The 113,752-nt window shown below is 67.2% G+C and carries 110 protein-coding genes, 1 tRNA gene and 1 pseudogene (1 of these 112 cut by a window edge); 61 read left to right on the forward strand and 51 right to left on the reverse strand.

Annotated elements, in window-relative coordinates; all coding sequences use genetic code 11:
• Positions 1-908, reverse strand: partial view of a LacI family DNA-binding transcriptional regulator gene (locus BKA23_RS14770; RefSeq protein ID WP_170226591.1) — the 5' portion only. Its footprint begins 205 nt before the window's first position; the window shows 908 of its 1,113 coding nt (coding positions 1-908); its start codon is at positions 906-908; the stop codon falls past the left edge of the window.
• Between the two features lie 142 nt (positions 909-1,050).
• On the opposite strand from BKA23_RS14770, the gene BKA23_RS14775 reads away from it, so the two are divergent.
• Together BKA23_RS14775 and BKA23_RS14780 are read left to right on the forward strand one after the other, a co-directional pair.
• Positions 1,051-2,304 (forward strand): alpha/beta fold hydrolase, encoded by a 1,254-nt coding sequence (locus BKA23_RS14775; protein WP_145229855.1) that lies wholly within the window; start codon positions 1,051-1,053, stop codon positions 2,302-2,304.
• 94 nt (positions 2,305-2,398) lie between these two features.
• On the forward strand, positions 2,399-3,445 hold the full coding sequence (locus BKA23_RS14780) for a 4-hydroxy-3-methylbut-2-enyl diphosphate reductase (protein ID WP_145229856.1): 1,047 nt from the start codon (positions 2,399-2,401) through the stop codon (positions 3,443-3,445).
• A 97-nt stretch (positions 3,446-3,542) separates the two neighbouring features.
• Here the strand turns inward: BKA23_RS14780 and BKA23_RS14785 are convergent, their stop codons facing one another.
• Together BKA23_RS14785 and BKA23_RS14790 are read right to left on the reverse strand one after the other, a co-directional pair.
• On the reverse strand, positions 3,543-4,745 hold the full coding sequence (locus tag BKA23_RS14785; protein ID WP_145229858.1) for a DNA recombination protein RmuC: 1,203 nt from the start codon (positions 4,743-4,745) through the stop codon (positions 3,543-3,545).
• A 99-nt stretch (positions 4,746-4,844) separates the two neighbouring features.
• The gene (locus tag BKA23_RS14790; RefSeq protein ID WP_145229860.1) at positions 4,845-5,792 is read right to left on the reverse strand and encodes a DUF389 domain-containing protein; all 948 of its coding nucleotides are present in this window, start codon (positions 5,790-5,792) and stop codon (positions 4,845-4,847) included.
• 169 nt (positions 5,793-5,961) lie between these two features.
• On the opposite strand from BKA23_RS14790, the gene BKA23_RS14795 reads away from it, so the two are divergent.
• Complete coding sequence (locus BKA23_RS14795; RefSeq protein ID WP_145229862.1) at positions 5,962-6,825, forward strand: oxidoreductase; 864 nt, start codon at positions 5,962-5,964, stop codon at positions 6,823-6,825.
• Positions 6,826-6,861: 36 nt separating this feature from the next.
• The gene (gene ychF, locus BKA23_RS14800; protein ID WP_145229864.1) at positions 6,862-7,935 is read left to right on the forward strand and encodes a redox-regulated ATPase YchF; all 1,074 of its coding nucleotides are present in this window, start codon (positions 6,862-6,864) and stop codon (positions 7,933-7,935) included.
• 85 nt (positions 7,936-8,020) lie between these two features.
• Here ychF and BKA23_RS14805 read toward each other — a convergent pair whose 3' ends face one another.
• Positions 8,021-9,574 carry a carboxylesterase family protein gene (locus BKA23_RS14805; protein WP_211841744.1) on the reverse strand — a complete coding sequence of 518 codons (1,554 nt, stop codon included), beginning with the start codon at positions 9,572-9,574 and terminating at the stop codon, positions 8,021-8,023.
• Positions 9,575-9,588: 14 nt separating this feature from the next.
• Here BKA23_RS14805 and BKA23_RS14810 point away from each other — a divergent pair, with 14 nt between their 5' ends.
• From BKA23_RS14810 to BKA23_RS14830, 5 genes are all read left to right on the forward strand, one after another.
• Positions 9,589-10,278: a hypothetical protein gene (locus BKA23_RS14810; protein WP_211841745.1), complete on the forward strand. Its 690-nt coding sequence runs from the start codon at positions 9,589-9,591 to the stop codon at positions 10,276-10,278.
• 108 nt (positions 10,279-10,386) lie between these two features.
• A complete protein-coding gene (locus BKA23_RS14815) occupies positions 10,387-11,601 on the forward strand; it encodes an NAD(P)/FAD-dependent oxidoreductase (RefSeq protein ID WP_145229866.1) in 1,215 nt (404 codons plus the stop codon).
• Positions 11,602-11,682: 81 nt separating this feature from the next.
• Positions 11,683-12,582: a heavy metal-binding domain-containing protein gene (locus BKA23_RS14820; RefSeq protein ID WP_211841746.1), complete on the forward strand. Its 900-nt coding sequence runs from the start codon at positions 11,683-11,685 to the stop codon at positions 12,580-12,582.
• A complete protein-coding gene (locus tag BKA23_RS14825) occupies positions 12,582-13,106 on the forward strand; it encodes a hypothetical protein (protein ID WP_145229868.1) in 525 nt (174 codons plus the stop codon). The genes BKA23_RS14820 and BKA23_RS14825 overlap by 1 nt, the downstream gene beginning before the upstream one ends.
• Before the next feature lie 30 nt (positions 13,107-13,136).
• Entirely contained in the window at positions 13,137-13,964 is an 828-nt protein-coding gene (locus BKA23_RS14830) for a class II glutamine amidotransferase (RefSeq protein ID WP_145229870.1), read from the forward strand.
• 52 nt (positions 13,965-14,016) lie between these two features.
• Here BKA23_RS14830 and BKA23_RS14835 read toward each other — a convergent pair whose 3' ends face one another.
• The 10 genes from BKA23_RS14835 to BKA23_RS14880 all read right to left on the reverse strand — a co-directional run bounded on the left by BKA23_RS14835 (position 14,017) and on the right by BKA23_RS14880 (position 24,064).
• Complete coding sequence (locus BKA23_RS14835) at positions 14,017-14,808, reverse strand: DUF1295 domain-containing protein (RefSeq protein ID WP_145229872.1); 792 nt, start codon at positions 14,806-14,808, stop codon at positions 14,017-14,019.
• Positions 14,801-16,150 (reverse strand): SAM-dependent methyltransferase, encoded by a 1,350-nt coding sequence (locus BKA23_RS14840; protein WP_145229874.1) that lies wholly within the window; start codon positions 16,148-16,150, stop codon positions 14,801-14,803. Before BKA23_RS14840 ends, BKA23_RS14835 begins: the two co-directional genes overlap by 8 nt.
• Positions 16,147-17,409, reverse strand: coding sequence for a class I SAM-dependent methyltransferase (locus BKA23_RS14845; protein WP_145229876.1), 1,263 nt, complete (start codon positions 17,407-17,409; stop codon positions 16,147-16,149). Before BKA23_RS14845 ends, BKA23_RS14840 begins: the two co-directional genes overlap by 4 nt.
• Entirely contained in the window at positions 17,409-18,107 is a 699-nt protein-coding gene (locus tag BKA23_RS14850; RefSeq protein ID WP_246104680.1) for a DUF1365 domain-containing protein, read from the reverse strand. The genes BKA23_RS14845 and BKA23_RS14850 overlap by 1 nt, the downstream gene beginning before the upstream one ends.
• 23 nt (positions 18,108-18,130) lie before the next feature.
• Positions 18,131-19,396 carry an NAD(P)/FAD-dependent oxidoreductase gene (locus BKA23_RS14855; protein ID WP_246104681.1) on the reverse strand — a complete coding sequence of 422 codons (1,266 nt, stop codon included), beginning with the start codon at positions 19,394-19,396 and terminating at the stop codon, positions 18,131-18,133.
• Between the two features lie 77 nt (positions 19,397-19,473).
• On the reverse strand, positions 19,474-20,220 hold the full coding sequence (locus tag BKA23_RS14860; protein ID WP_145229880.1) for an anti-sigma factor: 747 nt from the start codon (positions 20,218-20,220) through the stop codon (positions 19,474-19,476).
• Complete coding sequence (gene sigK / locus BKA23_RS14865) at positions 20,217-20,786, reverse strand: ECF RNA polymerase sigma factor SigK (protein WP_246104700.1); 570 nt, start codon at positions 20,784-20,786, stop codon at positions 20,217-20,219. Before sigK ends, BKA23_RS14860 begins: the two co-directional genes overlap by 4 nt.
• Positions 20,787-20,858: 72 nt before the next feature.
• Complete coding sequence (locus tag BKA23_RS14870; RefSeq protein WP_145229884.1) at positions 20,859-21,524, reverse strand: fasciclin domain-containing protein; 666 nt, start codon at positions 21,522-21,524, stop codon at positions 20,859-20,861.
• 96 nt (positions 21,525-21,620) lie between these two features.
• Positions 21,621-23,219 (reverse strand): molybdopterin-dependent oxidoreductase, encoded by a 1,599-nt coding sequence (locus BKA23_RS14875; RefSeq protein WP_145229886.1) that lies wholly within the window; start codon positions 23,217-23,219, stop codon positions 21,621-21,623.
• Between the two features lie 116 nt (positions 23,220-23,335).
• Positions 23,336-24,064, reverse strand: a complete 729-nt coding sequence (locus BKA23_RS14880) for a Type 1 glutamine amidotransferase-like domain-containing protein (RefSeq protein WP_145229888.1) — start codon at positions 24,062-24,064, stop codon at positions 23,336-23,338.
• 224 nt (positions 24,065-24,288) lie between these two features.
• Here BKA23_RS14880 and BKA23_RS14885 point away from each other — a divergent pair, with 224 nt between their 5' ends.
• The 3 genes from BKA23_RS14885 (at position 24,289) to BKA23_RS14895 (ending at position 26,160) form a co-directional block, all read left to right on the forward strand.
• Entirely contained in the window at positions 24,289-24,864 is a 576-nt protein-coding gene (locus BKA23_RS14885; protein ID WP_145229890.1) for a hypothetical protein, read from the forward strand.
• A 75-nt stretch (positions 24,865-24,939) separates the two neighbouring features.
• Positions 24,940-25,662, forward strand: coding sequence for a class I SAM-dependent methyltransferase (locus tag BKA23_RS14890; RefSeq protein WP_145229892.1), 723 nt, complete (start codon positions 24,940-24,942; stop codon positions 25,660-25,662).
• 9 nt (positions 25,663-25,671) lie between these two features.
• Positions 25,672-26,160: a glutathione peroxidase gene (locus BKA23_RS14895; protein ID WP_145229894.1), complete on the forward strand. Its 489-nt coding sequence runs from the start codon at positions 25,672-25,674 to the stop codon at positions 26,158-26,160.
• A gap of 563 nt (positions 26,161-26,723) precedes the next feature.
• On the opposite strand, the gene BKA23_RS14900 is transcribed toward BKA23_RS14895, so the two are convergent.
• Positions 26,724-28,343 carry an MFS transporter gene (locus BKA23_RS14900; RefSeq protein ID WP_145229896.1) on the reverse strand — a complete coding sequence of 540 codons (1,620 nt, stop codon included), beginning with the start codon at positions 28,341-28,343 and terminating at the stop codon, positions 26,724-26,726.
• Between the two features lie 140 nt (positions 28,344-28,483).
• Between BKA23_RS14900 and BKA23_RS14905 the strand changes: the two genes are divergently transcribed.
• From BKA23_RS14905 to BKA23_RS14915, 3 genes are all read left to right on the forward strand, one after another.
• A complete protein-coding gene (locus tag BKA23_RS14905; RefSeq protein ID WP_145229898.1) occupies positions 28,484-29,506 on the forward strand; it encodes an Lrp/AsnC family transcriptional regulator in 1,023 nt (340 codons plus the stop codon).
• A 272-nt stretch (positions 29,507-29,778) separates the two neighbouring features.
• Entirely contained in the window at positions 29,779-30,492 is a 714-nt protein-coding gene (locus tag BKA23_RS14910) for a peptidoglycan-binding domain-containing protein (RefSeq protein WP_170226592.1), read from the forward strand.
• A gap of 30 nt (positions 30,493-30,522) precedes the next feature.
• Positions 30,523-30,717 (forward strand): D-alanyl-D-alanine carboxypeptidase family protein, encoded by a 195-nt coding sequence (locus BKA23_RS14915; protein ID WP_145229902.1) that lies wholly within the window; start codon positions 30,523-30,525, stop codon positions 30,715-30,717.
• Between the two features lie 78 nt (positions 30,718-30,795).
• Here the strand turns inward: BKA23_RS14915 and BKA23_RS14920 are convergent, their stop codons facing one another.
• Positions 30,796-31,515, reverse strand: coding sequence for a VIT1/CCC1 transporter family protein (locus BKA23_RS14920; RefSeq protein WP_145229904.1), 720 nt, complete (start codon positions 31,513-31,515; stop codon positions 30,796-30,798).
• On the reverse strand, positions 31,512-31,820 hold the full coding sequence (locus BKA23_RS14925) for a 4a-hydroxytetrahydrobiopterin dehydratase (protein ID WP_145229906.1): 309 nt from the start codon (positions 31,818-31,820) through the stop codon (positions 31,512-31,514). Before BKA23_RS14925 ends, BKA23_RS14920 begins: the two co-directional genes overlap by 4 nt.
• An 85-nt stretch (positions 31,821-31,905) precedes the next feature.
• Here BKA23_RS14925 and BKA23_RS14930 point away from each other — a divergent pair, with 85 nt between their 5' ends.
• Both BKA23_RS14930 and BKA23_RS14935 read left to right on the forward strand, forming a co-directional pair.
• Positions 31,906-32,337 (forward strand): (deoxy)nucleoside triphosphate pyrophosphohydrolase, encoded by a 432-nt coding sequence (locus BKA23_RS14930; RefSeq protein WP_145229908.1) that lies wholly within the window; start codon positions 31,906-31,908, stop codon positions 32,335-32,337.
• Positions 32,338-32,508: 171 nt separating this feature from the next.
• Positions 32,509-33,590 (forward strand): annotated as a pseudogene (locus BKA23_RS14935) (CaiB/BaiF CoA transferase family protein).
• A gap of 24 nt (positions 33,591-33,614) precedes the next feature.
• Here the strand turns inward: BKA23_RS14935 and soxR are convergent.
• The gene (gene soxR, locus BKA23_RS14940; protein ID WP_145229910.1) at positions 33,615-34,082 is read right to left on the reverse strand and encodes a redox-sensitive transcriptional activator SoxR; all 468 of its coding nucleotides are present in this window, start codon (positions 34,080-34,082) and stop codon (positions 33,615-33,617) included.
• Positions 34,083-34,204: 122 nt separating this feature from the next.
• Between soxR and typA the strand changes: the two genes are divergently transcribed.
• From typA to BKA23_RS14960, 4 genes are read left to right on the forward strand one after another with little or no spacing between them, the layout of a single operon-like run.
• Positions 34,205-36,109 (forward strand): translational GTPase TypA, encoded by a 1,905-nt coding sequence (gene typA, locus BKA23_RS14945; protein ID WP_145229912.1) that lies wholly within the window; start codon positions 34,205-34,207, stop codon positions 36,107-36,109.
• Between the two features lie 9 nt (positions 36,110-36,118).
• The gene (locus BKA23_RS14950; RefSeq protein WP_145229913.1) at positions 36,119-37,000 is read left to right on the forward strand and encodes a PIG-L family deacetylase; all 882 of its coding nucleotides are present in this window, start codon (positions 36,119-36,121) and stop codon (positions 36,998-37,000) included.
• Positions 36,997-37,503 carry a flavin reductase family protein gene (locus tag BKA23_RS14955; RefSeq protein ID WP_246104682.1) on the forward strand — a complete coding sequence of 169 codons (507 nt, stop codon included), beginning with the start codon at positions 36,997-36,999 and terminating at the stop codon, positions 37,501-37,503. The genes BKA23_RS14950 and BKA23_RS14955 overlap by 4 nt, the downstream gene beginning before the upstream one ends.
• Positions 37,504-37,520: 17 nt before the next feature.
• A complete protein-coding gene (locus BKA23_RS14960) occupies positions 37,521-39,221 on the forward strand; it encodes a VanW family protein (protein WP_145229915.1) in 1,701 nt (566 codons plus the stop codon).
• Here the strand turns inward: BKA23_RS14960 and BKA23_RS17720 are convergent.
• Positions 39,208-39,690, reverse strand: coding sequence for a hypothetical protein (locus tag BKA23_RS17720; RefSeq protein WP_170226594.1), 483 nt, complete (start codon positions 39,688-39,690; stop codon positions 39,208-39,210). The two genes, BKA23_RS14960 and BKA23_RS17720, sit on opposite strands and share 14 nt — an antisense overlap.
• Before the next feature lie 92 nt (positions 39,691-39,782).
• Positions 39,783-40,892 carry a GNAT family N-acetyltransferase gene (locus BKA23_RS14970; protein WP_145229919.1) on the reverse strand — a complete coding sequence of 370 codons (1,110 nt, stop codon included), beginning with the start codon at positions 40,890-40,892 and terminating at the stop codon, positions 39,783-39,785.
• Positions 40,893-40,980: 88 nt separating this feature from the next.
• Here BKA23_RS14970 and fdxA point away from each other — a divergent pair, with 88 nt between their 5' ends.
• The 3 genes from fdxA to BKA23_RS14985 all read left to right on the forward strand — a co-directional run bounded on the left by fdxA (position 40,981) and on the right by BKA23_RS14985 (position 43,929).
• Entirely contained in the window at positions 40,981-41,307 is a 327-nt protein-coding gene (gene fdxA, locus BKA23_RS14975; protein ID WP_145229921.1) for a ferredoxin, read from the forward strand.
• Positions 41,308-41,316: 9 nt separating this feature from the next.
• Entirely contained in the window at positions 41,317-42,423 is a 1,107-nt protein-coding gene (dapC, locus tag BKA23_RS14980) for a succinyldiaminopimelate transaminase (RefSeq protein WP_145229923.1), read from the forward strand.
• Positions 42,424-42,633: 210 nt separating this feature from the next.
• On the forward strand, positions 42,634-43,929 hold the full coding sequence (locus BKA23_RS14985; RefSeq protein ID WP_145229926.1) for a citrate synthase: 1,296 nt from the start codon (positions 42,634-42,636) through the stop codon (positions 43,927-43,929).
• 136 nt (positions 43,930-44,065) lie between these two features.
• Here BKA23_RS14985 and BKA23_RS14990 read toward each other — a convergent pair whose 3' ends face one another.
• Positions 44,066-45,061 (reverse strand): hypothetical protein, encoded by a 996-nt coding sequence (locus BKA23_RS14990; protein WP_145229928.1) that lies wholly within the window; start codon positions 45,059-45,061, stop codon positions 44,066-44,068.
• 18 nt (positions 45,062-45,079) lie between these two features.
• Positions 45,080-46,015 carry a 2,3,4,5-tetrahydropyridine-2,6-dicarboxylate N-succinyltransferase gene (gene dapD, locus BKA23_RS14995; RefSeq protein ID WP_145229930.1) on the reverse strand — a complete coding sequence of 312 codons (936 nt, stop codon included), beginning with the start codon at positions 46,013-46,015 and terminating at the stop codon, positions 45,080-45,082.
• Positions 46,016-46,114: 99 nt separating this feature from the next.
• Between dapD and dapE the strand changes: the two genes are divergently transcribed.
• Complete coding sequence (gene dapE, locus BKA23_RS15000; RefSeq protein ID WP_145229933.1) at positions 46,115-47,179, forward strand: succinyl-diaminopimelate desuccinylase; 1,065 nt, start codon at positions 46,115-46,117, stop codon at positions 47,177-47,179.
• Between the two features lie 1,136 nt (positions 47,180-48,315).
• Here the strand turns inward: dapE and BKA23_RS15005 are convergent.
• The 3 genes from BKA23_RS15005 to BKA23_RS15015 are packed head-to-tail and all read right to left on the reverse strand — an operon-like array spanning position 48,316 to position 52,590.
• Positions 48,316-50,043 carry a phospholipase C gene (locus BKA23_RS15005; protein ID WP_211841747.1) on the reverse strand — a complete coding sequence of 576 codons (1,728 nt, stop codon included), beginning with the start codon at positions 50,041-50,043 and terminating at the stop codon, positions 48,316-48,318.
• Positions 50,044-50,077: 34 nt separating this feature from the next.
• Entirely contained in the window at positions 50,078-51,442 is a 1,365-nt protein-coding gene (locus BKA23_RS15010; RefSeq protein ID WP_246104683.1) for a Dyp-type peroxidase, read from the reverse strand.
• On the reverse strand, positions 51,439-52,590 hold the full coding sequence (locus BKA23_RS15015; protein ID WP_170226597.1) for an EfeM/EfeO family lipoprotein: 1,152 nt from the start codon (positions 52,588-52,590) through the stop codon (positions 51,439-51,441). The genes BKA23_RS15010 and BKA23_RS15015 overlap by 4 nt, the downstream gene beginning before the upstream one ends.
• A 134-nt stretch (positions 52,591-52,724) precedes the next feature.
• Here BKA23_RS15015 and BKA23_RS15020 point away from each other — a divergent pair, with 134 nt between their 5' ends.
• The 4 genes from BKA23_RS15020 to BKA23_RS15035 all read left to right on the forward strand — a co-directional run bounded on the left by BKA23_RS15020 (position 52,725) and on the right by BKA23_RS15035 (position 55,000).
• Positions 52,725-53,492: an LOG family protein gene (locus BKA23_RS15020; protein ID WP_246104684.1), complete on the forward strand. Its 768-nt coding sequence runs from the start codon at positions 52,725-52,727 to the stop codon at positions 53,490-53,492.
• 113 nt (positions 53,493-53,605) lie between these two features.
• On the forward strand, positions 53,606-53,953 hold the full coding sequence (locus BKA23_RS15025) for a DivIVA domain-containing protein (RefSeq protein ID WP_145229939.1): 348 nt from the start codon (positions 53,606-53,608) through the stop codon (positions 53,951-53,953).
• Between the two features lie 11 nt (positions 53,954-53,964).
• A complete protein-coding gene (locus BKA23_RS15030; protein WP_170226599.1) occupies positions 53,965-54,411 on the forward strand; it encodes an SRPBCC family protein in 447 nt (148 codons plus the stop codon).
• Positions 54,401-55,000: a DNA-3-methyladenine glycosylase I gene (locus BKA23_RS15035; protein WP_145229943.1), complete on the forward strand. Its 600-nt coding sequence runs from the start codon at positions 54,401-54,403 to the stop codon at positions 54,998-55,000. The genes BKA23_RS15030 and BKA23_RS15035 overlap by 11 nt, the downstream gene beginning before the upstream one ends.
• 107 nt (positions 55,001-55,107) lie before the next feature.
• On the opposite strand, the gene BKA23_RS15040 is transcribed toward BKA23_RS15035, so the two are convergent.
• The 4 genes from BKA23_RS15040 to BKA23_RS15055 form a co-directional block, all read right to left on the reverse strand.
• A complete protein-coding gene (locus BKA23_RS15040; RefSeq protein ID WP_145229945.1) occupies positions 55,108-56,526 on the reverse strand; it encodes an SPFH domain-containing protein in 1,419 nt (472 codons plus the stop codon).
• 1 nt (position 56,527) lies between these two features.
• Positions 56,528-56,956 carry an NfeD family protein gene (locus tag BKA23_RS15045; RefSeq protein ID WP_145229947.1) on the reverse strand — a complete coding sequence of 143 codons (429 nt, stop codon included), beginning with the start codon at positions 56,954-56,956 and terminating at the stop codon, positions 56,528-56,530.
• 126 nt (positions 56,957-57,082) lie between these two features.
• Entirely contained in the window at positions 57,083-57,874 is a 792-nt protein-coding gene (locus BKA23_RS15050; RefSeq protein WP_145229949.1) for an enoyl-CoA hydratase/isomerase family protein, read from the reverse strand.
• 16 nt (positions 57,875-57,890) lie between these two features.
• Positions 57,891-58,676 (reverse strand): PaaX family transcriptional regulator, encoded by a 786-nt coding sequence (locus tag BKA23_RS15055; protein ID WP_170226601.1) that lies wholly within the window; start codon positions 58,674-58,676, stop codon positions 57,891-57,893.
• 169 nt (positions 58,677-58,845) lie between these two features.
• Here BKA23_RS15055 and BKA23_RS15060 point away from each other — a divergent pair, with 169 nt between their 5' ends.
• Positions 58,846-59,013 carry a DUF3117 domain-containing protein gene (locus tag BKA23_RS15060; RefSeq protein ID WP_145229953.1) on the forward strand — a complete coding sequence of 56 codons (168 nt, stop codon included), beginning with the start codon at positions 58,846-58,848 and terminating at the stop codon, positions 59,011-59,013.
• 110 nt (positions 59,014-59,123) lie between these two features.
• On the opposite strand, the gene BKA23_RS15065 is transcribed toward BKA23_RS15060, so the two are convergent.
• A complete protein-coding gene (locus BKA23_RS15065) occupies positions 59,124-59,756 on the reverse strand; it encodes an O-methyltransferase (RefSeq protein WP_145229955.1) in 633 nt (210 codons plus the stop codon).
• Positions 59,757-59,919: 163 nt separating this feature from the next.
• On the opposite strand from BKA23_RS15065, the gene sigE reads away from it, so the two are divergent.
• The 3 genes from sigE (at position 59,920) to BKA23_RS15080 (ending at position 61,662) form a co-directional block, all read left to right on the forward strand.
• Complete coding sequence (gene sigE, locus BKA23_RS15070; protein ID WP_145229958.1) at positions 59,920-60,552, forward strand: RNA polymerase sigma factor SigE; 633 nt, start codon at positions 59,920-59,922, stop codon at positions 60,550-60,552.
• The gene (locus BKA23_RS15075) at positions 60,549-61,121 is read left to right on the forward strand and encodes an anti-sigma factor family protein (RefSeq protein WP_145229960.1); all 573 of its coding nucleotides are present in this window, start codon (positions 60,549-60,551) and stop codon (positions 61,119-61,121) included. Before sigE ends, BKA23_RS15075 begins: the two co-directional genes overlap by 4 nt.
• Positions 61,122-61,269: 148 nt before the next feature.
• Positions 61,270-61,662: a twin-arginine translocase TatA/TatE family subunit gene (locus BKA23_RS15080; RefSeq protein ID WP_145229962.1), complete on the forward strand. Its 393-nt coding sequence runs from the start codon at positions 61,270-61,272 to the stop codon at positions 61,660-61,662.
• Between the two features lie 136 nt (positions 61,663-61,798).
• On the opposite strand, the gene BKA23_RS15085 is transcribed toward BKA23_RS15080, so the two are convergent.
• The 7 genes from BKA23_RS15085 to BKA23_RS15115 all read right to left on the reverse strand — a co-directional run bounded on the left by BKA23_RS15085 (position 61,799) and on the right by BKA23_RS15115 (position 68,165).
• Positions 61,799-62,932, reverse strand: coding sequence for an Mrp/NBP35 family ATP-binding protein (locus tag BKA23_RS15085; RefSeq protein WP_145229964.1), 1,134 nt, complete (start codon positions 62,930-62,932; stop codon positions 61,799-61,801).
• 90 nt (positions 62,933-63,022) lie between these two features.
• Positions 63,023-63,610, reverse strand: coding sequence for a DUF1003 domain-containing protein (locus tag BKA23_RS15090; protein ID WP_145229966.1), 588 nt, complete (start codon positions 63,608-63,610; stop codon positions 63,023-63,025).
• Positions 63,603-64,925 carry a magnesium transporter MgtE N-terminal domain-containing protein gene (locus BKA23_RS15095; protein ID WP_145229968.1) on the reverse strand — a complete coding sequence of 441 codons (1,323 nt, stop codon included), beginning with the start codon at positions 64,923-64,925 and terminating at the stop codon, positions 63,603-63,605. Before BKA23_RS15095 ends, BKA23_RS15090 begins: the two co-directional genes overlap by 8 nt.
• A 9-nt stretch (positions 64,926-64,934) precedes the next feature.
• Positions 64,935-65,309, reverse strand: coding sequence for a hypothetical protein (locus BKA23_RS15100; RefSeq protein ID WP_145229970.1), 375 nt, complete (start codon positions 65,307-65,309; stop codon positions 64,935-64,937).
• Positions 65,310-65,470: 161 nt separating this feature from the next.
• The gene (locus tag BKA23_RS15105) at positions 65,471-66,958 is read right to left on the reverse strand and encodes an aminopeptidase P family protein (RefSeq protein WP_145229972.1); all 1,488 of its coding nucleotides are present in this window, start codon (positions 66,956-66,958) and stop codon (positions 65,471-65,473) included.
• A 19-nt stretch (positions 66,959-66,977) separates the two neighbouring features.
• Complete coding sequence (locus tag BKA23_RS15110; protein ID WP_145229973.1) at positions 66,978-67,601, reverse strand: hypothetical protein; 624 nt, start codon at positions 67,599-67,601, stop codon at positions 66,978-66,980.
• A 51-nt stretch (positions 67,602-67,652) separates the two neighbouring features.
• Complete coding sequence (locus tag BKA23_RS15115; RefSeq protein WP_145229975.1) at positions 67,653-68,165, reverse strand: hypothetical protein; 513 nt, start codon at positions 68,163-68,165, stop codon at positions 67,653-67,655.
• Between the two features lie 104 nt (positions 68,166-68,269).
• Here BKA23_RS15115 and BKA23_RS15120 point away from each other — a divergent pair, with 104 nt between their 5' ends.
• Complete coding sequence (locus BKA23_RS15120; protein WP_145229977.1) at positions 68,270-68,881, forward strand: trimeric intracellular cation channel family protein; 612 nt, start codon at positions 68,270-68,272, stop codon at positions 68,879-68,881.
• A 23-nt stretch (positions 68,882-68,904) separates the two neighbouring features.
• Here BKA23_RS15120 and BKA23_RS15125 read toward each other — a convergent pair whose 3' ends face one another.
• Positions 68,905-69,213: a WhiB family transcriptional regulator gene (locus BKA23_RS15125; RefSeq protein ID WP_145229979.1), complete on the reverse strand. Its 309-nt coding sequence runs from the start codon at positions 69,211-69,213 to the stop codon at positions 68,905-68,907.
• 546 nt (positions 69,214-69,759) lie between these two features.
• Between BKA23_RS15125 and BKA23_RS15130 the strand changes: the two genes are divergently transcribed.
• Together BKA23_RS15130 and BKA23_RS15135 are read left to right on the forward strand one after the other, a co-directional pair.
• A complete protein-coding gene (locus BKA23_RS15130) occupies positions 69,760-70,608 on the forward strand; it encodes a PHP domain-containing protein (RefSeq protein WP_145229982.1) in 849 nt (282 codons plus the stop codon).
• A gap of 29 nt (positions 70,609-70,637) precedes the next feature.
• Complete coding sequence (locus BKA23_RS15135) at positions 70,638-71,468, forward strand: RecB family exonuclease (protein WP_145229984.1); 831 nt, start codon at positions 70,638-70,640, stop codon at positions 71,466-71,468.
• Positions 71,469-71,683: 215 nt separating this feature from the next.
• Here the strand turns inward: BKA23_RS15135 and BKA23_RS18035 are convergent, their stop codons facing one another.
• Positions 71,684-72,700 carry a helix-turn-helix transcriptional regulator gene (locus tag BKA23_RS18035; protein WP_145229986.1) on the reverse strand — a complete coding sequence of 339 codons (1,017 nt, stop codon included), beginning with the start codon at positions 72,698-72,700 and terminating at the stop codon, positions 71,684-71,686.
• Between the two features lie 20 nt (positions 72,701-72,720).
• The gene (locus BKA23_RS15145; RefSeq protein WP_145229988.1) at positions 72,721-74,265 is read right to left on the reverse strand and encodes a DEAD/DEAH box helicase; all 1,545 of its coding nucleotides are present in this window, start codon (positions 74,263-74,265) and stop codon (positions 72,721-72,723) included.
• Positions 74,266-74,462: 197 nt separating this feature from the next.
• On the opposite strand from BKA23_RS15145, the gene BKA23_RS15150 reads away from it, so the two are divergent.
• Positions 74,463-75,197 carry a ferritin-like fold-containing protein gene (locus BKA23_RS15150; RefSeq protein ID WP_145229990.1) on the forward strand — a complete coding sequence of 245 codons (735 nt, stop codon included), beginning with the start codon at positions 74,463-74,465 and terminating at the stop codon, positions 75,195-75,197.
• A 92-nt stretch (positions 75,198-75,289) separates the two neighbouring features.
• Here the strand turns inward: BKA23_RS15150 and BKA23_RS15155 are convergent, their stop codons facing one another.
• Entirely contained in the window at positions 75,290-75,553 is a 264-nt protein-coding gene (locus BKA23_RS15155) for a GlsB/YeaQ/YmgE family stress response membrane protein (RefSeq protein ID WP_211841748.1), read from the reverse strand.
• 348 nt (positions 75,554-75,901) lie between these two features.
• On the opposite strand from BKA23_RS15155, the gene BKA23_RS15160 reads away from it, so the two are divergent.
• Both BKA23_RS15160 and BKA23_RS15165 read left to right on the forward strand, forming a co-directional pair.
• Complete coding sequence (locus BKA23_RS15160; protein WP_145229992.1) at positions 75,902-76,714, forward strand: ABC transporter ATP-binding protein; 813 nt, start codon at positions 75,902-75,904, stop codon at positions 76,712-76,714.
• A 3-nt stretch (positions 76,715-76,717) separates the two neighbouring features.
• Positions 76,718-79,294, forward strand: a complete 2,577-nt coding sequence (locus BKA23_RS15165; protein ID WP_145229994.1) for an ABC transporter permease — start codon at positions 76,718-76,720, stop codon at positions 79,292-79,294.
• Positions 79,295-79,444: 150 nt separating this feature from the next.
• Here BKA23_RS15165 and BKA23_RS15170 read toward each other — a convergent pair whose 3' ends face one another.
• Together BKA23_RS15170 and BKA23_RS15175 are read right to left on the reverse strand one after the other, a co-directional pair.
• On the reverse strand, positions 79,445-79,666 hold the full coding sequence (locus BKA23_RS15170; RefSeq protein ID WP_145229996.1) for a DUF3107 domain-containing protein: 222 nt from the start codon (positions 79,664-79,666) through the stop codon (positions 79,445-79,447).
• Positions 79,667-79,766: 100 nt separating this feature from the next.
• Complete coding sequence (locus BKA23_RS15175) at positions 79,767-80,423, reverse strand: TetR/AcrR family transcriptional regulator (RefSeq protein ID WP_425473779.1); 657 nt, start codon at positions 80,421-80,423, stop codon at positions 79,767-79,769.
• A gap of 71 nt (positions 80,424-80,494) precedes the next feature.
• Here BKA23_RS15175 and moeB point away from each other — a divergent pair, with 71 nt between their 5' ends.
• The 6 genes from moeB (at position 80,495) to BKA23_RS15205 (ending at position 90,599) form a co-directional block, all read left to right on the forward strand.
• Positions 80,495-81,673 carry a molybdopterin-synthase adenylyltransferase MoeB gene (gene moeB, locus BKA23_RS15180; protein ID WP_145229998.1) on the forward strand — a complete coding sequence of 393 codons (1,179 nt, stop codon included), beginning with the start codon at positions 80,495-80,497 and terminating at the stop codon, positions 81,671-81,673.
• Positions 81,674-81,679: 6 nt separating this feature from the next.
• Positions 81,680-81,988, forward strand: coding sequence for an MGMT family protein (locus BKA23_RS15185; RefSeq protein WP_145230000.1), 309 nt, complete (start codon positions 81,680-81,682; stop codon positions 81,986-81,988).
• A 188-nt stretch (positions 81,989-82,176) separates the two neighbouring features.
• Positions 82,177-82,857, forward strand: a complete 681-nt coding sequence (locus BKA23_RS15190) for a FadR/GntR family transcriptional regulator (protein WP_145230002.1) — start codon at positions 82,177-82,179, stop codon at positions 82,855-82,857.
• 29 nt (positions 82,858-82,886) lie between these two features.
• Positions 82,887-84,077, forward strand: coding sequence for an MFS transporter (locus BKA23_RS15195; RefSeq protein WP_145230004.1), 1,191 nt, complete (start codon positions 82,887-82,889; stop codon positions 84,075-84,077).
• Between the two features lie 88 nt (positions 84,078-84,165).
• Positions 84,166-87,276 (forward strand): ATP-dependent helicase, encoded by a 3,111-nt coding sequence (locus BKA23_RS15200; RefSeq protein WP_145230207.1) that lies wholly within the window; start codon positions 84,166-84,168, stop codon positions 87,274-87,276.
• Positions 87,273-90,599, forward strand: a complete 3,327-nt coding sequence (locus BKA23_RS15205; RefSeq protein ID WP_246104685.1) for an ATP-dependent helicase — start codon at positions 87,273-87,275, stop codon at positions 90,597-90,599. Before BKA23_RS15200 ends, BKA23_RS15205 begins: the two co-directional genes overlap by 4 nt.
• 30 nt (positions 90,600-90,629) lie before the next feature.
• Here the strand turns inward: BKA23_RS15205 and BKA23_RS15210 are convergent, their stop codons facing one another.
• Positions 90,630-91,832 carry a phosphotransferase gene (locus BKA23_RS15210; protein ID WP_170226604.1) on the reverse strand — a complete coding sequence of 401 codons (1,203 nt, stop codon included), beginning with the start codon at positions 91,830-91,832 and terminating at the stop codon, positions 90,630-90,632.
• A gap of 42 nt (positions 91,833-91,874) precedes the next feature.
• Here BKA23_RS15210 and nudC point away from each other — a divergent pair, with 42 nt between their 5' ends.
• The 4 genes from nudC (at position 91,875) to BKA23_RS15230 (ending at position 95,971) form a co-directional block, all read left to right on the forward strand.
• Complete coding sequence (gene nudC, locus BKA23_RS15215; protein ID WP_246104686.1) at positions 91,875-92,807, forward strand: NAD(+) diphosphatase; 933 nt, start codon at positions 91,875-91,877, stop codon at positions 92,805-92,807.
• Positions 92,807-94,942: an ATP-dependent DNA helicase UvrD2 gene (locus BKA23_RS15220; protein WP_145230012.1), complete on the forward strand. Its 2,136-nt coding sequence runs from the start codon at positions 92,807-92,809 to the stop codon at positions 94,940-94,942. The genes nudC and BKA23_RS15220 overlap by 1 nt, the downstream gene beginning before the upstream one ends.
• Positions 94,943-95,189: 247 nt before the next feature.
• The gene (locus BKA23_RS15225; protein ID WP_145230014.1) at positions 95,190-95,468 is read left to right on the forward strand and encodes a hypothetical protein; all 279 of its coding nucleotides are present in this window, start codon (positions 95,190-95,192) and stop codon (positions 95,466-95,468) included.
• Between the two features lie 215 nt (positions 95,469-95,683).
• Positions 95,684-95,971 (forward strand): WhiB family transcriptional regulator, encoded by a 288-nt coding sequence (locus BKA23_RS15230; RefSeq protein WP_145230209.1) that lies wholly within the window; start codon positions 95,684-95,686, stop codon positions 95,969-95,971.
• Between the two features lie 97 nt (positions 95,972-96,068).
• Here the strand turns inward: BKA23_RS15230 and BKA23_RS15235 are convergent, their stop codons facing one another.
• Positions 96,069-97,391 carry an ABC1 kinase family protein gene (locus tag BKA23_RS15235; protein ID WP_145230016.1) on the reverse strand — a complete coding sequence of 441 codons (1,323 nt, stop codon included), beginning with the start codon at positions 97,389-97,391 and terminating at the stop codon, positions 96,069-96,071.
• A 25-nt stretch (positions 97,392-97,416) separates the two neighbouring features.
• A complete protein-coding gene (locus tag BKA23_RS15240; RefSeq protein WP_145230018.1) occupies positions 97,417-98,262 on the reverse strand; it encodes a hypothetical protein in 846 nt (281 codons plus the stop codon).
• Positions 98,263-98,425: 163 nt separating this feature from the next.
• On the opposite strand from BKA23_RS15240, the gene BKA23_RS15245 reads away from it, so the two are divergent.
• On the forward strand, positions 98,426-99,010 hold the full coding sequence (locus BKA23_RS15245; RefSeq protein WP_145230020.1) for a M48 metallopeptidase family protein: 585 nt from the start codon (positions 98,426-98,428) through the stop codon (positions 99,008-99,010).
• A 16-nt stretch (positions 99,011-99,026) separates the two neighbouring features.
• Here BKA23_RS15245 and BKA23_RS15250 read toward each other — a convergent pair whose 3' ends face one another.
• Positions 99,027-99,626, reverse strand: coding sequence for an NUDIX hydrolase (locus tag BKA23_RS15250; RefSeq protein WP_145230022.1), 600 nt, complete (start codon positions 99,624-99,626; stop codon positions 99,027-99,029).
• Entirely contained in the window at positions 99,623-101,113 is a 1,491-nt protein-coding gene (locus BKA23_RS15255) for a zinc-dependent metalloprotease (protein ID WP_145230024.1), read from the reverse strand. The genes BKA23_RS15250 and BKA23_RS15255 overlap by 4 nt, the downstream gene beginning before the upstream one ends.
• A gap of 112 nt (positions 101,114-101,225) precedes the next feature.
• On the opposite strand from BKA23_RS15255, the gene BKA23_RS15260 reads away from it, so the two are divergent.
• Genes BKA23_RS15260 through BKA23_RS15270 form a run of 3 tightly spaced genes read left to right on the forward strand, consistent with a single transcriptional unit; the run spans position 101,226 to position 103,845 of the window.
• The gene (locus BKA23_RS15260; protein ID WP_145230025.1) at positions 101,226-102,290 is read left to right on the forward strand and encodes an NAD-dependent epimerase/dehydratase family protein; all 1,065 of its coding nucleotides are present in this window, start codon (positions 101,226-101,228) and stop codon (positions 102,288-102,290) included.
• A gap of 2 nt (positions 102,291-102,292) precedes the next feature.
• Positions 102,293-102,721, forward strand: coding sequence for a molybdenum cofactor biosynthesis protein MoaE (locus tag BKA23_RS15265; protein ID WP_342783624.1), 429 nt, complete (start codon positions 102,293-102,295; stop codon positions 102,719-102,721).
• Positions 102,718-103,845: a YlbL family protein gene (locus BKA23_RS15270; RefSeq protein WP_145230029.1), complete on the forward strand. Its 1,128-nt coding sequence runs from the start codon at positions 102,718-102,720 to the stop codon at positions 103,843-103,845. Before BKA23_RS15265 ends, BKA23_RS15270 begins: the two co-directional genes overlap by 4 nt.
• A gap of 41 nt (positions 103,846-103,886) precedes the next feature.
• Here BKA23_RS15270 and BKA23_RS15275 read toward each other — a convergent pair whose 3' ends face one another.
• A complete protein-coding gene (locus BKA23_RS15275) occupies positions 103,887-104,432 on the reverse strand; it encodes a PPA1309 family protein (protein ID WP_145230031.1) in 546 nt (181 codons plus the stop codon).
• A 113-nt stretch (positions 104,433-104,545) separates the two neighbouring features.
• Here BKA23_RS15275 and BKA23_RS15280 point away from each other — a divergent pair, with 113 nt between their 5' ends.
• From BKA23_RS15280 to BKA23_RS15295, 4 genes are all read left to right on the forward strand, one after another.
• Complete coding sequence (locus BKA23_RS15280) at positions 104,546-107,587, forward strand: UPF0182 family membrane protein (RefSeq protein WP_246104687.1); 3,042 nt, start codon at positions 104,546-104,548, stop codon at positions 107,585-107,587.
• Between the two features lie 139 nt (positions 107,588-107,726).
• Positions 107,727-107,800, forward strand: a tRNA-Met gene (locus BKA23_RS15285).
• A 157-nt stretch (positions 107,801-107,957) separates the two neighbouring features.
• Positions 107,958-108,185 carry a FitA-like ribbon-helix-helix domain-containing protein gene (locus BKA23_RS15290; RefSeq protein ID WP_145230033.1) on the forward strand — a complete coding sequence of 76 codons (228 nt, stop codon included), beginning with the start codon at positions 107,958-107,960 and terminating at the stop codon, positions 108,183-108,185.
• Between the two features lie 17 nt (positions 108,186-108,202).
• On the forward strand, positions 108,203-108,625 hold the full coding sequence (locus tag BKA23_RS15295) for a type II toxin-antitoxin system VapC family toxin (RefSeq protein WP_281287577.1): 423 nt from the start codon (positions 108,203-108,205) through the stop codon (positions 108,623-108,625).
• A 262-nt stretch (positions 108,626-108,887) separates the two neighbouring features.
• Here the strand turns inward: BKA23_RS15295 and BKA23_RS15300 are convergent, their stop codons facing one another.
• Positions 108,888-109,490 (reverse strand): hypothetical protein, encoded by a 603-nt coding sequence (locus tag BKA23_RS15300; protein WP_145230037.1) that lies wholly within the window; start codon positions 109,488-109,490, stop codon positions 108,888-108,890.
• 170 nt (positions 109,491-109,660) lie between these two features.
• Between BKA23_RS15300 and BKA23_RS15305 the strand changes: the two genes are divergently transcribed.
• The 4 genes from BKA23_RS15305 (at position 109,661) to BKA23_RS15320 (ending at position 113,472) form a co-directional block, all read left to right on the forward strand.
• A complete protein-coding gene (locus BKA23_RS15305; protein ID WP_145230039.1) occupies positions 109,661-110,236 on the forward strand; it encodes an HdeD family acid-resistance protein in 576 nt (191 codons plus the stop codon).
• A gap of 108 nt (positions 110,237-110,344) precedes the next feature.
• Positions 110,345-111,562: an amidohydrolase gene (locus BKA23_RS15310; protein ID WP_246104689.1), complete on the forward strand. Its 1,218-nt coding sequence runs from the start codon at positions 110,345-110,347 to the stop codon at positions 111,560-111,562.
• 49 nt (positions 111,563-111,611) lie between these two features.
• The gene (locus BKA23_RS15315; protein ID WP_145230042.1) at positions 111,612-112,439 is read left to right on the forward strand and encodes a hypothetical protein; all 828 of its coding nucleotides are present in this window, start codon (positions 111,612-111,614) and stop codon (positions 112,437-112,439) included.
• A gap of 19 nt (positions 112,440-112,458) precedes the next feature.
• Positions 112,459-113,472, forward strand: coding sequence for an FUSC family protein (locus BKA23_RS15320; RefSeq protein WP_145230044.1), 1,014 nt, complete (start codon positions 112,459-112,461; stop codon positions 113,470-113,472).
• A 42-nt stretch (positions 113,473-113,514) separates the two neighbouring features.
• On the opposite strand, the gene BKA23_RS15325 is transcribed toward BKA23_RS15320, so the two are convergent.
• Positions 113,515-113,742, reverse strand: a complete 228-nt coding sequence (locus tag BKA23_RS15325; RefSeq protein WP_145230046.1) for a lipopolysaccharide assembly protein LapA domain-containing protein — start codon at positions 113,740-113,742, stop codon at positions 113,515-113,517.
• Positions 113,743-113,752 lie beyond the last annotated feature (10 nt).

Raw genomic sequence — 113,752 nt, forward strand, 5'->3', positions numbered from 1 at the left:
GGCTGGGCGATGGTGGTGAGCGGTGGGTCGAACAATTCGAACCACGGGGTGTCGTCGAAGCAGATGAACGACAGGTCGTCGGGCAACCGGAGATGGGCAGCGCGGGCTGCCTTCAGGGCTCCGACGCCCATGGGTCCGTCGGCCGCGATCACCGCAGTCGGTGGATTCGACTTGCCTAAAAGGCTTGTCATTGCTGCGAACCCACTGTCTTGACGGAAGTCTCCTTCTTCGACGACGACGTCGCGCCCGGTGACACCTGCGGCGACCAAGGCGTCCTTGATCTCACGACGGCGTTCGCGGCCCAGTGGCGTTCCTTGCGGTGGGGCCACGATGCCCACCCTTCGATGACCCAGCTCGACCAGAAGCTCGGCAGCGTGCCGAAGTGCCTCTGAAGAGTCGCTGCGAACCGTGGGCAGCGAGCGCAGGTGATCAGCCGCGAGTCCTGACCCGGGGACGGCGATCGGCCTGTCCAGCACGACCATGCGTGCCCCCGCAGCGCCTGCGGCGCGGAGGCCGGCGGTCGTCGACGACGTGGGGACGAGCAGCACTCCGTCGGCCTGGCTGCCTGCCAGCAGATTGAGCAGATAGTTGTCCTGCCGGGCGGGATCCTCGTTGGAGTTGCACAAGGTCACCGAGTACCCGGCTTCTTCGGCATGACGCTCGATCTCGCTGGCGAGTTCGCCGAAGAACGGGTTGGCGATGTCGCTCACGATCAGGCCGAGCGTGTGGGTTGCGTCGGTGCGAAGCGCACGTGCGGCGCGGTTCGGGCGGTACCCCAGTTCCTCCGCTGCTGCGATCACGCGATCGCGAGTTGCCTTGGAAATGCGAGGGTTTCCGGACAGCGCAAGTGAGACTGTCGCATCGCTCACACCTAGGAGAGCGGCGACGTCACGCAGGCGGACGACCATCGAAGCACCTCGAACGTTGTTTAAATCGATTAACTGCGTCACACACCCTGCCACACTGTGGCGCGGGTCACAAGGGTCCGGTCGAGCGAGGAAAGGGGTGGGTCCCAGGAAGCGGACGGCGCTCTGCCCTAATCTGCGAGGTATGACGACGCGCATTCCTGGCCTCGCGCTGACCGAGCACACCGTGACCGCCCCCTTGAACCACCGCAACCCCGACGGCCGCACGATCGAGGTCTTCGCCCGTGAGGTCGTTGCCGTCGACAAGGTCGACGCGGATCTTCCGTGGCTGGTGTTCCTGCAAGGTGGCCCCGGCGGCGAAGGCCCGCGGCCGTATGGTGCGGACGGCTGGCTCGGCCACGTCACCCAGACGCACCGCGTGCTGTTGCTGGACCAGCGCGGCACCGGTCGGTCGACCCCGTTGACCGCGCAGTCCGTCGGCCACCTCGACGCGGCAGAGCTTGCGGCATACATCTCGTTGTTCCGGGCCGACAGCATCGTGGCCGACGCGGAGCTCTTCCGCGCGCAGGTCGCGGGCGGCAGGCCGTGGATGACATTGGGCCAGAGCTACGGCGGCTTCATCACCCTGACCTATCTGTCGCAGGCGCCCGAGGGACTCAGCGGCTGCCTGGTGACCGGTGGCCTGTCCGGCCTCGACGCGGATGCCGCCGAGGTCTACGCGCGCACCTTCCCGCGCATCGCCGCGAAGAACGCCGCGTTCTACGAGCGATACCCGCAGGACGTCGCTCTCGTGCGTGCCCTGGCGGACCACCTGGACGACAACGAAGTGCTGCTGCCCGACGGCTCACGGCTGACGACCGACCGAATGCGACTGCTGGGCCGTGCTTTTGGGATGAGTGACGGCTACGAGCGGGTGCACTGGGCGCTGGAAACGGCCTTCGAGGGCGACCGCATCTCCGACCGCTTCAAGCACACGGTGCTCGCGGAGACCGCTTTCGCCGACGGGCCGATCTACGCGCTGCAGGAGTTCTGCTACGCCCAGGGCGGGGCCAGCGGGTGGGCAGCCGACGCGCAACTGGCCAGCCGACCCGAGTTCGCGCCATCGGCCACACCGCTGTTGCTGACCGGCGAGACGATGTTCCGGTGGATGTTCGAGCAGATCCCGTTGCTGCGGCCGTTCGCTGGTGCTGCGGACCTGCTGGCGGCCGACACCTCGTGGCCCGCGCTGTATGACGCAGAGCGCCTCGCCCGCAACACGGTCCCCGTGGCCGCGGCGGTCTACTTCGACGACATGTATGTCGATGCCGATCTGTCGATGGACACATCGCGACGGGTGGGCAACTGCCGCGCTTGGGTCACCAACGAGTTCGAGCACGACGGACTGCGCAAGGGCAACGTGGTCGCGCGGCTGATGGACATGGTGGCCGGGCGGGTCTGATCGGCACCGGCCCTCTGCTGGTGCGCCGGGGGAAGTGGGGACGGCTCATGGGCGGAATCGGCCGGTGATGCGTTGCCCGCTTAGCATTGGCGGTATGACGATCGCCGCCGAGACACCCGACGCCGACACCACAGCCACCGCATCCGAAGGCAAGCGGGTGCTGCTCGCTGCGCCGCGTGGTTATTGCGCCGGGGTCGACCGTGCCGTCGTGACGGTCGAGAAGGCACTCGACCTCTATGGCCCCCCGGTTTATGTGCGCAAGGAGATCGTGCACAACAAACATGTCGTGACGACGCTGGAAAAGCGCGGCGCGATCTTCGTCGACGAGACGCAGGAGGTGCCCGAGGGTGCCACCGTGATCTTCTCCGCGCACGGGGTCGCTCCGATCGTGCACGACGAGGCAAAAGCGTTGTCGTTGAAGACGATCGACGCGACCTGCCCGCTGGTGACCAAGGTGCACCGCGAGGCCAAGCGATTTGCCGGTGACGACTTCGACATCCTGCTCATCGGGCACGAGGGTCATGAGGAGGTTGTCGGCACCTCCGGTGAGGCGCCCGAGCACATCACCCTGGTGCAGTCGCCCGACCATGTCGACGAGGTCGTGGTGCGTGATCCGGACAAGGTCGTCTGGCTGTCGCAGACCACGCTGTCGGTCGACGAGACGATGGAGACCGTGCGCCGGTTGCGCGAGAGGTTCCCCAAGTTGCAGGACCCGCCCTCCGACGACATCTGCTACGCCACGCAGAACCGGCAGCTGGCGGTCAAGCAGATGGCGGCGCAGACCGATCTGATGATCGTCGTCGGCAGCCGCAACTCCTCGAACTCGGTGCGCCTGGTCGAGGTTGCGCTCGAGCACGGCGCGCGCGACGGTCACCTGGTCGACTACGCCGACGAGATCGCCGACGAATGGCTCGACGGCGTGACGACAGTCGGGGTGACCTCGGGAGCGTCGGTGCCTGAGGTGCTGGTGCGGGATGTGTTGCAATTCCTGGCAATTCGCGGTTTCACCGATGTCGAGACGGTGACCGCCGCCGAGGAGAGCTTGCTGTTCGCGCTGCCGAACGAGTTGCGTCGTGACCTCAAGGCCCGCGGCGCCGACCAGACGGAGGAGATCCGGCACGACGCCGGGTCACTGCATTGACGCTCAGCCCTCTAGCAGCCTGCCCGTGACAAGGCGCTCCTCCCCGTGGGCTCGCGGCATCGACGATGCGTGAGCCACACCACGCAGGTGCGGCTTCTCAGCCCGCTGCTGCGCCGTGGTCGCGTTTCGGTGCGCCGTCACCTGCCGATGGTGCGGTGAAGTCGAGCATCGGCCGGGCGACCTGCTCGTCGAGCGCATCAATGAGTTCTTGCGCGGTCAACGGACGCGTCGCCACCTCGACCGGCTGCTGATCGGGCAGCACCTCACTGGTCACACCGAGTGCCTGCATCTGCCGGGCAGACACCAGCACGCGTGATTCGAGCGCACCGACCATCGCGTTGTAGGCCTCGACCGACTTGGTCAACGACGTGCCCAGCTTCGCGGTGTGCCTGCCCAGCGTCGTCAGTCGTTCGTAGAGAGTCGTGCCCAGCCGCAGCAGATCCTGGGCGCCGCGCACGAGACTGTCCTGCTGCCACGCGTAGGCCGTCGTCCGCAGCAGGGCAAGAAGCGTGCTGGGCGAAGCGAGCACGACCTTGCGTTGCATCGCGCGATCGAGCAGGGCCGGGTCCTGGCGCAAAGCCGCCCCGAGCATCGCGTCCGCCGGCAGGAAGCACACGACCATCTCCGGTGTCCGCTCGAACGCGCTCCAATACGCCTTCGCCGCAAGGGAATCCACGTGCCGCAGGAGCGCCGTGGCGTGCTCGTCCAGCAGCCGGTCGCGCTCGTCCGGCCTGACGTCGGATGCCTGCGCCGCCAGGAAGCTGCGGATCGGTGCCTTGCTGTCGATCACCAGCACACGGTCACCGGGCAGGCGCACGACGACGTCCGGGCGCACCCGCTGCTCCAGATTCGTCACGGCGGTGACCTGTTCGTCGAAATCGCAGTGCGACAGCATGCCGGAGTGCTCGAGCACCCGGCGCAGTTGCACCTCGCCCCAGGCACCACTCGTCGACGACGACCGCAGAGCCCCGGTCAGCTGCACGGTCTGCGCATGCAGGTCGGCAGTGGTGCGGCCCACGTCGCGCAGGCGCGCACCGAGTTCGCCGAACTGCTCGACGCGGTCGCGCTCCAGAGTCGAGACCTGCCGCTCCACCCGCTGCAGCGCGGCGCTCAGCGGCGCAAGGACCGATGCGGTCTCATGGTCGTCGGAGACAGCGGACTCCAGATCCACCACCCGCTCACGCAGCAGCGTCGTCTCGGTGCTCGCCGCGACGAGTCGCGCGGCATACGTCATACGTGCTGCAAGAAGGACGACGGCGGCGCCGACCAACAGTCCGGCGACAAAGGCGAAAAACTCCATGACCCGGAGCCAATCATGAGCCACCGACAACGGCACAGCCTTCGTCGGCTCCGTGACGGCGAAACCGGTTGATACCCGATCGAGTACAGGGCTGACGCGTCACGGGCGGACGTGTGCGGTGATCCTGTTGAGGTGATGCCACCAGCGGCGCTGCACCAGCAGCACGACGGCGCCGGCGATCGTCATACCGACCAGGTTGATGCCCAGTTGCGCGGCCGAGCCACCCATCTCACGCGGCGCCCACACCGCGAGCGCCAGCGCGAAGTTGCCCGCCGCCGGCACCGTTGTCACCGAGATGAAGACCCCGACCATGGCCTGTGCCTTGTCCGTCGACAGTGCCAGGACGCCGGCGGCGCCCGCGAGGATCGCCACGATGAACGACCAGATGTTCGGCTGCCAGATGAAGCTGGTCTCGGGACGCGGTCGCGTGACGTCGCCCGCGGTGATCTGGCCGAAGGCCCGGCCGATCAGCGCCAGCGCGGTGATGACGAGCACCGCGACGGCGAACGCGGTGACCAACAGGATCAGGCTGCGAGCGACCAGGCCCCAGTTGCGCAAGACAAGCGCGGTGCACAGCGACGCGACGGTTGCGAACTCCGGGCCCACCACCATCGCGCCCACGACGAGCACGGGGGAGTCGGTCACGACCGCGACGGCGGCCAGCGCGACGGCGATGATCAGGAACAGGTAATAACTCAGGGTCGAGCGAGCGCCCGCCTCGGCCTGCTCCTCGATCTGCGCCCAGATCACGGCATCATCCGGTTCCCCGATGGCGAGCCGGTCGATCATCGACGCGGCGCGATAGGGCGTCGCAGTCAGTGACGACACGTTGATGCCGCCGCGCTCGGCGAGGCCGGTGCGTTCGATCTCGTCCAGCAGGGTGCTCGCTGCTTCGCGCGCCACATCAGCCTCGAGCACGTCGCCGCGCGGTTTGGTGGCGATGCCGCGCTGGACACTGACGTTGGTGACGGCCTCGTTGTCGTTCAACAGGTCGCCGAGCAGACCGGTCAGGTCCGGCGGGGTGGTCAGCCGCAGGTGCACGAGCATGACCGCACAGTATTGCGACCGGGCTGTATGCCGTGGCTCCCGCGCTGGTGCGCAGCTGATAGGCCTGTTGACCTGACACACGATGCTGTTGTGATGCCTGGATAACAACGTCTGCTGCCAGGTCATCGATAAGTGGATCGTTGTCGTAGCGGCGTGATGGAGTGGAGCCATGACGACAACGACGTTCACGCTGGCCGGACACACCGTTTCACGCATCGGGTTCGGCGCCATGCAACTGCCGGGGCCCGGTGTCTTCGGCCCGCCGAGGGATCACGACCAGGCCATTGCGGTGCTGCGACGGGTGATCGAGCTCGGCATCAACCACATCGACACGTCGCAGTTCTACGGCCCGAATGTCTCCAACGAGTTGATCCGGGAGGCGCTTGCGCCATACCCGGCGGATCTGGTGCTGGTGTCCAAGGTCGGCGCCCGACGTGACGGGTCGGGCAACTGGCTGCCGGCGCAGACGCCGAAGGAGCTCAAGGACGGTGTGCACGAAAATCTGAAAACCCTTGGTGTCGAGTCACTTCCGGCGGTGAACCTGCGCGTCATGTCGGCCGAAGAGCACCCCGGTCACGTCGAAGAGCCTTTCGAGGACCAGCTGACCGCCATGCGCGAACTCGTCGACGAAGGGTCGCTTGAGGCCTTCGGCGTCAGCACCGTCACCGAGGCACAGGTGCGGCTGGCCGCCGATGCGGGTGCGGTGTGCGTACAAAACGCCTTCAACCTGCTGCACCGCGACGACGAGCCGGTGTTGCGGTTGTGCGAAGAGCGTGGCTTGGCATACGTGCCGTACTTCCCGCTGGGGTCGGCGTTCCCGAACATGCCCAAGGTGACCGAGGACCCGCGCGTCATCGGGCTCGCGCAGCAGCGTGACGTCACCCCGTCGCAGATCGGCCTGGCCTGGCTGCTCGCGCAGAGCGACAACCTGCTGCTGATTCCGGGCACCTCATCGGTGGGGCACTTGGAGGAGAACACCGCCGCGGGCCAGGTCGAGCTGACCGAGGAGGAGCTGGCCTCGTTGAGCGAATAGGGCGGGCGGCGGGGGAGCCCGTAGACTCCTGTGCCCGTGGCCCTCACCATCGGAATCGTCGGACTGCCCAACGTCGGCAAGTCCACCATGTTCAACGCCCTGACCAAGAACAACGTGCTCGCCGCGAACTATCCTTTCGCGACGATCGAGCCCAACGTGGGCGTCGTGCCGTTGCCGGACGCCCGGCTGCAGGGGCTGGCGGAGATCTTCAAGTCCGAGAAGATCCTGCCGGCGACGGTGTCCTTCGTCGACATCGCCGGAATCGTGCGCGGGGCCTCCGAGGGCGAGGGCCTGGGCAACAAGTTCCTGGCGAACATCCGCGAGGCGGACGCGATCTGCCAGGTGATCCGGGTCTTCAACGACGACGACGTGGTGCACGTCGACGGCAAGGTGTCGCCGGAGTCCGACATGGAGACGATCAACACCGAGCTGATCCTCGCCGACCTGCAGACTCTGGAGAAGGCGGTGCCGCGGCTGGAGAAAGAGGTCAAGGGCAAGAAGACCGACAAGGCCGTGTATGACGCCGCCCTGGCCGCGCAGGAGCTGCTCGAAACCGGCGACACCTTGTTCAGCAAGGGTTTCGATGTCGCGCCGATCCGCGAGCTGGGGCTGCTGACCGGCAAGCCGTTCCTCTATGTGTTCAACCTTGACGAGGACCAGCTGTCCGACGAGGAGCTGCAGGCACGGTTGCAGTCGCTCGTCGCGCCGGCCGAGGCGATCTTCCTCAATGCCAAGCTCGAGATGGATCTGGCGGAGATGTCAGAAGCGGATGCGCTCGAGATGCTGCAGTCCTTCGGCGCGACCGAGTCGGGCCTGAATCAGTTGGCGCACAAAGGTTTCAACACCCTCGGCTTGCAGACGTATCTGACCGCCGGCCCCAAGGAGACACGCGCTTGGACCATCCACCGCGGGTGGACGGCGCCGCAGGCGGCGGGTGTCATCCACACCGACTTCCAGAAGGGCTTCATCAAAGCCGAGATCATCTCGTATGACGATCTCATCGCCCTGCGCTCGGTGGCCGAAGCCCGCGCGGCCGGAAAGGCGCGCATGGAGGGCAAGGACTACGTCATGCAGGACGGCGACGTGGTGGAGTTCCGCTTCAACGTCTAGGGCTGTTGCCGGCTGTCGAGGAGCCACTGGGCTCTCGAACCGGCCGAGGCAGTGTGCGCTGAGGCGCCGGTCGCCCCATGCCACTTCAGCCGAAGTGGCGGATGAAGCCGTTGGGTGGAGCGTACGTCTGCCAACCGTCGATAACTCCCGTGGATACGAATTCCCCTACAGTGCCGGCGAATTCGTGGGCGAGGGCGCGTTCTGCGGCACCGACTCCGGACAGTGACGCGCTTGACGAAAACGCATCGAAGGTGTTGAACAAGAACGGCAGCTCGACGCAGTGTGTGGCGCCCAGAGCGTGCGGGTCATCGGCCGGCGCATAGTCGAACTGGTAGACGTAGGTCGTGCTGCCACCGTCTGCATGGTGGTCGGCGATCGCCACTGAGTCGTCCCTGAAAAGCGCGTCCGTCTGCACGGCCGTGAAGATCTGCGCCGGCGTCCGGCCAGATAGGCGCGCTGCATGCCGCTCGTAAGTGGCACGGGCGGACGGCTCGCCGACCGCGGCGGTGAGCAGGCCGAGCGCGGCCTCAATGGTGAGCTGCTGGATGCGCGGATCGAACGCGAAGAACGCCGTGGACTCATCGTGAGTGGTGCCGATCATCAGTGGCTTGCCGTCGATTCCGCCGGCGGGCACCGCTTCATGGGGCGCGCGTGGCACCCCGGCCGCGCCGAGCACGGGATACATCGGCGGTGCTGCGTTGCCCGGCACCGACACCTGCCGAGCGAGTTGACCGTAAGCGTCGAGCAACTGCTGAGCAGGTATGTCGCGCAACGCCTTCCCGTAGTCGGATCCGGTGGCGATGCCCAGCAGACGGAGGTATGCCTCGGCGTGCTCGGCGGCATGTTGCGGATCCTGCGGTTCAAGACCGAACGGGCCGCTCTGCAGCAGCAGTCGCGACACCGATGGTCCTGTCGTCGGGTCCAGCCCGAGCAGCAGCGCGGAGTACGCGCCTGCGGACTGGCCGCCGACCGTGACGACGCCGGGGTCACCACCGAACGAGGCGACATTTTCCAGGGTCCAGCGCACCACGGCTCCCTGGTCCTGCGGGCCGAGGTTGGCTGCACCGATCTGTGGCAGGTAAAGGTAGCCAAGAGGTCCGACGCGATAGTTCGCCGTCACCACGACGATGTCGCAGAGTTCGGCAAGGCGCCTCCCGTCATACCAATCCCAACCACCGCTGCCACTGGTGAACCCACCGCCATGCCACCAGATCAGCACGGGGCGGGCCGACCCGGGCTCGCCCACCGCCGCCAGCGGAGTGAACACATTGACGGTGAGGCAACCAGCTTCGTCCCAGTCAGGAGTTCGGGCGCCCTGGATGTGCTCCAGCCGAGATGCTGACTGGGGCACCGACGGACCGGCCAGGACCGCGTCGCGCACTCCACTCCACCCCGGATGCGGTTGCGGCGGGGCGAAACGCAGTGCACCCACCGGCGGCGCGGCATACGGGATACCGCGGAAGCTGACGGCATCACCCTCGACGATCCCCTGCACCGTGCCTCGGCTGGTGTCGACAGTGAGCTGGACGAGATCGGTCATGGTGCGCTCCAGGATCTGCAGGCTGTACGGGTCACGGTCGTTCATGCGCCACATCGGCGTGATCTGCAGGATGCACCCTGTCGGGACCCAGGCAACCATCGCACCATTCGAGAATGGACCACCGGATCATCTCGTCTCGCCGCGGGGTACTGACTGTTGTGACCGCGACGCTGGCCAGTGGCAGCCTCGCAGCCTGCGCAAGCTCCGCCGGCGACAGGCGCACCTCACTTCAGACGGCTGGTGCGGTCGCTGCGGACGACACCGTGATGATCGTCCGCCACGCGGAGAAGCCGGAGGGTGGAGGCGCGCCATACGGCGTCACTGCGCAAGGTGATGTCGATGCCGAGTCGCTCACGGTCACCGGATGGTCGCGAGCTGGTGCGTTGGTCGGCCTGTTCGACCCGTTCGACGTGAACGGTCCGATCGAGCCACGTGCCGGGCTGCAGCGACCTGAGCGGCTGGTGGCAGCTGATCCTGCCGACGGCAGTGCCCGTCCGGTCGAGACGCTCACGCCGTTGAGCGAACGGCTGCAGATATCCATCGAAAGTTCCTGGCCGAAGAAAAGTGCTGCGACGGTGGCCGCTGCACTGCGCAGCTCTCGCGGCGCCACCTTGGTCGCGTGGCAACACCAGGACATCCCGGCGATCGCAGAAGCGCTCGGCAGGTCCGAACCGGCTGTTCCGAGCAAGTGGCCGGGGGACCGGTTCGACGTCGTCTGGGTCTTTCGAAGGCGCGGGAGCGGCTGGGTCTTTTCGCAGGTGCCACAACTGCTGCTGGCAGGCGATCGGGACACGACGATCTGAGGGTCGCAACCTCTCGAAAGCCGATGACGGTTCCCACGCTCGCGGCCGGTGGACTGTGTTGCACTGGATGTGTCCGGTCAACCGGCTTCCCGCGCAAAGGTGGCAATGATGAACGACCAGAGCACCGACCTTTCCTACGACTACGTCATCGTCGGCGCAGGCATCGCCGCCGCAGCTGCAGTGAAGGGCATCCGCGCGCTGGACGAAACAGGCACGGTCGCGATCTTCGGCGCCGAGTCCGATGCGCCGGTCTATCGGCCGGATCTGTCGAAAACGCTGTGGTTGGAGGCGGACAAGGAGCTCGGCGACTCGCGACTGCTCGATGACGAGACGTCGGTCACCGAGAGGTATGGCGCAGCCGTCGCGTCGGTTGCGCCGACGGAGCACCAGCTGTCGCTGGCCGACGGCACGACCGTCGGCTTCGGGAAGCTGCTGCTGGCGACCGGCTCGCGGCCGCGCGTCGGCGGCATACAGCCCGGTGACCGGGTCGTTTATTACCGCACCGCTGCCGACTACCGGCGACTGCGCGAGTTGGCGAAGCCCGGAGCACATATCGCGGTCGTGGGTGGTGGCTACATCGGCTCCGAGATCGCAGCAGCGTTGTCACAGAACGACATTCGGGTCACGCTCGTCGTGCCCGACGAGTTGGTCCTGCAGCACATGCTGCCGGAGAGCCTGGCGCGGCACGCAACCGAGGCGTTGCAGGCGCACGGTGTCACGATCGTGCACGGCAGCCTCGACTCCGGCTCGGCCTCGGACGCCGATGTGACTCTGCAACTGACCGACGGCACCGAGATCACCGCCGACGCGGCTGTCGTCGGGATCGGTGCGACGCCCGAGACTGCGCTCGCCGAAGCCGCCGGGATCGGCGTCGACAACGGCATCGTCGTCGACGAGACGCTGCGCACCGGCGCAGCCGACGTCTACGCCGCGGGCGATGTCGCGTCATATCCGGACGCTCTGCTGGGTCGGCGCCGGGTCGAGCACGCCGACGCCGCCGAATCGATGGGGGAGGCCGCCGGGCGATCGATGGCCGGCGCGGTTGACGCCTACACGCACACGCCGTTCTTCTGGTCCGACCTGTATGACGACGGCTACGAGGCGATCGGTGAAACCTCCACTGCGCTGGTCACTTTCGAGGACTGGAATGACGACAGGACCGCGGTCGTCGTCTACTACCTGACCGACGCCGGAAAGGTCCGCGGAGCGTTGTTGTGGAACACCTGGGACTCGGTGCCCAAGGCACAGGCGGTCATCGCCGAAACGGCATCGACTCCGGTGTCGGATCCGAGCGAGCTGAAGGGCCGGATTCCTCCGGGCTGAGGTCATCGGCCTCGCCCAGCAGGCTCACAGTGTTCGCCCGGAAGATGAAAACGACAGACCATCGCATCGAAGGAGTGGGACGTGGCATTCGGTCGCCGGGATCAGGGGCAGGACAACGCGCAGCAGATGCCGCAGGGGCAGGTCCAGGCGCAAGGTCAACAGGTGCCGGCCGAGTCGGGCACGCAGCTGCCGCCGGCGGCGATGCAACGAGTGCAGCGTCTGGCACAGCGCGAGCAGCAGGACAAAGGCGCCTTCACCTCCGACCTGTCGGTCAACGAATTCGTCCTCGTGCACAAGCTCGGGTTCGAACCGCTCGGCTACGTGATGGGTACCTCGATCTACCACATCGGCTACCAGTTCCAGAACTGGGGACGATCGATGGAACTCGAGGTCCTCTCGGCGGCGATGTTCCACGCCCGCTCGCTGGCGATCGAGCGGATGCGCAGTGAAGCCCACGCCCTCGGCGCAGACGGAGTCGTCGGTGTGAACCTGCGGATCCAGCGATATGCCTGGCAGCAGGGCGAATTGGAGTTCATGGCGGAAGGCACCGCCATACGTGCGCGGCAGCCCAATCCGGCGTACAAGCTGCGTGACGGCGGCCCGTTCACGAGTGACTTGTCGGGCCAGGATTTCTACACCCTCGTGCGTGCAGGGCACTTCCCGCGGGCGTTCGTCTTCGGAGCCTGCGTCTATCACGTTGCGCACCAAGGACTTCGGCAGACTTTGAAGATGGCGGGCCAGAACATGGAGATGCCGCAGTTCACCGAAGCGGCATACACCGCAAGGGAATTGGCGATGACTCGGATGGAGGACGAAGCCAACAAATTCGGTGCCGACGGCATCGTCGGGGTCACCACCGGGGTGAACGCCCATGTGTGGGGCGAGCATGCCTCGGAGTTCCTCGCTGTCGGCACCGGCGTGGTCAGCTCCCCGGAGAGCGGGCTGCCGGAGCCCACGATGATCATGTCGCTGAACGTCTGATGGTCTTCGGTCGCGGGCGGCGTGAGCGCAACCTCATGCCGCCGCCTCCGGAGTACGGGCCGTCGGTGCCGAAACCGTTCTCGGAGTTGATGACTCAGGGTCCGATGACGCCGTTGGAGCGGCTGGCTCGGCAGTCGCGAATCCCTGACGAGGCGCGCACCCTCGTCGTCCAGATCGACACCGAAGCCACCCAGGCGGTGCAGTACATCGCTGCCCACGGCATCACCGGCCTGGAGGCCTTCGAGGTCGAGCGCATCCGCGACGAACACGCGCCGGCATCGGTGCGGTCCTACCTCGATCTGCCGCCGGGCACCGCCGACACCGTGCCACTGCAAGACGGTCGCACCGGCACTCAGTTGCTCATCGACGAGCTCGAGGTCTTGCTCAACGCCGTGCGCAAAGCAGTTGCAGCAGTGGGCGTTTCGGGTCAAGTCCAGGCAGTGGTCAATCACCGGTTCCTGGTCGACAAGTATGGCGACCGTGACCTGCGCCTCAGTCTCGACGAGCCGGACCAGCGCGACTGACAGTTGCAACAACCTCGAAAGTGAGACGGCATGTGCCGCTTGTTCGGACTCCACGCCGGTCGTCGGCGCGCCCATGCGACCTTCTGGTTGCTCGATGCGCCGGACTCGCTCGACGCGCAGTCGCACCGCAATCCCGACGGCACCGGCATCGGGACCTTCGACGCCGACGGTCGACCGCACGTCGACAAGCAGCCGCTGGCGGCTTTCGAGGACGCCGAATTCGCCACGGAGGCAAAAGAACTGGAGTCCACGACCTTCGTCGCACACGTGCGCATCGCGACGACCGGTCGGCACACCGACGCGAACACCCATCCGTTCGAGATGGATCGGCGCATCTTCGCGCACAACGGCGCGATCGGCGGCTTGGACGTTCTCGAGAAGGAGCTCGGTGACGACCTGGCACGGGTGCACGGTGACACCGACTCGGAGCGCATCTTCGCTCTCATCACGCGAGAGACGCAGCGGGCCGACAGCGACGTACGGGCCGGTCTCGCGAGCGCATTCGAGTGGCTCGCAACCAACGTGCCGGTGTTCGCCGTCAACATCGTGCTGACGACCCCGACGCAGCTGTATGCCGTGCGCTACCCCGACACGCACACGCTCTATGTCAGCGACCGTCGTCAGGCAGCCGAACCAGCACTGGATCACCGCAGCTCGACCTCCCGCGTCCACTCGACCGACCTCGGCAAGACGGCGTCCGTCGTGATCGCGAGCGAACCGCTCGACGACGGTGACTGGCAACTGCTGGGCTCAGGCGAACTGGTGGTCGTCGACCAGGATCTGAGCATCGACCGTAGCGTGCTGATCGACCACCTACCGGCCCATCGGCTGACGCCAGACCAGGTGAAGCACAGCTGAGCCCCATCGGCGCGGGTGATGGCCGGCGAGGCGCGGGCACGAGCGGGGAACGTCAGGACTGCTCGGCGGCTCGCTTCTTCGGCGGAAGCGGAACGAAAAGGCTTGTCCGTTCACGGTATTCGGAATATCCAGGCCGTTGTGACATGTGCCGTTCGAGCAACCGGGCGCCCGACCCGGCGACCAGCAACCACACCATGAGTGCCGACGACAGCACGGTCAGCGCGCCCGGCCACGCGGTCACAGCCACCAGGTAGATGCCGGTCCACACGCACGCGTCGCCGAAATAGTTCGGGTGCCGGGACCAGCCCCAGAGACCCTGATCCATCACTTGAGGTCGAGGGTCCATGCGTTTGTATGCCGCAAGCTGTCGGTCGGCGACCGCCTCGATGATGAGACCGCCGACGACGATTGCTGCTCCGACGACGGTCAGGATGATGCCGAGCCCGTGTGGGTCACTCGTCACCGCGACCACCTGCAGCGGCAGCGAGATGAACCACTGCAGCACGCCTTGTGTGAGGAAGACGCGCACTGCCACGGCCGCGACCGAGCGCCCTTCCGCGAGCTTCACGTAGCGCGCGTCGTCGGCACCACCGCGACTGCGTTGGAAGATGTGCCAGCCCAGTCGGCAACCCCAGATCGTCACGAGCACAGCGAGCAGGGAACGGCGACCGATGCCGCCCGAACCGAAACACAGTCCCACGATCGCGACGAGCGCGAACCCCGGTCCCCAGATCACATCGACGACCGACCAGCGGCCGACACGGCGGGAGACTGCGAAGGTGACGACCTGCAGCACCGCCAGGACCACAGCGGACCCGACGGTGAGCCACAGGAAATCAGTCACGCGGGTCGCTCCACTCGCGTGGACGCACGGCCGGCAGGCCGGTCGGCGCACTCGGTCGCCGGACCGACAGGATCTGGTCGACGCCCATGCGGCCCTGTTCGAACGCGAGCAGGCCGCCCGCGAGATACAGCTCCCACACCCGCACGACCTCGTCGCCCACGAGGGCGGTCAACTCGTCACGGTGTGCGTCGAAGCGCGCCTGCCAGCCGCGCACCGTCCAGACGTAGTGCTCTCGCATGGCGTGCACATCACGCACCTCGAGACCGGCGTCCTCCAGCAATGCGACCGTGTCACCGACAGGACGCATTGTCATGTCGGGCGCGATGAAGGCCTCGATGAACGGGCCGCCACCGGGATGCCGTCCACGTCTGCTCATCTGCTGGATCAGCACGCGCGCGCCGGGGGCTGCCGAGCGATACAACGTGGCGGTGTAGTCGGGGTAGCCCTTGTCGCCGGCATGTTCGCCCATCTCGAGGGAGGCGACGGCGTCATACGTGCCACGCACGTCGCGGTAGTCGCACAACTCGATGGTGACCAGGTCCTCGAGGCCCCGGTCGCGAATCCGCTTGTCGATGAACGCCTTTTGCTCGGCGGCGATCGTGACACCCGTGACCTTGGCGCCATAGTGCTGCGCGGCGTGCAGCGACAGTGAGCCCCAGCCGCAGCCGACGTCGAGCATGGTCATGCCCGGGCGCTCGTGCAGGCCGATCTTGCGGCAGACCAGGTCGAGCTTGTCGCGCTGTGCGTGTTCGAGTGAATAGTCAGCATTCTCAACGCCATCCAATGGCGAACCAGTGACGTAGGCGCTCGAATACGCCATGTTCGCGTCGAGGATCAGCTCGTAGAAGTCGTTCGACAGGTCGTAGTGGTGATGAATCACCTCCCGGTCTCGACCCTTGGAGTGCAGCCGTCCCGAGACGGCGATCTGGGTCTTCGGCGGCTTCGGACGGCGGCCGAATGCACCGTGCCGTCGTGCGACCTGCACCAGACCGAGTACTGCCCGAGGGTCACTCAGCCGCATCGTGAGACCGCGTTCGGCGACAACCGCCCACGCGTGCCGCAGTGCATCCGCCACCGACCCCTCGATGTCGATCTCACCGGTGACGTACGCCTGCGCAGCCCCGAGTTCGCCCGGATACCAAAGCAATCGGCGCAGCGCGTTGGGGGAGTTGAGGCGAACCTGCGGCGCATCGAGCGGACCGGCGGTGCTGCCGTCCCACGCGGTCAGATGCACTGGCAGGTCACCGATGAAGGGGACGAGCGCGTCGGCGAGATCGCCGGCGACCCCGGATGTCGGTGCCGTCGTGACTGGCCGGTGGCGCTCGGCGATGTCCTGGGTCATGCCGCCATCCCGTTGTTGACGAAGGTGAGTTGATGCACGTTGAGATAGCCGGACGTGAAGCCGCCCTGTGAATAGCGCAGGTAGAAGTGCCACATCCGGCGGAAGGTCTCGTCGAAACCGAGCCGATCCAATTGCGTTGTATGCCGATCGAATTCGTTGGCCCAGGCGTCGAGAGTGCGTGCATAGCTGTCGCCCATGGCCAAGTCGTCGATGAGTTCGAGACCGACGCGCGCGGCACTGGTGCGCAGCATCTCGATCGAGGGCAGCGCCCCACCGGGGAAGATGTACTTGTGGATCCAGGTGTACTCGTTGCGGGTTGCCTGGACGCGGTGGTGCGACATGGTGATGGCCTGTATGGCGGCGCGCCCGCCGGACTTCAGTGATCGTGCGATGCGCTCGAAGTAGGCGTCGAGGAACTCGAGCCCGACGGCCTCGATCATCTCCACGGAGACCACGGCGTCATACCTGCCGTCGACGTCGCGGTAGTCGCAAATCCGCACGCGAGCCTTGTCGGCGACACCTTCGTGCGCCAGCAGTTTGTTCGCCCACTTTTCCTGCTGTGAAGACAGGGTGACGCTGTCGACGGTGGCGCCACGCCGTGCAGCGCGAAGTGCCAAACTGCCCCAGCCAGAACCGATTTCGAGGACCGAAGTGCCGGCGCTGGCCTCCGCCTGATAGAGCAGACGATCGATCTTGCGCTCCTGGGCGCTGACCAGTGACTCGTCGTCGTCGGCATACAACGCCGACGAGTAGGTCATGGTGGGGTCGAGGAAGGTCGAGAACATGTCGTTGGAAAGGTCGTAGTGACGCTCGACGTTGGTGCGGGAGTTCTCCGGCTGCGGGCGGTCACTGCGCGGTGCGGCGCTGCCGTAGGTCGCGCGCAGTCTGCGCAGGGGGCGGGGCACGAGTTCTTCGACATGGGTGGCGAATTCGGTGATGAGTGCCGCTAGGTCATCGCAGTCCCAGTCACCCGCTTGGTAAGCCTCACCGAAGCCGATGAGGCCGTCGGTGCCGATGCGACGCAGCAGCGACTCGGGCGAATGTACGCGCATCAGTGGAGCTTCGTCACTGTTCCCGGCACCGAGGATGCTGCCGTCGGGCATCATGACGCGGATCGACATTCGGGACACGGCATACCGGAAGATTCGGCCGGCGACGATGCTGCCGATCCGTGCCCGGGCGCCGTGCGGCACGTGAGCGACATCTGGCCAGCGAACCGGGTCGATGGTGAGCCGTGGTTGTGGGGTTGCGGTGGTCATCACGCCTCCTGAGGGTCTGATGAAGGACGGGGTTGCACTGGAAGGCGGCGGGCCCACAGGCGCACGCCCTGCCAATGGATGCGGGCTGTGACGAGTTGCGCAGCGACGGGAGCATGAATTCCGAAACGTAGTCGTTCCAGGGGAGTTCGTGGTCTGTGCCCCTGCCATCTGGCAACGAACGGCCGCTCGCCGTCACGATGCAGGGTGATCGTCACATCGAAGCCGTCGCGCTGCGGCGGTGCGAGCACGAGGGTGTAGGAGCCACTGACGTCGTTGAACGGCGAGACGTAGAACTGCTTTTCGGTGGTGGCGACATCGCGCCGATCGGTCCGGAGCAGGTAACAGTGCCGCCCGCCGTAGGTGTTGCGCACCTCGGCGATCACGACCGGCGGTTCGCCTGCAGGAGCGCACCAGTAGACCGAGAGCGGGTCGAAGGCGTAACCGGAGGTGCATGCGCCGGTGAGCACCTGGATGCCGGCGCCGGAAAGATCGACACCTTCGCCCGCCGCGAAGTCGATGACATTCTGTCGCCACGTCTTCGTCGGATCGCCCAGGTGGTCCTTGGCGCGGAATCGCACGAATGGCGTTCGCCACCAAAGGCGTTTGCCGCCAGCCTGATCGGTTGACAAGTCGACCAGCCACGCGCACGAGTGATACGTGAAGTCGTTGCGCAGCGGCGAGGTGCGAGTGTGCCGCACTCTCGCTAGGTAGCCGTCGGCCTTCACCACGCGCCGCCGAGCGCCTGGGCCGCCTTCAGCCCCGACAGTGCGCCGTCCTCATGGAAACCCCAGCCGTGGTAGGCGCCCGCAAAGGCGAGCCTTGGCTGGTTGAGCTCGGACAGGCGGCGCTGCGCGGCAATGAACGGCGCGTCATACAAAGGGTGTTCATAGTTCATCGTGGCGACCACCTGAGACTGGTCGACGCGGTGGCGCCCGCCGAGCGTCACCAGGAACCGCTGCCCCTGCGGGTCGGGCAGGCGCATCAACCGGGTCAGGTCATAGCTCACCAGGACGCTGTCCTGCTGGGTCTGCGGCAGCAGGTAGTTCCACGAGGCGCGCGCCCGCACCGCGCTCGGCAGCACCGTCGTGTCCGTGTGCAACTGTGCCTCGTTGGCGGAATACCGCATGCTTCCGAGGATTTCGGTGGCAGTTGCGGATGGCTCGGCGAGCATGCCGAGCGCTACGGAGGGGTGTGTCGCGATGACCACGGCGTCGAATTCGGCAGTGTCGTCATCGGTCGCCACAGCGACGCGGTCGGTGAACGTCCGCACGCTGCGAACAGCCGCGTTGCAGTGCAGATGGATCGCGGGCGCTGCGAGAACGGCTTCGACATACGTGCGCGAACCGCCTGTCACCGTGCGCCACGTCGGTGAACCGGTGACAGTGAGCATCCCGTGGTGCTGCAGGAAGGTCAGCAGGCTGCGTGCGGGATAACCCATCGCATCACGCGGATCGCAGGACCAGACGGCGGCCACCAGAGGCCGCGCGAAGTGCTCGAGGAAGTCGGCGGAGAAGCCGCGGTCGTCGAGCCAGTCCCCGATGCTGGTCAGCGTGCCGTCGTCGGCGCTGTCGAGCAGAGCAGTCGCTTCGCGGTGGAACCGGCGGACCTGCAGCAACATCTTGACGAACTGCGGCCGGACGCTGGTGCGTGGATCCGCGAAGATGCCGGCGGCCCCCTGACCGCCGGCATACTGCCACCCGGTGCGCTCGGAGCGCACCGACATACTCATGTCGGTCGGCTGGGTCGGGATGTGCAACTCCCGAAACAGTCGCTGCAGCGTCGGGTACGTCCGGTCGTTGTGCACGATGAATCCGGAATCGATCGCGACCTTGTTGCCATCGACCTGGATGACGTCGTGGGTGTGCGCATGACCGCCCGGGCGGCCGGCGGCCTCGAAGACCGTGACGGCGGCGCTACGCGCAAGGACGTGTGCGGCGACCAACCCGGCGACGCCACTGCCGATCACGGCGACCCGTTCGAACTGCACCTTCGCGATCCCTTCGCTGGTAACTCGTTATGCCGAAAGGAGTTCGTCGCCGCCGACCGAACGGATGGGTCCTGTGTTCAGCTCAACATCACAGTCGCAATGGGTGCTGTGGTGGGCCGGACAGAACCGCCCGCAGGCTCCATCGTGATCGCGGCTCCGTGGCTCGTCGCAAGCTTTCCCTTCATCAGCGTCTCGTGGCCCGGGGTCACGAACCCGGCGCTGACGGGACCGTCGGACGTCAGCATCCATGCCTGGTATACCCAACCGCGGGGGGCTGCCGAAACGCCTTCAAGGGTGATCAAGGCCTTACCCAGCTTGCTCGAGGCCGTGAGAATCATGGTGCCGGAGCGGGCTTTGGCGGAGAGCACCTGCTTGTCCGAGGCATTCTCGACCTGTTGCACGGCGCTGGCGGTCGTCTGATGCGAGTGCCCGCTGACCTGTCGCACGACCGCGCCACCACCCACGAGAAGCACCACCGCAGCCGCAGCGGCCGTCAGAACACGCCATCGGCGAGGGACCTTGCCGGCGCGTCGCCGGGCCAACTCGTCGATGGGTGCGTCGGATGACTTGCCCGACGATGCGACCGACGCTGGAGCGGCGTCTTGAGACGTGACTGCGATCTGGGCCAACAGGTTCGCGCGCAGCGAAGGTGGCGGGGCGACAGGAGGAGCGGTGCCGGCGAGCGTCGCCCCGATCTCGGCGAAGGCCGCGACGTCCTCACGACATTCGGCGCAGGTTGCCAGGTGCTCGGTGGCGGCGAGGTGATCGGCCTTGCTCAAACCGTCCATGACGTAGTCCACTGCGTCGATGTGTGCGTCGTTCATCGCTCTCCTCCTAACTCGCGTCGCATCTTCATGAGTCCGTCTCTGATTCTGGATTTAGCTGTGCCGAGGGCGATTCCGAGCCGGTCGGCGACCTCGACGTGTGAAAGCCCACCGAAGTAGGCCAGTTCGACCGCCTCGCGTTGTATGTCGGAGAGCGTGCTTACGGCGGCGCGCACTCGCTCGGCGCGCAACCGATCGTCGACCTCGGCTGCGGTGGTGTCGTACTCGGGAGCGGTCTGCGCAGCTTCGTAGGCCTCGTCCCGTCGATGTGCCGCACTCACCGAGCGAACGCGGTCCACCGCTCTGCGGTGGGCAATGGTGAACAGCCACGACAGCGCCGACCCGCGCATGGGATCGAACGCGGGGCCGGTGCGCCATACCTCGAGGAAGACCTCCTGCGTGACTTCTTCGGCGATCGCGCGGTCGACCACGATGCGGCAGACCAGTCCGTGCACCCGGGCGCTCGTGGCGTCATACAGCTGGGTGAACGCGGACTGGCTGCCATGGCCGACCTGGACCAGCAGGTCGGCCATCGGAAGCGTGTCGGCGGTGCTCACATGCCCCATTGTTGCCTGTGGGGTCATGTTGCGTGTGGCTGCACCACTTGGTGACAGCGTGAGCACCGCCGACACGTCAGATCACTTGGCCATCAGCACCGAGTCGATGATGTAGACGGTCGCGTTCGAGGTCTGCACGTTGCCGCAGATCACGCTCGCCATTCCGTCGACCATGAAGTCGGAACCGGAGCCGGTCACGGTGATGGTGGTGCCGGCGAGTGACTTGTGGCTGCCGGCCAACTCGGCCGGGGTCAGCCGTCCGGAGACCACGTGACCGGTGAGCAGCTTGGTCAGTTCGGCCTTGTTGGCGAGCACGGCGTTCAGCTGCGAGGCCGGGATCTTGGCAAAGGCCGAGTTGGCCGGAGCGAAGACGGTCAGGGCCGGGGCGCTGTTGAGGGTGTCGACCAGACCGGCCTTCTTGACGGCGGTCACCAACGTCGACAGGACCGGGTTGTTGGAAGCTGCGGTGGCGACCGGGTCCTGCTCCATTCCGTTGAACGAGCCCTTCCCGGAGGCCGGAACGGCCGAGCAGCCGGAGCCGAAGGGCGCCGAAGCATCGGCGGCGCCAGAACTCATCGGCGCGCTGGACATCGGCGAACTCGAGGACATCGGCGAACTCATCGACGTGCTCGACATCGGCGAGCTGCTGGAGGCCGAGGAGCCGCTGGAGCCCGAGCTGCCGCAGGCGGTGAGGGATGCTGCGATCACGCCGACCGAGGCGACCGAGAGGGCGAGGCGAGTCTTCATTTTTCGTTCTCCTTGAGTGCGTGTGTTCTGTTTGGTGCAGGAACACAGGTGATTCGGACTGGTGATGGACCCGGATGGGTGCCAGCGGAAGTTTTTTCAGCTGACGAGGAAAACGCGCTGCTCGATGCCGCTGGAACCGTCGGGAAACACCGGCGCGCTGGTCGTGCTCTGCTGTTGGTTGTCGCCGTAGATGACGCGTGCCTGCAGGGTGTGCTGGCCGGACTTCACGTTCGGTATGACGTAGGCCCATTGCCGCCAGTAGTCGACGTTGACGTCGGGCCCCATCATCGCGTCGGTCCACGGGCCGTTGTCGAGGCTGATCTGCACCTTGACGACGCCTTCTCCCTGCGCCCAGGCGATTCCCCCGGCAGTGACCTTGCCGGCGGGAACCGTTGCGAGAGAGCCGGGTACGTCGATGCGTGCAGTCGGCTTGATCTTCACTGCAGTGCCCCACCCGCGTTGGGTCCAGTACGCCTTTTTGTCCGCGAAGGTGGTCACTGTCATGCGGGTGATCCACTTGGTGCAGCCGCACATGCCGTACAGGCCCGGAGTGACCAGGCGCGCTGGGAAGCCGTGTGCGCGTGGTAGCGGTTCGCCGTTCATGCCGACAGCGAGCAGCGCTCCACGGTTGTCGGTGAGTGCGCCGAGCGGAGTGGAGATGGTGAAGCCGTCGAACGAGGTGCTCAGCACCTGCAGGTCCGGCCGCTCGGGGTTGCGAACCTTCGCCTTTGCCAACAGTTTCGCGGTTGATACGCCTCGCCAGGTGGCGCCTCCGGCATACGGGCCGCCGACCGGATTGCTCACGCAGGTGATGGTGATGTTCTGCTCTTCCAGACCCATGTCGATGAGGTCGGAATAGCTTATTTTGTAGGGGTTTTCGACATCGCCGTCGATGTGCAGCTCCCACGAGTCGGCGTCGAGGGTCGGTGTCGACAGCTCGGTGTCGACACGGTAGAACGAGCCGTTCGGGGTCCGCAGCGGCGTGATGCCCGGCACCTTCGTGTCGAGTCCGACAGGTATGGCGGGGGCGGGTGTCCTGGCGGCCGGCAGCTTGATGCCCAGCGCGGACTTCGCGTCGTTGATGCGCTGTGCGCTGTAGGCGCCGATCGCCGCGAGCACGGCGGTCGTCGTCGAGCCGATGATGAATGAACGACGGCTGGCGCGAACGCCTTCACCGTCGTTCTTGCTCGCATTCGGCAGGAGCGCACGAACCTTCTGCAGCAGCCCCGCCGCGGTGGCGTCGCCGGCCAGCGCCATGAGCACGACCAACGCGATCACGCCCACCACTCCGGCGGCGACCGTCGGCAGCAGTTGGCCGACGGATCCGTAGGGCCGGCTCAGCACGGCGTATCCGGCGACAACCAGCATCACCACCAGTAAGGCCGCTCCCAGCAACAGCATTCGGCGGGCCAGCAGCCCGGCGACGATTGCGAGAATCAGCACCCCGAGTGTGACCGAACTGAGCAGCACGAGTTTGTCGTTGGAACCGAAGTGCTGGATGGCCCAGTCCTTCAGCGGTGTCGGGGTGCGGTCGATCACCGCCTCGCCGACCGCGAGAACAGGCGATGTGGCCTTGTTGCGCAAGGAAGCCACGAGTTGGCCGATCGCCAGACCGATGCAGACCGACAGCAATCCGGCCAAGGCTGCCCTGATCCAGCCGACATGGGTGTTGCGCGGAATTGAAGGGGTGCTCATGGACGTGATTCGTCACGCCCGGTCGGCCGGATGGGTTCACCCGTTGCGTCGTCGACCGACCATTACTCTCGTGGGAGGTCACCCTCGGCGGCGACGAGCCCGGTGCGGGTTGGCCGTCAGTGCAGGCGCCGAGCCTCGATCACCGTTTCCACTGCTGAATTGCCTTCGCGCGCAACGTGATACGCGCTCGCTCCGTCGATCTCGGCGACAGCCTCCACGAAGGCCGTGCCGCGGTAGAGCAGCCCGACGCCATCGTCGGAGCAATAGGACTCCGGCACCGTGCCGTCGGCGACGAGGCGTTGCAGCAGCGGTCTGCGCTGGGCTTCGCCGTCGTAGTGCACGCCGTTGCCGTAGGGCAACAGGCCGAGCCCGTTGGTGACCGGTCGCAGATCCGGTCCGTAGGAATCAGTGGTGCCGCCGACGTGCCAGCACAGTGATCCAGCGCTCACGCCGGTGAGCACGACACCTGCCTGCCACGCCTCGCGCATGACCGTGTCGACGCCGTGCACGCGCCATACGGCAAGGAGGTTGGCGACTGAGCCGCCCATCACCCAGATGACGTCCTGGCTCAGCAGCTGGCCGGCGATGTCCGGCACATTCGGCATCGGAAACAACTGCAGATGCGAGTGCTCGTACCCGGCGACCCGCGCGGCCTCCGCCAGCGAGTGCAGGACGTGCGGGTTGTCGCCGAGGGCGGTGGAGATCGTGCAGATGCGCGGTGTGCGTCCGGTGACGCCCGCGAGTTCCACTGCGAATTGGGTCAATTCGGAGAATTCGAAGTACGTATGCCGCCCGGACCGTATCCCGCCGGAGGTCGCGAGCACCGTCGGAGCGTCAGCCGTCATACCGACGGATGGTAGTGCACGACCTCGCGGTGGTCGGCGCGTTCCATGTGGGGCGGCTTGAGCTGTACAGTTGATCCATACACGCGTTCAGGACGGTCGGAAAGTCGGCTTCGCGGGCGTGACGGGACAAAGGTGGAGTCAGGGGCGGGGGTCGGCGCGACAGTTGCCACCATCTCGGTCCGGGGGCCGAAAGGGTGCCAGGAGTGGATGTGAGCGGTGGCTCGGTGAATCGAAGGACGCTCGCCAAGGGCGCGGCGTGGGCTGCGCCGGTCCTCGTCCTGAGCTCTCAGGCGCCGGTGTTCGCAGCGTCGCCGGTTCCGTGCCCGGCGGTGCCGACCCCGACCGGCTGGACGATGACGACGTCAGGCTCACCCGGGAGCACGACGACCGGCGGTTACGGCTGGACCAGCACGGCGCCGTACTCGTTCAGCGAAGTGCAGGACGCCGCTTCGAGGAAGACGTTCACCGTCACAACGACCACGTCAGTCGGCGTGACCGCCGGCGTCACCTACACCATCAACACCAACGTGACATTCAACTACGGCAGCAACAACGCGAACACCAGCAAGCCGCAAACCTGTTCGCTGGTGATGGGCGGCACCACGATCTTCTCCTACACAACCGGCTCCAGTCCGCTGACGACTCCTTACAGCGCCGTGCCTGTCAGCGGCACCTATCAAGCGACCAGCACGGGCTTGGTGGCACTGACCTTCACCTTCGCCGTCCAAGCGCCCGGCAGCGGCGGCAATGACGATGTCACGGTCACCTTGCCAACTTTTTCCAATTGCGTCGCCACCTGATCGATCACGGCCGACCCCAGCCCGCGGCGAGATAACTCGTGGCACCCATGGGCCGAGAGTCGGTAGCGTCCGGTTGTGGCCGACCCGATCTACGCCGACGCCGACCTTGCGGCCATCTATGACGCGCTGGACCCGGACCGCTCCGATCTGCTCGCTTATGCCGGAATCGTTGCCGAGTTGCGCGCCCGCAGTGTGCTCGACATCGGCTGCGGCACAGGGACATTCGCCACGCTGCTGGCCCAGTGCGGCGTGAGTGTGGTCGGCGTCGATCCTGCGGTCGCATCGGTCGAGCTGGCGCGCACCAAGCCGTATGCCGATCAGGTCACCTGGGTGGCAGGTGACCTCGCCGCGGTGCCGCCGCTGCAGGTCGACCTGGTCACCATGACCGCGAACGTCGCGCAGGTCTTCCTCGCAGACGAGGACTGGCGGGCCGTGCTTGTGGGCGCCCACTCCGCGCTGCGATCGGGAGGGCACCTTGTCTTCGAGACCCGTGATCCGGCACGCGCGGCATGGAACGCCTGGAATCGTGCCGATTCGCACACGGTCACCTTCATCGGCGGGGTCGGCCGTGTCGAGACCTGGCTGGATCTGCTGCAGGTCGACGACGCGCATGCCCTGGTGACCTTCCGGCATACGTTCGTGCTGCCCGACGGTGCGCGGCGCGTCTCGGAGTCGACGCTGCGCTTCCGGAGCCGTGAAGAGGTGCAGTCATCACTCGACGCGGCCCTCGAGACCATCGACATACGTGATGCGCCGGATCGAGCCGGGCTCGAAATGGTCTTCGTCGCGCGGGCATAGGCTGCCCCGATGAGCATCCTCAACGACACGATTGCCCGCCTCGACGGAACTCCCGGCACCCTCGCGGACCTCACCGGCGGCAAGCCGGCGCTGCTGGTCAACGTGGCCAGCAAGTGTGGTCTCACGCCGCAGTACGCCGAGCTCGAAACGCTCCAAAAGGACTACGAGGACAAGGGATTCACGGTCGTCGGCCTCCCGTGCAACCAGTTCGCCGGGCAGGAGCCCGGCAGTGCTGAGGAGATCCAGGAGTTCTGCAGCGCTACGTATGGCGTGACCTTCCCGATGAGCGAAAAGATCGAGGTGAATGGCGCCGGGCGTCACCCGATCTATGCCACCCTGACGCAGGCTGCGGACCAGGACGGTCGCACCGGCGACATCCAGTGGAACTTCGAGAAGTTCGTCATCGACGCCGGCGGCGAGGTGGTGCAGCGGTTCAGCCCACAGGTGACGCCCAGTGACGAGCGCGTCACGGCGGCCATTGCCAGCGCGATCGGCTGACACCACCCGTCCTATTCGACCTGGCGGTCGATCACGTCGGCGCGCTGGTCGTGAGATGTCTGCTTTTGCCGGATCGTGTCGCGGGATTCCGGCGGATCCTGACATTTGGTGGGGTGTGCGGCGCGCTGGTCGTGAGATGTCTGCTTTTGCCGGATCGCGTTGCGGGATTCCGGCAGATCCTGACATGTGGTGGGGTGTGCGGCGCGCTGGTCGCGAGATGTCTGCTTTTGCCGGATCGCGTTGCGGGATTCCGGCAGATCCTGACATGTGGTTGGGGTGTGCGGTGCGCTGGTCGTGAGATGTCTGCTTTTGCCGGATCGCGTTGCGGGATTCCGGCAGATCCTGACATGTGGTGGCGTGTGCGGTGCGCTGGTTGCGAGATGTCTGCTTTTGCCGGATCGTGTCGCGGGATTCCGGCGGATCCTGACATTTGGTGGGGTGTGCGCGCGCTGGTCGCGACCCATCCCGACCCATCCCGTTATGTCGTGCGCGGACAGCTCTGACTCAGACGGCAGTGGGGTGGGATCTCCTCAGATCCCACCCCACGTGTCGTCTGGCGGTGCTCAGACCTTGGCCAGATCCGGGTCATCCTCGGGCGTCGCGGACTCACCGGTCTCGTGCAAACCGGATCGGTGTGCACCGGCTGCGTGTGAACCGGCTTCGTGTGCGCCGGCATCTTCCGCGCTTGCCAGGTGGCGCGGGGCGGGACGCTCGTTGCGCGGCCGGATGAGCAGCGCCGCCACGATGCCGCCGACGATGCCGAGCACACCGGCCACGATCGCTGTCAGGCGCAGACCGTCAGCCGTCGCGATGTGGATCGCGGTGTGCAGTTGCTGTTGGTAGGCCGCCGGCACGCTGTGCAGCACCATCTGGCTCTGACCACCGGCGACTGCGTTGCCGATGGAAGACGACTTCGGCACGTGGTGTGATGACAGAGATGAGCTGATCCGCGAGGCGAACAGGCTTCCCATTGCAGCGATGCCAAGAGCGAAGCCGAGCTGGCGCGCGGAGTTGACGGCTCCGGCCGCCATACCGCCGCGATCCTTGGGCACCGCCGACATCGCGGTCGAGCTCAAGGTCGGAGCCGACAGTCCGACACCGACACCGGAGACGAACAGACCCGCGACGAGGGCCTTCCAGTCGGCGCCGGCGCCCATCTGGATGGCCACGATCACGCCGCCCACACCGGTGAGCGCGATGCCGAGGCCGACGGCCCACCAGTTGCGGTCACCGTGCATGAGTCGTCCGACGGATGCACTGGTCGCGAAGGATGCGATCGCGAGTGGCAGGGATGCCAAACCTGCCTCGACCGGCGACATGCCGAGCACCGATTGCATCCAGATAGAGGCATACGTCAGATAGGCGAATGCGCCTGCGGTGAGCACGAATCCGGCGATCAGCGCGCCGACGAACGGACCGCTGCGCAGCAGCGCGAGGTCGAGCATCGGGTGCTTCAGCTTCGCCTCGGCAATCACGAAGGCGACCAGTGCCACCAGAGAAACCGCGAACAGGATGACCACCAGCGAGTTGCCCCACCCGTGCTCGTTGGCGCGGATCAGCGCGAACGTCAGGGCCCCGGCGAAGACGGTGAAGGTGGACATGCCCAGGAAATCCAGCGGTGTGCGGTGCCGCTCGTCGGACCGCAGCACCACGAAGCTCAAGACGATCGCGGCGACCGCGAAGGGCAGGTTGACGAAGAAGATCCACCGCCAGGACAGGTGCTCGGTCAGCAGACCGCCCGCGATCGGGCCGATGGCCGCTGCAGCTCCCGAGACCGCACCCCAGATGCCGTATGCCGTGCCGCGATCACGCCCGTGATAGCTGTTGTTGAGCAGCGCGAAGGTCGTGGCGAACATCGCGGCACCGCCGACGCCCTGCACGGCGCGCGCCGTGATGAGGATCGAGGGGTTCTGCGCCAGGCCGCTCGCCGCGGACGCGGCGGCGAACAGCGCCAGACCGACGATGTAGGTCGCCCGGTGACCCAGCCGGTCGGCGAGCGAGCCGATACCCATCAGCAGGGCGGCCAGGACGAGGGCGTAGATGTCGACGACCCACTGCAGCGAGGTGAAGCTCGTGCGCAGGTTGTCGGCCATGGCGGGCAGAGCGACGTTGACGATGGTCACGTCGACGAGCAGCATCAGTGTGCCGGTGCAGATGGTGACAAGTGGCAGCCATTTGCGCATGGGTTCAACCTTTCCGATGAGGGGCGAGTGATCGGGATGACGACGTCTGTCGGCAGGGCGTCACTCGCGCTCCGCACAAAATCATCGGGGCCAGCACCGACAACGCGATAACCAGCGGTGCGTCGGCGTAGATTTCTGCTGTGCCAAGCAGATCTATGCGGAAAAACACCACTGTTGATGAGCTGGATGCCGGAATCATGCACGGCCTCCAAGTGGCACCCAGGGCTCCCTTCGCGGTGCTCGGTGAGGTCCTTGGAGTGTCCGAGCAGACAGTAGCCCGTCGGTACCGGCGATTGCGCAGCGAGGGGATCCTGCGAGTCATCGGGCTGCTGAACCCAGCGCAGATCGGCCTCACCCACTGGGGGCTACGGCTCAGGTGCCAGCCGAACGCCGCCGCCGAGATCGCCCAGGCTCTCGCCAGACGGGACGACATCGGTTGGGTGGCACTGCTGTCGGGTGGTTCGGAGATCGCCGCGTCGGTGCGCGCACGGACCGCAGCCGACCGTGACCGACTACTGATGGAGTTGCTGCCGCGTACCGCTCAGGTGCTGTCCATCGACGCCTTCGCCTATCTGCACATCTTCCGCGGTTCGTCGACGCGGGATTGGCGGGTCGGCTCGACGCTGCTGAACAAGGAGCAGGAACTCCTGCTGCAGGGTGGTCAGATCACCGTCGACGGACATGAGGAGATGCTGCGCGCCGACGACGAACCATTGCTGCGACAGGTCTTCCGCGACGGCCGTGCCACCTTCGCGACCCTTGCCGCTGCGACCGGCTGGAGCGAGTCGCGGGCAGCGCGTCGGTTCCAGCAACTCGTCTCGTCCGGGGTCGTCTATTTCGACGTCGACTTCTCGATGGCCGCCTTCGGGCTGACTTTGCAGGCGTACCTGCAACTCATCGTCGAGCCGTCCCGTCTCAGCGAGGTCGGCGAACGTCTCGCCGGCCACGACCGGGTGATGTTCGCGGCGGCGACGACCGGATCGACAGGTATGGCGGCCAGCGTCGCCTGCGGGGGCACCGAGGAACTGTTCCGCTTCGTGTCCGACGACATCGGCCAGATGCCTGGAGTCAGCCAGGTGCAGATCTCGCCGATCACCCGCACCGTCAAGCAGGCGGGCAGTCTGCTGGACGGAGACCGGCTGGCCACGCCCGTTCCGTTCTGAGGCGGGTGCGAAACACACAGGAATCTGGACAGTCGCCAGGCGTCCCAAACCGCGAATTCCGTTGGAAGATCATGGTTCCCGAGAGTTGCGGCATATGTGAACGGTCGCATCGGACCGGCACCGATCGGATGACAACGGACGAAAGACCACACCCCATGCGCGAAGCCATCCTCACTTCTCCCTCGAAACAGCAGCCAGCTGCTCGCTCGACAGCCCGACACCTGGCAGGAGCCGGGGCAGCCTTCGGTGCCATCGCCATGACCGTGGCGTGCATGGCACCTGCCGCTTCGGCCGCGACACCGCCGCCCACCGGCCCTGCGGGGTACGCCACCGGCTGCCCGGTCGTGGGCGGCGGTCAGGGCACGGCCAGCGCAATCAGGATCATCCAGGGCAAACTCAACAAACTCGACCTGGCCGGCCTCACCGTCGACGGCGTCAACGGGCCCGCGACCACTGCAGCGATCAAGACCTTCCAGCGCTCGCAGTTCATCACCGCCGACGGCGTCGTCGGCACCGACACCTGGCTCAAGCTGGGTGGCTGCAACAGCACGGTGACACCGACATACACCGGGTGGGTCGCGATGGGCGGCGGATCCATGCAGGACCAGGCGAACATCTATCAGTCGCCATCGTTCAGCGCGAAGGTCCTGGGCCACTACGGTGCGTACGCGAAGGTCACCGGCACGCTGACCGGCGAGTGGGTTCGCACCAGCGCCGGGTATGTCGACGTCGGCACGCTGGAGAACACCACCTCGGCGCCGGCGTCGCGCAACGGCAAGCTCGCGACGACCTCGATGTGCGCAGTGCCGCTCGCCTGGAACGCGCAGCACTCGTTCTCCGGCGGGGTGCTGACCTACACCAAGACCACGCAGCGCTATCTGAACTGCATCGCCCTGTGGCATCTGGCCGATCTGCAGAACGCCTTCAAGGCGCACTTCGGAAAGTTCGCGACGATCGATCTGACCTACCGCTCGTACGCCGAATAGCAGTACTGGTACAAGACTCTCGGCCCCACCGTGGCGGCCTACCCCGGCACGAGCGCGCACGGAGTCGGCCTTGCACTGGACTTCGAGCAGGACGCCACGGTCGGTCCGTTCGACTGGGGTCAGCCGGGCAGTGTGTGGTTGACCCAGAACTCCTCGAAGTACGGCTTCTACAACCCGTTCAGCTACGGCACCACAGATGAGTCGTACCACTTCCAGTTCGAGTGAACTTCAACAACCGCCTCGCCCTGGGTGCCGCCGCCACCAGCGCACGTATGACGCATGCACCGCCTCAGGCGGGCACCGTCATACGGCGCGGCCGATGAGGTGGCCGATGCCATAGGTGACACCCATGGCGAGCAGCCCGCCGGCGACATTGCGGGCGACTGCCAGCCCGACTCGGGCACCGCCGAGGCGGGCACTGATCAGGCCGGTGACGATGAGACCGATCACGACGGTGACCACAGTGGTGGCCACCCGCCACGACGGCCCCGGCAGCAGGATCGCCAGCAGCGGCAGTGCGGCGCCCACGGTGAAGGCGACCATCGAGGCGAAAGCCGCCTGCCAGGGGTTGGTCAGGTCGTCCGGGTCGATGCCGAGTTCGGCCTCGGCATGCGCACGCAGGGCGTCGTGGTTGGTCAGCTCGCGGGCGACATCTTCGGCCAGCGCGCGCGAAAGGCCTTTGCGTTCATACAGATCAGTGAGTTCCTCGAGTTCTTCCTCGGGCATCTCGGCGAGCTCGCGACGCTCCTTGCGCAGCACCGCGCGCTCGCTGTCGCGCTGGGTGCTGACCGAGACGTATTCGCCGGTGGCCATCGACAACGCACCTGCGACGAGACCCGCGGCTCCCGCGATGGCGATCGAATGACGGCTGGTGGTTGCGCCCGCGACGCCCATCACGATGCCGGCCACCGAGACGATGCCGTCGTTGGCCCCGAGCACACCGGCGCGCAGCCAGTTGAGGCGGTTGCCGAGATCGGGATGTGGCTCGTCGTGCAGTGTTTCGGGGCGTTCGGTGTCGGTCACTGCGGCTGCCTCCGGTTGATCTCGTCAGCGCACTCGTCGATGCGGTGCGCCAACTCGATGTCGAACTGGGTGACACCCCCGGCGGAATGAGTGCTCAGCGTCCACGTCGTGGTCACCCAACTGAGGGCGATGTCGGGGTGATGGTCCATCTGCTCGGCCTCCACTGCCACCAGGTCGATCAGACGCACCGCCGCGCTGAAGCTGGCCGCGTCATACGTTGCGGTGAGGGCTGTGCCGGCGCGGCGCCACGATGGCAGATCACGCAATTGACGCGTGATCTCGTCGTCGGTGAGCAGTCGGGGCATGGCCACGACACTGCCGCGCGACATTGCAGTTGTCCACGTAGGAAAGGCTGACCGTAGGCCGAATCCGGTGTCGTAGCCTGCGCACATGACGCATCGTCCGATCGTCGCTGCCGCTCTCGTCGACGACCTCGCCCGTCCGCGCACAGTGCTCGCCGCCATGCGGTTGCATCCCGCCCACCTGGCCGGTCGATGGGAGTTGCCGGGCGGCAAGGTCGAGGCCGGCGAGAGCGAGTCGGCGGCGTTGCAGCGGGAACTGGCTGAGGAAATCGGCGTGCAGGTCGAGATCGGCGATGGGCTGCCCGGGCCGCTGACGCCATTGGCGGACTCCGGCTCGCGCCCGTGGCCGCTCGACGGCGGACTGGTGATGTGCGTGTGGCTCGCCCGGATCACCGCGGGCGAGGTGACGTGCCACGTCCACGGCGCTGCCCGCTGGCTGACGGCTGCCGAGTTGTATGACGTCGACTGGGTCGCCGCCGACCTGCCGATCGTGCGGGCGATAGCGTCGCTGCTGGACTGAATGCGCGAGCGTCGCGCGCAAGGCGCGTCGCGTCTGCACGGCGACATCGCTCAATCGCACTCGTTTCTCTGGAAATTCGCTGCGTGAGGACGTGGGTTGATGGCTGGATCTCTTGACGGTGTGTTGGTCGCTGACTTCAGCCGGGTCCTGGCCGGCCCCACTGCCACGATGATGCTCGCCGACCTCGGTGCGACGGTGGTCAAGGTCGAACGACCCGGTGTCGGCGACGACACCCGCCACTGGGGCCCACCATGGACACCGCACTCCTCGGCCTACTTCGAGTGCGTCAACCGCAACAAGCGCAGCGTCTGCCTCGACCTCAAGGACGCCGGCGATGTGCGGCGGGCCCGTGAACTCGCTTGTCGCGCAGACATTCTCGTCGAGAATTTTCGCGCCGGCACGATGGACGGCCTCGGTCTGGGCTACGCCGACCTGCGCGAGGCGAACCCGGGGCTGATCTATTGCTCGGTGACCGGCTGGGCAGCGGAGGGGGAGCTGGACTGCCCGGTTACGACTTCCTGGTGCAGGCCGTCGGAGGCTTGATGAGTGTCACCGGATCACCGGAATCAGGCCCGACAAAAGCGGGTGTCGCGCTGGTCGACATTCTCACCGGCAAGGATGCCGCGATCGGGATTCTCGCCGCGCTGCACGAGCGTGCTGCTTCCGGTCGTGGCCAGTACGTCGAGGTCGCGCTGTTGACCAGCCTGCTGGCGGCGTTGTCGAACCAGGCGGCGTCATACCTGACGACGGGGGTCAGCCCCGGGCTCATGGGCAACAGCCATCCGTCGATCACGCCCTACGAGACCTTGCGGTGCCGCGACGGAGAGCTTGCCGTGGCATGCGGCAATGACGGCCAATTCGCCCGGATGGCAACAGTTCTCGGTGTCGAGGGGTTGGCGCATGATGAACGCTTCGAGACGAACCCGCAACGGGTGGTGCACCGCGACGAGCTGGTGGTGCGACTCGAGGCAGCCTTGGTGACCGATGATGTCGGCGCGTGGGTGCAGCGGCTCACGGACGCCGGAGTGCCGGCAGGTCGGGTCGGTGACATCGGATCGGCCGTCGACCTGGCGCAGTCGCTGGGTCTGCAGCCGACGGTGAGTTTCGCGTCGGATCATCCGGCGCAGGTGCGCTCGCCGATCTCGCTCAGCGCCGCTCCGGCGGCAAACCCTGCGCCACCACCGGACCTCGGCCAACACACCGAGCAGATTGTGCACTGGCTGGACGGCCCGCGCGGTTCATTGCCGGCATGAGGGGCGCGGGCTCCATCGGTCGGGTCACCGGCGCACCGGCGGCTTTCGCAGGACGCGTGGCAGGTATGCCGCTCCGGTGTCGTCGTCGGCCGCGACATCCTGTGGGTTAGAGATGGCGCAGCGTTGCAGGGACAGGCACCCGCAGCCGATGCACGATTCGAGGCCGTCGCGCAGCTTCTCCAGCGCGAGGATCTGCTCGTCCAGTCGCCCTCGCCAGTGTTTGGTGATGCGCTGCCAGTCGGCCTTGGTCGGCGTGCGCGAATCGGGCAGCTGATCCAGCTCGCGACGGATCTCGTCCAGCGTCAGCCCGACGTTGGAGGCGGCGCGGATGAACGCCAGCCGGCGCAGCACGCTGCGCTCGAAGCGGCGTTGGCCGCCCGAGTTGCGTTCGGCGCGGATCAGCCCTTCGGCCTCGTAGAACCGCAGCGCCGACGCCGCGAAGCCGCTGCGTTCGGCCACGGCTCCGACGGTCATCAGTTCGTGTTTGTCCACGGTCACATCCTGCGTCACGAAGGCAACTGCCGCACCGGTCCGCGACGCCGGGGCTGCAGACCCGGACGAGCGCGAGGCGGGTGTGGTCTGAAGTGCCTCAAATGCCTGAGACACTAGGAACTATGCCCATCGAGACCCGTAGTGACGTGCGGAACGTCGCAATCGTTGCCCACGTCGACCACGGCAAGACCACTCTTGTCGACAAAATGCTCTGGCAGACCGGTGCTTTCAGCGACCGGCAGACCGTCGAGACCACCGGCGAACGCGTCATGGACTCCGGTGACCTGGAGCGCGAGAAGGGCATCACCATTCTCGCGAAGAACACCGCGATCTCGTATGACGGGCCTGCGGCCGATGGCACCCCCGTCACGATCAACATCATCGACACCCCCGGTCACGCCGACTTCGGTGGTGAGGTCGAGCGTGGCCTGTCCATGGTCGACGGTGTCGTGCTGCTCGTCGATGCCAGCGAAGGTCCGCTGCCGCAGACGCGTTTCGTGCTGCGCAAGGCGCTGACCGCGAAGATGCCGGTCATTCTGTGCATCAACAAGGTCGACCGCCCCGACTCTCGCATCGAGGAGGTCGAGGAGGAGACCTACGAGCTGTTCATGGATCTGCTCGAGGACGCCGACGCCGACTCCGATCAGCTCGACTTCCCGGTGGTCTACGCCTCCGCCAAGGCCGGCATCGCGTCCTCGGAGCGTCCCGCCAACGGGGCTCTGCCCGACGGCGCCGACCTGGAGCCACTGTTCCGCACGATCCTGGAGACGATTCCTGCACCGACCTTCGACCCGGAGGCCCCGCTGCAGGCACACGTCACCAACCTGGACTCCAGCAACTTCCTGGGCCGACTGGCGCTGCTGCGCGTGCACAACGGCGAGATCCGCAAGAACCAGCAGGTCACCTGGTGCCGCCACGACGGCTCGCAGCAGAAGGTCAAGATCACCGAACTGCTGATGACCCAGGGTCTGGAGCGCCAGCCCGCCGAGAGCGCCGGCCCGGGCGACATCATCGCCGTCGCGGGCATCCCCGACATCACGATCGGCGAGACGCTCGCCGATGCTGAAAACCCGATCCCGCTGCCACTGATCACCGTCGACGAGCCGGCGATCTCGATGACGATCGGCACCAACACCTCGCCGCTGGTCGGCAAGGTGCGCGGTTCCAAGGTGACGGCCCGCATGGTCAAGGACCGCCTCGACCGGGAGCTCATCGGCAACGTCTCGCTGCGGATCCTGCCGACCGAGCGCCCTGACGCGTGGGAGGTGCAGGGCCGAGGCGAACTCGCGCTCGCCATCCTCGTCGAACAGATGCGACGTGAGGGTTACGAGCTGACCGTCGGCAAGCCTCAGGTGGTCACCAAGGAGATCGACGGCAAGCTCAACGAGCCGGTCGAGCACCTCACCATCGACACACCCGAGGAGTACCTCGGCGCGATCACCCAGATCCTCGCGGCGCGCAAGGGTCGGATGGAGCAGATGACCAACCATGGAACCGGTTGGGTGCGAATGGAATTCGTGGTTCCCTCGCGTGGCCTCATCGGCTTCCGCACCGAGTTCCTCACCGAGACCCGTGGCACCGGCATCGCCCACCACGTGTTCTCCGGTTACGAGCCCTGGTTCGGCCAGATCATCACGCGACTGTCCGGCTCGCTGGTGTCCGACCGCGCGGGTGCCGTGACGGCATACGCGATGGTCAACCTGCAGGAGCGCGGCACGTTGTTCGTCGACCCGACGACCGAGGTCTACGAGGGCATGATCGTCGGCGAGAACTCCCGCGCCGACGACATGGACGTCAACATCACCAAGGAGAAGAAGCTCACGAACGTTCGCGCCTCCAGCGCGGACAACTTCGAGAAGATCTTCCCGCCGCGCAAGCTGTCGCTCGAGCAGAGCCTGGAGTTCTGCCGTGAGGACGAGTGCGTCGAGGTGACGCCCGAGACGGTGCGGATCCGAAAGGTGGTGCTCGACGCCGGCGAGCGGGCGCGCACCGCTGCCCGTGCGCGGTCTGCGGCGAAGTCGGAGTAAGCACTCGGTATGACCCGTCTGCTGTTCGTGCACGCCCACCCCGACGACGAGTCGCTGTGGACCGGGCTGGCGATCGCACACCACGTCACGCTCGGTGACGAGGTGCATGTGCTGACCGCGACGCTCGGAGAGGAAGGCGAGGTCATCCCACCGGAGCTCCGCCACCTCGAACTACCGGCAGGGCAGCCGCGGAGGGTCGACACCCCTGACCCGCTCGCCGACGTCAGGGCAGATGAGTTGCGTTGTGCGACAACACAACTCGGTGTGACCAGTGCGGTCGTCCTGGAGCGCGGCGGCTCGTCGTACCGCGACTCAGGTATGGCGGGGACGCCTTCGTCGGCGCACCCTCGCGCGCTGACCGGCGCCGACGTCGATGAGGTCGCGGCAGCGATCGCGGTGCACATCGCAGCGGTCCGCGCCGAGGTCGTCGTGACCTACGACCGCACGGGTGGCTACGGGCATCCTGACCACATTCGGGTGCACGAGGCGACGCTGCGCGCGGTCGCGACGACCATGCCCGAACCTGAGCTGTATGCCGTCGTCACGCCGCGCAGTTGGGCCGAGGAGGACCGCGCCTGGTTGCAGGCGCACGTCAGCCGCGCGGGCATCATCGTCCCGACTGCGCAGGATCCGCACCTGCCCAGTGTGATCGATGATGCTGTCGTGACGCACACGGTGATCGACGACGACGCGATCGGCATACAGGCCGCAGCACTGCGCTGTCACCGCACGCAGGTCACGGTCTACGACGGCTATTTCGCGTTGTCCAATGACGTCGCCGTGCGCTTGGCGCCGCGTGAGGCATTCGTGCGGCTGGATCCGCGGACCGGCGACATCTTCACCGGGGCGGGCGGCGCCACCGGCCTGCGGCATACCGGACTCGCGTCATGACGGTGGACCCCACGCCCGAGGTCGACTCCGACGAATACCGGCAGATGATGGGCCGGCTGGTGACCGGTGTGTCCGTGGTGACGACTCGCGTCGGCGAGGTCGATCACGCCATGACGGTCAACGCCCTGATGTCGGTGTCGCTGGAGCCGGTCCTGATGGCGGTGAGCATCGAGCGCGAGGCACGTTTTCACGACGCGGTCGTCGCGGCCGGGGTGTGGGGGATGAGCATCCTGCCCGACACGGCACGCGGCGCGGCAGCCTGGCTGGCGACGCGCGGCCGGCCGCTGCACGGACAACTGGCGCGCATCCCGCACCACGACGGGCCGCTCACCGGAATGCCGCTGATCGACGGTGCCCTCGGCACCGCTGAATGCCGCACTGTGAACACAGTCCCCGCGGGTGACCACACTTTGCTCATCGGGCACGTACTCTCAGTGGCAATATCGGAGCATCCGGGGTCGGCCCTGGTGTATTACCGCGGTGATTTCGGAGTTCAGCGTTGACCGAGGAGTTGGATCGCATGGGGGACGACACCCAGGACGCTGCCAAGAAGTCGCACCGTGGTCGACACATCGCCTATGTCGCCGGTCCGTTGGTCGTGATCGCCGCCGCATACGTCGGTGTGGCGGCCTGGCAGTCCGGCCGCGTGGCCACCGACACCTCGGTCGGCGGTGTGCAGATCGGCGGCATGTCGCGCAGCGCCGCCGAGCACAAGGTCGCAGCAGCCGCCACGTCAAAGCTCGCGACGCCGATCACGATCGTTGCCTCGGGCAAGACGATGAAGGTGCAACCAGACGACAGTGGCATCTCGGTGGATGCCGCACGGGCGGTGGACCATCTCACCGGTTTCTCGCTCGACCCCGCGACGCTGTGGCGGCATTTCTCCGGTCACACCGCACGATCCATGCCGGTGGTGGTCGACACCCCGAAGCTGCAAGCCGCGATCGCGGCCGCCGGATCGAGCCTCAATGGTGCTCCGGTCAACGGCACGGTGAAATTCATCGAGGGCAAAGTCGTTCGCACCGACTCCACACCGGGCAAGGGCATCGACGCTGCCACCGTCGCCGGCCAGATCGCCGCTCAGTGGCCGGCGCGGACGTCATACGACGGGATCGTCGGCGAGCAGCAACCGGAGGTGACCAACGACGAGATCACCGACTACATCACAAGTTTCGCTGATCCTGCGATGTCCGGCCCGGTCACGGTAACCGTCGGTGACCACACCGCTTCGCTGGCGCCCGATCAGGTCTCGGACATGCTCAGCACCGTCGTCGTCGGCGGAAAACTGCAGCCGAAGGTCGACCAGTCGCTGCTGTCCACCACACTCGCCGACGCGACCGCCGGCTTTGTCACGGCACCGGTCAACCCCAAACTGATCGTCGCGACCGACGGCACCCGCACAACTCAGCCGGGCAAAGCGGGCACCGTCATACAGACCGCGAATCTCGGGCAGCAACTCATCACGGCGCTGACGAGTTCCGACCGCACCCTGGCGCTGACGACCACGCAGTCGCAGCCGACGATGACCACGTCGGATCTGAGCTCGGTCGGCACTCAGTTGATGTCGCAATTCGTGTCGGAGTTCCCGACCGGTTCCTACAATGCGGCGCGCACGAGCAACATCCGCGTCGGGCTGGGCAAGATCAACGGCACGGTCGTCGAGCCCGGGCAGACGTTCTCGCTGCTGGCGGCGCTGCGTCCGTTCACGGCGGGCAACGGTTATGTCGATGCGCCGACGCTGCAGGACGGCATCGACGTGCCGGGCATGGGCGGCGGCATCTCGCAGGTGTCGACGACGCTGTACAACGCGACCTTCTTCGCCGGGCTGAAGGAAGTCGCGCACACCCCGCACGCCTACTGGATCCCGCGCTATCCCATGGGTCGCGAGGCGACGCTGTGGGATCCCACGATCGACAACAAGTTCACCAATGACTCCGGGCACCCGCTGGTGATCCAGGCCGGCATCGAGGGTCACGCTGCAGTCATCCGGCTCTACGGCACCAAGGCGTTCACCGTGACCTCGACCACGAGTGCGCCCTTCGACATCGTGGCGCCGGGTGCGACCAAACACCTCAGTGGCGCGGCGTGCATCCCGCAACCGCCGCAGAACGGCTTCCACGTGACCGTGACGCGCGTGGTCAAGAACCTCAGCGGTCAGATCGTCAAGGACGAAAGCCTCACGACGGTCTACGTCCCTGCGGTGCGCGTCATCTGCAACTGAGCGGCACCGCCATACGTCGGCGGTCGCAGACTGCGGTCGGTATGCCGCACGCGCGTTCCCTCGCCCGAGCGTGCTGTATGCCGCGCCCGGCGTCGTGGAGATCGGTTGGACAGCACGGAAACAGCTCGTTGCCAACGGGTTTCAGAGCATTGCCTGCTCGCTGACGGTCAGCTTTCCTGCCTATCCTGTGCTGCGTCAGAACTGCCAATCGTGATGAATTGGAGATGCCATGTCCCATCTGGAACCCGCCGACCACGAGCACCACGTTGGTGACGGTTGCGAGACCGTGCAGCACGAAGACCACGTGGACCACGTCCACGGCGACGAGCGCCATGTCGAGGTTGCGGTCCACGCCGACCACGAGGGCGCACACACCGAGGGCGACGGCTGCGAGACGGTCGAACATGGTGATCACGTCGACCACTTGCACGATGGTCACCGCCATGTGCAGCACGGGGATCACGTCCACGAGCACTGAGCGTGACGAGCACTGAGGTGCTCATGAGCGGAGGTTCGTGAGCACCTCAGCGCTCTTCCAAACGACACGGTGAGGTGGTTCGGTCACTGACGGGCGTAGTAGTACTCGTGGTGCACCACGAATCCGAGCGATTCGTACAGGCGCACGGCCGCGATGTTGTCCGCGCTCACCTGCAAATAGGCGAGCGAGATGCCGCGACCGGCAGCCTCGGCGAGGGCGGCCTGCATCAGCAGCCGCCCGATGCCGGCACCACGCACCTCGGGCCGAACGTGCACGGAGAAGATCCCCATCCAGCCCTGAGCGAACGCCAGCCGGGCCACGCCGACCGGTCGTCGGTCCTTGAGCGCGATCGGAAACGCCGATTCCGGCACCAACGCGTTCATCCGGTCGACCACGTCGCGGTGCTCGCGCTCGCGGGTCGAAGCGGCACCCCACCAGTGCTCGTCGGGCTGGCGGAGGGCGATGACCTCCGCGGGCCGTATGGCGACAGCCTCGGACCGTGAGCCGTTTTCGTCTGTGCCGGGAGCCGTCACGAGCGTTTCTGGCGGTATGCCGAACCTCGTCTGTGAGGCTCCACTGGTCATCGGGATGCGCGGGACCGCCGCAGTCATCACCAGTGTGCGCTGAAACGTCTGCCAGCCGTCGGCGATCAGCTGCGAACCCAGCGCGTCGACGCGCGGGTCGAAACCTGTCGGGCCGAAGAGCTGGAACAACGGTGTCTGCCCGTGTTCGGCATACCACGAGACGGCACCGGCGACTGCCTCCGTCATGGGGGTGCCCGGATCTCCAAGAGGCAGAACGGAATTCGCCCGACCGGTATAGCCTTCGGCGGCTCGTGACAGCCACCGGCCCTGCCACCGCGACTCCAGGGGTGGCATCCCTGCGACCATCAAGTCCTCCAGGTCGGTGGCAGAGATCGCCAGGTGTGCCGCGCCGCGTCGGGCCGGCGCCGGCGGAACCTCCTTGGCGGCGACGACCAGTTCGCGCTCGATGCGCACAGGTCCGCGCCGGGTCTTGACCGTGACGCTCAGTTCGTCCACAGCAGTGAGTTCGCCGACGGCATCGGTGAGGCTGGGTGTGCCGGCCGGCGCCGACAGATCGCCGACTGTCCGGAGCCGGTAGCGGACCACGACGCGCATCCCCACCCGCAGGACCGAGCTGAGGGTGGACTTACTTAGGTCATCGCGGGGCACGGCGGCATACTAGGTGGCGACATCGGCAGGCGCGCTGGTCACAGCCGCCACAGAGGCACGGTAAACCCAGCAGGAGGACCTTTTTCCCATGACGTATGTCATTGCGCAGCCATGCGTGGATCTGAAGGACCGCGCCTGCATCGAAGAATGCCCCGTCGACTGCATCTACGAGGGCGAACGCAGTCTCTACATCCACCCCGACGAGTGCGTCGACTGTGGTGCCTGCGAGCCGGTCTGCCCGGTCGAGGCGATCTACTACGAGGACGACGTCCCCGAGCAGTGGGCTGACTACTACAAGGCGAACGTCGAGTTCTTCGACGACCTCGGCAGCCCTGGTGGCGCCGCCAAGATGGGCGTCATCAAGAAGGACCACCCGGTCATCGCCGCATTGCCTCCGCAAGAGCACGACGAGTGACGAGCCGGCGTGCCCGTCACCGATCTGCCTGATTTTCCTTGGGATTCGCTCGCTGAGGCCAAGGCGACAGCGTGTCGTCATCCTGGTGGGCTGGTCGATCTGTCGGTCGGAACGCCCGTCGATCCCACCCCACAGATCCTGCAGGACGCGCTCAGCGCTGCGGCCGACGCACCGGGATATCCGCAGGTGTGGGGCACGCCCGCTCTGCGCGAGGCGGTCAGCAGCTGGTTCGCCGTGCGGCGCAACGCCCCAGGCGTCGACCCCGACGGTGTGCTGCCCACCATCGGCAGCAAAGAGTTCGTCGCCTGGCTCCCGACACTCCTGGGTCTGGGCCATGGTGACGTCGTCGGATTCCCGGAAGTCGCCTACCCGACGTACGACGTCGGTGCGCGCATCGCCGGAGCCGACCCGCAGCCCGCAACCGGTCTCTTGCAGTACGGCCCCAAGGCGCCGCGTCTGCTCTGGCTGAACACCCCGGGCAACCCGCACGGTCAGGTGTTGCCGGTGTCGCATCTGGCGAAAGTCGTTGACTGGGCTCGAAATCGGGGAGTCATCGTCGCCAGCGACGAGTGTTATGCCGAGCTCGACTGGCGTGCGGACCCGGACGGTCTGACCACGCCGAGCATCCTGGACGAGCGCGTCTGTGGCGGCAGCCACGAGGGTCTGCTGGCGGTGTACTCGCTGTCGAAGCAGAGCAATCTCGCCGGCTATCGCGCCGCCTTCGCTGCGGGCGACCCACAGCTGATCTCGCGCCTCGTCGGAGTGCGCAAGCACGCCGGAATGATCGTGCCGTGGCCGGTGCAGCGGGTCATCGAAGCCGCCGTCACCGACGTGACCCATGTGGCGGAGCAGAGGGCGCGGTATGCCGCCCGCCGCACCCGGTTGCGCGGCGCCCTGGAAGCTGCCGGCTGGCGGATCGACCACTCAGAGGCAGGGCTCTACCTCTGGGCGACACAGGGCAAGCCGTGCCGGGCCAGTGTCGACGACCTCGCGCAGCTCGGGGTCCTGGCCGCACCGGGCGACTTCTACGGAGCGGCAGGGGCGCAGCACGTACGGATCGCACTCACCGCGACCGACGAGCGTATCGCCGCCGCGGCCGCGCGCCTCGGCGCGTGACTGCTCGCACGGACGCGCCCCGGCATACTGCTCGGTAACCTCGGGTCCGGCATCTCGGCACCCGCAAAAGACGCATAATCACCGCCATGTCAAGCCCTCCAGGTCTTGACATCAGGGGCGATTCGTCGGTTCGCATTCCGCAGGAGTAGCGTCGGGCGCGCTGACTTAACCGGCCGTTTCGCGCCGGAATCTGCAAAGGACGGATAGCACATGACTGACCAGGCATCTGCCACATTCACGGCCGGAGACAAGACGCTGGACTTCGCTCTTGTCCCCGCCTCCGAGGGCAATGCGGGCTACGACATCTCGTCGTTGCTGAAGGAAACCGGCAATGTGACGCTCGACGTGGGATTCGTCAACACCGCGTCCTGCAAGTCGGCCATCACCTACATCGACGGTGACGCAGGCATCCTGCGCTACCGCGGCTACCCGATCGATCAGCTGGCCGAGGGCTCGACCTTCCTCGAGGTCTCCTACCTGCTGATCTACGGGGAACTGCCGACTACCGACCAGCTGGCGGACTTCACCGAGAAGATCCGCCGCCACACGATGCTGCACGAAGACCTCAAGGACCTGCTGCAGGCGTTCCCGCGCGATGCGCACCCGATGTCGGTCCTGTCGGCCGCGGTGTCTGCGCTCGGCACGTTCTACCAGGACTCCTTGTCGATCACCGACAAGGATCAGGTTGAACTGTCCACCGTGCGCCTCATGGCCAAGCTGCCGACGATCGCGGCCTACGCACACAAGAAGAGCCAGGGGCAGCCGACCCTGTACCCCGACAACAGGCTCAACTTGGTCGAGAACTTCCTGCGTATGACGTTCGGCTTCCCGTCCGAGGGCTACGACGTCGACCCGGTCGTCGCCAAGGCACTGGACCAGCTGTTCATCCTGCACGCCGACCACGAGCAGAACTGCTCCACCTCGACCGTGCGCCTCGTCGGCTCAGGCCATGCGCACCTGTTCGCGTCGATCTCCGCCGGTATCCACGCACTGTCCGGCCCGCTGCACGGTGGCGCCAACTCCGCCGTGCTCGAGATGCTGGACTCGATCGAGACCCAGTTCGGCGGCGATGTCGACAAGTTCGTCGAGAAGGTCAAGAACAAGGAAGACGGCGTGAAGCTCATGGGCTTCGGGCACCGCGTCTACAAGAACTACGACCCGCGCGCCGCCATCGTCAAGAAGTCCGCCGACGACGTGCTCAAGAAGATGGGCGTCAACGACCCCAAGCTCGAGATGGCGATGCGTCTGGAAGAAATCGCGCTCAAGGACGACTACTTCGTCTCGCGCAAGCTCTACCCGAACGTCGACTTCTACACCGGTCTGATCTACAAGGCCATGGGCTTCCCGACCGAGATGTTCACCGTGTTGTTCGCCATCGGTCGTCTGCCGGGCTGGATCGCCCAGTGGCGCGAGATGATGGAGGACCCGGCCACCAAGATCGGGCGCCCGCGTCAGCTGTACATCGGCGAGACAGAGCGCGCCTTCGTGCCCGCCGACAAGCGCTGAGTCTCGTTCAGTACGAACAGATCCCGCAGTCACCGGTCTGGTGACTGCGGGATCTTTCGTTGTCGGTGGCCCGGCTCGGATCGTCCTATCTGTTCTGTAGGCGCGGTCGGGTCTGACGGCGCTGCGGAGTCGGTCCTCAGTGCGCGAGGTCGATGCGGACGGCTGCAGAGCCGCTGGTCGGTTTCTTCGCAGCGTGCCACTTCAGGCCGTTGGGCCCGCGGTGCCGTTGCCACTCCTGGTCGCCGACCGTGACGGTCTGTATGCCGTCCACCTGGGCGTGCGCGACCGCCCAGGACGCCAGCGCCCAGGCGGTCTGCGTCGAGGCGGCGTCATATCCCACCGATGTCGTGTGTGCGGTCGTCTGCAGGCCGGTCTGGCGAGTGATCTCCTTCACCACCTGAGCCGGGGTCGCGGACGTCTTCGCGGCGTCCAGCCGGCAGCCGATGCCCTGCTGGGTCTGTCCGGACAGGACACTCGCGAGCACCTGGCCCTGGCTGGTGTGCTGGTCGTAGCCGTCAGGGAAACCACTGAGTTGCACCGACTGGGCGGCAGCGCCCGGGTCCATCGTCTGCCAGCCGGACACCTTGCGCAGCGCGGTGTAAAACGACTGGCTGGCGTAGACCGGATCCTGGATCTGAGCTGCCGTTCCCCAGCCCTGGCTGGGCCGCTGCTGGAACAACCCGAGCGAATCGAGGTCGCCATACGACAGGTTGCGCATTTTGGACTCCTGCAGCGCTGTCATCGCGGCGATCTGGCCGGCGCGCTCAGGCAGGCCGTCCTTGAGGACACCCACGCCGACGATGGTCGCGGCATTGGCGCTCTGATCCGGATCCCATTGGTAGGAATAGCCGCCTGCGGCGAACGTGCACGACGGGCTGCCGAAGTTCTCGATGAGGTTGTCGTATGCGACCTTTCCGCCGTAGCCGATGCCGCCGAGCAGCGCCAGCGGAATCAGGCAGCCGATCGTGCGGCGCACCGGGCCGCGGCGCTGGTGTTCCTCGTCGTAGAAGTCGTCGTCACCGAAGGCCGGCTCGGGGTCTTCGTCATACCCGGCGGCGGGGTGTCCGTGCGGATAGAGCCCGACGACCTCTCGGTCATTGGCGTTGTGTCGGTTCTTGCGGCCGAATGCCATCGTGGTCGTCGCCCGCTGTCAGTTGGCGTGCAGCACATCGTTGAGTTCGATGCCATGCCCCTGCCGTGCCCGGCACTCGACGACGCCCGTCGTGGAATTGCGGATGAACAACATGCCGTCGCGCCCGGACAGCTCGCGCGCCTTGACGACCGCACCGTCCGGCAGGGTGACCTTGGTGCCGGCGGTCAGGTAGAGCCCGGCCTCCACGACGCAGTCGTCACCCAAAGCAATGCCGATGCCGGCCTGAGCGCCGATCAGGCAGCGCCGACCGATGGACACGCGCTCGGTGCCACCGCCGGAGAGAGTGCCCATGATCGAGGCGCCACCACCGATGTCGGAGCCGTCGCCGACGACCACGCCCTGCACGATGCGGCCTTCGACCATGGACGTGCCGAGCGTGCCGGCATTGAAATTGCAGAAGCCCTCGTGCATGACCGTGGTGCCGGGAGCCAGATGCGCACCGAGTCGCACCCGGTCGGCATCGGCGATCCGAACGCCTTGCGGCACAACGTAATCGGTCATCCGCGGGAACTTGTCGATGCTGAACACCTGCACCGGGTGATCCTGCCGCAGGCGCATCCGCGTCGTCTCGAAGTCATCGACCGCGCACGGTCCGACGTTGGTCCAGACGACATTGTTGAGCACACCGAAGATGCCGTCGAGGTTGATCGAGTTCGGCAGCACCAACCGGTGACTGAGCAGGTGCAGTCGCAGGTAGGCGTCCGGCACATCGGCCGGGGGAGCGTCGAGGTCGATCGCGACGTGCACGACCTGCGTCTTGACCTCGCGCCGGGGGTAGTCGCGCGACTGCGCCGCGAGTTCGGCGGGCTCGGCGTACGGGTCGGCCGCGGGGGCCTCACCGAGCGCGGGAGTGGGGAACCAGGTGTCGAGGGTCTCCCCGGCATACGTCTCGGTCGCCAGGCCGTAACCCCATGCACTGCGCTGCGTCGTCATGGGCTCCAGGGTAGGGGCTGAGGCTGACCGGGCCGGGAACCGTCCGCGGCACGCGAGACGCCGTCATACGAACCGGTGGCATAGGAAACAATGCCGAGTATGTCGAGCCTGGATCTGACCCGTGACGTCGTCGACCTGACCGCAGACCTCTGCGACATCGCATCGGTGAGCAAGAACGAAACCTCGATCGCCGACGCCGTCGAAGCCGCGCTCCGACAGTTGCCGCACCTGACGGTTCAGCGCGACGGCAACGTCGTCGTCGCGCGCACCGACCTCGGCCGGGCGGAGCGGGTGCTGCTGGCCGGGCACCTGGACACCGTGCCGCTGACCGACCCGCCGAACCTGCCGGTGCGCCGTGTCGACGGCATGCTGCACGGGCGTGGCACGACTGACATGAAGGGTGGCGTCGCGGTCCAATTAGCTTTGGCCGCAACGCTTTCGCAGCCCTCGCGCGACGTGACCTATGTGTTCTACGACTGCGAGGAGATCGAGGACGAGTTCAACGGACTGCGCCGGCTCGCGCAGGATCACCCGGACTGGCTCGCGGCGGATTTCGCCGTGCTGCTGGAGCCGACCGATGGTGGCATCGAGGGTGGCTGCAAGGGGACATTGCGCGTCGATGTGCGTACCAAGGGCATCGCCGCGCACTCGGCGCGGCCGTGGAACGGCCACAACGCGATTCACGATGCCGCGGATGTGCTGGCGCGGCTGGCGGCGTACGAGCCGCAGACGGTGCAGGTCGACGGGCTCGACTACCACGAGGCGCTCAACGCTGTCGGCATCAGCGGCGGCATCGCCGGCAACGTGATCCCTGACGTATGCACGGTGAGCGTGAACTACCGATTCGCGCCGGACAAGAGCGCGGATGATGCCTTGGCGCATGTGCGTGCGGTCTTCAATGGGTACGAGGTCACGCTCGGCGACTGCGCCGTCGGCGCCCGGCCCGGCCTCGACAAGCCTGCCGCGCAGGCATTCGTCGCGGCGTTGGACCTGCCGGTCGTGGCGAAGGAGGGCTGGACCGATGTCGCGCGGTTCTCTGCGCTGGGGGTGCCGGCGGTGAATTTCGGGCCCGGTGATCCGAACCTCGCGCACACCGACGACGAGCGCTGCCCGGAGCACCAGATCAGTGGCGCACTAGCGGCGCTCACCCGCTGGCTGGCCTGACGTCCCACGTGCGTCGTGCTTGCGGACGTGGGTGTGCCACTCGCGTTGCCCTCGGTCGTGGCGAGTGGCGTCGAGCTGCCCTTGGCGATCGCGAGTGGCGCGGGATTGCCCTCGGTAATCGCGAGTGGCGCGGGATTGCCCGTGTCGGGTCCTGGTGAGGGCGCATGTGTGCCACTCGCGTCGTGCGGGGGCGTGGGTGTGCCACTCGCGTTGCCCTCGGTCGTGGCGAGTGGCGCGGGATTGCCCTCGGTTATCGCCAGTGGCGCGGGATAGCCCTCGGCGGTGGCAAGTGGCGCGGGATTGCCCTCGGTAATCGCGAGTGGCGCGGGATTGCCCGTGTCGGGTCCTGGTGAGGGCGCATGTGTGCCACTCGCGGTGCCCGCCGGGATCCCTTGGCGCGGAGTTGCACTTGGTGGTGGCGAGTGGCGCGGGATTGCCCGTGTCGGGTCCTGGTGAGGGCGCATGTGTGCCACTCGCGTCGTGCGGGGGCGTGGGTGTGCCACTCGCGTTGCCTGCCGGGATCCCTTGGCGCGGAGTTGCACTTGGTGGTGGCGAGTGGCGCGGAGTTGCCCTCGGTGATCGCGAGTGGCGCGGGATTGCCCGTGTCGGGTCCTGGTGAGGGCGCATGTGTGCCACTCGCGTCGTGCGGGGGCGTGGGTGTGCCACTCGCGTTGCCTGCCGGGATCCCTTGGCGCGGAGTTGCACTTGGTGGTGGCGAGTGGCGCGGAGTTGCCCTCGGTGATCGCGAGTGGCACGTGATTGCCCGTGTTGGTTCCAGGTGAGGGCGCAGGTGTGCCACTCGCGTCGTGCGGGGGCGCATGTGTGCCACTCGCGTTGCCTGCCGGGATCCCTTGGCGCGGAGTTGCCCTCGGTGGTGGCGAGTGGCACGTGATAGCCCTCGGTAATCGCGAGTGGCGCGGGATTGCCCGTGTCGGGTCCTGGTGAGGGCGCATGTGTGCCACTCGCGTCGTGCGGGGGCGCGTGTGTGCCACTCGCGGTGCCCGCCGGGCGGATGCGTACCACTCCTCTGATTGCTGTGGCTTGTATGACGGACGGCCGCCTGAGACGGATCTGGTTGAAGATCAACCAGATCCGCTCCTGGCGGCCGTCTTTGCAAGTACCGGGGTCAGTCTGCTTCAGGCAGCGGTGCGCGGGTGCCCATGACCCGGACCGTGCCCATGACCCGGACCGTGCCCATGACCCGGACCGTGCCCATGACCCGGACCACCGCAACCACCGGTCGGCTTCACGCTTGCAACCGCACCGTCTGATGTCAACAGCACCTGCGGCGCGCGGGAGCCGTGGAAGTCGAGCAGCGACACGAAGGACGCAGCCCGCGAGTCGAACGAGCCGTCACCGATCTGCGGCAGACGCCAGTTCTGCTCGATGAACTTGATGATCGAGGCCTGCTCCAGCGGAGTGTTACCGATGTAGTTCTGGCGGCTGTACGGCGAGATCACCAGGAACGGCAGGCGCGGGCCGGGGCCGCAACGGTCCTGGTGCGCAACGGGATTCGCAGCGACCGCCTGGCACGCGGGCGTGTTGAGCGTGGCATCCGAGGAGCCCGTCAGCACCTTCGACGCCTGGTGGTCATACCAGCCGTCGGAGTCGTCATACGTGATGACGATCGCCGTGCTGCTCCAGTCCTTGGACTTCTCGATCGCGTTGACCTCGTTGGTGATGAAGTGCTCTTCGTCGATCGGATCTGAGTAGCCGGCGTGGCCGTCCTCGTACTCCGGAGCCTTCAGGAACGAAACCGCAGGCAGGTCACCGGCGTTCAGCGCCTCCTGGAAGTAGGACAGGTCGTAGTTGTGGTTGGCCTGACCGTTGTGACCGATCTCGGCGAGCGACTTCGGTGCCAGGTGGTGCGGGTTCGACGTCGACTTGAAGTACTGGAACGGGTCGTGGTGCGGGCTGTAGTCGACCTCGGACTCACCGTTGACGTTCTCGTGCGCGGCGCCGCACACGGCATACTTCTGGGTCGAACTGGCAGCCTGGGTCGGCGCGAAACCACCCTGGAACCATCCCCAGGTGACGCCCTTCTCGTTGAGCAGGTTGCCGATGTTGAGGCCGGACATCTCACCGAGATTGTTGGTGGAGGTGTGGTTGTTGTCCGAGCAGTCGTCGAAGGCCGGGTCGGGGTCGTTGGTGTCGGTGCCGACGCCGGCGGAGTTCGGATCGGAGACGACATAACTGTCGCTCGTGGGCTGCAGCGTGGTCGGGTTGACCGCCCGCATTCCGTAGGTCTGACCGGCGATGAGGTTCAGTGCGCCGGGAGTCGACGGTCCGTATGTCGAGCCGAAGAAGGCATCGCTCATCGCGTAGTGCTGGGCGTAGTTCCACTCGGCGGTGACGGTGTTGCCGTCGTAGTAGCCCATCGCGAGGCCAGGGGCCTGGAAGGCGCCGGTGCAGGTGTCCTGCGACGTGAACTGCACGAACTTGTCGTTCTTGCCGCCGTCGGTCGCCTTCTGTTCGGGCAGGTAGGAGTGGTTCTGGTCGCAGGTGACCGCCTGTGCCGGTGTCAGCCGGAAGGGCTGTTCCAGGTTGGGGTTGTTCTTCAGCAGGCCCGCGTTCTGCTCGGTGTTCGCGCGCGGAGTGCCTTTGGCAGCAGTGAATTTCACGCCGTCGGTGTTCGTGGCGTTCGGGTAGGTCCCGAAGTAGTGATCGAAAGAGACGTTCTCGTCATACAGGACGACGATGTGCTTGATCGGTGTTGTCGTGTTGCCGGAGTTGTTGACCGGCGCCGGGCTGTGATGCTCCGGCAGAGCGATGGCATTGCTGGCCAGACCGAAAGCGGCGAAGCCGCCGACACTCACGGCGGCCGTCGCTGCAAGAGCGATGCGGGTCGTGTGACGGGTGGGCACTGTGGATTTCCTTCCGGAGGGGTGATGGGTTTGATTACGCCAGCAACGCGCGGGCGTAAACATCTGTGGGGCCCTGAACACCGGGCAGCGCGAAGAAGTAACCGCCTCCGACAGGGGTGATGTAGTCGACGAGCGGCTCGTTCGCGAGGCGTTTCTGCACGGTGACGAACTGCCGGTCCAGGTCCTGGTTGAAGGCGCCGAAGACCAAGCCCATGTCGAGATTGCCGACGTCGTCGACGCCACGGTCATAGGAGAAGGACCGGCGCAGGATCTGCTGATCGACTGTCTGCGGGGTGCGTGGATTGGCCAGCCGGATGTGCGCATCAAGCGGGATCGTCGAGCCGATCGCATCGTTGGTGTAATCGGGTGGGGTGTCCTCGGAGCCACCGGACAGCGGTGCCCCTGAATCCTTGCGGTGGCCGAACATGCGCTCCTGCTCCGACACCGACACCCGATCCCAGAACTCGACGTGCATCCGGATCAGCCGCACCACCTGGTAGGTGCCGCCCACGGCCCACGTGGGTTCGCCGGTCGACGGCGTCACCCAGATGAGTTGATCCATTGCCGCCGCGTTGCTGATGTCAGGGCCCTGGATGCCGTCCTTGAACCCCAGCAGGTTGCGAGGGTGACCGTCAGGACGCGGTGGGGGAGTGAATCCGTCGACGCGCCAACGCAATTGCAAGTTCGACCTGGTCGACCGGCAGATGTCCCGTATGGCGTGCGTGACCGTGTCGCGATCCTGCGCGGTCAAGGTCACCAACAGATCGCCACCGGTGCGCGTCGGATCGAGCTGGTCGTTGACGAAGGTGTCCATCGGCCGCAACCGTCGCGGCTTGTGAGCTGCCAGACCGAAGCGGCTGTCGAACAACGTCGACCCGACGGCGACCGTCACCTGGAGGTCACCGGCGGGATTGGTGGGGCCCAGGGTTCCGTCGTCCGTCGCCGGCGCCGCGACGCCCAGATCGGCGGGCGGCCCACCAGCGGTCAGGATGCGGGCACGGTCGGTCAGCGCGGCGAACATCGCTGCCAGTTCTGTCCTGTTGCGCGCTGTCACGTCGAACGCCAGGTGCGCGGATGCCGGCGCAGGCGCGGGCAGTATGCCGTTCTGGTGCATCCCGTGGAACGGCATCGTCGTCGGAGCGCTCGCAGCGCTCGGATCGGCAGCTGCAACGCTCAGCGCGGCGACCGCAGCGCCACCACCCGCTACCAGGCCGCGGGTGAACAGCCCGCGCCTGCTGAAGCCCGACATCGGACACGCGCCTTCGGCCGCTGCGTTCGTGTCCTCATGCTTCTCGGCGCTCATGTTCGTGGTCGCGCCTCTGCGAAGCGTTCCGGGCCTCACTGCGTTCGTGTCCTCATGCTTCTCGGCGCTCATGTTCGGGTTCTCCCTGGAGCTCATGGCGTCGCCACCCTGGGTTCCAACATCGACGCCTCCGGCGCGAGTAGTTCGGTCAGGCCGGAGATGTCGGAGTCCACCAGCTCGTGACCCGCGCTCGGCGGCAACTGCGTCGTCGACCACACACCGTGCTGGGCGGCGATGTCGGACTGCGCCTGACTGATTGCCGGGGCGATTTGTGCGAATTGCGGATCCCGTGGCTGCAGAAAGGGTTTCACCAATGACAGCAACTCGGTGGTCCCACTCAGCTGGGCGCTCGCCTCCGCCAGTTCGGCATGCGCGCCGTAGTCGTCGACACCTGCCAATGTCACCTGCAAGGTGTCCTCGCTGATCTCATGCGTGCGCAGCACGATGTCCGTCGGATCTTCTTCTGCTGCAGCGAAATTCGACCGTAGTGCGATGACGTTGCTCACCAACGTCCGTCCGAGCGGTGCCAGCGTCGTTGCCGACTGACCGTTCCAGAGTCCGAACTCGATGCGCTCCAGGCCCTGCCAATGCGGGTCGGCAGTGCCGCCGGACAGCCCGTGCGCATCCCCGTCGATCGCGTCGCCGAGATCACCGAAAGCGTCATACGCGGCGCCCAGCGTGTTGTATGTCGTGTCCGCGGTCAGCCAGTCGCGTCGTGCGGCACCCAGGTCACCCGACGACAGGTCGTTCGACAACGTTGTCACCTGCGACCGCAACCCGACCAGGCGACCGAGGATCCATTCCTGATACGTCACGGCAGCAGGCGTCAACTCGCCCGCGGTGACCGGTTGCACCGGCAGGGTCTGACCCTTCGCGTTCCCGGTGACCGAGATCGTCGGACCCGTGACCGGATCGGAGTCGTTGATCGAGCACACCAAGTGGTAGCTGCCGGCGCCGACGGACGCGCGCAGCGTCGCGGTCTCTCCGGGTCCCATCGGGTCGACCTCCGCGACGATGGCACCCTGCGTCGTTTCGAGGTAGACCTCGCCCGCGCTGGTGTCGGTGTTCATGAGCGGAACCGTCACCGGCCCGGCCGTCGCGTGCGTCCAGCCCTGTCCGCAGTGGCTGAGCGACACCTGCACGGGAGCGTTCGAGGCACTGTGCGACGACGAGCTCGCGCACCCGGCGAGGGCGACGGCGAGCGGCGCGATCAGCAGGCTGCGGATCCAGGTCGGTCGTGACACGCGGATCAAACTAGGGGCGGCTTCGGCGGCTTCAGCTCGATGCTGACAGCTGTTCACTCCCGCGTCGACGAATTGCCAGACGGCTCTCAGCTTGGCGCCACGCATCGTTGGCCGGACGTGAGAGATTGGCGACCGTGAAGATTGAAGACCACCTCGCGTCCGAGGAATACCGTCGCGGCGCGACCACCCTCCGCGGCCGGCACGTGCCCACGACGACGACCGACCAGCGTCTGCTGGACAAAGCACAAGACACCGACTGGGTCCACACCGATCCGTGGCGAGTCATGCGAATCACCGCGGAATTCGTGGAAGGCTTTGGCTCGCTCGCCGAACTCGGGCCTGCAGTCAGCGTTTTCGGCTCTGCGAGATTGAAGCCGGACAGTCGTTATTACGCCGCCGGTGTCGAACTCGGCAAACTGCTGGTCGAGGCCGGCTACGCCGTCATCACCGGTGGTGGTCCCGGAGCGATGGAAGCCGCGAACAAGGGTGCCAACGAGTCCGGCGGCACCAGCGTCGGACTGGGCATCGAGTTGCCTTTCGAAGCCGGCCTCAACCCGTATGTCGATCTCGGCGTCAACTTCCGTTACTTCTTCGTGCGCAAGACGATGTTCGTCAAGTACGCCCAGGGGTATGTCGTGCTGCCCGGCGGTTTCGGCACCCTCGACGAACTCTTCGAGGCAGTGACGCTCGCCCAGACGCAGAAGATCACCAGCTTCCCGATTGTGTTGCTGGGCACCAGTTTCTGGACGCCGATGATCGACTGGATCCGGCACACGTTGCTCGTCGAGGGCATGATCAGCGACGGCGACGTCGAGCGCCTTCACCTTGTCGACGAACCCGCGGACGCCGTCCGGCTGATCGTGCGTGACGACGTGCGACTCGCGCAGACCCGGCCGGAGTGAGGCAACCCATCGGAGCGTCGCGACCGACGGCGGTCTCGCACGCGACAACTCCTTCCCAGGCAACCGTCGGTCACCCCCACCGTGGCCGCATCGTCGCTGGCTAGGCTGTCGCCGTGCTCGTCTTCCTGATCGCCCTGCTCCTGGTCGTGATCGGCCTCGTCGTCTTCGCCGTGCTCGGCCGCTTCGGTGCGCATCTGGAGGAACCCACTCGCACCTCGGCCTTCGAACCGCTGCCGCGCGGCGAGATCACTGCCACCGACATCGACGTGTTGCGCTTCGACCAGACGCTGCGCGGCTACCGCATGGGCCAGGTCGACGATGTGCTCGATCGGCTTCGTGCCGAGCTCGCGGCGCGTGACGAGCACATCGAGCGGCTGCTGAACGAACGCTCCGGGCGGTCGGCAGCCGACCTGCGATCAGGCGGCTTCTTCGACACCGACCCGACACCGCCGCCCAGCTGATGCTCGGGTCCGTGAAACCTCTTGTCGTCCAGGCGTATTCGACGGCTTCCGTCGATCGGCTCTGGGAAGTGGTGACCGACTGGAACCGCCACGGCAGCTACTTCCCGCTCACGACCATGCGCATCGAGCCCGGGGCCCCAGGCGTGGGGCAGGAGTTCGCCGGCACGACCGCCGTCGGTCCGGTGCGCTTCGTCGATTCGATGGTGGTCACACAGTGGCAGCCGCCGGGCCGCGACGGCTGCTTCGCCATACGTAAGACCGGGCGTCTGCTCGCCGGCACCGCAACCGTGCGTGTCCAACCCGAAGGCGACGGGTCCAGGATCACCTGGACCACCGATGCCGGCCCCCGACCGCAGTGGCTGGGCCGAATCGTCGCGCCCGTGTCACGTGTCGCCGGCCGCCTGATCTACGGCCGCGTCGTCACAGGTATGGCGAAGGCCGCTGCGCGTGACGACTGAGCCAGACGACGGGATCGTCGTCGGCGACGACGGTGTCGCACGATGCGCCTGGGCCGGAAGCACTTCGGACTACCTCGTCTACCACGACATCGAGTGGGGCGTGCCGGTGCACGGCGAGGCCGCGTTGTTCGAACGCATCACCCTCGAGGCCTTCCAGTCCGGGTTGTCCTGGCTGACGATCCTGCGCAAGCGCCCGGCGTTCCGGCTCGCGTTCGCCGGCTTCGACGCCGAGGTCGTGGCGCGCTACGGCCCGACCGACGTCGAACGGCTCATGTCGGACGCATCCATCGTGCGCAACCGTCGCAAGATCGACGCCGCCATCACCAACGCTCGTGCGGTGGTCCGGCTGCGCGAGCACGGTGGTCTCGACGGGTTGATCTGGTCGTTTCGCCCGAGCCGGCACACCCCGCCCGCAACACTCGGGGACGTCGCTGCCGTCAGCAGCGAATCGACAGCGCTGGCAAGGCAATTGAAGAAGCTCGGCTTCGCTCACGTCGGCCCGACCACCATGTATGCCGCGATGCAGGCGTGCGGTCTCGTCGATGATCATCTGACCGGTTGCGCACGCAGCGGAGCCGCCGGGGCGTGAGGCCCCGGCGGCTCCGGTGAGCTGTTGCGTCGCAGCGGGTGCCGTCAGTCAGCATCGATGCGGCCGGTCAGCAGCATCGAGAACTGGTCGAATCCGTCCTGCACCGCTCAGTGCTGCTGGTCGTCCTGCGGCGGGTACTGACCGCCCTGCGGCGGGTACTGACCGCCCTGCTGGCCCTGCTGGCCCTGCGGCTGTTCGGCCGGGGGATAGGCCTGCGCCGGCGGCGTTGCGTGCTGACCGGGTAGCTGCACACCCTGTGGGTGGCCACCGGCCGAGCCATCGTGACTCTGTCCGGCGCCGATCGCCGGGCGTTCGGCGGACCCGAGAGTCGGCTGTGCGACGGTCTCGGGCTCGGGAGCACTGGTCGACGGCGCCGCTACCGGCGGTGGCACGGTGTCGCGCACGGCTCGGTTCGAGTGCGCGGCGGTGGCGGGGTCCTCGATGGTCTGACGCGCCACGGCCTCCGCGTCGGCGACGGCCTTGGCGACGGCCGGGTCACGACTCAGCTTGAACCACTCGGCCACATCGTCGTCCTCGACCGGGATGCGCTCCTCGGCCGGCGGCATCTCGTAGCGGAAGGTTCCGTCGTCACCCTGCGCACCGAAAGACTTTGCGAATCCCTGCAGCGCAGAACCGAAGTCGCTCGGCACCACCCAGACCTTGCTCGCCTCGCCCTTGGCCATCTCGGGCAGCGTCCGCAGGTACTGGTAGGCCAGCAGTTCCGGCGTCGGCTTGCTCGAGCGGATCGCGTTGAACGTCTTCTCGATGGCCTTGGCCTCACCTTGTGCGTGGAGGTACTGCGCCGCACGGTCACCCTCGGCGCGCAGGACCTGCGACTGCCGATCCGCCTCTGCGGCGAGGATCGCCGCCTGCTTGGCACCCTCGGCCGCAAGGATCTGACTCTGCTTGTCACCCTCGGCCGACTTGATTGCCGCTTCCCGGTGACCTTCGGCTGCGAGAATCGTGGCGCGCTTCTCACGGTCGGCCTTCATCTGCTTCTCCATCGACTCCTGGATCGACGGTGGCGGGAAGATCGACTTCAACTCCACCCGCGCGACACGCAGGCCCCACCGACCGGTGGCCTCGTCGAGCACACCGCGCAGTTGCGCGTTGATCGTCTCGCGGGAGGTCAGCGTCTCCTCCAGCGTCATACCGCCGACGACGTTGCGCAGGGTCGTGGTGGTCAGCTGCTCGACACCGATGATGTAGTCGTTGATCTCGTAGACCGCGGCGCGTGGCTCGGTGACCTGGAAGTAGACGACGGTGTCGATGTTGACCGTCAGGTTGTCCTCGGTGATCACCGGCTGCGGCGGGAAGGACACGACGCGCTCACGCAGGTCGACCCGCGCTCGCACCCGGTCGACGAACGGCATCAGGAAGGTCAACTGCCCCGACACGGTCTTGGTGTAGCGGCCCAGGCGTTCGATCACGGCCGCCTCGGCCTGCGGGATCAGGGCCATGGATTTGGCGACGATGATGATCACGAAGATCACGATCACCGCCACGACGATCAGTAGTGCAGGCATCTCAGCTTCCCCTTCTCACGACGGCTGTTGCGCCGTCGATCTCATCGATCACGACCGTTTCGCCGGTGCGGAACGTGTCACTCTCATCGGCCGGCCGGGCAGACCAGACATCTCCCTGGACGCGGATCTGACCCCCGGCGTTCCCGAAGGCAGCCACCACAGTGGCCTCCTTCCCTCTCAACGCCTCGATGCCCATCGGAGTGCTCGGTGTGCGCATCAGGTGCCGTTTCAGCACCGGACGGACACCGACCACAAGGCCCACGGACACCACCGCGAACACCAGCGCTGCCAGCCAGACCGGCGCGCCGAGCCAGGCGGCAGCGGCAGCAGCCAGTGCGCCGCCACCCAGCATGAGCAGCACGAACTCGCCGCTCAGTGCTTCCCCCGCGGCGAGCAGCAGGCCCGCCGCGAGCCAGAGGATGGCCGACATGCGGTCAGTCTGTCACGCGCGGTCCGCGCACGGCGGCTGGTCGCCCCCGTGCTCCGTCGGGGCACGCCCCGCGCCGTCGGCGCGCCGTCACTTCGGCGGTCCACCGCGGCGCGGAGTTTCGTGACCTCAGTGACCGGTGAATTCAGGTGCGCGCTTGTTCAGGAAGGCGTCGACGGCCGCGTGGTGGTCGTCGGTGGACCCGGTCGCAGTCATGAGCTCGGCTTCGTGTGCCAGTGATTCGGCGAGGGTGTGGGTCGCGGAGAACTCCACCGCACGTCGCATCGCGCCATACGACAGGGTCGGTCCGTCGGCCAGCCGGGTGCCGACCTCGTGCACCCGAGCCGCGAAGTCGTCGGCGGCGACCACCTCGGTCGCCAGGCCCAGCGTCAGCGCCTCCGGCGCGCGGACCGTGCGCGGCATGAGCAGCAGTTCTTTGGCCTTGGCCATGCCGACCAGTCGTGGCAGCCAGAACGACGAACCCGAATCGCACGACAGCGCGATGCCGGCGAAGGCCAGGTTGAAGCCGGCGTCCTCGCTGCAGATGCGCAGATCACACGCGAACGCGAAGGCGGCACCCGCTCCCGCCGCGACGCCGTTCACCGCGGCGACGACCGGCTTGTTCATCGTCGACAGCGCGGTGACGATCGGGTTGTAGTGCTCGGGCACGGTCGTGAACAACGCATCTGCCCCCTGCGCCAGCAGGTCGACGTGCTCCTTGAGGTCCTGCCCGACGCAGAACGCGCGCCCGGTGCCGGTGAGCACGACGCAGCGCACCTGGTCATCGTCGGTGACCTCGTCGATGGCGGCGAGCAAGGCCTCCTTGGTCGCGACGTCGAGAGAGTTCATCGCCTCCGGCCGGTTCAGTCGGACGGTCGCCAGCGCCCCGTCACGTTCGAGCACCACGGGTCCATCGGTCATCTCGTCCTCCGTCTTGTCATCGGCGTGCGCCTGGGTCGGCAAGACATTCTGCGACGTATGCCGTTGCGCCCGGCCACAGGGCTGTCGTCGCCTCGCGGAAACGTTCGGCAGCCTCCTGCCCGGGCCAGGCGTCGGGTAGCAGACGTGCAGGCAGTCCCGGATCGGTGAACAAGAACTTGCGCCAGGCGTGCACGATGAGTGCCCGGGCCGCGTAGGCAGACTCACCGGACCGTATGGCGCAGCTTCCCGTCTGCTCGCGTAGCCACAGAAGGAAGCTGCTGTATGACGCAGCCAGCGCCTCGAGGTCCCACAATTGCGCGGCCAGCTGCGCTCCGGGCTGTTCCAGGTTTGCGTGGAACGAATGAAGCGGCACTCCTGCGGTGGCCGCGCCGAGTTCGGAGCTGGCGCGAGGCGCGACCCAGGTGCTCGGTCCGAGCCGGCCGTATCCGAGGAACTGCAGTGAGGCAGCGAGCCTGTCGCGAGCACTGCGATCGCTGACGTGACCGGTCACCACGACGTGCCACCGGCCGTCCCAGTCGTGCACGGGCCCTTGGAAGATGCGGGTCCATGCTGCACCGAGCCGGGCTCGCGCCCGTGCGGTGGCGACATATCCACGGACACCGTGGTCTTCTCGTGGCGCGAGCCACCCCTCACGGGTCATCCGGGAGATCGCTGTCCGCGTAGCGGGCGCCGCGACGTCGACTGCCCCGGTGAGCCGCACGACGGCCTGGACCGGAGCCCAGCCGTCACGCGCGAGGAGGTGATCGCCATACAGGTCGAAAATGGCGGATCTGGCGCGCATGGGCCCCAAGTCTGCCTCAGGATGACGGGTGCAGGATTTCCCCCTCGCGGTGAATCCTGAAATAATGGGCCAACGACTGGTCGCACCGCCGGGTCTCCGGCACACCAACACTGCGTGGCATTTCGGTGCGGCTGCTGATGCAGCCACGCAGGCGGAAGGGGAAGCACCCATGGCGGCGATGAAGCCGAGGACCGGGGACGGTCCGCTCGAAGTCACCAAGGAAGGCCGCAGCATTCTGCTGCGCATGCCGCTCGAAGGTGGTGGCCGCCTGGTCGTCGAGATGAACGCCGAGGAGGCCAAGGCGCTCGGCGACGCGATCAAGGGCTGCGTCGGCTGACCTGCCGCACATCCGTTCATCGAAAACGGCCCTCGCTCCCGATCAGGGATCGTGGGCCGTTTCGCTGCCCGGACCGGCCATCTGCCTCCTGCCGCACTCAGCGGCCAGACTCAGCGGCGCACCGCTGTGAGCAGTCCGTCGCCCACCGGCAACAACGTGGTCACAAGTTCCGGATCCTCGCGCAATTGTTTGCCGAGGTCCCGCAGGAGCACCGTCGTCTCGTCGCGGTCAGCCGGGTCGGCGACCCGGTCGCGCCACAGCATCTTGTTGATCGCGAGGACGCCGCCACGTCGCAGCAGCCGCCGTGCGTGCGGGATGTGGTCGGGATAGTCCTGAGCGTGGCCGTCGAGCAGCACCACGTCGTAGCCACCGTCGGCCAAGCGTGCCATCACCTGCAGCGCGTCGCCGGTGATGATGCGGGCGCGTTGCGCGGCGACACCGGCCTCGCTGAAAGCCTGACGGGCAGCGCGCTGGTGTTCAGGATTGATGTCGATCGTGGTCAGCACACCGTCGCTCGGCATACCGTCCAACAGGCAGAGCCCGGAGACTCCCGCGCCGGTGCCGACCTCGACGATCGCCCGGGCATTGGCCGCCGCCGCCAACACGCGCAGCGCCGCACCAGCACCGCTGCTGACGGCTTCGCAGTGCAGCTTGGCGGCGCGTTCGCGGGCCCGGTCGAGCACGTCAGTCTCAGTGACGAATTCTTCGGCATAGGCCCAGGTCGCCGGCCGCATCGATGACATGACAGAAAGTTAACCGGTCATCGGGGAAACGAATCGGCCCGGCCCGCCGTTGTACCGGCTGAACCGTCATCGACAGTGGATTGTGTATGCATAGCGGATCCACAGGTTCACAGGCAAGGATGTCCTAAGTAGGGACTTCCGACAACGAGATGAGTGCAACGCCATGACCGACCAGCCGCTGCGGGGAGCAGTCAAGACCGAGGTGCCAGATGTGGCCCCTCCGGGCTGGCAGCCACCCACCTGGGAAGAAATCGTCACCGAGCACTCCGCGCGCGTCTACCGCCTCTCCTACCGTCTGACCGGCAACGTCCACGACGCCGAAGACCTGACCCATGACGTCTTCGTGCGTGTGTTCCGTTCGCTGCACTCCTACCGACCGGGCACCTTCGAGGGCTGGTTGCACCGCATCACCACCAACGTCTTCCTCGACAAGATGCGCCGCAAGCAGCGCATCCGCTTCGACGCGCTCGCCGACGACGCCGCGGCCCGCCTGCCCAGCCGCGAGGGCAGCCCGGAGCAGCTGTATGCCGATGCCCACTTCGACGACGACATTCAGCGCGCGCTCGATGCTCTGGCGCCTGACTTCCGTGCAGCGGTCGTGCTCTGTGACATCGAGGGGCTCTCCTACGAAGAGATCGCCGCAACGCTCGACATCAAGCTCGGCACGGTGCGCTCGCGGATTCACCGTGGGCGCGCGCAGTTGCGCGAGGCGCTGGCCCATCGCGCTCCGGAGAACCGCTCGTCCGGCGCACGTGTCGCCACCCCGAGCCTGACGCCCGCCGTGGGGGTCCGTTGATCTTCGCCCGCACCGAGGAGCACCTCGGAGATCGCATCGCCGACTATGTCGACGGTGTGCTCGATGCCGCGGAGGAACACAAAGTCGAGGTCCACCTGACGGTCTGCCAGCACTGCCGCCATGCCGTCGAGCAGGAGCGGGCGATCATCGCCCAGTTGCGGTCGGTGCGCTTCGACGCGGGCGGCCACCAGCAGATGATGGCGAGTCTGTTGTCGCTGGCCGGCCCGGACAGCGGTGTTGGCGCTCATCCGATGGCAGGCCCGGTGGCAGGTTCGGACCGGCAGGCGCTCGCGGTCGTCACCGCCGGTGCTCCGCCGCAGTATCAGTCCGCGCGCCGCTCGATGGCCTGCGCGTTGTTTGCGGTGGCCGGATGCGTCGGGGTCGCCTTGGCGGCGACGAGCGCGACCGTCGGCACCTCTACGCCGCCACGGCACCAGCCGGCCCTGTCCAACCGGGCTTTCCACGTGCATGACCTGCCGGGCACCACCTCGACGCCGATCCGCACGGTGTCCGCCCGCGGGCCGCAGCCGGAGGATTCGGTGGCACAGATCGGCTGGCACTTTCCGTAACCACGTGCTGACACGGGGTGCCGGATCGTCGCGCTCCGGTCCGGTGGGCCGCCCGTCGTGACGCGGGTGCAAGAATCAACACTGCAGCGCCGTATGGCGCGAACGTAGTCGCGTGCCTCCCCGCGGAGCGCCCACAACGCAGAAGAGGATGGCAGTGGAGATCTTCGGCATCGGCACCTCGGATCTGTTGATCCTGATCGTGCTGGCGATGGTGCTTGTGGGTCCGGACCACTTGCCGGAGTATGTCGGCAAACTGCGAACGTTTATCCGTCAGGCTCGTGAGATGGCAGACGGGGCCAAGTCGCAGCTCAAGGACCAGATGGGTCCGGAGTTCCAGGACATCGACTGGCGCGCGTACGACCCCCGGCAGTACGACCCGCGCAAGATCGTGCGCGACGCATTGTTCGACACACCCGGTGACGCAGCGGCCCCGGATGCCGCAGCGGTTCCGCCGACACCGGCGCCCTATCTCAACCCGGCCAACGACTACCGCAGGTTCGATCCCGACCGGGCCACGCCGTTCGACCACGACGCCACCTGACGCCTGTGCAGTGCCCCGGATGGTGGGGCAGCGCACAGCGCCGGAAGAGGGGAGTCGACCCGCCTGGGCAGTGCCCCGGATGGTGGGGCAGCGCACAGCGCCGGATCGCGTGAACCCGGCTGCGCCGACAACGACGTCAGCGACCAGCCGGCGTCAGCCCGAGCGAACGACCGGCGAGTCCGCGAGCGCGTGAGGCCAAGCCACGAGCAATACCGCGCAGCGCGACGGCAGCGGGAGCGTCCGGCCGGCCGAGAACCACCGGCATACCGGCGTCTGCGCCCTCACGCAGGGTGACATCCAGCGGGATCTGACCGAGCAGCGCAACCTCGGCTCCGACCGAGCGGGTGAGCGATTCGGCGACAGCGTGACCCCCACCGCTGCCGAAGATCTCCTGGCGAGTGCCGTCGGGGAGTTCCAGCCACGACATGTTCTCGATGACACCCGCAATGCGCTGTTTGGTCTGCAGCGCGATGGCCCCGGCGCGCTCGGCGACCTCCGCGGCGGCCTGCTGCGGTGTCGTGACGACCAAGATCTCTGCGTTCGGGATCAGTTGGGCGACCGAGATGGCGATGTCGCCGGTGCCCGGCGGCAGGTCGAGCAGCAGGACATCCAGGTCGCCCCAGAAGACGTCGCCGAGGAACTGCTGTAGCGCGCGGTGCAGCATCGGCCCGCGCCACACGACAGGTTGGTTGCCGGGCACGAACATGCCGATCGAGATGACCTTCACACCGTGGCTGTCGGGCGGCAGGATCATGTCGTCCACCTGGGTGGGTCGACGCTCCACGCCGAGCATGCGTGGCACCGAGAAGCCGTAGATGTCGGCATCGACGACGCCTACGCGAAGGCCCGAATCCGCAAGAGCCGCAGCCAGATTCACGGTCACCGACGACTTGCCGACGCCGCCCTTGCCGGACGCCACGGCATACACGCGGGTCAGCGATCCCGGCTTGGCGAACGGGATCTCCTTCTCGGCCTGGCCACCCCGCAGGCGGTCACGCAGGGCGCCGCGTTGCTCGTCCGACATCACACCGAGGCGCACGTCGACGCCGGTGACACCCTCGACGGCGCTCACCGCCTCGGTGGTGTCCTGGGTGAGCTTCGACTTGAGGGGGCACCCCGCGATCGTCAGCAGCAGGGTCACGGTCACGTGGCCGGTCTCGGAGATCTCCACGGATTCGACCATGTCGAGCTCGGTGACGGGGCGCTTGATCTCGGGATCCTGAACGGTCGCCAGCGCGGCCGCGACGGCGTCCTGGGTGGGGGCAGACATGCTCTCCATCGTAGGTGGGCGTCTGGATGACCGTGCGGGCGCCCGGGGGCACCCTGCAGGCGCGTGGACGTCCACTGGCATCCGCAGGATTCAGCGGGTGGAGACCTCGGCCTCGAGGTCGGGTTCGCTCGGATCGTGGCGCAGATAACCGCGTTCTTCCATCTCGTCCAGCAGCGAACGCAACTCCGAGCGCACGAAGTCGCGCGTCGCGGTCTCGCGCATCGCCAGCCGCAGCGAGGCGACCTCACGGGTGAGAAACTCGGTGTCGGCGAGATTGCGCTCGTCGCGCGCCCGGTCGGACTCGATGGCGACGCGATCGCGGTCGTCGTGGCGGTTCTGTGCGAGCAGGATCAGCGGAGCGGCATACGACGCCTGGGTGGAGAAGAACAGGTTCAGCAGAATGAACGGGTAGGGGTCCCACTTGAGACCGTAGATGCCCAAGAGGTTGAGCGCGATCCAGATGATCACGAAGATCGTCATCCAGATCAAGAACTGCGCGGTGCCCATGTAACGCGCGAAATCCTCGGCGAACCGGCCGAAGGTGTCGGACTCCATCTGGATGCGCGGCAGCAGCCGGCGTCCCGCCTCACGCGGCTGATCGAGGCGGGAGGTGTCGCCGGGGCGGCGGGTGGTCCGCTTGGTGACAGGACGCTGTTCGTCGCGATCCTTCTCAGCCATCGGAAGCCTCCAGCTGGGTGCTGTGCTGCCGGTGCTCGGTGGCTCGGCGGACATCGTGGCGTGCTTCCCGCCAGTCGTCGGGGAGGATGTGGTCGAGGACGTCGTCGACGGTCACCGCGCCGAGCAGCCGACCCGTGTCGTCGACGATGGGCACGCTCACCAGGTTGTATGTCGCGAGCATGCGCGTCACCTCCCCGAGCGGCGCCACATCACGCAACGGCTCGATGGTCTTGTCGACAACCGCGCCGACCGCTGAATGCGGCGGTTCACGCAGCAGTCGCTGGGTGTGGACGATCCCGATGAATTTGCCCGTCGGGGTTTCCAGCGGGGGTCGGCACACGAAGACGCTCGACGCGAGCGCGGGTGCGAGCTCTTCGCGGCGAACGACGGCCAGGGCCTCCGCGATGGTCGCCTCCGGGCCCAGCACGACCGGCTCGGTCGTCATGAGACCACCGGCGGTGTTCTCGTCATACCGCAGCAGACGTCGCAGCGGCTCGGCTTCGTCGGGCTCCATCAGTTGCAGGAGTTCTTCGGCCTGGTCCGGATGCAGGTCGGCCAGCAGGTCGGCGGCATCGTCAGGTTCCATGGCCTCGAGGACGTCGGCGGCACGCTCGGTGTCGAGGCCGGCGATGATCTCGACCTGGTCGTCCTCTGGCAACTCCTCGAGCACGTCGGCGAGCTTGTTGTCGTCGAGTGCGGCCGCGACCTCGGCGCGGCGCTTGGGGTTGAGGTCGTGGATCACTTCGGCGAGGTCGGCGACGCGCAGGTCGTCATACGTCGCGAGCAGTCGTTCCGCGCTCTGCGCCTCGGGCTGCTGGTGCAGCCCCATCACGTCGCGCACGTCGACGAGCATCGTCTTGCCGTTACGCCGCCGGGTCAGTCGCGACATCGCCTTGGATGCGGGGGACACGCGGTCGACCTGGCGGACGAAAACCCGCACCATGACCCAGTCGCGGCGGGCGTTCTGCTCGATGGCGGTGTCCTCGACCAGCGCCGTGAGGATCTCGTCGCCGTCGCGGACCTGCACCTCGCGGTCGAAAAGCTCTGCAAGCACGAGGGTTTCGCCGGTGCGCTGCTCGAAGCGACGCATGTTGACCAGCCCGGTCGTGATGACCGAGGCGGCATCGATGCTGGTGACCCGGGTCATCGGCACGAACACCCTGCGTTTGCCGGGCACCTCCGTCACCAGGCCGATCGCCCGCGGCTGGCTGCCGGTGAAGGTGATCACGACATCTCGGACTCGGCCGACCCGATCGCCGAGAGGGTCGAGAACGGTGAGTCCGGCGATTCTGGCTACGAAGACGCGGGTGCTCACCCGGGTAGGTTAGCCAGTTGCCGTGGACGAAGTGGCGTCGGTCTCGATGCGCCAGCAGGTGCACTCCTGAGCCCACCGCGAAGCGACGTCGCCCGTCGGCGTGTTCTGCCGTGCGGCGAGCAATGCGGCAACGGCGGTGTCCCACTCGGGTGTGTGCGGCGCGAGCGTGATCGCGCGGGCGGGCAGCGGACCGACTGCGGCCCGGGTGTCTTTGTCGCGGAGGGTGATCTGCAGGGTGGCCGGCAGTGGCGGCACCCGTTGTTCGCCGGGCCCTGACAGGACGTATGCCGCACCCTCGGCTGCGGCATACCAGACCGGAACGGTGCGCTCCGGCAGCACCAACCAGGCGATCTTCGACTTGGCCAAGGCAGTTGCGGCATCCATCACGGCATCGACGATAGACCGCGGTCACGGCGGGCATCCGTCGATTGCTCGACGCGCCGTGCCAACCGGCGCGGGTGCTCGCGCGTCTTACCTGGTGTCGCCGCCGGTCACGGACGACGGGCCCTTCGGGGGAGCGCCGTGGCGTGACCGGCGGCGAACCATCAGTGTTGGTCGGCGTGAACCCGAGCGATCCACGCCTCGACGTCGGCGCTGCTGCTGGGCATCGACGCCGACAGCACTTCGCAGCCGTCGGCGGTGACCAGCACGTCGTCCTCGATCCGCACCCCGATGCCGCGGAACGCCTCCGGAGCCAGCTCGTCGTCGGACTTGAAGTAGAGGCCCGGCTCGACGGTCAGGATCATGCCCGGCTCGAGCTCGGCGTCCATGTACTGCTCCTTGCGGGCCAGGGCGCAGTCGTGCACATCGATGCCGAGGTGGTGGCTGGTGCCGTGGACCATCCACCGGCGGTGGAACTGGCCGGTGTCCTTGTCCAGCGTGGCCTCGACGTCGACGCCGTCGGGCAGTAGGCCCCACTCGTGCAGGTGCTCGGCGATGACCCGGATGGCTGCCGCGTGCACGTCGGAGAACTTGTTGCCCGGTTTCACGGCGGCGAAGCCGGCCTGCTGGGCGGCATACACGGCGTCGTAGACCTTGCGCTGAGCGTCGGAGAAGGTGCCGCCGGCGGGCAGTGTGCGAGTGATGTCGGCGGTGTAGAGCGAGTCGACCTCGACACCCGCGTCGAGCAGGATCAGATCCTGCTCGCGCACCTCGCCGGTGTTCTTGATCCAGTGCAGCGTGTTGGCGTGGTCCCCGGCGGCGCAGATGGAGTCGTAACCGACGCCGTTGCCCTCGTGCCGGGCGTACAGACCGAAGACGCCCTCGACCCAGCGCTCGCCGCGACCACGACGGATCGCCTCGGGCAGGTCGGCGATGACCGCCTCGAAGCCGTGCTCGGTGGCGAGGATCGCCGCGCGCATCTGCTCGATCTCCCACTCGTCCTTGGTCAGTCGCAGTTCGGACAGGAACTGTGCCAGCGCCTGGTCGAGTTCGGTGGATTCCTCGGTGGCGCTTTCGCGGGCCTGCTCGACCAGCGAGGTCACCTCTCCGTCGGCATCGCGGACGACGCGGACGGTGATGACGCCGGCATCCTTGGCGACGGCGTCCTTGAACTCATCGATGTGGCGCGCGTGCAGCCCGAGCTCGGATTCGATGTCGGCGATGGTCGCGCGGGCGCCGACCCAGAACTCGCCGTACCTTGAGTCGGCGAAGAACTCCTCGGTGTCGCGGTCAGCGAGCGGGCGGAAGAACAGCACCGCGTCGTGGCCGCCCTCGGCCTGCGGCTCGAGGACGAGGATGGCGTCGGGTTCGCGGTCGCTGCCCAGGCCGGTGAGGTGTGAGAACGCAGAGTGCGGTCGGAACACGTAGTCGCAGTCGTTGCTGCGGACCTTCAGGCCACCCGCAGGGATGACCAGGCGTTCGCCGGGGAACTGCGCGGACAGTCGCTCGCGGCGGTCGCGGGCGTATGGCGCGACCGCTGCCTCAGGCGTGGTCGCGTCGCTGCGAGGTGCCCAGCCGGAGGCGATGAAGTCGCGAAAGGCTTCGCCCAACGGCGGGTTCCGGTGCTCTGGTTTCTGCTGCTTCTCGCTCATCCAGCCATCGTCGCAGAGATCACTTCTTGGTCCAGGCCCAGGTGCCCAGGATCGAGTCCAGGGTTTGCGAGGCTTGCGCGGAATCCTTGGTGGAACTGCTCATCTGGAGCACGTAGACCACGGAGTTCCACAGCACGAAGTACTGCGACTGGGTGACTTCGACACCGTCGGCGGTGCGCTCGACGGTGAAGCCTTGCGAGGGCAGCCCGCCGATCGCACGGTCGGGCAGGTTCGTGACGGTGGCGTTCTGTTGTTTCCACGCGGTGGTGGACTGTTCGATGACATCGGCCAGCGATGGCGGGTTTTGCTTCTCGATAACCACGATGAAGCTCTCCGTGACCTGGTTCTGCGGGCTCGGTGAGCCCACCGCAAGCGCGGCCGATTTCTGTTTCAGCGGCTTCCACGTCGCGGGCGCGACCAAGGCGAAGGTGCCGTCCGTGCTCTTGATGCTGCCGGGGGCCATCGAGGTGACCGGGCTCGGAGACGCCGAAGCACTGCCCGAACCCGATGCGGAGCCGGTCGCCGAGGCGGCGGCGGAACTGGGCTCGGCAGGTCCGGCGTCGGCGCATCCGGCGACCGTGGCGCAGGCGAGCAGGGCGACAAGAGCTGTCCGGCACAGTAAAGCTGCACGACCGTTGACCATGGTCGCCAAGGGTACTTCCGCGCGGTGGGTTCAGCGGCAACGGGATGCGGGTCACCGTCGGGGTTGTACAACCTTGTCGGGATCGAAAAACGCTGTGCTGGAAGGCTTCCAGAGCAGCACGGTCGCGGCGACGCCGACGATGAGAGTCGGCACCGACACCAGCGCGAGCACCGGAGTGCCGCGGGTCAGGAAGCCGATGATGAGCAGGACGTTCATGACCGCCAGCACGGTCGCCAGGATGCGGGCCCAGCCGTGACCGGCGCGATTTGCCAGGGCCATGACCAGCCACAGCACCAATCCGATCAGCGACAAAGTCACGAAGACGGAGTACGTCAGGTCGGCGGCACGGGTCACCTGCGCGGCCGAGAGATGAGCTGATCCGGTGCGGTGCCGGTTGGCGTCCTGGATCGTGTGCCGGAGGCTGTGCCGCGAGGCTGCGGTCGTGGCGACGGTGAGGATCGAGAGAGCAGCACCGGCATACATCAGTTTGACGGCGGTGACCACGCTGGCCGGGCGGGGCGGCCGCACACCCGTCGTCGAGTCACGAAGCGTCTCACCGGTCATGGCGGTAGCTTCGCACCCGCTCACGACAGTTGCCCACCGCCGTCCGCATTCCGCTGTCTGGCGGAACTCCCGTTTGCGGGACGGCAGCCGGGTATGGTGCGGCGGTGCTGCTGACGATCCTCAACGTCGCCGGTATCGCGGTCTTCGCCGCATCCGGCGCGTTGCTGGGTGTGCGCCGCAGGCTCGACCTGTTCGGCATCTGGGTCGTCGCGGTGCTCACCGGTGTGGGCGGCGGCGTGATGCGGGACGTCTTCCTGGGCGTGAATCCCCCGACGGCCCTGCAGGATTGGCGCCTGATCGGTATGGCGAGCCTGTCCGCGATAGCCATCTTCTTCTTCCACCCACAGTTCTCGGCGCTGCGCCGCAGCGTCCTGATCCTCGACGCGCTGGGCATGGGGCTGTTCGCGTCCACCGGCGCGCTCACCGCGGTGCACCATCACACCAGTGGATTCGCGGCGGTGCTGATCGGCATCACGACGGCTGTCGGCGGGGGTGTGCTGCGTGACGTGCTCGTCAACGAGGTGCCGCTGCTGGTGCAACAGCGCGACCTGTATGCCGTGCCGGCCATGACCGGCGCCACTGTCGTGGTCCTGCTGCAGCACGGCGGCGCCGCAGACGGACTCACGCTCATCGTCGGAACCCTGCTGGCGAGTGGGCTGCGTCTGGTTGCGGTGCGGCAACGCTGGCGTCTGCCGATGGCAGCCGACCGCGACTGAGCCGGCTCAGCCCGGCGGCCGGCTCACTCGATGACGCCGGTCGGGCGGTCGCGCTTGAACAACTCCGCCCAGGTGACGACGTCAGGACGCCGGCGCAGCAGTGCGCGACGCTCGCGCTCGGTCATGCCGCCCCACACACCGTGCTCGATGCGGCTGTCGAGTGCATCCGCCAGACATTCGGCGACGACGGTGCACCTGCGGCAGATGCTCTTGGCCTTGCGCTGTTCGGGGCCGGAGCCGAAGAGATTGGCGGTGCCAAACGCTTTCCGGCATGCGGCACTGGCTACCCAGTTGTCGTTCCAGACGGGTTTATCGGAAGAAACGCAGGTCATTTCCTGGCCCTGACTTTCTGTCGCAAGCAATTGCGCAAGGAATGAGTGGGAGGTGCTTCCAGTGGACGGGGCGCACCTGGTGACAGGACGATCTCGACCCGCCGTTTCGGCGGGTGGAAGCGGTGCATTCTCCGACGGGTCACGGGCGACCGGCGGAGGCTCACCGGCGTCCACGTGGTGCGGTGGGCTGCTGGTGGGCGAACGCATCGGAGTGTCCACGGGCAACTGAATGATGTTGCCGGCCAACGATGACGGCGAACGGCCAGGCGACGAAGCGCGCGGCGTGTTCGGTGATGCGGCGGGACTACCCCTCGCCGTCACATGGCTTGAAGACCGCGTGGTCTCGCGTCCGCCATGAGTTCATCGGCTGTTTGCCCCTCATGAAATGTTGAAGATAGTGCGCATTACCGCCGTCGAGGGAACCGTGTCTCACTGAATGGACGGGTCCTCACAGCGGTTATGCAGTGAACTAATAGAGTTTCTCGGCAGTAACACTTGGATGACACATTTGAAGCGGTGTCGGTGCCCGTCGATAGGGTTGCGAGAATGCGCATCGATCTGCACACCCACTCCACCTGCAGCGACGGCACGCAGTCACCTGCCGACGTGGTGCGCTCCGCTGCTGCAGCCGGTCTGGATGTCGTCGCGCTGACCGACCACGACAGCACACGGGGGTGGAGCGACGCGTCGGATGCTGCACTCGAGACCGGCGTCTCGCTGGTGCCGGGCATCGAGGTCTCCTGCGCCACCGACGGCATCAGCGTTCATCTGTTGGGCTATCTGGTCGATCCCGGTGATGCCGCATTGTTGGCGGAGCTGGAGCACGCGAGGTCTTCGCGGCGTACCAGAGCGCAGCGGATCGTCGACAAACTCGCGCCCGACACGGGCCTGACCTGGGACATGGTGCAGCAGCAGTTCGGGCCGGAGACCACCATCGGACGGCCGCACATCGCCGACGCCCTCATCGCGCACGGCGTCGTTGCTTCGCGTGAGGAGGCGTTCGCGTCATACCTGCACAATTCCTCGAAGTATCACGTGTCGCATTACGCACCCGACCCGGTGACGGCGACGGCTCTGGTGCGTGCAGCGGGTGGTGTGCCGGTCATGGCGCACCCGTTCGCCGCCAAGCGCGGTCGCACGGTCGCGGACGACGTCATCGAACGTATGACGCAGGCGGGCCTGGCTGGTCTCGAGGTGCACCACCGCGACCACGATGCGGCGGCGGTCGACAAGGGGACGGCCCTGGCGGCAGACCTGGGTCTGCTGGTCACCGGGTCGAGTGACTACCACGGCGCCGGCAAGCCCAACCGGCTCGGCGAAAACACCACAACGCCAGAGGTGCTCGAGCAGATCATCGCCCAGGCGACGTCCGGTGTGCGGGTCACAGCTCCATGAACGAGGTCGCGCAAGGTGAACTCCCGGGTATGCCGCAGCGGCTGTTCATCGCCAGCCCGAGCAAGCTCGGGGCCTGGCTGGATTGCCCGCGGATGTACCGCATGGCCTACCTCGACCGGCCCAAGCCGGCGGCACGACCGCAACGGGCGCACACCTCGATCGGGCTGACCGTGCACAACGTCCTGCGCGATTTCTGGGATCTTCCGGCGGATCGCCGGACGCCGCAGGGGGTGCGCGAGCTGGTGCGAACTTCGTGGATCGACAGCGGTTTTCGCGATGCGGAGCAGTCGACGATGTGGCGCGGCCGGATCACCGGCGAGATCACCGACTACCTGCGCACCACCGACCGTGAGACGCAACCGCTCGGCATCGAGCGCACAGTGGCGTTGAAGTCGCCGACCCTGGCGTTGTCCGGTCGCATCGACCGCCTTGACGAGCGTGGCGACCAGTTGGCGGTCGTCGACTACAAGACGTCACGTCGGCCGTTGCATCCCGACGACGCACGCACCTCGCTGGCGTTGGCGTTCTACGCGGCAGCCGCGTCACGGATGTTTCACCGCCCGTGTCACACGGTCGAGTTGCACCACGTGCCGACCGGGGAGGTGATCCGTCACGAGCACACGGCTGAGTCCATCGCTCGCAAGCTCGCGGAGGCCGAATCCATCGCTCGTGATCTGCGCAAGGCTGCGGACGCCTACGCACAGCAGGGGGTCGAGGCGTCGCAGTTTGCGCCGAATCCGTCCGCGCTGTGCCGGTGGTGCGATTTTCGGGCGCATTGCCCGGAGGGTCAGGCGATGGGGCCGGAGAAGAGTTCCTGGGCTGCGCTGGAGTATGACGAGACCGCCGCGCCGATGGGGTGACGTGTGATGTTCAGCGTTGCGCTGCCGGTGCACCCCCATGCTGCACCGGTAGCGCAACGCTGGGTTGTCGACCCACCCCAGTCAAACAACCCTTAACAGGATGGGGCCTTGTTAAGCGCGCTGCCATAGGTCTTAGGCCCAATTTCGAGCGAGGCGGGTCTTAGGACCTTCATCTGCGACTGTCTCCATCGGCGACTGTATGGCGCGGGGTCGCGTCAGTGGCGGTTCTGCTCGGAGACGGGACCGACGACCCAGGCGATGGCGGATCGCTGGGTGACGCCGAGCTTGCGTAGCACGCTGCCCACGTGGGCTTTGACGGTCTTTTCCGAGATGTGCAGTTGCTTGGCCAACTGAGCATTGGTGAGGTTGTCGTCGGCGATGAGCCGCGCGACCTCCTCCTCCCGCGGTGTGAGCGCGAGGTGCGGGGAGATGCCCGGACTGCCGTCGGCCGGTCCCAGCCGGCCCACGAGTTGGCCGATCTCGACCTGGATGTGTTCGCAGAGCAACTGCACGTCGCGGGCCCGTTCGGCCAGCGACGCCATGGGTGAGGCCGCGGCCTCCTGGGCCAGCAGACCGATCGCCCGGCGCAGCCGTGTCAGTCGAGTGTTGACCTCGGTGATGAGGTCCATTTCGCCCAGGATCAACGAGCTGTCGAGCTCGGGATACAGGTCGTACAACCGCAGTTCGTCGTGATCGGCCACGTCGCGTGCCAGTGAGTGCATGAGTGCTCGGGCCAGCCATTCGAGGGCGCGGATGACCTGATCGTCATACGAGTCGGCAGCGAGACTCTGGATCGAGATGATGCCCGCGACGTCGTCACTCACCGGGTCGATGAGCGGGACGATTGCCGCATCCAGCGACATCTCATCGGTGTTGCCGAATGGTATGGCGTGCGTCAGTTTGGCGCCGTTGTCCTCGCGATAGGCATACGTCCGCTTGCTCATGCGCACCCAGTGCGCCACGCCGCGCTTGCTGAGCTTGCTGATGTCGGGTTGCAAGAAGACGTCGTGGTCGTAGATGTACGGGATGTAGAACAGATCCTCGTCGCGGAAGAACCCGATGTAGAAACTGTCCACCCTTGCGAGCGCGCTGATCGCGCTGCGGCAGATGGCATACCGCAGGGTGCTTTCGCCACGGTCGGTCCGACGAAACATCCGGTCCGCCAACCGCAGCCGTTCCACGAAGTCAGCCGAGAAGGCAGTGGTGCCAGCGGTTTTCAATTCGTGCGTCATGACTGAGCCGGACCGATCGATCAGTCCTGAGGTAGCGTCGGCGCTGCGGCAGCGCTCCCGCCGTCCCCGCCACGGGTGCGCCGACGCCGACGGCGCGGGCCACCGGAGCGGTCGGAACCGCGACTGCCGGCCGACTCGGCCGACTCGGCGGTGCCGGTGCGAGGACGACCGGATCCTGCGTCGCGGGATCCCCGGCCCCGTGAGCCGCCGCCACGCGAACCGGAGCGGCCGCCTCCGGACTTGGCGCCGTGACCGGACTTGCCCGTCTCGCCGAGATCTTCGACCCGCTCGGCGGCGAGGCCGGCTCGGGTGCGCTCCGACCGCGGCAGGGTTCCGGCGGCGGAGGAGGGGATGTCGAGGTCGGCGAACAGATGCTCGGAGGAGGAGTAGGTCTCCGGCGGCTCAGCGATGCCGAGATCGAGCGCCTTGTTGATCAGCGCCCAGCGCGGCATGTCGTCCCAGTCGACGAAGGTCACCGCGACGCCGGTGTTGCCGGCGCGGCCGGTGCGGCCGATGCGGTGCACGTAGGTCTTCTCGTCCTCGGGGCACTGGTAGTTGACGACGTGGGTGACGTTCTCGACGTCGATGCCGCGCGCGGCAACGTCGGTGGCGACCAGGATGTCGACCTTGCCGGTGCGGAAGGCGCGCAGTGCTTGCTCACGCGCGCCCTGACCGAGATCACCGTGGATCGCGGCTGCGGCGAAACCACGCTCGGTGAGTTCGTCAGACACCTTCGCGGCGGTGCGCTTGGTGCGGGTGAAGATGATCGTGAGGCCACGGTCCTTGGCCTGCAGGATCCGGGCGAGCATCTCGACCTTGTCCATCGCATGCGCGCGGTAGACGAACTGCTCGATCGCCTTGACGGTGTGGCCGTCGTCGCCTTCTTCGTTCATCGCCCGGATGTGCGTCGGCTGGGTCATGTAACGACGCGCCAGCGCGACGACCGCGCCCGGCATCGTCGCCGAGAACAGCATTGTCTGGCGACTGGCCGGGGTCATCGCCAGCAGCTTCTCCACGTCGGGCAGGAATCCGAGATCGAGCATCTCGTCGGCTTCGTCGAGCACGACGGAACGGACGTACGACAGGTCGAGGTGGCCCTGGTTGACCAGGTCGATGAGACGCCCGGGGGTGCCGACCACGACCTCGACGCCTGCCTTGAGCTGGGCGACCTGCGGCTCGAAGGCCCGGCCGCCGTAGATAGTGGCGACACGTATGCCGCGCCGCTTCGCGGCGGTGGTCAGGTCGCCGGCGACCTGGACGGCGAGCTCGCGCGTCGGCGCCACGGCAAGTGCCTGCGGCTTACCGGCAGCCGGCAGGTCGTCGAAGGCGGCGTCTTTAGGCGAGACGCATCGGGCCAACATGGGCACGCCGAAGCCGAGCGTCTTGCCGGTGCCTGTCTTCGCTTGTCCGATGATGTCGTGGCCGCCGAGGGCGACCGGCAGTGTCATGGCCTGGATCGGGAACGGGTGCTTGATGCCGGCGTCGGCGAGCGCGGCGACGATGTCGGCGTGGACGCCGAAATCCGCGAAAGTGGGCTCGGCGGTGGTGATTTCGCTTTCAGACATGGGTGTGTGAGGTTTCCTTCACGACTCTGCGGACCGCGCTCGTGGCTGCGGATGACCGCTCAGGTAGGGGAGCCGATCGGGTTTTTCGCGGGCGCTCTTGCGCCGAATTTCAGGTTCACTGCCGACCGGGCACCGAATGCTTGACGTCCCGAGTCTATCGCGGGCTCGCGTTTGGGCGGACCGTTACGATTTGGGCCATGTCCGACGCTTCCGCACCACCTCCCGACGACCGGGTCGCACGGCACGGTGACCGCACCGAGGCCGACCTGGCCGATCCGGAGTACCGCAAGGGCGCGATCGCGCTGCTGGCTGCGTTGGCATATGGCGAGCTGGTGAGCTTCTTCACGATCGTGCAGGAGGCGACCTTTGCCCCGCGATCGCAGGACAAGGAGGCTCTTGCGCGGGTGGCGACCGTGGAATTCGGCCACTACGAGGGTCTGTCGGCACGACTGCGTGAACTGGGCGCCGACCCCCACGAGGCGATGGAGCCGTTCACCCGGCCGATCGACGACTGGCACGGTCGGGCCCGTCCGTCGAACTGGCTGGAAGCGCTGATGAAGGTCTATGCCGGCAACTCGATCGCGGTCGACTTCTACCGCGAGATCGCCGCGCTGGTCGACCCGCAGACCCGCGCTCTCGTCGTGCATGTGCTGTCCGATGGTGAGCAGGTCGAATTCGCGCGCTCGCAGTTGCAGGCGGCGATCGCCGCCGACGAGAAGGTCGCCGGTCGCCTCGCGCTGTGGGGGCGGCGGCTGGTCGGGGAAGCACTGTCGCAGGCGCAGCGCGTCGCTGCTGAGAACGACGACCTCACCAACATGCTCGTCGACGACGGCTCCGGCCACGGCCTCGACCTGGCGGAGCTCGTGCGACTGTTCGCCCGGATCACCGACCGGCATACCCGGCGGATGGAAGCTCTCGGGCTGTCTGCCTGAGCCCGACCGATGAAGGTCCGTGTCCCACCGGTGCACGGACCTTCTGCCTCTTGGGGGTCTTGTGTGGCGTTCGGTATGCCGATCGCGGTCGGTCAGCGACGAACCTGTCTGCGCCCGGTCATGTTGCCGTAGAGCACGATCGCACCGGCGGCGACGATGACGGCGATGATCCAGGAGATCCACGGGTGGCCGTGCTTGAACGCGGCGCCGAAGATGATGCCGACGATGAGCGAAGAGACCACGCCGATGACGATCGTCATCAGGATCGAGATGTCCTGCTTGCCTGGCAAGATCAGTCGAGCGACCGCGCCGATGATGAGCCCGGCGATGACCGAACCGATGATGGCACTAATCATGTCAATCTCCTTGTCCGGTCGCGGATGAGGGTGGAACCCGCGACCATGAGTTCTTGCTGAGAGTGTCTCGCTGCTGACTGTGCCCTCGCCAAAACGCCGCGGGCAACCGAAAAGCCGCGACGCGCCGGGCGATTGGCCAAAAAGCACCCCTCCGGGTGGGCGCGGCGGCATACAGCACAGCGCTGTCGAAAACCCGGTGACCGAGGGGACGGACCCGGGGGAGAATCAGGGTGCACCCGCATGGAGCGGAGCCGGCGACGGTGCGAAAGTCGACTCGCCATACTCCACACTGGCCGTAGGTTTCATCCGAACCGGCCCTTCGATCTTCGCTTCGGGGAGAGGAACGTCATGTCGCACACCGCAGGAGGGCACGAGCCCGCCGGCACACCGGACAGCTCGGGCAGGCAGGTCGCCGCGTCTGCCGAGCATCTGATCAAGACGTACGGCAAGGGCGAGACCACGGTGCACGCACTGCGGGAGGTCACGATCGACTTCGCCGCCGGTGAGTTCACCGCGATCATGGGGCCGTCGGGTTCGGGCAAGTCGACGCTCATGCACTGCCTGGCCGGGCTCGACACCGCCACGAGCGGCACCGTCCGCATCGGCGACACCGAGCTCACGCGCTTGTCGGACAAACAGATGACCCGCCTGCGCCGCGACCGGGTGGGCTTCGTCTTCCAGGCGTTCAACCTGGTGCCGACGCTGACCGCCCGCGAGAACATCACGCTGCCGCTCGACATCGCCGGCCGCAAACCCGACAAGGAGTGGATGGCCACGGTCGTCGGTCGCCTGGGCCTTGAGGACCGCCTCGGCCACCGGCCCAGCGAACTGTCCGGTGGTCAGGTGCAACGTGTCGCGTGTGCCCGTGCCCTCGTCGGCCGGCCCGAGATCATCTTCGGTGACGAGCCGACCGGCAACCTGGACTCGCGGTCGTCGGGCGAAGTGTTGTCGATCCTGCGCACGTCGGTCGACGACCTCGGCCAGACCGTCGTCATCGTCACCCACGACCCCCGTGCGGCGTCCTATGCGGACCGGGTGGTCTTCCTGGCCGACGGTCAGATCGTCAGCGACCAGCGCGGGCTGTCGAGCGACGACATCTTCGAATACATGAAGCACCTCGACAACGGTTCGCATGCCGGCGATCCCGACCAGGTGGGCTGAACCATGGCCAACGCGATGCGCAAGGTGTCCTTGCGCAATCTCGCCGCCCACAAGGTGCGACTGGCGCTGACGGTGCTGTCGGTGGTGCTCGGCACGTCCTTCGTGGCCGGATCCATCATCTTCACCTCGACCATCTCGCAGTCGTTCAACAACATCTTCGACAAGGTCGCGATCGGCGTGGACACGCAGATCACCCCCAAGTCCGGAGCCGAGAGCGGCTTCGGTGGGGGCCAGACCCTGGGAGTGCCCGACTCGGTGCTGACCACGATCCAGCAGGATCGCGCGGCGCTCGGGGTCAACAAGATCGTCCCGACATACAGCGCGGGGATCGTGCTCGCCGACGCCTCGGGCAAGGCGGTGCAGTCCGGGGGCGCGCCCAGCGTCGGCCAGAACTGGATACCGACCGCTGAGAGCCTCGACCCGGGCGGATCGACGATCATCGCCGGCGGTCAGGCGCCGTCCGCGCCCGATCAGGTGCTCATCAACAAGTCCGCCGCGGACAAGGCCGGCCTGCACGTGGGGTCGCACACCAAGGTCGTCGTCGAATCCGGCAATGCCACGCCGATGAACGTCGTGGTCGTCGGCATCGTGAAGATGGTCGGCGACACCTCGGGCTACACCTCGGTGTACTTCGACCAGTCCACGGCGCGCTCGCTGTTCAGCGACGGATCGCACGTCGCGAGCATCCAGATGTCCGCCGCGAGTGGTGTCTCACCGGACCAGCTCCGAGCGCGCATCGAGGCGAAGTTCCCCGGGCAATACACCGTGCAGACCGGTGACCAGGTGCGGCAGAAGGAGAAGGAGGCGGTCAACCAGTTCCTGCAGATCTTCAACTACATCCTGCTGGCCTTCGCCGGGATCGGCCTGATCGTCGGCACCTTCATCATCTACAACACCTTCTCGATGATCGTCGCCCAGAGGGTGCGCGAGTTGGCGCTGTTGCGGGCGATCGGGTCGAGCCGTCGCCAGGTGACCAGGTCGGTGCTGCTCGAAGCGTTCGTCGTCGGTCTGATCGGCTCGGTCGTCGGGCTGGTCATCGGCTGCGGTATCGCGGCCGGATTGCAGGCGCTGCTGTCGGCGCAGGGCTCCGGGTTGCCCACCGGGGGGCTGACCGTCACCTGGGTGCCGATCGTGTCCTGCCTCGCGGTGGGCATCATCGTCACGATGATCAGCGCGTACGCCCCGGCGCGGCGGGCCTCCAAGGTGTCACCCGTCGAAGCGATGCGGGAAAGCCAGACCGACGGCGCTGCATCGCTGAAAATGCGGACGATCATCGGCGCGGTGCTCGGAGTGCTCGGCATCCTGGCGCTGGTGACCGGTGGGTCCGGCAAGGGTGGTGGACCGGCCGGGCTGGTCGGCCTTGGCGCGGTGTTGCTGATCCTCGCGGTGGTCTTCGCCGCGCCGGCGCTGTCGCGTCCCGTGGTCGGAGCCCTCGGCCTTGTGCTCGCCCGGCCGTTCGGCAAGCTCGGCCAGCTGGCGCGCACCAATGCCTCCCGCAATCCGCGGCGCACCGCCGCGACGGCGTTCGCCCTCACGTTGGGTCTGATGCTGGTCGCGGTCATCGGCACGCTCGGGTCGTCGTTCAAGGCGACCATCGACAAGGCCATCAGCACCGATGTGACCGCCAACCTGATCCTGACCTCGTCCGGACAGACCGGTGGGCTTCCGTCGTCGGTCGCTGCGAATGTCGCCAAGGTCGACGGCGTCGGCCGGGTTGTGCAGCTGAGCAACGTCCCGGCCTACCTGGACGGCAGGCAGTATGTCGGCACGTCGCCGTCCGGCGACCTGTCGAAGGTGTTCAAACTGACCATGCTGCAAGGAAATTCGCAGATCGGCGGCAACTCGATGCTGGTGTCGGACAAGGAGCTGACGTCACACCGCTGGCACCTGGGGCAGACCGTGGACTTCACCAACAAGTTCGGCGCCGATGCGCAGGTGCAGATCACCGGTGTCTACAAACAGAGCGCGCTCGCCGGGCCTTACCTGATGGGTGACGCGGCCTATCAGAAGCTCACGCCACCGCAGCTGCGAGTCGCCTTCGTCCTGCTCGTCGGCACCAAGCCTGGCGCCGACCAGGGCGCCGTGCAGAACAGCATCGAGGAAGCCACCAAGGACTACCTCACGGTCAAGGTGCAGACCCGCCAGGAGTACGCCAGCGCCCAGGCGTCGACGATCAACCAGATGCTGACGGTGCTCTACGGGATGCTTGGTCTGGCCCTGGTGATCGCTGTGCTCGGCATCATCAACACACTGGCGCTGTCCGTCGTCGAGCGCAAACGCGAAATCGGGATGTTGCGCGCCGTCGGCATGCTGCGCGGCCAGATCCGGCGGACGATCTATCTGGAGTCGATCCTCATCTCGATCTTCGGTGCGCTGCTCGGGATGGTCATCGGTGTCGCCATCGGGTACGCCCTCGTGCGGACCTTCCGCGAATGGCTGCCGAGCATCGAGGCCGTGGTGCCGTGGGGAACGATCGTGTTCACCCTCGTCGCGGCCGCGATCTGTGGACTGCTCGCCGCCCTGTGGCCCGCGGTGCGGGCAGCGCGCACCAAACCGCTGGAGGCCATCGCCGACCTGTGACCGATCGCGTCCGGCCCGGGCAGGTATGCCGCGGCCCGGCGCGCCGGGCAGGCATCACGCGAACGGTCGTACTCGAACAGACATGACGAGAGCCCGCTCCCTGGCAGTAGCGCCGGGAGGCGGGCTCTCGTCATACGTGCTCGGCGTGTGTCAGCCGCCGAAGCCGACGCGGCCGCGTTGCTCGGAGCCGATGTCGATGTACGCCAGCGCCGTGGCGGGCACAACGACGGTGTGACCGCGCTCGTCGACCAGCATGAGCGGCTCGCCGCTGGTGAGCGACTGCGTCACCAGATCCTGCACCTGACGCGGCTCCTGGGTGGACTCGAACACAACTTCACGGGCGACGTTCTGGACGCCGATCCTGACCTCCACGGTTGGAGCTCCTTCTGCAAGGTAGAAATCTTGGACGGTCACATCATGCCGAGCGGCACGTGGACGTGTGCTGACAGCCGCAACGAGCCGGCGGGGTGGATCATTCCTGAGCAGTCGCGGCTCCGAGTTCGCTCTCCGGGTGCAACGGGAAACCGGCCAGGCCACGCCACCCGAGAGTGACGACCAGACGCTCTGCCTCCTCGCGCGGCAACTGGTCACGCTGCTGCATCCAGTACCTCGCAACGACCTGCGCCATCCCGACCATGGCGACGCCGAGCAGGTGACTCTGTTCAGGTGCCAGATCGGTGTCCTCGGCGATGACATCGGCCACGGCGCCCGCGCACTCGATACCCATGCGTTCGACGCGCTGGGCGACCGCGGGCTCGTTGATCAGGTCGGACTCGAACACCAGCCGGAAGGCGGCGTCCTCGCGCTCGACGAACGAGAAGAACGCGCCGATGGCGGCGGCGACGCGATCAGGGTTGTCCGTGGTGGACTCCATCGCGGCCTGCACCTGTGCGGGCAGGTCGGAGGTGTGCTGATCGATGAGCGCGAGGTAAAGGTCGAGTTTGCCCGGAAAGTGCTGGTAGAGAACGGGTTTGCTGACGTGTGCGCGGTCGGCGATCTCGTCCATCGCCGCGGCGTGGTACCCCGATTCGACGAAGACGGCTTGCGCGGCCTCCATCAGCTGGGCACGCCGCTCCGAACGCGGCAGCCTACCGCCCCGAGCCCCGTTGTCGGGCGTTGTGCTCACCATGGCTCCTCCTTCTGACGACCGTTCATCCGGCCACCGCCGACCATCCTAGAGCGCGACTACGCTCGGGTAACGTGAGTCCACAGCCACTTGTCCCTCCCGGCCCTGCGCTGACCGCCGCCGAGATCGGCCGGTATTCGCGCCATCTGCTGCTGCCGGAGGTCGGCCAGGACGGCCAGCGCAGGCTCGCTGCCGCGCGTGTGCTCGTGGTCGGAGCCGGCGGACTTGCCGCACCGGTCTTGTCGTATGCCGCTGCCGCGGGGGTCGGTCACCTCACCGTCGTCGACGACGACGCCGTCGACGTGAGCAACCTGCAGCGGCAGGTGATCCATCGCACGGCGGACGTGGGCGTGGCGAAGGTGCGATCGGCGGAGCGCGCTGTGCGCGAGTTGAATCCAGGTGTCGAGGTCGTCGGTGTCGCCGAGCGTGTCAGTGCCGACAACGCGCTGGAGTTGTTCGCCGATCACGACGTGATCGTTGACGCGACCGACAATTTCGCGACGCGCTATCTGGTCAACGACGCCTGCGTGTTGCTCGGGCTGCCCTTGGTGTGGGGAGCGATCCACCGGTTCGACGGGCAGGTCTCGGTGTGGTGGGCAGGTGAAGGCCCTTGCTATCGCTGCGTCTTCCCGGTGGCGCCGCCGGTGGGAGCCGTGCCCTCGTGCGCGGAGGCCGGTGTGCTGGGGTCGATCCCAGGAGTCATCGGCTCGACCCAGGCGACCGAGATCGTCAAGCTGATCCTGGGGATCGGTCGGCCGTTGACCGGCCGGATGCTGGTGCACGACGCGCTCGCGGGGGACTGGTCGTCGGTGCCCGTCGCCAGAGATCCGGACTGCCCGGTGTGCGGTGAACATCCGACGATCCGCTCACTCACCGACAGCGCTTCGTCCTGTATGTCGCAGGTTCCCTCGCCCGTCGCGCCGGCTCCGACCGTCACAGCACGTGAGCTCGCACGCCTGGTGGCCGTCGGCGAGCCGGTGCGCGTCGTCGATGTGCGCTCGGACGCCGAACGCTCGATAGCGGTGCTGCCCTTTGGTTCTCACGTCGAACTCAGTCGTTTGGAGGACGGAGGCGCTTTCTCCGACGTCACCGATCTCGCCGGCGACGAGCCGGTGGTGTTCTACTGCAAGAGTGGAGTTCGCTCGGCGCGAGCAGTCCAATTGGCAGCTGGCAGAGGCATTTCCGCGCGATCGCTCGACGGCGGGATCCTCGCGTGGATTGCCGACATCGACCCGAGTCTGACGGCGTACTGACCCACGATGACTGTTCACGAGTTGCCCGACGCGGCCGAGGCGGTGCTCGCTCAGGTCGATCGGGTGCCACCCGGATGCGTCGTCACGTATGGCGACATCGCGGCGGTTCTGGGGATCGGTCCGCGTCAGGTCGGTGCGGTGTTGTCGGAATACGGCTCGCTCGTGTGCTGGTGGCGGGTGTTGCGCGCCGACGGCCGACCGCCGCAGGGGCACGAGGATGCGGCGATGGCCGCGTATCGCGAGGAGGGCACTCCGCTGCGCGGTGCCTACCTCGACCGCGTCGACCTCGCACGTGCTCGATTCGCTTTGGGCTGAGGGCTTTTCGTCATACGTGGTGGCTCGCTTGGCGCCGCCTCGCCGTCTCGTTCTTCGGTGACCTGGCACCAGTGGTCGTTTTGGCGCTCGGGTAACGACAGGTCGTGCCAGGTCGCCCAGGGTTTTGAGGGGTGACGTGTCTATACTTCTCTGCAAATGTCAGACATTTGCAGAGAACTGGATTTGCGATGAAGACACCCGTGCGTCAGACGCCGTTGGTCGTCCAGGTCACCGAGCAGTTCCGTGCCCTCATCGAGGACGGATCGTGGCCGGTCGGCGTCCGCATTCCCGCCGAACTGCAGCTGGTGCAGGATCTCGGCGTCAGTCGCAGCACCGTGCGCGAGGCGCTGCGCTCGCTTGCGTCCGCGGGCCTCTTGCAGCCACGGGTGGGCGATGGCACCTACGTGATCGCCCGCGACGATCTGGCTGCGCTGCTGGCTCGCGGTGACGAACTGCAGGATCTGCAGCAGGTGCTCGATGTGCGCAGCATCCTCGACGTGGCGGCGGCCTCCTGGGCAGCCAACAGGCGCACCACTGCGGATGTGCAGAGCATGCGTCGGGCGCTCGCGGCACGACGCAAGGCGCACGATCGGGACGACCGCGCGGCATACGTCACGGCCGACGTGGAGCTACACCGCTCCGTCGTGCAGGCGAGCGGAAACGCTTTGCTGCTCAGGCTTTACGACGCCTTCATCGATGTGGTGACGGAGGCTGTCGACTCGACGACGACCCTGCCGGAGGACCCGAGGCTGGGCGAGTTGCACCGGGAACTCGTCGACGCGATCGAAGCGCACGACGGTGGTCGTGCGGCTGACACCGCCGCGGAACTGGTGCGCGAGGTGCAGTCGGCCGATCGGCACGCGTCGTGAGCGTTGCGACAGGCGGCCGTGGGAGTGGCGTGAGCCCGGGATTCGGCGCTGTCGCCGCTGTGCTGCTGGTCGCCGCTTCGCTCCGATCGGCGATCACCGTCGTCGGACCGGTGCTCGATCAGATCGGAGCCGCAACAGGACTGGGACATGCGGCGCTCGGACTGCTCGGTGCCGTGCCCCTGCTGGCATTCGCCGTCGTGTCACCGATGGTGCACGTGATGGCCGCTCGTTTCAGCCCCGAAAGCAGCCTCATCGTCGCGCTGGCCGCCATCACCGTGGGCACCGGCATACGGTCGGTTCCCGGCAACGGATTCCTTTGGTGCGGCACGGCGTTGCTCGGCGCGGGCATCGCGGTCGGCAACGTGCTCGTCCCCTCGATCGTGAAGCGCGACTTCGCCGGACAGGTGCAGTTGATGACCGGTGTGTATGCCGCGGTCATGAGCGGTATGGCGGCGATCGCCTCCGGCCTCGCGGCCCCTCTGGCGCGCTGGACCGGGTCATGGAGGTGGGCTCTGGCCTGTTGGGCTGCGGTGTCCGCCGTCGCCGTGCTGGTGTGGATCCTTCGTCGACGTCCGACGGGCACCGAGCCGCCGGCCGGTGCGGTAAGCGCTGCTGCAGAGAATCCCTCGAACACGGTCAACGTGTGGGCGTCGGCGCGGGCGTGGCAGGTGACGGCGTTCATGGGCTCGCAGTCGTGCTCGTTCTACGTGCTGGTGACTTGGCTACCGAGCGTCGAAGCCGATCGCGGGGTCAGCGAAACCACCTCGGGTATCTACCTTTTCGTTTATCAGCTGATCGGGATCATCGCCGGTGTGTTCGTCGCGGTACCGCTGCGGCGCAGGCAGCAGAGCGGGGTTGCGGTGGCGATCACCGTGCCGATGGTCGTCGGGTCCGCGGGTCTGATCGCACTGCCCGCACTCGCGCCGCTGTGGGTGATCGTGGCAGGGGTGAGTTCCGGCTGCGGAATCGTGGTGGCCCTGGCGTTCATCGGTTTGCGTTCGAGTGAACACTCGGTGACCGCCCGACTGTCCGGTATGGCGCAGTCCGTCGGCTACTTGATCGCGGCGCTCGCGCTCCTTGGTGCTGGTCTGCTGGCCGGAGCCGCAGGCGACCGGAGCGTTCTTTGGCTGGTGCTGGCGATCGGCTGCGTGCAACTGGTGCCGGCCTGGCTGGCCGGTCGTGCCGGCTTCGTCGACAGTGTCTCCCCACGTCAGTCCTGACGGCCGCTTCGGCACGATCACCATGGCCGCGAGGGCGCTTGCGGCATACGTTGTCGGCGCCGCGTGATGGGATGTCGCCGTGGTGCAGATGCGACGAGCCCCCGATGTGGCCAGCAGCCCGCCACAGCTGGACGACGTGCAGCAGGCCGTGTGCGACAGCACTGACCGCGCGCTGGTGGTGCTGGGAGCGCCCGGCACGGGCAAGTCGACCGTGGCCGTCGAGGCCGTGGTTGCTGCCGTGCAGCGGGGGACAGCACCCGACCAGTGCCTGCTGCTCGCGCCGACCCGGCTCGCCGCCGCAGCCCTGCGCGATCGGGTGACCGCGCGGCTGCAGGGCACCTCCACCGAACCGCTGGCCCGCACCCACCAGGCGCTGGGCTTCGGCATCCTGCGGCAGCAGGCTGCGCTGGTCGGCGACCCTGCGCCGCGCTTGCTCAGCGGACCCGAGCAGGATGTCGTGCTGCGAGAGTTGCTCGCCGGTCATGCCGCCGGCGACGGCCGGCCGCCGCGCTGGCCGGATTTCGTGAGCGAGGCGCTAACGACGAGAGGCTTCCGGGGCGAACTGCGCGATCTGCTCATGCGCGCGGTCGAGTGGGGTCTGTCCGCTGACGACCTCGCCGGCCTCGGTCGTGACCATGGCCGGCCGGAGTGGATCGCCGCCGCGCAGGTGCTCGACGAATACGACCAAGTCACCGCGCTGAGCCAGCCCGGCGCCTTCGACCCTGCGTGGATCCTCGGGGCCGCCGCAGATGCGCTCCAGGACGACCCGGCCGCGCTGGAGCGGATGCGCCGGTCGACCCGGCTGATCGTCGTCGACGACGCGCAGGAGCTCACCCGGGCCGGAGCCCGCCTGTTGCGCCTGATCGCCGGCCAGGATTCGCGAGTCGTGCTGATCGGCGATCCTGATGCGACTGTCCAAGGTTTCCGTGGTGCCGACCCCAAGCTGTTCGGCCGGCTCGGGCAGGAGTGGGGCGCGCCGGGCCGGATGATCCTGCCGTTCAGCTACCGCAGTCCGCGGGCCGTGCGCGCCAGTGCCGAGCAGGTCACCAGTCGCATCGGAGCTGTGGCGGGCGGTGACCATCGCCGGGTGCAGACCCGACCCGGTGGACGCGTCGACGTCGCGTTGTTGCGCGCGACATCCCAGGAAGCCGCGCACATCGCAGCGGCTCTTCGCCGCGCACATCTGCTCGACGGCGTCCCGTGGCAGCAGATGGCAGTCATCGTCCGAGGGCAGGGCCGCGCAGGCACCTTGCGTCGAGCACTTTCGGCGGTAGGTGTGCCGATCGTGTCGCCGCCGAATGTCGTGCCCCTACGCGAAGAGCCTGCGGTGCGTCCGCTGTTGCTGCTGATGGAAGCCGTCGGCCGCCTCGTGGCCCACGATCCGGTGCCGATCGACACCGAGGCGGCGATCGAGGTGCTGTGTTCGCCGGTGGGCGGTGCCGACGCGGTGGCGCTGCGGCGGTTCCGGCGGGCGTTGCGTGCTGCGGAGATAGAGTCCGGCGGTTCGCGGTCCTCCGACGAGTTGCTCGCCGCCTCGCTCATCGATCTGCCGTGGCTGCCGCTGCTGGGTCCGGAAGCAGCCCCGGCGCGTCGGGTGGCTGCCGTCATACATGCCGGGCACGAAGCGGCGACCGAAACCGACGCGACCGCTGAGACCGTGCTGTGGCGGATGTGGGCGGCGTCCGGCCTGGCCGACGCCTGGAGCGCGACGGCGCTCGACGGCGGGCCCGCCAGCGCGCGAGCTGATCGTGACCTGGACGCGGTCGTCGCGTTGTTCGGTGCGGCCGCGACGTATGTCGATCGTCTCCCGGGCGCCGCGCCGATGGACTTCCTGGAGCACATCCGAAGCCTTGACGTGCCGGGGGACCGCCTCGTGGCCAGCTCTCCGGAGGACGAGCGGGTCGCGCTGTTGACGCCGCAGGCGGCGGCCGGTCGTGAGTGGACCTTCGTCGTGGTCGCAGGAGTGCAGGAGGGCGTGTGGCCGGACCTGCGGTTGCGCGGGTCACTGCTCGGGTCGGAAGCGCTGGTCGACGTGCTCGCGCAACGTGGCGACTCGCTGCGCGCGGCGCAGGCCGCGGTGCGCTACGACGAGACACGGCAGTTCCTGGTGGCCATCACGCGGGCGTCCGAACGACTGCTGGTGACCGCTGTCCGCAGCGACGAAGATCAGCCATCGGCATACCTGGATCTGGTGGATCCCCTTGGCGATGAGGCAGATTCAGGTTCTGACACATTGCGACCGTTCACCGAGGTCGCGCGACCGCTGACCCTGGCTGCTGCTGTCGGGGAGCTGCGGCGTGAGCTCGTCACCGGCGATGATCAGCAGCGCGACCACGCCGCCGGGATCCTCGCTCGGCTGGCTGCCAACGACGTGCCGGGAGCCGATCCGGCGCGCTGGTGGGCGCTGACCCAGCTGAGCGACGACCGTCCGCTTCGGCTGCCCGATCAGTCGGTGAAGGTGTCGCCGTCCAGGATCGAGGGCTTCCGGCAATGCGGTCTGAACTGGTTGTTGACCACTTCCGGAGGCGATGGCCCGGACGTCGGAGCTGCGTCCATCGGCACCCTGGTGCACGAGGTCGCGCAGGAGTTCGCCGACAGCGACCCTGCCGCGATGGCGCAGGCGCTCGACGACCGGTGGGCGCGGCTCGGCTACGGCTCGACCTGGGTCTCGGAACAAAAGCGCGTGCTGGCCCACCAGATGCTCGTGCGGTTGACCGGTTACCTCGAGGAGGCGGCGGCGCAGGGCTGGCTGCCGGTCGGGGTCGAGGTGCCGTTCTCGGTGCTGGTCGGTCGGGCCGAGCTGACCGGTCGTGTCGACCGGTTGGAGGAGCACGACGGCACCCTGCGGGTGATCGACCTCAAGACGGGCAGCAAGAAGCCGCCCCAGGCCGAGATGCCGGGGCATCCGCAACTCGGGGCGTACCAAGTCGCCACGACCGAGGGCGGATTCGAGGCCGGCTCGACCTCCGGCGGTGCGGCGCTCGTGCAGATCGGCAAAGCCGGTGGCAAGGACACCGCCAATGTGCAGGTGCAGGCGCCGCTGGACCGACAGGCTGACGGTCGATGGGCCTATGACCTCATCGCCGACACCGCCGACGGTATGTCAGCGGCCACGTTCACCGCCCGGATCTGCGACCGATGCGGCACCTGCCCGGTCAAGAGCTCGTGCCCGCTGCAAGCCGAAGGTGGCGTGCTGTGACCGAGCCGATGAGATACAGCGCCGTCGCGATCGCCGACACGCTCGGGGTGCCGTCGCCGACCGCCGAGCAGATCGCTGTGACCGAGGCGCCGCCGGATGCACCGGTCCTCGTCGTCGCCGGTGCCGGCTCAGGCAAGACCGAGACGATGGCCGCGCGCGTGGTGTGGCTGGTCGCAAACCGGTATGTCGACCCCGACGAGGTGCTCGGGCTGACGTTCACCCGCAAGGCAGCCGGGCAGCTTGCCGAGCGCATCGGTCAACGGCTGCGACGGCTGCGACGCGAGGGGCTGTGGACACCGACACCGGACACCGACGGCACGCCCACGCTCGGAGATCTGCCGACCGTGCAGACCTACCACTCGTATGCCGGGCGGCTGGTGGGCGAGCACGGTCTGCGATTCGGCATCGAGCCGGAGTCACGGCTGCTCTCAGAGGCCGCCGCCTGGCAGGTTGCCGCCGAAGCCGTGTTGTCCTACGACGGCCCGATGGATCTGGTCGAGGCGCTCGACACCAATGTGACCTCCGGTGTGATCAACCTGGCCGGTGAGATGGCCGAACACCTCGTCATACCAGCGCAATTGGGGGAGTATCTCGGCCAATTGCTGCGCACCACCGGTGACCTGCCGTCCTCCGGCCGCACCACCGTGAAGATTCAGGACATCGCCAAAATGCGGGCCGCGCTCGCCGCTCGCGCCCAGATCGTGCCCATCGTCGAGCGGTACATGCAGCTCAAGCGGCAGCGCTCCGCTCTTGACTTCGCCGACCAGATGGCGCTGGCCGCGCGGCTGGCGCAGGCTTTTCCAATTTTGGGTGCTCTTGAGCGCCGTCGTTTCCGGGCCGTCTTGCTGGATGAGTTCCAGGACACCAGTGAGGCCCAGATGGTGCTGCTGCGCTCGCTGTTCGCGGCCTCCGCCGACCCGGTCCGCGTCACGGCCGTCGGCGACCCGAACCAGTCGATCTACGGTTGGCGCGGCGCGAGCGCGACGACGCTGGCCACCTTCCCGCAGCTGTTCGCCGATGCTGCCGGACCGGCGAAGGTGCTTCAGCTGTCGACAAGTTGGCGCAACGACAGCGCCATACTCGACGCGGCGAACCGGGTGTCGGCACCTTTGCGCGCGGCCAGCGCCGTGCACGTCGAGGTCTTGCGCCCGCGCCCCGGGGCCGGCGTCGGCGAGGTGACCGCAGCGCGGCTGCAGGACCTGGACGCCGAGGCCGCGTATGTCGCCGACTGGATCGCGCAGCGGCATACCGAAGCGGGCGGCGAATGGACCGGCCGTACGGCGGCGGTGCTGTGCCGCAAGCGGTCGATCATGGTGCCGGTCGTCGATGCCCTTCGCCGGCGCGGCATCCCGGTCGAGGTGGTCGGTGTCGGGGGTCTGCTCACGACTCCTGAGGTCGCCGATGTCGTGAGTCTTTTGTGGGCAGTGCAGGATCCGACGCGTGGCGACAAGCTGATGAGGCTGCTCACCGGCCCGGCGGTCCGACTCGGCGCGGCTGATCTCGACGGTCTCGGTGCATGGGCGCGCCACCTCTTGCGACGCGACCAGCCGAAGGTCGATCGCGAGCGCAGCGACATCGAGGCCGAAACGCGCGACCGTCCCTCGATCATCGAAGCGCTCGACGAGTTGCCGTCCGACCGCTGGCGAGGCCCTGCCGGTGAACGCCTCAGCGGTCCGGCGCTGGAGCGTCTCGCCGGCCTTGGGCGCGCGATCCGCCGGCTCCGCTCGCTGACGGGTCTGCCGCTGTCGGAGCTTGCCGGTGAGGCCGAGCGTGCGCTCGGTCTCGACATCGAAGTGCTCGCCATACCGGGGCAGACGCCCGAGACGGCCCGCGTGCACCTTGACGGATTCGCCGATGTCGCAGGTAGTTTCGCCGCTTCCGCCGACCGCCCGACCCTCGGCGGATTCCTCGACTGGCTCACGACGGCCGAACGTGAGGAGCGCGGTCTCGACCGGCCGTATCTCGAGAGTGAGCCGCGTGCTGTTCAGGTGTTGACGGTGCACGCCGCCAAGGGCCTCGAGTGGGACATCGTGGCGGTGCCGGGCATGGTGGAAGGTAACTTCCCATCCCATTCCGGCAAGGTGAGCTGGCACAGCGAGTTGCACGGCTGGAAGATCAGCCCCGACGGCGAACCCGGCAATCCGGCGAGCTGGCGCACCAACGACGGCGCGTGGATCGTAGGGGTCGAGGGTCTGCCGTTCGATCTGCGGGGGGACGCCGACGGTTTGCCGCAGCTGCGCTGGGCCGAGGCGTCGGACGCGGCTGAGCTGCGTGACGCGATCGCCGAATTCCGTTCAGCTGCAGGTGATCACGCGCTGCAGGAGGAACGTCGACTCGCGTATGTCGCCTTCACCCGCGCCCGTTCCCAGTTGTTGCTGACCGCGGCGGTGTGGACCACCAGCGCGACACCACGGCTGACGTCGCGCTATCTGACCGAGCTGGTCGACGCAGGCCTCGCGCGCACCGACGCCTGGGCGGATCTGCCCGAACCGGAGCCAGGTGAGACGGCCGTCGCCGACCCGCGCGGCAGCCGCGATGCGAGCAGCCTCTGGCCGACCGATCCGCTGGCGGCGCGGCGTGCCCAGTTGGCAGATGGGGCGCTGCGCGTGCAGGAGGCTGTCGCGCGATCTGCCGGCGCCGACATACCTGCCGCCGACGATCGTGAACAAGAAATCGACCTGTTGCTGCGCGAACGCGCCAGACAGCGTCGTCGTGAGCCGCAGGTGGTCCAGGTGCCGCGGCACTTGTCGGCGTCGGCAGTCGTGGCTCTCGCCGACGATCCCGAGGCGTTCGCATTGCAGTTGCGTCGTCCGCTGCCGACGCCACCCGCGCTGGCCGCACGCCGAGGTACGACCTTCCACGCCTGGATCGAGCAGCACTACTCGCGCGCGGCGCTGGTCGACGTGGTCGAACTCCCCGGAGCTGCCGACGCCGACGCCGATCCGGACGCCGACCTGGCAGCGATGAAGGACCTCTTTCTGCGGTCGCAGTGGGCTTCCTTGGAACCCGAGGAGATCGAGGTCGCCGTCGAGACGTGGATCGACGGGATCTCGGTGCGCGGGCGCATCGACGCGGTCTTCCCGCGCTTGGGCGGAGGTTTCACCGTCGTCGACTGGAAGACCGGTGCCACGCCGACCGGTCGGCGAGCGCAAGTGCGGGCGCTGCAGTTGGCGGCATACCGACTGGCGTATGCGCGGCTGCGAGGCATCTCCACCGACGCGGTGGATGCTGCGTTCTATTACGCCGGCACGGGCGAGACGGTCTGGCCGCCGCTACCAGCGGACGACGCGATCGGGGAGTTGCTGGCGGCCATTCCCGGTTGAGCAGGGTGGTGTCCTCAGCAGCGCCAGAGCTCAGGTCGTGCTGTCGTCGTCGATCGGGTAGGTCGACGACTCAGGCAACGTGTCGGACTCGTCGCCAGCGGGGGGCACGCCGTTCGTCGCATTCGCAGTGCCCGCCGAAGCCGCAGCGCCCTTGGACGACTGCGGTCGCGGCGCCGGACGGCTGATCGGGATCTCGACCGTCTCGTCGTCCTCATTCGACTCCGACAGCTCCACCACCTTGATGTCTCGCGGGTCGACCTGACCGGCGCTGTCGTCCTCGACCGCAGCGGGACGACGACGACCCGGTGTGGGCGGCATCAGCGAATGGTCGTCCTGAGTGGCCGCATCCAGTCGGCGCAGCGCGGCTGTGCGACGCTGCACACGCTCTTTGTCGTCCGCGGCGACGGCATTCATCAGCGCATTGACTCGCTGCAGTTCCGCAGCCAGTCGCACCCGTCGTTCGAGATGGATGTCGGGGGAGTCGCGCCGGGCTGCGGCATACGACTCGAGGACGGTGTCGAAGGCCGCCGGATCGGCCAGCACCGAGAGGACCGCGAAGTCCTCGGCAGGGTCGGAGACACCGGCGGCTTCCCACCCGGTGATCGCGGTGATCGCGGATGCGTCGTCGATCAGCACCTGCGAGCCCTGCAGCGGCCCGTGCACGGTGCAGGTCGCGAACTTCCACAAAGTGACCTCCTCCAGCGCGCGCTCCCAGCGCGCCAGCAGGCCGGTCGGCACCAGCCCGGTCGCCGCCGCACGATCGAGGGTCGCGAGGCGCCGTGCGCGGTAGGCGTCCGCGTCGTACGTGGGCAGCCCAGCCTCCTCGACGACCCGCGGATCGATGTCGTGCAGGGTCGCAACGGCCTGGCCGATGCTGCGCGCGAGAGCGCTTCCGGGCTCGAGTTCGCGCCATACGAGCGCAGTGCCGGGAAGGCGGGGCATCACCGCGACGGTGTCGCCATCGGCGGTGACCGTGGTGCCCTCGATGTGCGGCACGGCATACGGCAGGCGCTTGGCCAGCAGCTTCAGCAAAGCCCGCGAGGCCTCCATCTGGGCGCCCGCTGCCGTGGTCAGGCCGACGCGCACCACCCACTCGCTCCCGTCGCCGTCGGTGAGGAAGGCGATCTGGAAGCGGTCATCCGGGCCGGTTGCGGTGCCCTGCACGCTGGTGGGGCGCAGGCGGTGCACGGCTGAGTTGGCGAGTGCGGCAAGGGTCAGGGGACGGCGGAGCACGGCCACAACGGTATGCCGAACCGACCGCATAACCTGGTTGCCGTGCCCGCAACATCGCAAACTGGTTTTGATCTGATCCTTTCCCGCACCAGCCTCGACAGGGCGGGCAACCGGCGGCACGATCCGCAGTTGGTGGCTTCGCTGATCTCGTCACCGACCACCAGAGTCCTCGAGATGTATGGCGAGCGCGTCCGCCTCACTGGCGCCGCCGCGACACGGCTGCCCCTTCGCGAGCCGCGCCCGGCGGACGAGGACGGCCTCGTGGTCTTCCTCGGCGAGATCGACGGCGCCGACCTTGTGTGCGTGATCCGCGACCGCGCCGACGCCGACGACGACCAGGTCGTGGGGCTGCGTCAACTCGGCGCGCAGCTGCACGCCGACGATGTCAGCATCCTGGTCACCGCGGCAGGAATCGCGAACTGGCATGCAACACAAGGCTTTTGCAGTTTCTGTGGTCACCGCACCGTGATCACCGAGGCCGGCTGGGCTCGGCATTGCAACGGGTGCGGCAAGGATCACTACCCACGCACCGACCCCGCCGTCATCATGTCCGTCATCGACGACGACGACCGCATCCTGCTGGCACGCGGCCACAACTTCGCGGGCAAGGGTATGTCGGTGCTCGCTGGTTTCGTTGAGCCTGGCGAATCGCTCGAGGCCGCGGTCGCCCGCGAGGTCATGGAGGAGGTCGGCGTGCCCATCACCGATGCACGGTTTCTGGACAATCAGCCCTGGCCCTTCCCGTCCTCGTTGATGATCGGTTACACCTGCCACGCGACGGAGACGGAATTGACGATCGACCCGGGCGAGATCGCTCGCGCCCGCTGGTTCAGCCGTGAGGAGCTGGCGACCTGTGTCGCCGAGGGCGACGTGCTGTTGTCGCCGCGGCTGTCGATCGCGCGTCATCTGATCGAGCACTGGTATGGCGGGCCCATCGAGCAGCCCGCCGAAGCTGCATTCCTGCGCCGGTCCTGATGGTCGACGCAGACGAGATCCTCGCCGGACTCGACCCCGAGCAACGCGAGGTCGCCAGCAATCCGCTCGGCCCGATGTGTGTGCTTGCCGGTGCCGGCACCGGCAAGACGCGCGCGATCACCCATCGCATCGCGTATGGCGTGCACTCCGGCGCCTACCGGCCCGACCGGGTGCTGGCCGTGACGTTCACGGCGCGAGCCGCCGGGGAGATGCGCACTCGATTGCGCGGCCTGGGGCTGCCGGCGGTGCAGGCCCGCACCTTCCATGCGGCCTCGTTGCGGCAGTTGCAGTATTTCTGGCCCAAGGCGATCGGCGGCCCGACCCCGGAGATCCTCAAACAGAAGGCACCGGTCGTTGGCGAAGCCGGCGCACGGCTGCGCCTGCAACTGGACCGCGTCGTGATCCGTGACCTGGCCGCCGAGATCGAATGGGCGAAGGTTTCGATGCTCACTCCGGAGACCTACCGCGCGGCCGCGACGCGGGCCGGGCGGTCCCCGGCCGAGCTCGACGTCACCGCGATGGCGCGGTTGTGGGAGACCTACGAAGAAGTCAAGGCCGAGCGCGGCGTGATCGACTTCGAGGACGTGCTCCTGCTGATGGCCGGCGTCATGGTCGACCACCCCGACATCGCCACCACGGTGCGCCAGCAGTACCGACACTTCGTCGTCGACGAATACCAGGACGTCAACACCCTGCAGCAGACGCTGCTCGACCTGTGGGTGGGGGAGCGTCCCGACTTGTGTGTCGTCGGCGACCCGGCCCAGACCATCTATTCGTTCACCGGCGCCTCGCCGGAGCACCTCACCGGCTTCGCGCGTCGTCGTGCGGGCACGCGCACGGTGCGATTGGTTCGCAACTACCGCTCGACGCCGCAGATCGTCGGGTTGGCCAATCTCGTCCTGTCAGCCGGGCCGCGCCGGGCCGACAGCGTGCAGTTGCAGGCGCAGTCGGCGTCCGGAGCAGAGCCCACGCTGACCGCCCTGTCCGATGACGACGCCGAAGCGGCATACGTCGTCGGAGAAATCAAAAAGCTTCTCAGCCAAGGATATTCGGCCAGTGAGATCGCGATTCTCTATCGCGTGAACGCACAATCGGAGGCGCTCGAGCAGGCGCTCGCGGCCGCCGACGTGCCCTATCTCGTGCGTGGCGGCGAGCGATTCTTTCAGCGGAAGGAGGTCCGGCAGGCACTGGTCTACCTGCGCGGTGGCGCCAGGGGTGACGACGGATCTGAGCCGCTGGGTCGCATGGTGCGCGACCTCATCACGAGTGCGGGGTGGTCGGTGCAGCGCCCCTCCGGCGGTGCGGTGCTCGAGCGGTGGCAGTCGCTCAACGCGCTCGCCGAACTCGCCGACGACCTGAGTGCCGCCGACGAGAGTATGCGGGTGCGTGACTTCGTCGCCGAACTCGACCGCAGGGCTGCCGAGCAGCACGCGCCTACCGTCGACGGGGTCACCCTTGCCTCGCTGCATGCGGCCAAAGGGCTTGAGTGGGATGCCGTCTTCCTCATCGGCTGTTCCGACGGGCTCCTGCCGATCTCGCTGGCCGAGGGGCCGGCAGCGATCGAGGAAGAACGTCGCCTGCTGTATGTCGGGCTCACCCGCGCTCGGCGGCATCTCGGCCTCAGCTGGGCAGCCGCACGCAACCCGGGCGGTCGCGCATCACGTCGGCCGTCACGCTTCCTCGACCCTGCGGCGGCCGTTCTCGGTGATGGAGCACGCAGTGCGCCGAAGTCCGGGGGTGGCCGCAGCACCGGTGGTCGCCGTCAGGTGAAGTCGCTCAAACCCCGCAAATGCCGCACCTGCGGCGCCGACCTCGACACGGCCGCCGAGCTCAAGATCGGCCGGTGCAACAGCTGCCCGTCGACCTACGACCAGTCGCAGTTCGAGGCGCTGCGCGCGTGGCGCCTCGCCGTCGCCACCGCCATGAAGGTACCGGCGTTCGTGGTTTTCACCGACGCGACGCTGATCGCGATCGCCGAGACCGTGCCGGCCACCGCCGCGCAGTTGTCGACCGTGTCCGGCGTCGGTGCACAAAAGCTCGCCAGGTATTCCGAGTCGGTCCTCGCAGTCCTGTCAGGGACGGACCCCGAGGATGCCGCTGCTCGCTGCGTGGCGCAGACCGCCGAGGGTGAGTGATCCTTGAATATTCCTGGGAGCTGCACGACGCGCCACGGAGGCCACCGTCAGCGGCGTGACCGGGAGAATGTCTGTTGTCCAAAAGTGTTCACGCACAATGGTATTCGTCGATTTCGATGCACTCTGAAAACAAATTCATTAATTCAGTTGCCGACGTGCACGCGCGCCCCGTAGCCTGATGGTCGTTCAGCCCAGACGTTCAGGTGGCGTTCTGGGGACCGCGATGATGCGAAGGAGGGTTGGCGACATGGGAACGACGAAGATGACGCAGATGTGCAGCGTGCACGTCGCGATGCCGTGTGCCCAGATCACGATGCCGACCCTGTCCGGCATCCGCGTGCGCTTCCTGGGGACCAGTGTCTCGATCGATGCCGGCCGCACTTTTGCCACGGGCGACAAGTCGGTTGCGCGCGAGCGCGGCATCGGCGGCGCTGATGCGATGGTCCTCAACCACTCCTTCGGCTACCCGTCCGCCGTCTTCGAAGCCGGCGCGTGCCGTTCCGCTGTCGATAGACCACCTGTCTGAAAGGTATTCAGACTGAAGGTCGCATCGGCCGCGGAACCCACACAAGGGTCCGCGGCCTTTTTGTCGCCGCTGGCCGATCCGAATCCACCAGACAAGGAAAGTCCGAGCTGATGCAGCACAGCACGAGCAGCACGATCGAAGCCGGCGCACATCCCGCGTCGACATCGAGACACGAACCGCACACAAGGGGTCGGGAGGAGAAAGAGGTGACACCGATGATGCTGACCGCATTGATCGACGCCACGCAGGAGGTCGAGGGGCAGGACGAGGCGCTGCCGTGCCGGGTGAACGACCCCGAGCTGTGGTTCGCGGAGCGACCCGCGGACGTGGAGTTCGCCAAGGCGCTCTGCGCAACATGTCCGCTGCGCGCGGCCTGCTTGGCCAGTGCACTGGATCGCGAAGAGCCGTGGGGGGTATGGGGAGGCGAGTTGTTCCTCCAGGGCGTGGTGATCCCGCGCAAGCGGCCGCGTGGTCGTCCTCGCAAAGAGACGGTTGCGGCATGACGCGCAAGATAAAGCCGGCCACGGCTCGCCGTGGCCGGCTTTTTCATGCCCGCATCGTCGTGGGCCAAAGAGCCTCGCGCTTGCGCCGCGAGTCACCTCACTCCAGCGGCGGCAGGGCGGCGCCGGGCACGCACCGAGTGAAGATTTCGCGGGCCGGCACCGTGCCGCCGATCTGGCTCAACACCGCGATGCCACCCAGCCAGGCACGGTGGATCAGGAGGTACTGCGGCGGCAGGTTGAGCCGCAATCCGACTGCGAAGTTGTCGTTACGAGGATCGTTGATGTAGCTGAAGATGCTGCGCAGCCAGGGCCGGTCGAAACGGAACTCGTTGTGCCGCAACGGTTCCAGGAAGATTCCCAGATAGTCCAGCAGGTCGTCCGGGTCGACCTTGATTGATTCTTTGACAAAGCCTTCCGCGCGCAGTCCGTCGAGCACGGTGTCGGCGTCCTCCCGCAGCGCGGCGGTCATCAGCTCGCCCATCGCGACCGGCAGACCGTCCGGGAGGCGATTCACGGCGCCGAAATCCAGCACACCGAGTCGGCCGTCGTCCAGCAGCCGGAAGTTGCCCGGATGCGGATCCGCATGCAGCAGGCCGGCGCGATCGGGGCCGCCGACCAGGAACTCGAAATAGCGGGCGGCCGCGAGGTCGCGTTGTTCCTGGGTGCCGTGCGTGATGATCTCGGCCAGGGGGATGCCGTCGATCCAGTCGCTGACGATGACGCGGTCGGTCGCGGTCACCACCTGAGGGAGCAGATAGTGCGGGTCGTCGGCATATGCGGCGGAAAACTGCTCCTGCATCGAGGCTTCGAGGCCGTAGTCGGTTTCCTCCGCCATACGGCCCTTCAATTCGGCGAGGATCGGGGCGACGTCGAGCCCCGGCACCCACCCCGTCGTCAGCCGCAGCACCCGCGAGAGCTGGTTGAGGTCGGACATGAGGGCCTGCGCAGCGCCGGGATACTGCACCTTGACGGCAACCTCGCGGCCGTCCTTCCACACTGCGTGGTGCACCTGACCGATGGAGGCGGCGGCACGCGGTTTGTCCTCGAATTCGACGAACCGCGAACGCCATTGGTCACCCAACTGCTCCGCCAGCGCAGCATGCAGGGAGGACGTCGGCATGGCAGGTGCGGAATCCTGCAGCTTGGTCAGCGTCGCCCGGTATGGCGCAGCGACGTCGTCGGGCAGCGCCGCCTCGAACATGGACATCGACTGGCCGAATTTCATCGCTCCGCCCTTGAGACCGCCGAGCACCTTGAACAGTTGTGCTGCGGTCTGCGCCTGCATCTCGGCTGCGACTACTTCGGCGGGGCGACCACCGACGCGTTTGCCCAGGCCGATCGCCGCGCGTGCGCCGACGCCGAGCGGAAGGCTCGCGAGGCGGGCAGTGCGCACGACGGTCTTGCGTGGCAAATCGGTCATTGAACCATTGTCACCCCTGCGCATTTCACCCACAGCAGGCCGGGTGGCGGCTCCACAGATGATGGAGCACCCGCGGTTGGGGAGCGGCCACGGACAGACTGACGCCCAGCGGCAGCGGCCGGCCGCGGAGCACCCCGCGAGCGACGAGGCCGACGAGGCCGGCCGCGACCGCCGCCACCTCGGGATCCGCGTGCGCGGGCTCCTGCCATCGTTCCAGAGTCCCGCGGCCGGCCAGCCACTGTGCCCACCCCGGATCGTGGTCGCCGCGGTGCAGATCAAGGCACTGCGCGCACGGACCTGATCCGGGCCGCAGCAGGGGTCCGATCGTCAAACCCTCGCCGCTCACGATCACCGGCAACTGGCTGATGCCGTGGCGGTGCCATCGCCGTGCTGCCAGTGGTGGCAGGGCTTCCGCGGCCGGCAGCACCACCAGGTCGGGGCGCAACTGCACGACCGGCGGATCATGCTCGATCGCGGCGACCCCCACCGGATCGCTCGTGGTCTGCCGCCCAATCCGGTTGAGCACAGCGCTGATCTGATCCGCGACCGTGCCATTGCCCGCCACGACGAACCACCCGGGCGACTGGGCCGGGGGTGTGAGTCGACCCGCGGCGTCGTTGACGACGGTCAGGACGTCCGTCCAGCGGCGGGAGGGTTCGTGCCGCCGTGCTGTGAGGCGGTCGATGCCGCTGACCCCAGGACCCAGGGACACGACCGCACCCACCTCGGCGTCGGACAGCCCGGTCACGACCAGACCCGGTGTGCCCTGGCGCTCGAGCAGCACTTCGCCCGGGCCGCGGCGACGTGCGCTGATCGGCAGGATCTGTGTCGGGAATCGATGCTCGTCGACGGCAACGGACTGTGCGCTCATGATCGTCTCCGGAGTGCTCGGCGCGGATCGCGCTCTCGGTCGCTTGGTCGAGCCGTCACAGTGCCACCGGCGCAGCAGTGACCGCAGAAAATATCCACAGAAATCCCAGGACCGGAATGAGGTTCATCGCGTATGTCGGTGCTTTGGCCTAGGTTCAGTGATCATGGACCTGCCGCCCAACGTCGAAGTGCGGCGCTCTGCGCGTCGCCGTCGCACGGTCTCGGCATACCGCGAGGGCGATCGCATCGTGGTGCTGGTCCCGGCGCGGATCACCCGGGCGGAGGAGTCCCGGCTGGTTGCCGAGATGGTCCGCAAGGTCGAGTCCGCAGGTGATCGCAGCCCGCACACCGACGACGAGTTGCACGCTCATGCGCTGCAGTTGTCCAAGATCCACCTCGGTGGGCTCGCCCATCCGGCATCGGTGCGGTGGGTGAGCAACCAGAACTCCCGGTGGGGGTCGTGCACCCCGGTCAACGGCACGATCCGGCTGTCGGACCGGCTCATCGGTATGCCGGCCTATGTCCGCGACTACGTGCTGTTGCACGAACTGGCGCACCTGCTGCAGCCCGACCATGGCCGCAGCTTCTGGGCGCTGCTGGAGGCGTACCCGCACCTCGAGCGCGCTCGCGGGTTCCTCGACGGTGTCGGTTATGCCGGCGGGGTGACACCCGCGGACGACGGGAGCGGCTCCGACGACGCGGACACCGATGCAACCGACGGCGGCGTCGCAAGCAGCATCCCCGATTGACCGCAGTGCGGCCCGGTCACGCGCGTGCCAGTGTCGCGATGCAGTCGCCGAGCTCGGGGTCGGTGTCGCTCGGCAGGTGCTCGACCGGCCACCACCGCACATCGTCCGACTCGTCCGAGACCGCGATCGGCGCGTCCGCGGGTGCGGTCGCCGCCAATCGCAGATCCAGGTGCGACCGGCATCGCCCGAATGCCGCGGTCAGCGGGTGATGGTGCAAGAACAAGGCGCCGGGTATGACGCTCAGCCCGTTGATGCCGGACTCTTCCGATGCCTCGCGCAGGGCCGCCGCCTCGACCGAACCGTCGCCGTCCTCGAAGTGTCCGCCCGGTTGCAACCACAGCCGCGCCTTCTTGTGCAGCACGAGCAGGACCTGTGTGCGGCTCGCGTCGAAGACGACGGCGCTGGCGGTGAAGTGATCCGGCGGCCCGTGCCGCCACATCGCGTCTGGAAACGCCTCGAGGTGAGCGAGGAATTCATTCCGTTGCGGTGATGCCGGCGCCGCGGTCAGCAGCCGCCGTGCATCGAGCCACAACCGATCTGCGGCGGCACCGGGCGCCGCAGGACCCGACTGTGCGGCGGCGCATGATGCTGACCCAGTGGTGGGGTCGGTTGTCACCGGCCGTCCGCCGGGCCGTCGCCGCCGGAGCCGTCGTCGGGTTTGTCAGTGCGATCGGAGTCGTCGGCACCGTCGGCCTCGCGCTCGAATTCCGCCTGCCCTTGCGCGAGGAGGGCATCGAGTGCCGCGTCGACCTCGTCGCGTTCGGCGGCGACGGGGGCAGGATCGCGACGACGCTCGACATACGTCATCGGGTCGTCGAGATCAGCGGCACCGGGAGCGAAGTCGGGGTGCTTCCAGGACTGGTCGCGCTCCTGCGAACCGAGCGAATCATCAAGCGCGGCAAACAGATTGGCGGCATCGCGCAGGCGCCGTGGCCGGAGCTCGAGGCCGACCAGGGACGAGAACACACGCTCGGCCGGGCCACCGGACGCACGACGGCGGCGGATCGCCTCGGTCAACTGCGCGGTGTGCGGCAGGTGCGGGGCGGTGGCCTTGTTGGCGACGACCTCGACCCAGCCCTCGACGAGCGCCAGCAGAGTCTCGAGGTGGGCAAGAGCGCGCTGCTGAGCCTCCGAGGGTTCGGGGGAGAACATCGACCCCTGCAGGGCGCTCTGCATCGCGGCCGGGTCGGAGGTGTCGGCTTCGGAGATCGCGCGTTCGATGCCCTCGGTGTCGATCGAGATGTCAGCGGCATACGACTGCACCGCGGCGATCAGTGCGGGTCCCAGCCACGGCACCGAGTGGAAGAGCCGGACTCGTGCAGCCTCGCGGGCGGCCAGGTAGAGGTGGACCTCGCCGCCGTCGACGCCCAGGCCTTCGGCGAACTCGGCGAGATTGGCCGGCAGGATCACCACCGGGTTGCCCTCGACCAGCGGCAGACCGACCTCGGTGCCGCTGACCAGGTCACCAGCAAGCGCACCCACGGCTTGACCCACCTGCAGCGCGAACATGCCCGAGCTCATCTTGGCCATCATCGGCTGCATCTGGCCCATGAGCGCGGCCGGGTTGATGCCGGCCGGCAGGCCGAGCTGTGCGGCGTCCTCGGGGTCGAGGTGGGCCAGTTGCTCGCGCATCGCACCCTCGATCGCGCCGCCGACACCTGCCGCGACCGGCTCGACCAGTTGGCGCCACAACGGCATTGTGTGCTCGACCCACTCGGCCCGGCTCCACGCACGTGCCGGGCCGGCAGCGGGGAAGTCGGTGACCTCGTCGAGCCACAGGTTCGCCACCTGCACCACTTGCTCGACATCTCGCTGAGTGGCGGCTCCGACGCTCGAATCGCCTTCAGCAGCAACAGTCTTGCGCGCGATATCGGTTGCCATGGTGACGTTGAAGGCGCCGTCGCCCGGGTCGGCCATCATCGCCTGCAACTGGCTGGTCAGCATCTGCATCATCGAGGGATCGACGCCTTCGACGCCCATCTGCTGCAACGCGTCGGCCAACTGCGACGGATCGCCGTCGCCGCCCATCATCGAGCGCAGCAGCTCACCGAGGTCGGGTTGCTCCGGCTGGTCACCGGGCAACTCGGGCGGGTTGTTCGACATACGATCTCTCCTTGCCGCAGTGTGCGGTGGCACGACGGCCGTCAAGGTGGTCGTCCGCGCCGGTGTGTCTCTCGTCGTTTAGATAACCACGAATAAGGGAGGGTGAGTTCCTGTGGGTCGCGGTGATCGCTCAGAGCGTCATCTGCAGGTTGCCGTCACGCGGCCCGGCGGACCGGTTGCCGCGGCGATCTCGCGGGCGCTGACCGCTCGAGGTGCGATCTCGGGGGCGGGCACGGTCACGGTCCACGCGATCACCGACCATCTGGCCAGCCCCACCCTCGGCGAACAACTCGACGGCATCCACCATGTCGTGCACGTGGTGTCACCCACGATGCTCGATCACGATCTCGCCGAGGCGGCGGATGCCCGTCGCGACCGTCTGGTGCGCGAGGTGCGCACCCTGGTCCTGGCCTGTGCCGCCACCCGGGTGCACAGCCTGGTCGTCGTCACCGGCGCCCAGGTGTATGGCGCACGACCGACGAACCCCGTTCCGCTGCCCAAGGATTCACCGTTGCAGGCGGAGATCGGCCCCGGCCTGATCGGTGATCTGGTGGCGGTGGAGCAGGCGGTCGCCGACGCCCGACCGCTGTATCCGGCCCTCGACATCACCGTGGTGCGGCCTGCGGCGATCGTCGGTGACGGTGTCGACACGACCTTCACCCGGCACTTCGCCGCTCCTCGCCTGTTGCGGCTGGGTGACAGCGATCCGGCCTGGCAGTTCGTGCACGTCGAGGATCTGGCGACTGCTGTATGCCGGATTCTCGACCACCGGCTGGGACCCGTCGTGACAGTGGGTGCCCCCGGGTGGTTGCGGCAGGCGAAGGTCGAGCAGTTGACCGGTATGAGCTCGGTGCAGATGGGCGTGTCGACGGCGCATACGGTGGTCAGCAGGCTGCAGCGCTTCGGGCGGCTCAAGGCGCCGGTCACCGACCTCGACTACATCGCGCACCCGTGGGTGGTCTCGGCCGACGAATTGCACGCGGCAGGATGGCAACCGGCATACGACAACGAGATGTGCCTGCAGGTGCTCTTGCACGATGTGCGCGAGCGCACGGCCGCGTCGGTGCTGCGCATCGATGCCAAGGAGGGTGCTGCCGCACTCGGCGCCGCGAGCGCAGCGCTCGCGGTGGGCGCGACTGCGGCGATCATGCGGCGACGCCGCGGACGGAGAGGATGACCATGACCACGCTTCAGGACCGGGTGCGCCTGATCGATCTGCGCGAGACTCCGCTGTCGGTGGACGAGGTGTGGCAGGCGGTCAGTGATCCCGCGGCCGGCGGTGTCGGCTTGTTCGTCGGACAGGTGCGGCGCACAGATCACGCGAAATCCGTTGACTTGCTTGAATATTCGGCCCACCCGACAGCGCTGGAGGAATTGCGTGCAGTGGCGCTGGAGGTCATCACCGACGAGTGCACCGCCATCGCCGCCGTGCACCGCGTCGGCCGGCTCACTGTCGGCGACCTGGCGGTGGTCGTGGCGGTCAGTGCGCCGCACCGGGGAGAGGCCCTCAGGGTGTGCACAGCGATGATTGACACCCTCAAGGCGCGCGTACCGATCTGGAAGCACCAGGTGTTCCTCGACGGATCAGACGAATGGGTAGGGATGTGAGCAACCAGCCAGGCGGAGACCCCGCACCGGCATCGTCCGACACCGAGACCACGACGCCCGAGGCGCCTGCAAAGGCGCGACTCTTCGGTCGCGGCAACATCATCACCGCTGTCGTGGCGGTCGTCATCATCGCCGCCATCGTGGCGCTCAACGTCATCCACGTGCCGGTGGCGATCCTGCGACCCGGCCCGGTCACCAACACCCTCGGCACGATCGACGGCAAGCCCGTGATCCAGATCGACGGCGCCAAGCGGTATCCCGCCACCGGCAACCTCGACTTCACGACGGTCTCCATGGCCGGTGGTCCGCAGTATCCGGTCAGTGTCATGGAATGGCTTCGGGCCAAACTGGATTCGAACGCCGAGATCGATCCCGAGAGTGAGTGGTTCCAGACCGGCGTGACCTCCCAGGAGGTGCAGCAGCAGGGCAACGTCGAGATGACCAACTCCCAGGAGACCGCCGAGGTCGTCGCGCTGCGCGCAGCGGGCTACACCGTGCCGGAGAAGATCACCGTCGCCGGGCTCGAGCCGAAGGCCGCGGCGACCGGTTACTTCACGACCGGCGACGTGCTGGTCAGTCTGGGCGGTCACCCGGTGACGACTCTCGACTCGATCTCGTCGTACATGTCCACGGTCACGCCCGGCAGCAAGGTCGCCGTCGTGGTGACTCGCAGCGGCAAGCGGATGACGCTGCAGGTGCCGACCGCCAACGACGGCAGCGGGCACGCGGTCTTCGGCATCGAGGTGGTGCCGTCATACACGTTCCCGGTCAAGATCACCGTCAACGCCGGCGACGTGGGCGGCCCGTCCGCGGGCACGATGTTCACCCTCGGGATCTACGACCTGCTGACCTCCGGCTCACTGACCGGCGGCAACAAGATCGCCGGCACGGGCACGATGGCCGAGGACGGCACGGTCGGCCCCATCGGCGGGATCCGGCAAAAGATGCTCGGTGCCAAGGGAGCCGGCGCGAAGTTCTTCCTGGCCCCCGACAGCGACTGCTCCGAGGCCAAGGGCCACATCCCCAGCGGCCTGACGGTCATCGAGATCAACTCGTTCAGCGACGCGCTGACAGTGGTCAAGGAGATCGCGGCCGGCAAGACCTCGGGCTTTCCCGGCTGCTGACCGCTGCGCCTGCGCCTGCGTTCTCGTGCAAGCGGCCGGCGTCAGTCGTGCAGCGTCGTGCTGAGCGCGTGCACGAGGCCGGGCGCGATGTCGTTGCCGATGGCGACCTTGTCGTCACTGTCGTGCGCTCGCTGCCGCAGCAGGCAGATGGACTCACCGCTGCGCAGGACGGCCACGAGCAGGCGTACGTCCGAGCGGTCGGGGTGCGCGGCGAGCGCTTCGGCGGCCTCGGTGGGGTTATCCGGCAGGTCACGCTCGGCCTCCGGCGGCACCACGATGCGCTCCAAGGCAAGTGCGACGCCGTCGACCTCCGGCGGCCAGGCCAGTTGCCGCAGCAACGACTCGATGGAGGAGGTGTGCGGCACGCCGTCCTGCTCGATCGTGCTGTATGCCGCAGGATCCGCCGCGCCCAGTTGCGCCGCCAGCGCGGGCTCGCGTTCGAGCAGACCGGCATTCGTGGCGATCGCGAACAGTCGCGGTGCCTGATCCCAGCCGGCGGCCGCGACATGACGCTCGGTCTCGACCGCGCACTCACCGAGGGGGCTCAGCAGCGGACGTACGGAGGGGGTCTGATCGCGTTCAGGCATGGCCACCATGCTGCCGCACGCCCATGTCGACGGCGATCTGCGGGTGGCGGCCATAAGTTCGCGGGTTAGGTTGTGTCACCAGACCGCCCGATCGACCCAGAGGTCCTGCTGACGTGAGTGCTTCAGACGACGCCGCCGACAGTGGCGCGGATCGCGTGCCCCCCATGCCACGGCTCGGTCTGCGCACCGGTTTGAGCCGCCGCTCGAAGCGGATCCTGCTGACGCTGCTGGCGCTGATCGTCCTGGTGGTGCTGGTGCAGATTGCCGCGGATCTGTGGACCACCAAGCTGTGGTTCAACAGCGTCGGCTTCGGGATGGTGTTCCGCAACGAATACCTCACCAAGGGCGTGATGTTCTTGGTCGGCGGGTTGTTCACAGGCCTGCTGATTCTGGCCTCGATGTTGATCGCCTACCGCAGCCGCCCGCTCTACGCGCCGGTCAGCGACGAGCTCGACAGCATGGACCGCTACCGCCTGGTGATCGAGCCGTTCCGGCGGATCGCGCTCTGGGTCGTGCCGGTCTTCTTCGGACTGTTCGCCGGGTCGGCGGCCGCCGGGCAGTGGCAGACCGCGTTGTTGTGGTTGAACCGCCGCAGCTTCGGCGTGACCGACCCGGAGTTTCACAAGGACATCGGCTTCTACGTCTTCACGATGCCGTGGCTGGAACTGCTCATCGGCTTTGCCACGATGTCGTTGATCCTGTCGCTGGTGGCGGCCGTCGTCATGCACTACATGTATGGAGGAATCTCGTTGCAGGGCCGCGGTGTTCACACCACCAAGGCCGCCCGGATCCACCTGTGCCTCGTTCTCGCTGCGCTGGTGCTGGTGCGGGCCCTGGCGTACTGGCTGGGGCGTTACGAGCTGACTTCGTCGGGCACCTCGCTGATCACCGGCATCGACTACACCGCGCAGAATGCAGTGCTGCCGGCCAAGGCCGTGCTCGCGGCGGCGGCCGTCCTGTGTGCGGCATTGTTCGTCGCCACCATCTGGACCAAGACGTGGCGGCTGCCCATCATCGGGACCGCGCTGCTGGTGGTGTGCGCCGTCATACTCGGCGGGATCTACCCGGCAGTGGTGCAGCGCTTCCACGTCAAGCCCAACGAACAGGCGCTGCAGATGCCGTACCTGCAGCGCAACATCAGCGCGACTCGCGCGGCATACGGCCTGAGCAATGTGCAGGTGACGCAGTACACCCCGACGGCCGCGACCGGCAGCACCGATCAACTGGTGCAGGCAGCGAGCGAGGACCCCGGCATCCGTCTGGTGGATCCGTCGGTCGTCTCGCCGACGTTCCGGCAGCTGCAAGGGCTGAAGTCGTACTACCAGTTCGCCGACACCCTCGACGTCGATCGCTACACCGTCGGAGGTGTCGAGCAGGACACCGTGCTGGGTGTGCGCGAGCTCGACCTGGGCGGCGTGCCGGCTGCCAAACGCAACTGGGTGAACGACCACACGGTCTACACCCACGGGTATGGCGTGGTGGCGATCGCGGCGAACCAGAGCATCGGTCCGAGCTTCAACAACGACGCCAAGGGCTTCATGGAGTCCTCGATCCCGCCGGTCGGGGACCTCGGCAGCTTCCAGCCGCGGGTGTATTTCAGTGAGTCCTCGCCGAACTATTCGATCGTCGGCGGCCCGGCGAACAGCCAGCCACGCGAGCTGGACTACCCCAACACCTCCACCGGCGGCGAACAGCGCACGACGTACACCGGCGGCGGCGGGGTGGCGCTCGGCGGGCTGACCCGCAAGCTCGCGTATGCCGTGAAGTATCACGACTACAACTTTCTGTTCTCCAGCTCGATCAACGCGGACTCGCGAATCCTCAACGTTCGCAACCCGATCGACCGGGTCAAAGCAGTCGCGCCGTGGCTGACCGTCGACAGCGACGCGTATCCGGTGGTCGAAGGCGGGCACATCGTCTGGGTGGTCGACGGCTACACGACCACGTCGAAGTACCCGTACTCGCAGCTGCAGTCGCTCGGCGCGGCGACCTCGGACTCGCTCACCGCGAAGTCGGACAACCTGCAGTCGCTGTCAGGAGGTGCGGTCAACTACATCCGCAACTCGGTCAAGGCGACGGTTGACGCGTACACCGGCAAGGTGACGCTGTACGCCTGGGACCCCAGCGACCCGATCCTGAAGGCGTGGATGAGCGCTTTCCCCGGCACGGTCAAGCCGGCGTCCGACATACCGGCCGCGCTGATGCCGCACCTGCGGTATCCAGAGGATCTGTTCAAGGTGCAGCGCGAGCTGCTGACGAAGTACCACGTCACCGACGCGGGCCAGTTCTTCCAGGGCAACGACCAGTGGCAGGTGCCGGAGGACCCGACGGCGACGAGCGGTGCGGAGCAGCCGCCGTACTACATGTCGGTGCAGATGCCGGGCGCCAGTTCGCCGACGTACTCACTGACCACGACCTACACCCCGGCAGGCACGCGGACCAATCTCGCGGCCTTCCTGGCGGTCGACTCCGACCCGGGTGACACACCGGGCAAGATCGCGGCGGGGTACGGCTCGTTCCAGTTGCTGGAGATGCCGCGCAACAGCAATGTGACCGGCCCGGCCCAGTTCCAGAACGACGTCAACACCTCGGCGGCCATCTCGCCGACGACGCACGGAACGCTGGCGCAATTCAGGGCCAGTCAGACGCAGGGGAAGTCCTCGGTCATCCTGGGCAACCTGCTCACGCTGCCGTTCGACGGCGGTCTGCTAAATGTCGAACCGATCTACGTGCAGGCCACGAACTCGGCGTCGGCGTATCCGCAACTGGGTGCCGTTGCGGTCGGGTATGGCGGCAAGTTCGGCTGGGACACCACGCTCAAAGGCGCGCTGACGGCCTTGTTCACCGACGGCACGGGGTCGACGTCTGGCTCAGGTTCCGGCTCTGGTTCGGGCGGTTCGGGGACAGGCTCGGGGTCTTCCGGTGGAAAGAACGCAACCGTGGCGAGTGCGTTGGCGGCAGCCGAGAAGTGGTACAACCAGGCGCAGACCGATCTGAAGAAGGGCGATCTGGGCGCGTATCAGAACGACGTCAACCAGATGAACGACGCGATCAAGCAGGCCATCGCCGCCAACGGCGGGACGACTCCGAGCGGCACGCCGTCCGCCTCTGGGTCTGCCTCGGCATCGCCGTCGCCGAGTTCGACCGGCAAGTAGGCGTTTTCGGACGGGTTCCGGCCGTTGCGACCGGGCTGTATGACGGGGCGGGTGCGTGCGGCATACGTGCTCGGAACGCTCGGTCCAGAGTCTCGATTTGGTGAGCGGTCAGGGTTGCCGGTAACGTTGTGTTCACCGACGCGGGGTGGAGCAGCTCGGTAGCTCGCCGGGCTCATAACCCGGAGGTCGCAGGTTCAAATCCTGCCCCCGCTACAAAGTGAAGGCCCTCTGGTCAGCAGAAATGCTGGCCGGAGGGCCTTCGTCATGTGGCAGCGGGAAGTATGCGCGGGTTGCCCTCCGGCGTCGATCGGAAGGTCGTTTCGGCTCGTCCCGCGACTGATATCATCGATTTGATATCGGAGGTGAGGGCATGGAACAGATCTTGATCCGCAATCTGCCGACGGGCACCAAAGCCGCGTTGAAGCAGTTGGCTGAGCAGCATCACCGGTCCGTCGAAGCGGAAGCTCGCGACATTATCGCTGAAGCGCTCGATCGGAAGCCGGTCAGTCTTCTCGACCTGGTTTCGACCGACGTCGGAGTCGAGATCGACTTCGAGCCCACCAGGCTCGGCGTCAGCGCCCGCACCGCCGATCTGTGATCTGACACGTGCAGTACGTGCTCGACACCAATGTCATCTCTGCAATCAGAGTCCGTGGGCGAAGTCCCCAGGTGGAGAAGTGGGTGGCGGCAGTTCCGATCGGCGATCAGTTCGTCACGGCGATGACGATCGCGGAGATCGAGCGAGGCGTGGCTGCAAAGGAGCGTTCCGACCCGGCGCAGGGCGCGGTGCTGCGGTGGTGGCTGGAAGACCGTGTACTACCCGCTTTCTCCGGTCGAGTGCTGCCCTTCGACCTGCTCGCGGCACGGGTGTTGGCCGGTTATCGCGTGCCGGAGTACGCGCCGCTCGACGATGCGCTCATAGCTGCAGTCGCAGAGGCTGCGGGAATGACGGTGGTCACCCGCAACGCGCGTCACTTCGAGCCGCTTGGTGTGGCGTGCCTCGATCCGTGGGTGACGCCAGGGCGCGCGAGTCGCTAGAAAGCAGAGTCGATCTTCCACGCGGCTGCGTCCGAGGTGCTCAGGCTGCCTCCGTGGCTGCTCTGCGCTGCCCCAGCATGTGGGGCAGTGCAGAGCGCGGGTCGAGTGAGTGCGTTGGCCCTCTGCGCTCGCGGGTGGGGTCGCATCGTTCGCGCGGACGTGTGGCGCCGATTGCGGCATACCGAACGGCCACCCATGAGACCGCACGTATGACGCAGCAGTGGCCGGGAACGCTGCGCGCTCCCGGCCACTGCTGGGTGCGTCAGACGATCTGCGGCTCCGGCACGGCGGCGCCTCCGGTGCTAGCGGCCGTGCTGGTCGCGTTCTTGCGGCCGGCGTGCCACAGGCCGAGGCCGGCCAGGATGAGCAGCACGATCGCGCCGGCGAAGGATGCGAAGGCAGCGAGACCCGCGATGGTGCCCATCGTGGCGAACGCGTAACCGTAGAGCAGCAATCCGCGCAGGGTGTTGCCTTGGAACAGTTCGGTCTTGATCTCGGTGAGCTTCTGCGCGGTGGCCGAGTTGGGGTTGGCCGCGACGGCGGCCATCTGCTCGGTCGAGATCTGGGCGTAGGTCTTGCCGCCGCCGATCTCCTTCAGGTGCGCAGCGATGAAGTAGTCGGCATACGCCTTGGCCTGCGGACCGGTGGTCATGGTCTGACCGGAGTACTTGCCGAGTTCCTTCTTCATCAGCGGCGTGGTGAGAGCGGTGCCGCCGGGCATGGTGATCTGCTGCTGCGACAGTTGCGTGTGCACCTGGTCGCCGATGAAGCTGTGCGCCCACATCAGCAGGCCGCCCGCGACGAGCAGGACTATGGCGATGACGACTGAGATCCAGGACACGAATCGGTCCACGAAAGCACGCATGAGGTTCCTTTTTGTAAGAGTGTCGACGTGACAATCAACTACTACGTTGCGTAGTAATCAAAGACTACTACGCAACGTAGTAGTCTTCACAATGCGCTCGTGCCCGCCACGCGACGGCCGCAACGCAGAACGTTCCACCATCACGGGGCTGACGCCAGTAACGTCGGATCATGAATGCGGCTCCTGCCGGCGCGGTGCCGGTGCGTCATACCTACGTCGGGCACTTGCTGCTTGCTGTCGGTGTCGTCTCGGTGCTCGTCGGGCTGCTGATGCTCTTCCTGCCCCGGCACACGCTGACCGCTCTCGGCATCGTGATCGGTCTGCAACTGATCGTGATCGGGTTCATCCGCATCTGGGCAGTCGGCGCCTTCGTCGCCGCGTCCGGGTTGCGGGTGCTCGGAATCCTCCTCGGCGTGATCACGGTTGTGGCGGGCGTGATCTGCGTCTTCCGCCCAGGCACGTCTCTGCTGGTGATCGCGATCTTCATCGGCATCGGCTGGATCGCAGACGGAGTCGTCGAGATCGTCGCCTTCGCCAGAGGTGACGTGGCCCACCGCGGACTGGCGCTGTTCAGCGGTGCGCTCACGCTCGTCGCCGGTGTCATCGTGCTGGTTTACCCGCGCAGTTCGCTGGTCACGCTGACCCAGGTGATCGGCGTGCTCCTGTTGATCTTCGGCATCTCCAACGTCGCCGCTGTGCTCACTGGGCGACGTGTGGTCACGGCCGGAGCAGACGCCGACGTATGACGGTGCGCATCGTCATACGTGCTCAATCGCATCACCATCGAATTAATCACAGAAAGCTGCATCTCCATGACTGACCAGGCCAATTTGATTGAACATCAGGGTGATTCGGTGCCGCTCGACCTGATCGCCGTCTACCAGGATCTGCACGCCCACCCTGAGCTCGGTTTCGCAGAACACCGGACGGCCGGCATCGTCGCAGAGCACCTGCGTGCCGCGGGTTACGAGGTCACCACGGGTGTCGGGCAGACCGGGGTGGTCGGTGTGCTCGAGCGCGGGGACGGCCCGACGGTGCTGCTGCGCGCGGACATGGACGCCCTGCCCGTCGCCGAAGACACCGGTCTGTCGTATGCCAGCACCCAGGTCGCTTCACGCGCGGACGGCACGACCACCCCCGTGATGCACGCCTGCGGGCACGACGTGCACACCACCTGTCTGATCGGAGCCGCGTACGCGCTGGCAGCCGACCGGGGCTGGTCCGGACGTGTGCTTGCGGTCTTCCAACCGGCGGAGGAACTCGGCCGCGGAGCCCGGGCGATGGTCGCCGACGGGCTGTTCGACCGGTTCGGCACGCCAGTGGTGGTGCTCGGTCAGCACGTCGCGCCGCTGCCGGCGGGCGTCCTGGGAGTCCGGCCAGGTCCGGCCTTTGCCGCCTCGGACTCGCTGCGGATCACGTTGTACGGCAAGGGCGGTCACGGGTCGCGACCTGAGACGACGTGCGACCCCGTGGTCATGGCGGCGTCATTCGTGATGCGCCTGCAGACAATCGTGTCGCGGCTGGTCTCCGCCAACGATGTCGCGGTCGTCACGGTTGGTTCGATGCATGTCGGCACCGCGCACAACATCATCGCCGACGAAGCGGTGCTGCAGTTGAGCGTTCGCACCTTCGACCCAGCCGTCCGCGAGAAGGTGCTGGAGGCGATCGAGCGTTTCGCGCGGACCGAGACGCTCGCGGCCGGCAGTGATCGAGAGCCGCTCGTGGAGCTGATCGAGTCGTTCCCCGCAGTAGTCAACGACGGCGCCGCAAGTGAGCAGGCGAGCGCCGCCTTCGCTTCGCTGCCGAAGGTCATGGTGGTCGACCCTGGCAGTGTGACCGGCAGCGAGGACGTCGGCATCCTCGCCATCGAATCCGGGGCTCCGTGCGCCTATTGGCTGCTCGGCGGTGCGAATCCGGCGTCCTTCGCGGGGGCCACCTCGCTGCCCGAGATCCGCCAGATCGTCGCAAGTCTGCCGTCCAACCACTCGCCGCACTTCGCACCGGTGCCGGACCCGACCCTGCGCGTCGGAGTCGCGGCGCTCGTGGCGGCCGCGCGCAGTTGGTTGTCATGAGCGCGACGTTCCGGACAGTGCGAGGCCCGTGCCGGGCGGTCTGCTTCACATGACTCGCGAAGAACCATCACGCCGGTTGCTCGACCGCATCGCCGGGCCGATCGACGCCTTCCACGTCATGACCGAGGCCGACGCGGCCAAGGCCAACCAGGCACTGGAGGGCATGGTTGACGGCGATTCGGTCGAGGCCGAGATCCTGGAGGAGCTGCTTGACTCGCAGCCGCTGGCCGAGCCGGATGCGTTCCCGCCGCTGCACCGGGCATTCGTGCGGTCGCTGGAGGTCTACAACCGCAACGCGCGCCGCACACCGGCCGGGCTCAGCGCGGGCATCTTCACCCCTATCGTCACGCCGGTCGTCACGCTCCTGACCGCGACTGTCGCAAATTCCTTCCAGGACAGGGTGATTCGCGATGTGCGACGGCTGTACCTGATGCGTGAGGCGAACAGTCCAATGGGTTCACGCGAGCACCGGATGCTCGCATCAGCACGCCGGCAACTCGACGCGCTGGACGCCAACATGGCACGACGGGGCTCCGCCATACCTGCGTTTCTCGTCGGTGGTGCGGTGCTGTCGGCAGTCGCCTCGACCTTGAACGAGTTGCTGCGCAGCAACCTGGGTCGGCTGGGCCTGCTGATCGTGATCCTGCTGGTCACCATCGGGGCCTTCTGGTGCCTGGTTCGGGCAGCGGCCATCACCCGGCGACGTACTCGGCTGATTCTGGATCAGCCGATGGCGTTGCTGTGGGAGGCGATCGGAGGAGCGGGCAAACCACCGCACGAGCCCTCTCGGGCGTTCCTGGCCGCGGCCACCGTGCTGCTGATCCTGGGTTGGGTGCTCGCCCCATTGGCAGTGGCCGTGATCTTCAGCCTCACCTGAGCGGAATCGAGCATCCATCGTGACAGCGAGTGACCCTGTCGAAGCCCCTGCGAACGGCAAGCCGATCGGCCGGATCATTGTCGGGATCGTCGGCTGCCTGTTGCCGCTGGCGGTCATTCTGGCGAGCCCGCTGCGGGACGACGCGGTGCTGTTCTACATCGGCTTCATGCCGTCGTTCGTAGCGTTGCCACTTGGCAGCCGTCTGTCGGCGGCGGCGGCTGGCGCGACTGGTGTGGCTGTCTTCCTCGGGCTGTTGGTGGGTCACAACGCTGTCGTGTCAGGGCTGTTCATGGCGGTCATGGGCGTCGGCGTCGCGCTTTCACACACGCGTGGGTGGCATGCACCAGCGACATACGTCGCGACGCAGGCCGGTCTGGCCGTCGTCGCGGCACCTCAGGCGCAGTCGGCAACGGGCGGGCATCACGCGGCGACATCACTGGCCAATGCGGCAGTCGTGGGCGGCGTCGCACTGTTGGCGGGGCTGTGGGTGGCCGGGATCGGACACGTGACGCTGTCGTCGGTGCGCATGCGCCCTAAGACCAGGGACTGGGACGGCGAACTGCAGATCCATGCCGCCACGCTGGCGGGCCTGCTCGGCGTCAGTACTTTCGTGCTGGTGCACTACACCGGAGGCGGGAATGCGTGGTGGATCCTGCTCACGATCCTGGTCAGTGCTGCGCCGACATCGGCTGGCAGCATCACGCGAGCGGTGCAGCGAGCCGGTGGGACCGTGGTCGGCGGTGCAGTGGCGGCCCTGCTCGTGATCGGGGTGCACGATCGGACGGCGCTGATGACGCTCGGCGTGATCGCGGCGATCGCCAGCGCGGTGAGCTACCTGCGCGCGCCGTATGGCGTGTTCGCCGGGTGCCTGACGCTCGCACTGGTGCTGCTCACCTTCGCCGAGGGGCACCGACTGCGCGGCGATGTCGAACGCGTGGGATACACCGTGCTGGCTGCAGTTGTTGTGGTGATCGCTGCACTCGTCGTCGACTATCTGACGACTCGATACAGGGCTCGACCAGTCACGCTTTGACGGGTGTCGGCGGACACCGGCGAAAAGTTGTGGCGGGTTTGGTCACTTGCGGCGACGGAACCAAGGGAACATCGAACCCACGATCACACCGACCACGAAGATCACGATCAACCACGTCCACGACGGGGCGGTGATGTGCCAGAACAGAAACGAGACTCGCCCTCGCGCAGTGTTCTGCAGCACGAAGACCACTGCCAACACTGCGAGTACAACTCCGCCGATGAGGCGAGGGGAGACGGTGTGGGACTTCGATGCTGACTGCTCGCTCATGTCGCTGCCC

This window comes from Rudaeicoccus suwonensis, from assembly GCF_007829035.1.
GTDB lineage: Bacteria > Actinomycetota > Actinomycetes > Actinomycetales > Dermatophilaceae > Rudaeicoccus > Rudaeicoccus suwonensis.

Bases quoted from the DNA above. Each gene is read 5' to 3' on its own strand.
- BKA23_RS14880 (WP_145229888.1), bottom strand. From the start codon at position 24,064: ATGACGGCTGACGCTCCGACGGTGCTCGCGACCTCCGGCGGGATACGG.
- BKA23_RS15255 (WP_145230024.1), bottom strand. From the start codon at position 101,113: ATGTCGAACAACCCGCCCGAGTTGCCCGGTGACCAGCCGGAGCAACCC.
- BKA23_RS14775 (WP_145229855.1), top strand. From the start codon at position 1,051: ATGACGACGCGCATTCCTGGCCTCGCGCTGACCGAGCACACCGTGACC.
- fdxA (WP_145229921.1), top strand. From the start codon at position 40,981: ATGACGTATGTCATTGCGCAGCCATGCGTGGATCTGAAGGACCGCGCC.
- BKA23_RS15305 (WP_145230039.1), top strand. From the start codon at position 109,661: ATGAATGCGGCTCCTGCCGGCGCGGTGCCGGTGCGTCATACCTACGTC.
- BKA23_RS15105 (WP_145229972.1), bottom strand. From the start codon at position 66,958: ATGAGCGAGAAGCAGCAGAAACCAGAGCACCGGAACCCGCCGTTGGGC.
- BKA23_RS14785 (WP_145229858.1), bottom strand. From the start codon at position 4,745: ATGGAGTTTTTCGCCTTTGTCGCCGGACTGTTGGTCGGCGCCGCCGTC.
- BKA23_RS15325 (WP_145230046.1), bottom strand. From the start codon at position 113,742: ATGAGCGAGCAGTCAGCATCGAAGTCCCACACCGTCTCCCCTCGCCTC.
- dapD (WP_145229930.1), bottom strand. From the start codon at position 46,015: ATGACGACGCAGCGCAGTGCATGGGGTTACGGCCTGGCGACCGAGACG.
- BKA23_RS15155 (WP_211841748.1), bottom strand. From the start codon at position 75,553: ATGATTAGTGCCATCATCGGTTCGGTCATCGCCGGGCTCATCATCGGC.
- BKA23_RS15175 (WP_425473779.1), bottom strand. From the start codon at position 80,423: ATGGTGAGCACAACGCCCGACAACGGGGCTCGGGGCGGTAGGCTGCCG.
- BKA23_RS15220 (WP_145230012.1), top strand. From the start codon at position 92,807: ATGGTCGACGCAGACGAGATCCTCGCCGGACTCGACCCCGAGCAACGC.
- BKA23_RS14815 (WP_145229866.1), top strand. From the start codon at position 10,387: ATGAACGACCAGAGCACCGACCTTTCCTACGACTACGTCATCGTCGGC.
- BKA23_RS15300 (WP_145230037.1), bottom strand. From the start codon at position 109,490: ATGCGTGCTTTCGTGGACCGATTCGTGTCCTGGATCTCAGTCGTCATC.
- BKA23_RS15085 (WP_145229964.1), bottom strand. From the start codon at position 62,932: ATGTCTGCCCCCACCCAGGACGCCGTCGCGGCCGCGCTGGCGACCGTT.
- BKA23_RS15090 (WP_145229966.1), bottom strand. From the start codon at position 63,610: ATGGCTGAGAAGGATCGCGACGAACAGCGTCCTGTCACCAAGCGGACC.
- BKA23_RS15055 (WP_170226601.1), bottom strand. From the start codon at position 58,676: ATGCGCGCCAGATCCGCCATTTTCGACCTGTATGGCGATCACCTCCTC.
- BKA23_RS14900 (WP_145229896.1), bottom strand. From the start codon at position 28,343: ATGCGCAAATGGCTGCCACTTGTCACCATCTGCACCGGCACACTGATG.
- BKA23_RS14990 (WP_145229928.1), bottom strand. From the start codon at position 45,061: ATGGCATTCGGCCGCAAGAACCGACACAACGCCAATGACCGAGAGGTC.
- BKA23_RS15165 (WP_145229994.1), top strand. From the start codon at position 76,718: ATGGCCAACGCGATGCGCAAGGTGTCCTTGCGCAATCTCGCCGCCCAC.
- BKA23_RS15245 (WP_145230020.1), top strand. From the start codon at position 98,426: ATGGACCTGCCGCCCAACGTCGAAGTGCGGCGCTCTGCGCGTCGCCGT.
- BKA23_RS14875 (WP_145229886.1), bottom strand. From the start codon at position 23,219: ATGAGCACCCCTTCAATTCCGCGCAACACCCATGTCGGCTGGATCAGG.
- BKA23_RS14860 (WP_145229880.1), bottom strand. From the start codon at position 20,220: ATGAACGACGCACACATCGACGCAGTGGACTACGTCATGGACGGTTTG.
- BKA23_RS15235 (WP_145230016.1), bottom strand. From the start codon at position 97,391: ATGACCGATTTGCCACGCAAGACCGTCGTGCGCACTGCCCGCCTCGCG.
- BKA23_RS15130 (WP_145229982.1), top strand. From the start codon at position 69,760: ATGCGCATCGATCTGCACACCCACTCCACCTGCAGCGACGGCACGCAG.
- BKA23_RS14810 (WP_211841745.1), top strand. From the start codon at position 9,589: ATGGACCACCGGATCATCTCGTCTCGCCGCGGGGTACTGACTGTTGTG.
- BKA23_RS14780 (WP_145229856.1), top strand. From the start codon at position 2,399: ATGACGATCGCCGCCGAGACACCCGACGCCGACACCACAGCCACCGCA.
- BKA23_RS14895 (WP_145229894.1), top strand. From the start codon at position 25,672: ATGAGCATCCTCAACGACACGATTGCCCGCCTCGACGGAACTCCCGGC.
- BKA23_RS14930 (WP_145229908.1), top strand. From the start codon at position 31,906: ATGACGCATCGTCCGATCGTCGCTGCCGCTCTCGTCGACGACCTCGCC.
- BKA23_RS15100 (WP_145229970.1), bottom strand. From the start codon at position 65,309: ATGGATGCCGCAACTGCCTTGGCCAAGTCGAAGATCGCCTGGTTGGTG.
- sigE (WP_145229958.1), top strand. From the start codon at position 59,920: ATGACCGACCAGCCGCTGCGGGGAGCAGTCAAGACCGAGGTGCCAGAT.
- BKA23_RS15150 (WP_145229990.1), top strand. From the start codon at position 74,463: ATGTCCGACGCTTCCGCACCACCTCCCGACGACCGGGTCGCACGGCAC.
- BKA23_RS14825 (WP_145229868.1), top strand. From the start codon at position 12,582: ATGGTCTTCGGTCGCGGGCGGCGTGAGCGCAACCTCATGCCGCCGCCT.
- BKA23_RS15315 (WP_145230042.1), top strand. From the start codon at position 111,612: ATGACTCGCGAAGAACCATCACGCCGGTTGCTCGACCGCATCGCCGGG.
- typA (WP_145229912.1), top strand. From the start codon at position 34,205: ATGCCCATCGAGACCCGTAGTGACGTGCGGAACGTCGCAATCGTTGCC.
- BKA23_RS15240 (WP_145230018.1), bottom strand. From the start codon at position 98,262: ATGAGCGCACAGTCCGTTGCCGTCGACGAGCATCGATTCCCGACACAG.
- BKA23_RS14910 (WP_170226592.1), top strand. From the start codon at position 29,779: ATGGCACCTGCCGCTTCGGCCGCGACACCGCCGCCCACCGGCCCTGCG.
- BKA23_RS15065 (WP_145229955.1), bottom strand. From the start codon at position 59,756: ATGTCATCGATGCGGCCGGCGACCTGGGCCTATGCCGAAGAATTCGTC.
- BKA23_RS15265 (WP_342783624.1), top strand. From the start codon at position 102,293: ATGACCACGCTTCAGGACCGGGTGCGCCTGATCGATCTGCGCGAGACT.
- BKA23_RS14840 (WP_145229874.1), bottom strand. From the start codon at position 16,150: ATGACCCAGGACATCGCCGAGCGCCACCGGCCAGTCACGACGGCACCG.
- BKA23_RS15040 (WP_145229945.1), bottom strand. From the start codon at position 56,526: ATGCCTGCACTACTGATCGTCGTGGCGGTGATCGTGATCTTCGTGATC.
- BKA23_RS15145 (WP_145229988.1), bottom strand. From the start codon at position 74,265: ATGTCTGAAAGCGAAATCACCACCGCCGAGCCCACTTTCGCGGATTTC.
- BKA23_RS14830 (WP_145229870.1), top strand. From the start codon at position 13,137: ATGTGCCGCTTGTTCGGACTCCACGCCGGTCGTCGGCGCGCCCATGCG.
- BKA23_RS14950 (WP_145229913.1), top strand. From the start codon at position 36,119: ATGACCCGTCTGCTGTTCGTGCACGCCCACCCCGACGACGAGTCGCTG.
- BKA23_RS15080 (WP_145229962.1), top strand. From the start codon at position 61,270: ATGGCAGTGGAGATCTTCGGCATCGGCACCTCGGATCTGTTGATCCTG.
- BKA23_RS15190 (WP_145230002.1), top strand. From the start codon at position 82,177: ATGAAGACACCCGTGCGTCAGACGCCGTTGGTCGTCCAGGTCACCGAG.
- BKA23_RS14845 (WP_145229876.1), bottom strand. From the start codon at position 17,409: ATGACCACCGCAACCCCACAACCACGGCTCACCATCGACCCGGTTCGC.
- BKA23_RS15050 (WP_145229949.1), bottom strand. From the start codon at position 57,874: ATGACCGATGGACCCGTGGTGCTCGAACGTGACGGGGCGCTGGCGACC.
- BKA23_RS15275 (WP_145230031.1), bottom strand. From the start codon at position 104,432: ATGCCTGAACGCGATCAGACCCCCTCCGTACGTCCGCTGCTGAGCCCC.
- BKA23_RS14960 (WP_145229915.1), top strand. From the start codon at position 37,521: ATGGGGGACGACACCCAGGACGCTGCCAAGAAGTCGCACCGTGGTCGA.
- BKA23_RS15230 (WP_145230209.1), top strand. From the start codon at position 95,684: ATGATGCTGACCGCATTGATCGACGCCACGCAGGAGGTCGAGGGGCAG.
- BKA23_RS14805 (WP_211841744.1), bottom strand. From the start codon at position 9,574: ATGGTTGCCTGGGTCCCGACAGGGTGCATCCTGCAGATCACGCCGATG.
- BKA23_RS14925 (WP_145229906.1), bottom strand. From the start codon at position 31,820: ATGCCCCGACTGCTCACCGACGACGAGATCACGCGTCAATTGCGTGAT.
- BKA23_RS15225 (WP_145230014.1), top strand. From the start codon at position 95,190: ATGGGAACGACGAAGATGACGCAGATGTGCAGCGTGCACGTCGCGATG.
- BKA23_RS14790 (WP_145229860.1), bottom strand. From the start codon at position 5,792: ATGCTCGTGCACCTGCGGCTGACCACCCCGCCGGACCTGACCGGTCTG.
- BKA23_RS15060 (WP_145229953.1), top strand. From the start codon at position 58,846: ATGGCGGCGATGAAGCCGAGGACCGGGGACGGTCCGCTCGAAGTCACC.
- BKA23_RS14870 (WP_145229884.1), bottom strand. From the start codon at position 21,524: ATGAAGACTCGCCTCGCCCTCTCGGTCGCCTCGGTCGGCGTGATCGCA.
- BKA23_RS18035 (WP_145229986.1), bottom strand. From the start codon at position 72,700: ATGACGCACGAATTGAAAACCGCTGGCACCACTGCCTTCTCGGCTGAC.
- BKA23_RS15160 (WP_145229992.1), top strand. From the start codon at position 75,902: ATGTCGCACACCGCAGGAGGGCACGAGCCCGCCGGCACACCGGACAGC.
- BKA23_RS15045 (WP_145229947.1), bottom strand. From the start codon at position 56,956: ATGTCGGCCATCCTCTGGCTCGCGGCGGGCCTGCTGCTCGCCGCGGGG.
- BKA23_RS15010 (WP_246104683.1), bottom strand. From the start codon at position 51,442: ATGAGCTCCAGGGAGAACCCGAACATGAGCGCCGAGAAGCATGAGGAC.
- BKA23_RS15290 (WP_145230033.1), top strand. From the start codon at position 107,958: ATGGAACAGATCTTGATCCGCAATCTGCCGACGGGCACCAAAGCCGCG.
- BKA23_RS14795 (WP_145229862.1), top strand. From the start codon at position 5,962: ATGACGACAACGACGTTCACGCTGGCCGGACACACCGTTTCACGCATC.
- BKA23_RS15135 (WP_145229984.1), top strand. From the start codon at position 70,638: ATGCCGCAGCGGCTGTTCATCGCCAGCCCGAGCAAGCTCGGGGCCTGG.
- dapE (WP_145229933.1), top strand. From the start codon at position 46,115: ATGTCGAGCCTGGATCTGACCCGTGACGTCGTCGACCTGACCGCAGAC.
- sigK (WP_246104700.1), bottom strand. From the start codon at position 20,786: ATGGGGCATGTGAGCACCGCCGACACGCTTCCGATGGCCGACCTGCTG.
- BKA23_RS15185 (WP_145230000.1), top strand. From the start codon at position 81,680: ATGACTGTTCACGAGTTGCCCGACGCGGCCGAGGCGGTGCTCGCTCAG.
- BKA23_RS14985 (WP_145229926.1), top strand. From the start codon at position 42,634: ATGACTGACCAGGCATCTGCCACATTCACGGCCGGAGACAAGACGCTG.
- BKA23_RS15125 (WP_145229979.1), bottom strand. From the start codon at position 69,213: ATGACCTGCGTTTCTTCCGATAAACCCGTCTGGAACGACAACTGGGTA.
- BKA23_RS15110 (WP_145229973.1), bottom strand. From the start codon at position 67,601: ATGGTCAACGGTCGTGCAGCTTTACTGTGCCGGACAGCTCTTGTCGCC.
- BKA23_RS15200 (WP_145230207.1), top strand. From the start codon at position 84,166: ATGCGACGAGCCCCCGATGTGGCCAGCAGCCCGCCACAGCTGGACGAC.
- BKA23_RS14955 (WP_246104682.1), top strand. From the start codon at position 36,997: ATGACGGTGGACCCCACGCCCGAGGTCGACTCCGACGAATACCGGCAG.
- BKA23_RS15115 (WP_145229975.1), bottom strand. From the start codon at position 68,165: ATGACCGGTGAGACGCTTCGTGACTCGACGACGGGTGTGCGGCCGCCC.